General features: G+C 70.7%; 91 protein-coding genes and 1 other RNA gene (2 of these 92 cut by a window edge). 39 read left to right on the top strand and 53 right to left on the bottom strand.

Translation table 11 applies throughout. The annotated features are described in order from the left end of the window. The 4 genes from ACIBJB_RS02005 to ACIBJB_RS01990 all read right to left on the bottom strand — a co-directional run. Positions 1-335: the 5' portion of a DoxX family protein gene (locus tag ACIBJB_RS02005; protein WP_398925533.1), read on the bottom strand. The gene continues 115 nt to the left of window position 1, outside the view; 335 of the gene's 450 nt are visible here — the first part of the coding sequence; it begins with the start codon at positions 333-335; the stop codon falls past the left edge of the window. An 87-nt stretch (positions 336-422) separates the two neighbouring features. Further along, positions 423-2,345: an FAD/NAD(P)-binding protein gene (locus ACIBJB_RS02000; RefSeq protein WP_398925531.1), complete on the bottom strand. Its 1,923-nt coding sequence runs from the start codon at positions 2,343-2,345 to the stop codon at positions 423-425. Between the two features lie 226 nt (positions 2,346-2,571). Beyond that, on the bottom strand, positions 2,572-4,251 hold the full coding sequence (locus tag ACIBJB_RS01995; protein WP_398925529.1) for an alkaline phosphatase D family protein: 1,680 nt from the start codon (positions 4,249-4,251) through the stop codon (positions 2,572-2,574). Positions 4,252-4,322: 71 nt separating this feature from the next. Further along, the gene (locus tag ACIBJB_RS01990) at positions 4,323-4,967 is read right to left on the bottom strand and encodes an HNH endonuclease family protein (RefSeq protein ID WP_365643672.1); all 645 of its coding nucleotides are present in this window, start codon (positions 4,965-4,967) and stop codon (positions 4,323-4,325) included. 345 nt (positions 4,968-5,312) lie between these two features. Here ACIBJB_RS01990 and ACIBJB_RS01985 point away from each other — a divergent pair, with 345 nt between their 5' ends. Then, positions 5,313-5,894, top strand: coding sequence for a TMEM165/GDT1 family protein (locus ACIBJB_RS01985; RefSeq protein WP_398925527.1), 582 nt, complete (start codon positions 5,313-5,315; stop codon positions 5,892-5,894). Between the two features lie 189 nt (positions 5,895-6,083). Continuing rightward, entirely contained in the window at positions 6,084-6,752 is a 669-nt protein-coding gene (locus tag ACIBJB_RS01980; RefSeq protein WP_398925525.1) for an HAD-IA family hydrolase, read from the top strand. A gap of 50 nt (positions 6,753-6,802) precedes the next feature. Here the strand turns inward: ACIBJB_RS01980 and ACIBJB_RS01975 are convergent, their stop codons facing one another. Further along, positions 6,803-7,747 carry a peptidoglycan-binding domain-containing protein gene (locus tag ACIBJB_RS01975; RefSeq protein ID WP_398925523.1) on the bottom strand — a complete coding sequence of 315 codons (945 nt, stop codon included), beginning with the start codon at positions 7,745-7,747 and terminating at the stop codon, positions 6,803-6,805. 158 nt (positions 7,748-7,905) lie between these two features. Here ACIBJB_RS01975 and ACIBJB_RS01970 point away from each other — a divergent pair, with 158 nt between their 5' ends. The 4 genes from ACIBJB_RS01970 (at position 7,906) to ACIBJB_RS01955 (ending at position 11,920) form a co-directional block, all read left to right on the top strand. Beyond that, positions 7,906-9,951, top strand: coding sequence for an MDR family MFS transporter (locus ACIBJB_RS01970; RefSeq protein ID WP_398925521.1), 2,046 nt, complete (start codon positions 7,906-7,908; stop codon positions 9,949-9,951). A gap of 85 nt (positions 9,952-10,036) precedes the next feature. Continuing rightward, positions 10,037-10,732: a hypothetical protein gene (locus tag ACIBJB_RS01965; RefSeq protein ID WP_398925519.1), complete on the top strand. Its 696-nt coding sequence runs from the start codon at positions 10,037-10,039 to the stop codon at positions 10,730-10,732. A gap of 5 nt (positions 10,733-10,737) precedes the next feature. After that, positions 10,738-11,373, top strand: coding sequence for a hypothetical protein (locus ACIBJB_RS01960; protein WP_398925517.1), 636 nt, complete (start codon positions 10,738-10,740; stop codon positions 11,371-11,373). 154 nt (positions 11,374-11,527) lie between these two features. Next, the gene (locus tag ACIBJB_RS01955) at positions 11,528-11,920 is read left to right on the top strand and encodes a hypothetical protein (protein WP_020116060.1); all 393 of its coding nucleotides are present in this window, start codon (positions 11,528-11,530) and stop codon (positions 11,918-11,920) included. Positions 11,921-11,930: 10 nt separating this feature from the next. On the opposite strand, the gene ACIBJB_RS01950 is transcribed toward ACIBJB_RS01955, so the two are convergent. After that, complete coding sequence (locus ACIBJB_RS01950; protein ID WP_398925515.1) at positions 11,931-12,602, bottom strand: O-methyltransferase; 672 nt, start codon at positions 12,600-12,602, stop codon at positions 11,931-11,933. Between the two features lie 86 nt (positions 12,603-12,688). After that, positions 12,689-14,062: a glycine betaine/L-proline transporter ProP gene (gene proP, locus ACIBJB_RS01945; RefSeq protein WP_398925513.1), complete on the bottom strand. Its 1,374-nt coding sequence runs from the start codon at positions 14,060-14,062 to the stop codon at positions 12,689-12,691. 312 nt (positions 14,063-14,374) lie between these two features. On the opposite strand from proP, the gene ACIBJB_RS01940 reads away from it, so the two are divergent. Beyond that, entirely contained in the window at positions 14,375-16,423 is a 2,049-nt protein-coding gene (locus ACIBJB_RS01940) for a bifunctional glycosyltransferase 87/phosphatase PAP2 family protein (RefSeq protein ID WP_398925511.1), read from the top strand. Here ACIBJB_RS01940 and ACIBJB_RS01935 read toward each other — a convergent pair. Continuing rightward, the gene (locus ACIBJB_RS01935; RefSeq protein ID WP_398925509.1) at positions 16,410-17,648 is read right to left on the bottom strand and encodes a cytochrome P450; all 1,239 of its coding nucleotides are present in this window, start codon (positions 17,646-17,648) and stop codon (positions 16,410-16,412) included. The two genes, ACIBJB_RS01940 and ACIBJB_RS01935, sit on opposite strands and share 14 nt — an antisense overlap. A 253-nt stretch (positions 17,649-17,901) precedes the next feature. Here ACIBJB_RS01935 and ACIBJB_RS01930 point away from each other — a divergent pair, with 253 nt between their 5' ends. Further along, positions 17,902-19,071 (top strand): steroid 3-ketoacyl-CoA thiolase, encoded by a 1,170-nt coding sequence (locus ACIBJB_RS01930; RefSeq protein ID WP_398925507.1) that lies wholly within the window; start codon positions 17,902-17,904, stop codon positions 19,069-19,071. On the opposite strand, the gene ACIBJB_RS01925 is transcribed toward ACIBJB_RS01930, so the two are convergent. Together ACIBJB_RS01925 and ACIBJB_RS01920 are read right to left on the bottom strand one after the other, a co-directional pair. After that, positions 19,055-19,237: a DUF397 domain-containing protein gene (locus ACIBJB_RS01925; RefSeq protein ID WP_398925505.1), complete on the bottom strand. Its 183-nt coding sequence runs from the start codon at positions 19,235-19,237 to the stop codon at positions 19,055-19,057. The two genes, ACIBJB_RS01930 and ACIBJB_RS01925, sit on opposite strands and share 17 nt — an antisense overlap. Then, positions 19,218-20,045 (bottom strand): helix-turn-helix domain-containing protein, encoded by an 828-nt coding sequence (locus tag ACIBJB_RS01920; RefSeq protein WP_398925503.1) that lies wholly within the window; start codon positions 20,043-20,045, stop codon positions 19,218-19,220. The genes ACIBJB_RS01925 and ACIBJB_RS01920 overlap by 20 nt, the downstream gene beginning before the upstream one ends. Before the next feature lie 70 nt (positions 20,046-20,115). Between ACIBJB_RS01920 and ACIBJB_RS01915 the strand changes: the two genes are divergently transcribed. The 4 genes from ACIBJB_RS01915 (at position 20,116) to ACIBJB_RS01900 (ending at position 22,221) form a co-directional block, all read left to right on the top strand. Then, positions 20,116-20,529 (top strand): ATP-binding protein, encoded by a 414-nt coding sequence (locus ACIBJB_RS01915; protein WP_398925501.1) that lies wholly within the window; start codon positions 20,116-20,118, stop codon positions 20,527-20,529. Positions 20,530-20,543: 14 nt separating this feature from the next. Continuing rightward, positions 20,544-21,080, top strand: a complete 537-nt coding sequence (locus ACIBJB_RS01910; protein ID WP_398925499.1) for a DUF6461 domain-containing protein — start codon at positions 20,544-20,546, stop codon at positions 21,078-21,080. Between the two features lie 219 nt (positions 21,081-21,299). Next, the gene (locus tag ACIBJB_RS01905) at positions 21,300-21,755 is read left to right on the top strand and encodes a hypothetical protein (RefSeq protein WP_398925497.1); all 456 of its coding nucleotides are present in this window, start codon (positions 21,300-21,302) and stop codon (positions 21,753-21,755) included. Between the two features lies 1 nt (position 21,756). Beyond that, a complete protein-coding gene (locus ACIBJB_RS01900) occupies positions 21,757-22,221 on the top strand; it encodes a pyridoxamine 5'-phosphate oxidase family protein (RefSeq protein ID WP_398925495.1) in 465 nt (154 codons plus the stop codon). Positions 22,222-22,279: 58 nt separating this feature from the next. Here the strand turns inward: ACIBJB_RS01900 and ACIBJB_RS01895 are convergent, their stop codons facing one another. The 3 genes from ACIBJB_RS01895 to ACIBJB_RS01885 form a co-directional block, all read right to left on the bottom strand. Beyond that, positions 22,280-23,176, bottom strand: coding sequence for an RNA polymerase sigma-70 factor (locus ACIBJB_RS01895; protein ID WP_398925493.1), 897 nt, complete (start codon positions 23,174-23,176; stop codon positions 22,280-22,282). 78 nt (positions 23,177-23,254) lie between these two features. Further along, positions 23,255-24,484 carry an NAD(P)/FAD-dependent oxidoreductase gene (locus ACIBJB_RS01890; protein ID WP_398925491.1) on the bottom strand — a complete coding sequence of 410 codons (1,230 nt, stop codon included), beginning with the start codon at positions 24,482-24,484 and terminating at the stop codon, positions 23,255-23,257. A 412-nt stretch (positions 24,485-24,896) separates the two neighbouring features. Further along, positions 24,897-27,140: a helix-turn-helix domain-containing protein gene (locus tag ACIBJB_RS01885; RefSeq protein ID WP_398925489.1), complete on the bottom strand. Its 2,244-nt coding sequence runs from the start codon at positions 27,138-27,140 to the stop codon at positions 24,897-24,899. Positions 27,141-27,245: 105 nt separating this feature from the next. Between ACIBJB_RS01885 and ACIBJB_RS01880 the strand changes: the two genes are divergently transcribed. Then, positions 27,246-28,079 carry an alpha/beta fold hydrolase gene (locus tag ACIBJB_RS01880; protein ID WP_398925487.1) on the top strand — a complete coding sequence of 278 codons (834 nt, stop codon included), beginning with the start codon at positions 27,246-27,248 and terminating at the stop codon, positions 28,077-28,079. A gap of 19 nt (positions 28,080-28,098) precedes the next feature. On the opposite strand, the gene ACIBJB_RS01875 is transcribed toward ACIBJB_RS01880, so the two are convergent. Continuing rightward, the gene (locus tag ACIBJB_RS01875; RefSeq protein ID WP_398925485.1) at positions 28,099-28,797 is read right to left on the bottom strand and encodes a YoaK family protein; all 699 of its coding nucleotides are present in this window, start codon (positions 28,795-28,797) and stop codon (positions 28,099-28,101) included. Positions 28,798-28,900: 103 nt separating this feature from the next. Here ACIBJB_RS01875 and ACIBJB_RS01870 point away from each other — a divergent pair, with 103 nt between their 5' ends. Then, a complete protein-coding gene (locus tag ACIBJB_RS01870) occupies positions 28,901-30,130 on the top strand; it encodes an alpha/beta hydrolase (protein WP_398925483.1) in 1,230 nt (409 codons plus the stop codon). A 13-nt stretch (positions 30,131-30,143) separates the two neighbouring features. Here the strand turns inward: ACIBJB_RS01870 and ACIBJB_RS01865 are convergent, their stop codons facing one another. From ACIBJB_RS01865 to ACIBJB_RS01835, 7 genes are all read right to left on the bottom strand, one after another. After that, on the bottom strand, positions 30,144-30,563 hold the full coding sequence (locus tag ACIBJB_RS01865; RefSeq protein WP_266565396.1) for a transglycosylase SLT domain-containing protein: 420 nt from the start codon (positions 30,561-30,563) through the stop codon (positions 30,144-30,146). Positions 30,564-30,848: 285 nt separating this feature from the next. Beyond that, a complete protein-coding gene (locus ACIBJB_RS01860) occupies positions 30,849-31,658 on the bottom strand; it encodes an ECF transporter S component (RefSeq protein WP_398925480.1) in 810 nt (269 codons plus the stop codon). Beyond that, the gene (locus ACIBJB_RS01855) at positions 31,655-33,400 is read right to left on the bottom strand and encodes an ABC transporter ATP-binding protein (RefSeq protein ID WP_398925478.1); all 1,746 of its coding nucleotides are present in this window, start codon (positions 33,398-33,400) and stop codon (positions 31,655-31,657) included. The genes ACIBJB_RS01860 and ACIBJB_RS01855 overlap by 4 nt, the downstream gene beginning before the upstream one ends. Continuing rightward, positions 33,397-34,572 carry an energy-coupling factor transporter transmembrane component T gene (locus ACIBJB_RS01850; RefSeq protein ID WP_398925476.1) on the bottom strand — a complete coding sequence of 392 codons (1,176 nt, stop codon included), beginning with the start codon at positions 34,570-34,572 and terminating at the stop codon, positions 33,397-33,399. The genes ACIBJB_RS01855 and ACIBJB_RS01850 overlap by 4 nt, the downstream gene beginning before the upstream one ends. Further along, positions 34,565-35,194 carry an SCO2322 family protein gene (locus tag ACIBJB_RS01845; protein ID WP_398925474.1) on the bottom strand — a complete coding sequence of 210 codons (630 nt, stop codon included), beginning with the start codon at positions 35,192-35,194 and terminating at the stop codon, positions 34,565-34,567. The genes ACIBJB_RS01850 and ACIBJB_RS01845 overlap by 8 nt, the downstream gene beginning before the upstream one ends. After that, positions 35,191-36,369 (bottom strand): prenyltransferase/squalene oxidase repeat-containing protein, encoded by a 1,179-nt coding sequence (locus ACIBJB_RS01840; RefSeq protein ID WP_398925471.1) that lies wholly within the window; start codon positions 36,367-36,369, stop codon positions 35,191-35,193. The genes ACIBJB_RS01845 and ACIBJB_RS01840 overlap by 4 nt, the downstream gene beginning before the upstream one ends. A gap of 180 nt (positions 36,370-36,549) precedes the next feature. Then, positions 36,550-37,575 (bottom strand): MBL fold metallo-hydrolase, encoded by a 1,026-nt coding sequence (locus ACIBJB_RS01835; protein ID WP_398925468.1) that lies wholly within the window; start codon positions 37,573-37,575, stop codon positions 36,550-36,552. A 168-nt stretch (positions 37,576-37,743) separates the two neighbouring features. On the opposite strand from ACIBJB_RS01835, the gene ACIBJB_RS01830 reads away from it, so the two are divergent. From ACIBJB_RS01830 to ACIBJB_RS01820, 3 genes are all read left to right on the top strand, one after another. Next, positions 37,744-39,201 carry an aldehyde dehydrogenase gene (locus ACIBJB_RS01830; RefSeq protein WP_398925466.1) on the top strand — a complete coding sequence of 486 codons (1,458 nt, stop codon included), beginning with the start codon at positions 37,744-37,746 and terminating at the stop codon, positions 39,199-39,201. A gap of 6 nt (positions 39,202-39,207) precedes the next feature. Continuing rightward, positions 39,208-39,441: a ferredoxin gene (locus ACIBJB_RS01825; RefSeq protein ID WP_398925464.1), complete on the top strand. Its 234-nt coding sequence runs from the start codon at positions 39,208-39,210 to the stop codon at positions 39,439-39,441. A gap of 294 nt (positions 39,442-39,735) precedes the next feature. Then, complete coding sequence (locus ACIBJB_RS01820; protein WP_398925462.1) at positions 39,736-40,599, top strand: tetratricopeptide repeat protein; 864 nt, start codon at positions 39,736-39,738, stop codon at positions 40,597-40,599. A gap of 245 nt (positions 40,600-40,844) precedes the next feature. Here the strand turns inward: ACIBJB_RS01820 and ACIBJB_RS01815 are convergent, their stop codons facing one another. Next, positions 40,845-41,540 carry a TetR family transcriptional regulator gene (locus ACIBJB_RS01815; protein WP_398925460.1) on the bottom strand — a complete coding sequence of 232 codons (696 nt, stop codon included), beginning with the start codon at positions 41,538-41,540 and terminating at the stop codon, positions 40,845-40,847. 161 nt (positions 41,541-41,701) lie between these two features. Here ACIBJB_RS01815 and ACIBJB_RS01810 point away from each other — a divergent pair, with 161 nt between their 5' ends. Genes ACIBJB_RS01810 through ACIBJB_RS01800 form a run of 3 tightly spaced genes read left to right on the top strand, consistent with a single transcriptional unit; the run spans position 41,702 to position 44,891 of the window. Continuing rightward, positions 41,702-43,096: a glycosyltransferase family 4 protein gene (locus tag ACIBJB_RS01810; protein WP_398925458.1), complete on the top strand. Its 1,395-nt coding sequence runs from the start codon at positions 41,702-41,704 to the stop codon at positions 43,094-43,096. After that, positions 43,090-43,824, top strand: coding sequence for a methyltransferase domain-containing protein (locus tag ACIBJB_RS01805; protein ID WP_398925456.1), 735 nt, complete (start codon positions 43,090-43,092; stop codon positions 43,822-43,824). The genes ACIBJB_RS01810 and ACIBJB_RS01805 overlap by 7 nt, the downstream gene beginning before the upstream one ends. After that, positions 43,821-44,891 carry a prenyltransferase/squalene oxidase repeat-containing protein gene (locus tag ACIBJB_RS01800; RefSeq protein WP_398925454.1) on the top strand — a complete coding sequence of 357 codons (1,071 nt, stop codon included), beginning with the start codon at positions 43,821-43,823 and terminating at the stop codon, positions 44,889-44,891. Before ACIBJB_RS01805 ends, ACIBJB_RS01800 begins: the two co-directional genes overlap by 4 nt. 145 nt (positions 44,892-45,036) lie before the next feature. Here the strand turns inward: ACIBJB_RS01800 and ACIBJB_RS01795 are convergent, their stop codons facing one another. The 6 genes from ACIBJB_RS01795 to ACIBJB_RS01770 all read right to left on the bottom strand — a co-directional run bounded on the left by ACIBJB_RS01795 (position 45,037) and on the right by ACIBJB_RS01770 (position 51,300). Then, positions 45,037-45,330, bottom strand: a complete 294-nt coding sequence (locus tag ACIBJB_RS01795; RefSeq protein WP_398925452.1) for a hypothetical protein — start codon at positions 45,328-45,330, stop codon at positions 45,037-45,039. A gap of 52 nt (positions 45,331-45,382) precedes the next feature. Next, entirely contained in the window at positions 45,383-46,393 is a 1,011-nt protein-coding gene (locus tag ACIBJB_RS01790; RefSeq protein WP_398925450.1) for an LLM class F420-dependent oxidoreductase, read from the bottom strand. A gap of 117 nt (positions 46,394-46,510) precedes the next feature. Next, entirely contained in the window at positions 46,511-47,350 is an 840-nt protein-coding gene (locus ACIBJB_RS01785) for a hypothetical protein (protein WP_398925447.1), read from the bottom strand. A gap of 71 nt (positions 47,351-47,421) precedes the next feature. Further along, positions 47,422-48,339 (bottom strand): N-acetylmuramoyl-L-alanine amidase, encoded by a 918-nt coding sequence (locus tag ACIBJB_RS01780; protein ID WP_398925445.1) that lies wholly within the window; start codon positions 48,337-48,339, stop codon positions 47,422-47,424. Between the two features lie 22 nt (positions 48,340-48,361). Next, positions 48,362-49,015, bottom strand: coding sequence for a class I SAM-dependent methyltransferase (locus ACIBJB_RS01775; RefSeq protein ID WP_398925444.1), 654 nt, complete (start codon positions 49,013-49,015; stop codon positions 48,362-48,364). 551 nt (positions 49,016-49,566) lie between these two features. Further along, the gene (locus ACIBJB_RS01770) at positions 49,567-51,300 is read right to left on the bottom strand and encodes an MFS transporter (protein ID WP_398925442.1); all 1,734 of its coding nucleotides are present in this window, start codon (positions 51,298-51,300) and stop codon (positions 49,567-49,569) included. Positions 51,301-51,579: 279 nt separating this feature from the next. Here ACIBJB_RS01770 and ACIBJB_RS01765 point away from each other — a divergent pair, with 279 nt between their 5' ends. Together ACIBJB_RS01765 and ACIBJB_RS01760 are read left to right on the top strand one after the other, a co-directional pair. Continuing rightward, complete coding sequence (locus tag ACIBJB_RS01765; protein ID WP_398925440.1) at positions 51,580-52,119, top strand: SigE family RNA polymerase sigma factor; 540 nt, start codon at positions 51,580-51,582, stop codon at positions 52,117-52,119. Next, the gene (locus tag ACIBJB_RS01760) at positions 52,119-52,919 is read left to right on the top strand and encodes a hypothetical protein (RefSeq protein ID WP_398925438.1); all 801 of its coding nucleotides are present in this window, start codon (positions 52,119-52,121) and stop codon (positions 52,917-52,919) included. Before ACIBJB_RS01765 ends, ACIBJB_RS01760 begins: the two co-directional genes overlap by 1 nt. Before the next feature lie 13 nt (positions 52,920-52,932). On the opposite strand, the gene ACIBJB_RS01755 is transcribed toward ACIBJB_RS01760, so the two are convergent. Further along, the gene (locus ACIBJB_RS01755; RefSeq protein WP_398926803.1) at positions 52,933-53,565 is read right to left on the bottom strand and encodes a response regulator; all 633 of its coding nucleotides are present in this window, start codon (positions 53,563-53,565) and stop codon (positions 52,933-52,935) included. A gap of 130 nt (positions 53,566-53,695) precedes the next feature. Then, on the bottom strand, positions 53,696-55,063 hold the full coding sequence (locus ACIBJB_RS01750) for a sensor histidine kinase (protein ID WP_398925437.1): 1,368 nt from the start codon (positions 55,061-55,063) through the stop codon (positions 53,696-53,698). 284 nt (positions 55,064-55,347) lie between these two features. On the opposite strand from ACIBJB_RS01750, the gene ACIBJB_RS01745 reads away from it, so the two are divergent. The 3 genes from ACIBJB_RS01745 to ACIBJB_RS01735 are packed head-to-tail and all read left to right on the top strand — an operon-like array spanning position 55,348 to position 58,302. Then, positions 55,348-56,241: a MaoC/PaaZ C-terminal domain-containing protein gene (locus ACIBJB_RS01745; RefSeq protein WP_398925435.1), complete on the top strand. Its 894-nt coding sequence runs from the start codon at positions 55,348-55,350 to the stop codon at positions 56,239-56,241. 31 nt (positions 56,242-56,272) lie between these two features. Continuing rightward, a complete protein-coding gene (locus ACIBJB_RS01740; protein ID WP_398925433.1) occupies positions 56,273-57,349 on the top strand; it encodes a Zn-dependent alcohol dehydrogenase in 1,077 nt (358 codons plus the stop codon). 8 nt (positions 57,350-57,357) lie between these two features. After that, entirely contained in the window at positions 57,358-58,302 is a 945-nt protein-coding gene (locus ACIBJB_RS01735) for a 3-oxoacyl-ACP reductase (protein WP_398925431.1), read from the top strand. A gap of 73 nt (positions 58,303-58,375) precedes the next feature. Here ACIBJB_RS01735 and ACIBJB_RS01730 read toward each other — a convergent pair whose 3' ends face one another. Together ACIBJB_RS01730 and ACIBJB_RS01725 are read right to left on the bottom strand one after the other, a co-directional pair. Then, the gene (locus ACIBJB_RS01730) at positions 58,376-58,528 is read right to left on the bottom strand and encodes a hypothetical protein (protein WP_398925429.1); all 153 of its coding nucleotides are present in this window, start codon (positions 58,526-58,528) and stop codon (positions 58,376-58,378) included. A gap of 97 nt (positions 58,529-58,625) precedes the next feature. Beyond that, positions 58,626-59,981 (bottom strand): hypothetical protein, encoded by a 1,356-nt coding sequence (locus ACIBJB_RS01725; protein ID WP_398925427.1) that lies wholly within the window; start codon positions 59,979-59,981, stop codon positions 58,626-58,628. 187 nt (positions 59,982-60,168) lie between these two features. Between ACIBJB_RS01725 and ACIBJB_RS01720 the strand changes: the two genes are divergently transcribed. From ACIBJB_RS01720 to ACIBJB_RS01710, 3 genes are read left to right on the top strand one after another with little or no spacing between them, the layout of a single operon-like run. Next, the gene (locus ACIBJB_RS01720) at positions 60,169-61,008 is read left to right on the top strand and encodes a Nif3-like dinuclear metal center hexameric protein (protein WP_398925425.1); all 840 of its coding nucleotides are present in this window, start codon (positions 60,169-60,171) and stop codon (positions 61,006-61,008) included. Further along, positions 61,005-61,748 carry a zinc ribbon domain-containing protein gene (locus ACIBJB_RS01715; RefSeq protein WP_398926801.1) on the top strand — a complete coding sequence of 248 codons (744 nt, stop codon included), beginning with the start codon at positions 61,005-61,007 and terminating at the stop codon, positions 61,746-61,748. Before ACIBJB_RS01720 ends, ACIBJB_RS01715 begins: the two co-directional genes overlap by 4 nt. A gap of 12 nt (positions 61,749-61,760) precedes the next feature. After that, the gene (locus ACIBJB_RS01710) at positions 61,761-62,924 is read left to right on the top strand and encodes a bifunctional RNase H/acid phosphatase (protein WP_398925423.1); all 1,164 of its coding nucleotides are present in this window, start codon (positions 61,761-61,763) and stop codon (positions 62,922-62,924) included. Here the strand turns inward: ACIBJB_RS01710 and eda are convergent. Together eda and yaaA are read right to left on the bottom strand one after the other, a co-directional pair. After that, positions 62,907-63,554 carry a bifunctional 4-hydroxy-2-oxoglutarate aldolase/2-dehydro-3-deoxy-phosphogluconate aldolase gene (gene eda / locus ACIBJB_RS01705; protein ID WP_398925421.1) on the bottom strand — a complete coding sequence of 216 codons (648 nt, stop codon included), beginning with the start codon at positions 63,552-63,554 and terminating at the stop codon, positions 62,907-62,909. The genes ACIBJB_RS01710 and eda overlap by 18 nt on opposite strands. Positions 63,555-63,625: 71 nt before the next feature. Continuing rightward, positions 63,626-64,408 (bottom strand): peroxide stress protein YaaA, encoded by a 783-nt coding sequence (gene yaaA / locus ACIBJB_RS01700; protein WP_398925419.1) that lies wholly within the window; start codon positions 64,406-64,408, stop codon positions 63,626-63,628. A 197-nt stretch (positions 64,409-64,605) separates the two neighbouring features. Between yaaA and ACIBJB_RS01695 the strand changes: the two genes are divergently transcribed. From ACIBJB_RS01695 to rnpB, 4 genes are all read left to right on the top strand, one after another. After that, a complete protein-coding gene (locus ACIBJB_RS01695; RefSeq protein WP_398925417.1) occupies positions 64,606-65,184 on the top strand; it encodes a Uma2 family endonuclease in 579 nt (192 codons plus the stop codon). Between the two features lie 48 nt (positions 65,185-65,232). Continuing rightward, positions 65,233-66,060: an AraC family ligand binding domain-containing protein gene (locus ACIBJB_RS01690; RefSeq protein WP_398925415.1), complete on the top strand. Its 828-nt coding sequence runs from the start codon at positions 65,233-65,235 to the stop codon at positions 66,058-66,060. Positions 66,061-66,078: 18 nt separating this feature from the next. After that, a complete protein-coding gene (locus tag ACIBJB_RS01685; RefSeq protein ID WP_398925413.1) occupies positions 66,079-67,062 on the top strand; it encodes a DMT family transporter in 984 nt (327 codons plus the stop codon). An 18-nt stretch (positions 67,063-67,080) separates the two neighbouring features. Then, positions 67,081-67,482, top strand: an RNA gene (gene rnpB / locus ACIBJB_RS01680) — RNase P RNA component class A. A 53-nt stretch (positions 67,483-67,535) separates the two neighbouring features. Here the strand turns inward: rnpB and ACIBJB_RS01675 are convergent. The 8 genes from ACIBJB_RS01675 to ACIBJB_RS01640 all read right to left on the bottom strand — a co-directional run bounded on the left by ACIBJB_RS01675 (position 67,536) and on the right by ACIBJB_RS01640 (position 76,989). Then, positions 67,536-67,886: a DoxX family protein gene (locus tag ACIBJB_RS01675; RefSeq protein WP_398925411.1), complete on the bottom strand. Its 351-nt coding sequence runs from the start codon at positions 67,884-67,886 to the stop codon at positions 67,536-67,538. 773 nt (positions 67,887-68,659) lie between these two features. Continuing rightward, positions 68,660-69,127, bottom strand: coding sequence for a hypothetical protein (locus ACIBJB_RS01670; protein WP_398925409.1), 468 nt, complete (start codon positions 69,125-69,127; stop codon positions 68,660-68,662). A gap of 265 nt (positions 69,128-69,392) precedes the next feature. Beyond that, positions 69,393-71,570 carry a UvrD-helicase domain-containing protein gene (locus ACIBJB_RS01665; protein WP_398925407.1) on the bottom strand — a complete coding sequence of 726 codons (2,178 nt, stop codon included), beginning with the start codon at positions 71,568-71,570 and terminating at the stop codon, positions 69,393-69,395. Between the two features lie 39 nt (positions 71,571-71,609). Then, on the bottom strand, positions 71,610-72,119 hold the full coding sequence (locus tag ACIBJB_RS01660; protein ID WP_398925405.1) for a hypothetical protein: 510 nt from the start codon (positions 72,117-72,119) through the stop codon (positions 71,610-71,612). Positions 72,120-72,173: 54 nt separating this feature from the next. Beyond that, a complete protein-coding gene (locus tag ACIBJB_RS01655) occupies positions 72,174-72,569 on the bottom strand; it encodes a hypothetical protein (protein ID WP_398925403.1) in 396 nt (131 codons plus the stop codon). Positions 72,570-72,601: 32 nt separating this feature from the next. Beyond that, positions 72,602-72,913 carry a hypothetical protein gene (locus tag ACIBJB_RS01650; RefSeq protein WP_398925401.1) on the bottom strand — a complete coding sequence of 104 codons (312 nt, stop codon included), beginning with the start codon at positions 72,911-72,913 and terminating at the stop codon, positions 72,602-72,604. A gap of 82 nt (positions 72,914-72,995) precedes the next feature. Beyond that, positions 72,996-76,178: a DEAD/DEAH box helicase gene (locus ACIBJB_RS01645; protein WP_398925399.1), complete on the bottom strand. Its 3,183-nt coding sequence runs from the start codon at positions 76,176-76,178 to the stop codon at positions 72,996-72,998. Next, positions 76,171-76,989: a hypothetical protein gene (locus tag ACIBJB_RS01640; protein ID WP_398925397.1), complete on the bottom strand. Its 819-nt coding sequence runs from the start codon at positions 76,987-76,989 to the stop codon at positions 76,171-76,173. Before ACIBJB_RS01640 ends, ACIBJB_RS01645 begins: the two co-directional genes overlap by 8 nt. A gap of 387 nt (positions 76,990-77,376) precedes the next feature. Between ACIBJB_RS01640 and ACIBJB_RS01635 the strand changes: the two genes are divergently transcribed. Both ACIBJB_RS01635 and ACIBJB_RS01630 read left to right on the top strand, forming a co-directional pair. Further along, positions 77,377-78,177, top strand: a complete 801-nt coding sequence (locus ACIBJB_RS01635; protein WP_398926799.1) for a Scr1 family TA system antitoxin-like transcriptional regulator — start codon at positions 77,377-77,379, stop codon at positions 78,175-78,177. Next, complete coding sequence (locus ACIBJB_RS01630; RefSeq protein ID WP_398925395.1) at positions 78,174-78,368, top strand: DUF397 domain-containing protein; 195 nt, start codon at positions 78,174-78,176, stop codon at positions 78,366-78,368. The genes ACIBJB_RS01635 and ACIBJB_RS01630 overlap by 4 nt, the downstream gene beginning before the upstream one ends. 24 nt (positions 78,369-78,392) lie before the next feature. Here the strand turns inward: ACIBJB_RS01630 and ACIBJB_RS01625 are convergent, their stop codons facing one another. The 4 genes from ACIBJB_RS01625 to ACIBJB_RS01610 form a co-directional block, all read right to left on the bottom strand. Then, positions 78,393-80,042, bottom strand: coding sequence for a hypothetical protein (locus ACIBJB_RS01625; RefSeq protein WP_398925393.1), 1,650 nt, complete (start codon positions 80,040-80,042; stop codon positions 78,393-78,395). Positions 80,043-80,161: 119 nt separating this feature from the next. Next, on the bottom strand, positions 80,162-84,304 hold the full coding sequence (locus ACIBJB_RS01620; RefSeq protein ID WP_398925391.1) for an Eco57I restriction-modification methylase domain-containing protein: 4,143 nt from the start codon (positions 84,302-84,304) through the stop codon (positions 80,162-80,164). Beyond that, a complete protein-coding gene (locus ACIBJB_RS01615; protein ID WP_398925389.1) occupies positions 84,304-87,354 on the bottom strand; it encodes a helicase-related protein in 3,051 nt (1,016 codons plus the stop codon). The genes ACIBJB_RS01620 and ACIBJB_RS01615 overlap by 1 nt, the downstream gene beginning before the upstream one ends. A gap of 47 nt (positions 87,355-87,401) precedes the next feature. Then, the gene (locus ACIBJB_RS01610; RefSeq protein WP_398925387.1) at positions 87,402-92,624 is read right to left on the bottom strand and encodes a DEAD/DEAH box helicase; all 5,223 of its coding nucleotides are present in this window, start codon (positions 92,622-92,624) and stop codon (positions 87,402-87,404) included. A 202-nt stretch (positions 92,625-92,826) separates the two neighbouring features. Here ACIBJB_RS01610 and ACIBJB_RS01605 point away from each other — a divergent pair, with 202 nt between their 5' ends. Next, positions 92,827-93,792 (top strand): serine/threonine-protein kinase, encoded by a 966-nt coding sequence (locus ACIBJB_RS01605; RefSeq protein ID WP_398925385.1) that lies wholly within the window; start codon positions 92,827-92,829, stop codon positions 93,790-93,792. Between the two features lie 8 nt (positions 93,793-93,800). On the opposite strand, the gene ACIBJB_RS01600 is transcribed toward ACIBJB_RS01605, so the two are convergent. The 4 genes from ACIBJB_RS01600 to ACIBJB_RS01585 are packed head-to-tail and all read right to left on the bottom strand — an operon-like array spanning position 93,801 to position 103,173. After that, the gene (locus ACIBJB_RS01600; protein ID WP_398925383.1) at positions 93,801-96,755 is read right to left on the bottom strand and encodes a pPIWI_RE module domain-containing protein; all 2,955 of its coding nucleotides are present in this window, start codon (positions 96,753-96,755) and stop codon (positions 93,801-93,803) included. Positions 96,756-96,786: 31 nt separating this feature from the next. Continuing rightward, entirely contained in the window at positions 96,787-100,401 is a 3,615-nt protein-coding gene (locus ACIBJB_RS01595; RefSeq protein WP_398925381.1) for a hypothetical protein, read from the bottom strand. Then, positions 100,394-101,548, bottom strand: coding sequence for a hypothetical protein (locus ACIBJB_RS01590; RefSeq protein WP_398925378.1), 1,155 nt, complete (start codon positions 101,546-101,548; stop codon positions 100,394-100,396). Before ACIBJB_RS01590 ends, ACIBJB_RS01595 begins: the two co-directional genes overlap by 8 nt. Beyond that, positions 101,545-103,173: a PD-(D/E)XK nuclease family protein gene (locus ACIBJB_RS01585; protein ID WP_398925376.1), complete on the bottom strand. Its 1,629-nt coding sequence runs from the start codon at positions 103,171-103,173 to the stop codon at positions 101,545-101,547. Before ACIBJB_RS01585 ends, ACIBJB_RS01590 begins: the two co-directional genes overlap by 4 nt. Before the next feature lie 149 nt (positions 103,174-103,322). Here ACIBJB_RS01585 and ACIBJB_RS01580 point away from each other — a divergent pair, with 149 nt between their 5' ends. Beyond that, a complete protein-coding gene (locus tag ACIBJB_RS01580; RefSeq protein WP_398925374.1) occupies positions 103,323-104,807 on the top strand; it encodes a serine/threonine protein kinase in 1,485 nt (494 codons plus the stop codon). A 4-nt stretch (positions 104,808-104,811) separates the two neighbouring features. Here the strand turns inward: ACIBJB_RS01580 and ACIBJB_RS01575 are convergent, their stop codons facing one another. The 3 genes from ACIBJB_RS01575 to ACIBJB_RS01565 all read right to left on the bottom strand — a co-directional run bounded on the left by ACIBJB_RS01575 (position 104,812) and on the right by ACIBJB_RS01565 (position 111,225). Beyond that, positions 104,812-106,833, bottom strand: a complete 2,022-nt coding sequence (locus tag ACIBJB_RS01575; RefSeq protein ID WP_398925372.1) for an N-6 DNA methylase — start codon at positions 106,831-106,833, stop codon at positions 104,812-104,814. A 154-nt stretch (positions 106,834-106,987) separates the two neighbouring features. After that, on the bottom strand, positions 106,988-109,597 hold the full coding sequence (locus tag ACIBJB_RS01570) for a LamG-like jellyroll fold domain-containing protein (RefSeq protein WP_398925370.1): 2,610 nt from the start codon (positions 109,595-109,597) through the stop codon (positions 106,988-106,990). 134 nt (positions 109,598-109,731) lie between these two features. Next, positions 109,732-111,225: an arabinofuranosidase catalytic domain-containing protein gene (locus tag ACIBJB_RS01565; protein WP_398925368.1), complete on the bottom strand. Its 1,494-nt coding sequence runs from the start codon at positions 111,223-111,225 to the stop codon at positions 109,732-109,734. A 675-nt stretch (positions 111,226-111,900) separates the two neighbouring features. Here ACIBJB_RS01565 and ACIBJB_RS01560 point away from each other — a divergent pair. From ACIBJB_RS01560 to ACIBJB_RS01550, 3 genes are all read left to right on the top strand, one after another. After that, positions 111,901-112,950: a LacI family DNA-binding transcriptional regulator gene (locus tag ACIBJB_RS01560; protein WP_398925366.1), complete on the top strand. Its 1,050-nt coding sequence runs from the start codon at positions 111,901-111,903 to the stop codon at positions 112,948-112,950. Positions 112,951-113,372: 422 nt separating this feature from the next. Further along, positions 113,373-114,515, top strand: coding sequence for a substrate-binding domain-containing protein (locus tag ACIBJB_RS01555; protein WP_398925365.1), 1,143 nt, complete (start codon positions 113,373-113,375; stop codon positions 114,513-114,515). A gap of 2 nt (positions 114,516-114,517) precedes the next feature. Then, positions 114,518-115,343: the 5' portion of a sugar ABC transporter ATP-binding protein gene (locus tag ACIBJB_RS01550; RefSeq protein WP_398925363.1), read on the top strand. Its footprint extends 764 nt past the window's final position; only the first 826 of its 1,590 coding nucleotides appear in the window; it begins with the start codon at positions 114,518-114,520; the stop codon falls past the right edge of the window.

The following is a 115,343-nucleotide window of genomic DNA, read 5'->3' as shown; positions in this document are numbered from 1 at the left end:
CTGAACATCGCCGCGGCCTCGCCGCCGTTCTCCATGGGCCACAGGGCCGTGGGCTGGTGCACCTTGAAGTACGCGTACGCCATGGATCCCGCGGCGACGAACGCGGCGACGCGCGTGCCCAGGCCGAGCAGTACGAGGCCGCCGCCGACGAGCTGGATCACGGCCGCGTACCAGCCGGGCCAGGTGCCCGTTTCGAGGGTGCCGCCGTCGGTGCCCGGGACACCGCCGAGGACACCGAAGAGGGAAGCGGCGCCGTGACAGAGGAAGAGCAGGCCGACGACGATGCGGTAGAGGCCGAGGGCGTATGGCTGGGCGCTGTTCAGGCGTCCGGTCATTGTGGGGGACTCCTTCGGTCGGGTCGGTCCCACAGGGGGGTCGCCCCAGGGGGATGGAACCGAGTGAGCCATCCACGTTAGGTGCCCCTAATCAATGCTTTCAAGTTCAACATTTGGCCACTCGTTTGCCTCTGCGGCCCCTCCTGTTTCGCCCGCCGTCGCACGTAGAACGGCTCTCGCCACCGCATCGGCGTCCGAAAGCGTGACCGAATCCACCCCTGGCCGGGCGCCCGCCGCGGTCACCCAGTGCACCCCCTCCGTGGGCACGCCGAAAGCGAACCGCCTTGCGTGGGCCCGTCCTTGACGGTCGATCAGGTGATATGGCCGCCGGGTGACGTCCAGGCCGCCGGTCTCGTAACCGTCGACGGTGTGCGGCCGGCACTGGCCCGTCTTCAGCAGCCGGGCGAGCAGTTCGTCGGCGGTGCGCCGCAGATCCGGTTCCGGAAGGCGCGCCTCTATGAGGGTCGTCACGTGGACGGCGGACCCCGGCACCTCGGGCGAGCGGGCCACCCAGCTGCCGTCCGCCTCACGGACCTCCAGGCGAGGGCCCAGCACGTCCACGGTGCCCGCTTCGATCAGCGCGGTCAGTTCCTCGATGCGGCGGCGGGGCGGGCCGATGGAGAGGAAGGCGTTGAGAGGGGTGTACCAACGGTCCAGGTGGTCCCGGCGGGACGGGCCCGGGAGGCCGCCGTGGTCGACGATCTGCCGCAGTTCGTTGCGCAGGTCCCGCAGGACGTCGAGGGCCGCCTTCAGAGGACCGGCGACGTTACCGAGCGCGGCCTCGGCGGCGTCCTGGCGCAGATGGCCGAGGAGCCAGAGCCGCCAGCTGCCGGGATCCGTGAAGGTCTGTCCGGTGTACGGCCGTGAAATACGGTCCCAGGACCAGCGGTCGGCGTGCGGGACGCCGAACTCCTCCAGTACGGCGGCCTCTTCGGGTCTGCGGTGGTCCGTGGCGAGGAAGCGGTCCCTGAACTCCCCGTCCTCGACGAGGGCTTCGTAGTAGACCGTCTCCACCTCCTTCGCCACCAGCGGCCATATCTCCGTGAGGAAGTCGGGGGCCTCGCCGGAGTCGGCACGCTTGCGGAAGCGGGCGATCGTCTCGTCGGTGAGGACGAGGGGGAGATGGCGGCCGTAGGGGCCCTTGGCGTTGTCGCCGCGTGCCTGGTACGGGACGCCGCGGCGCGAACCGGCGTACAGGCGCGGCTCCTTGCCGGAGGGGAGATAGCGCAGGGCGCCGGTGTCCGAGCGGACGAAACGGCCACCGCGGCCGGTGGTCAGCAGGGCCATGTGGTCGAAGAAGTTCAGGCCCAGGCCGCGCAGCAGCACCGGCTCGTGCGGCCGTATGCGGGACAGGTCCACGTCGGCCGGGTTGGCGGGCGGGACGTGGTGCAGACCGTGGCGTTCGGCGTGGGCGGTGTGGCCGCGCTGCGGCGTGTCGGCGACGACCGGCAGATGCCCCTGGGCGAGGACCACGGCCGACAGCCCGTCCAGCACGGTCCCGTCGTCCAGCGTCACCGTCTGCCGCCCGTCGACGGCGTCATCGACCCTTACGGCCCGCGCCGCGTGCACCTCCACCCTCACAGCCCCGGGCGCCTGCCGCACGACCCTGGCGAACACCCACGCCAGATAACGCCCGTACTGAACACGGCTCGGATAGTCGTCGGGCCCGAGCGGGTCACCCGGGGCCGGTCTCCGGTGGGGGAGCCCACAGGCCCACTCGTGCAGGCTCGGTCCTCGGCGTATCGGACCCGCGCAGTCCACGCTCTCGTCGGTGAACAGGGTGACCTGGGAGGCCACCGTGTTCATCAGGAGGTCGGGGGACTGGGTGGGGCGCCATACGCGGCCGGGGCCCGGCGGGCACGGGTCGATGACGTGGACCGTCAAGTGGGCGCCGGGCGGGAGGAGTTCGGGGGCGGAGGCGCAGAGGCGTTCCAGCACGCTGGTGCCGCGGGGCCCCGCGCCGACCAGGGCGACGGAGACGGGGGGTTGGTCCGTGGTCGGTGCGGGCAAGAGCGGGACTCCCGGGCGTGTGGGGCGCGTGGCGGAGCCGTGGAGCTCCACCGGAAGCGGACGGTCCGCCTCATCATGCCGTCGGGAGTACGGGGTGCCGAGCCTGAAGGGCCGGGAGGGCCTGGACTGTGGGATGCATCACGAGCATCCCGTGCCACGGACACAACAAACGACCGCAAAGGCTGGAACGGGACGGAAGCGGCCGGAAGGAGCCGGAAGGAGCCGATTACCGGGCGAGCCGGGACGCCTCGCGCCCGCTCCCCCCGGTGAGTTCGGACTCCGAGACCGTCACCAGCCCCGTCCGGCCCTCGCCCGTCTCCCGCGCCTGGTCCAGCCGCAGCCGCGCCGAACGCCCGCTCAGCGTCAGCGTCATGAACTGGTTGCCGAACCACGGGCCGCCCGTGTGCCGCCAGGAGACCGGCGGTTGCTCACAGCCGCCGTGCCGGGCGAGCCACCGCCCGAGCGCCCGAGCGGTCGCACTCCAGCCGAAGCGGAAGCCGAACCGGATCCAGCGGGGCACGGAGTTGTGGACGGGGGAGCAGGTGAGCTGGAGGACGCGGGCCTCCGGTCCGCCGGAGTGCCACTTCGGCTCGGCCACGTACGCGTGGTGCACGTCCCCCGACAGCACCAGCACCGTCGCCGGCGCCTCGGGCCCCGAGCCCACCTCGGCGATCAGGTCCGCCAGCGCCGCGAAGGACGCCGGGAACGCTGCCCAGTGCTCCAGGTCCGCCTTCCGCCGCAGATCCTCCCCGAACCGGGCCCAGCGCGCCCCGCGGTCCCCCCGGCACAGCGCGGCGTCCCACGCCTCGGCATGGTGCACCAGATGCGGCAGCAGCCAGGGCAGCGAGGTGCCGATCAGGAGGTGGTCGTAGGAGGCGCGCTCCTCCAGCACCTGTCCGCGCAGCCACTCGGCCTCGCCGGGGTTCAGCATCGAGCGGTTCTCCTCGTCGAGGACGCGGGCCGCGCGGGAGTCCACCATGAGCAGGCGCACCCGGCCGAAGTCGCGCCGGTAACTCCAGCGCACGGAGGCCGCGTCGGCCTCGGCCCGGCAGGCGAAGGCGCGCAACTCGTCGGTGCCGTCCGGGGATCGGCGTACGGCGGCGTAGAGCGGGTCGGCGGCCAGCTCGGCCGGGGGGAGGTTGCCCAGGTGCTGGTAGACCCAGTACGACATCAGTCCGCTCAGCAGCCGCTCCCGCCACCACGAGACGGTGCGCATGTCCTCGACCCAGGAGGCGGAGGTGTTCCAGTCGTCGATGACGTCGTGGTCGTCGAAGATCATGCAGTTGGGCACCGTGGACAGCAGCCAGCGCACCTCGGGGTCGAGCCAGGACTCGTAGTAGAGGTGGGTGTACTCCTCGTAGTCCGCCACCTGGTTGCCCGGCGGGTCCCGCAGATCGCGGCGGGCGGCCAGCCAGCTCTGGGTGGCCCGGGAGGTCTCGTCGGCGTAGACCTGGTCGCCCAGCAGCAGGAGGACGTCCGGCCGTTCGCCCTCCGGCTCGGCGGCGATACGGGCCGCGAGGGTGTCCAGGGCGTCGGGGCCCACGGGGTCCTTCTCGCCCTTCGGGGGCGCGGCCCAGCGGCAGGAGCCGAACGCGACGCGGACGGTGTCCGTGTCGGCGGGCGTGTGGATGACGGACGGCGGAAACCCCGAGAAGGGGGCGTCGGGCAGAGGCCACACGCGCGTGCCGTCCAGGAACACCTCGTACGACCGCTCGGTGCCCGGAGCCAGGCCGTCGACCGGGACGAGGGCGTAGTAGTGGCCCGCGATCTGGAAGGTGGGGGCCGCACCGCCGGTGCCGTCCGAGCAGCGCACCTCGGCGGTGCACGGACGGCTCGTCTCGACCCACACGGTCGCGGACGAGCCGTCGACGTACCTGAGCAGTGGTCCCAGCCGCAGTTCGGCCACGTGATCCTCCTCCGTCGCCCCGTACGGTACGGAACGGCGGAGGTCCGCGGGGAGGTTCCGTTACGGAATCGTCAGCAGTTGGCGAGGTAGCTGGTGAGCGCGCTCTTCTCCGCCGAGTCGACGGAGAGGTCGTAGTAGTACTTCACCTGGACCCAGGCGCGGACGTAGGTGCAGCGGTACGAGGTGACCGACGGCATCCACTCGGCCGGGTCCTGGTCGCTCTTGGACTGGTTCACGTTGTCCGTGACGGCGATGAGCTGGGGGCGGGTGACGTCGTTGGCGAAGGACTGGCGCCGGGCGGTGGTCCAGGCGCTCGCGCCGGAGTCCCAGGCCTCGGCGAGCGGGACCAGGTGGTCGATGTCGAGGTCGGAGGCGGCGGTCCAGGTGGCGCCGTCGTACGGGGAGTACCAGCTGCCGCTGGTGGCGGTGCAGGCGGAGTTGGTGACGACGTTCGAGCCGTCCCGCTTGAGGATGTACTCACGGGTGTTGCAGGTGCCGCTGATGGTGATCCACGTCGGGAACAGGTCGCGGTCGTAGCCGGTGCGGTTCTCGGTGGCCACGGTGAGCGAGGCGAGGTAGGTGCGGGCGGTGGCCGCGCTGACCGGGGTGGGGAGGGCGGCGGAGGCGGTCGGGCCGTTGAGGACCGCGACGGAGGCTATGAGGGCGGTGAGCGCCCCGAGTATGCTGAGCCGTCGACGCGCGTAGAACTTCGACATGCGAACTCCCTTGGGGGACGGGGATGTTGGAGCGCGAGCGTGGGAATGCTCGCGGCTCCGCGTTGCGGGGAGGTGTGCGTTCGGTAAGAAGTTAGTGACGCGCACATGACACGACAAGGTTTACGGCGAAACGATCACGTACGATGGATGGCGTTGAAGGGGAGTAGCTCTTCGCCGGACCGTCGACATACTGCTCAGCTCGTCTGAGCCGGCGCCCGGAGGCAGGTCTTCAGGGATCGGCCAGCGAGACCTTCGGCCAGTAGTGCACTGACTGTGTGCTGCCGTGCCGAGGCGTCGTTTCGCAGGAACACTCTCGGTGGGGCGGCCCCGACCGATTGAGGACCCTTGATCAGCTTCACCGTGACGGCCGTCGTCTTCGGCGTCGTCTTCCTCGCCGAACTGCCGGACAAGACCGCCCTCGCCGGCCTCGTCCTCGGCACCCGTTACCGCGCCTCCTACGTCTTCGCGGGCGTCGCCGCCGCCTTCGCGCTGCATGTCGCGCTCGCCGTGGCGGCCGGCAGCGTGCTGACCCTGCTGCCGCAGCAGATCGTGCAGGCGGTCACCGGCGTGCTCTTCCTCGGCGGCGCGGCCGTGCTGCTGTTCAAGAAGGACGACGGCGACGAGGAGATCCGAAAGCCTCAGGACCAGTCCTTCTGGAAGGTCGCCGGGGCGGGGTTCATGCTCATCCTGGTCGCCGAGTTCGGGGATCTGACCCAGATCATGACGGCGAACCTCGCGGCCCGTTACGACGACCCGCTCTCCGTCGGCCTCGGCGCGGTGCTCGCGCTGTGGGCGGTGGCCGGCCTCGGCATCGTCGGCGGAAAGGCCCTGATGAAGCGCGTGCCGCTCAAGCTCATCACCAAGGTCGCGGCGCTGCTGATGCTGGCGCTCGGGCTGTGGAGCCTGTGGGAGGCCGTGGCCGGATGAGCTGAACGGTGGGTGAACTGTTCCGGGCGGTTTCCGGGGATGGTGGCGGGAACCGCCCCGATTTTGTACCGTGGAGAAACAAAGTGGCTCCCGCTCGTTTTCCCTGACCGGCGGGCGGGGCCACCTTGTCTTTCAGGGGGTGCGGGGGAGACCCCTCCGAAGCCCACGTCCCGCGTCTTGGAGCTGCCGATGACGGCCACCGCCGCCCCCACCGTGCTCACCGCCCGTGCCCTCCTGCTCGACATGGACGGCACCCTCGTCAACTCCGACGCCGTCGTGGAGCGCATCTGGCGCCGCTGGGCCGAACACCACGGGCTGGACGCCGACGAGGTCATGAAGGTCGTGCACGGCCGCCAGGGGCACGCGTCGATGGCGGTCCTGCTGCCCGAGCGGCCCATGGAGCAGAACCTCGCGGACAACGCCCGCATGCTCGCGGAGGAGACCGCCGACATGGACGGTGTCGTGGCGATACCGGGGGCGCCAGAGTTCCTGGCCTCCCTGCGGGACCTGCCCCACGCGCTGGTGACCTCGGCCGACGTCCCGCTGTCCACGGCTCGGATGGCGGCCGCGGGTCTCGCACTGCCCGACGTCCGGATCACCGCCGAGTCCGTGGGGGCGAGCAAGCCGGACCCCGAGGGCTTTCTGAAGGGAGCGGCAGAGCTGGGTGTCGCGCCCGCCGACTGCATCGTCTTCGAGGATTCCGGGGCGGGAATCGCCGCCGGCAAGGCGGCCGGGATGAGGGTCGTGGGAGTCGGCGCGCGAGCCGCGGTGCACGGGCCGGACGTGGTGGTGGCGGATCTGACGCAGGTGCGGATCGAGGCGGGCGAGGACGGCACGATTCGGCTCTCCGTCGGCTAGATCTCCGTTCCCTCTGTCGGGCCCCGCCGGACCCGCACCCGAAGAACGACCTACGGCTCTCTCGTCTCCGACTCCAGCCGCTCCCGGGTCGCCAGGTCGTACACCCCGTACTCCGCCACCTGAAGCCCCCGCTGCCACTGATACGCGGACACCGCGTCCTCGACCCCCTCGTTGTAGTGCCCGCTCGCCTTGCGCGCGTACAGCCCGACCTGGGTGAGCCGCAGCTCGAGCTCGACGACCTCAGGACCCTCGGACCCGCGCCGCAGCACCTGCGGAGCCGCCTCGCGTCCCGCGTCGGACCCGGCCGCCGAATCCGTCGCGGCGGAGGCCGTCGGGGTCGCCGAGGGCGCGGTGGACAACGACGGGCTGGGCGAGGCGCTGGACCTCGACGGGGACGGGGAGGCCGACGGGCTCGCGCTCGCCGTGGCGGACGGGGGCGCGGAGGACGGCCGTACGGACGACGCGGCGGTGGACGGGGACGCCGACGCCGCGGTCGTCGTCGCATCGGGGACCGCCGGCCGTACGTCCCCTCGTGCCGCCTCGTCCCGCACCGGCGACTCGTACGTGAACACCCCGCCGGCGAAGGCGGCCGCGGCGGCCACCGTCACGACCGCTCCGGCGGTGGCGAGGAGGACGGCACGGCGTCGGGTGCGGCGCGGCGGCCCGTCGGTGGTCCGGCCGGGTGCGGAAGCGTCGGCCTCCACCTCGAACAGGTTCAGGTCGGTGCGGCTCGGGGTGGCCGGCGGCGGTGCCGGCACGCGTAACGGCATCGTGGCGTCCGGCGCGGGCGCCTTCGGCACCGGTGCGGTCTCGTCGTCCAGCTCCACGTACGGCCGTATGCGCAGCGGATCGAAGTCCTCCGCCGCGGCCGCCTCCGCCGTACGCGTGTCCCGCAGTGCGTCCGACGCGCGCTGGGTGCACCCGCAGGACGGGGTGTTGTCGGCCCCTCTCGGTGCCCGGCACTCCGGGCACAGATGGCCGTTCGACTCCGCCATGTGTTCGTCCCTCCCCTCACAAACTCCAGCGATTATGCAGACCCCCTCCACACCCGGCTGTCGGAAGCCCCCGGAATACCGGCTTCCAACAGGACTCAACAGGCCATAACCGGTCACACCGATCACGATGGACGTAACGAGAGCCACAGGAGGTCTTCATGGCCGCGCACCCGCACGGTATGACGGGGAATGTGAGAGACGAGCAGGAACAACACGTCTCCGGCAACGTCCTCGTCTCGATCGGGGCCCTGCTGCTCGGCATGCTGCTCGCCGCGCTGGACCAGACGATCGTGTCCACCGCGCTGCCCACGATCGTCAGCGATCTCGGCGGTATGGAGCATCTGTCGTGGGTGGTGACCGCGTATCTGCTGGCGTCCACGGCCGCCACGCCGCTGTGGGGCAAGCTCGGGGACCAGTACGGGCGCAAGCGGCTGTTCCAGACCGCGATCGTGATCTTCCTGATCGGGTCCGCCCTGTGCGGCATGGCCCAGGACATGACCCAGCTGATCGCCTTCCGGGCCCTGCAGGGGCTGGGCGGCGGCGGGTTGATGGTGTTGTCCATGGCGATCGTCGGCGATCTCGTCCCGCCGCGTGAACGGGGGCGCTATCAGGGGCTGTTCGGGGCGGTGTTCGGGGCGACGAGTGTGCTCGGGCCGTTGCTGGGCGGGCTGTTCACCGAGCACCTGAGCTGGCGGTGGGTGTTCTACGTCAACCTTCCGGTGGGCGCGGTCGCGCTGGCCGTGATCGCCGTGGTGCTGCGGATTCCCCGTAAGTCGACGAAGCACGTCATCGACTACCTGGGGACCTTTCTCATCGCCTCCGTCGCCACCTGCCTGGTGCTGGTGGCCTCGCTGGGCGGGAACACCTGGGCGTGGGGCTCGCCCCAGATCGTCGGGCTCGCGGTGCTGGGCGTGCTGCTGGCGGTCGCGTTCGTGGGGGTCGAGCGGCGGGCCGCCGAGCCCGTGCTGCCGTTGAAACTGTTCCGGGTGCGGACCTTCACCCTGTCCGCCGTCATCAGCTTCATCGTCGGGTTCGCGATGTTCGGGGCCATGACCTATCTGCCCACCTTCCTCCAGGTGGTGCAGGGAGTCTCACCGACCATGTCCGGTGTGCACATGCTGCCCATGGTGTTCGGATTGCTGTTCTCCTCCACCGTTTCCGGGCAGATCGTCAGCCGTACCGGCCGCTGGAAGGTCTTCCCGGTGGCAGGGACCGCGGTCACCACGCTCGGGCTGCTGCTTCTGCACCGGCTCGACGAGAGCAGTTCCACCTGGGTGATGAGCGTCTACTTCTGCGTGTTCGGGCTGGGGCTCGGACTGGTCATGCAGGTGCTCGTGCTGATCGTGCAGAACGCCGTGTCGTACGAGGATCTCGGCGTCGCCACGTCCGGCGCGACCTTCTTCCGGTCCATCGGGGCGTCCTTCGGGGTCGCCATCTTCGGAACCGTCTTCGCGAACCGCCTCGGGGACAAGCTGGCCGAGGCCCTGCGGGGCGCCCAACTGCCGCCCGGAGTCTCGGTCTCGGGGCTCGAGGCCGATTCCCGGGGGCTCGCCGAGCTGCCGGGCTCGCTGCGGCCCGAGGCACTGCACGCGTACGCCTCCTCGATCACCGACGTCTTCCTCTACGCCGCGCCCGTCGCGTTTCTCGGGTTCGTACTCGCGTGGTTCCTCAAGGAGGACCGGCTGCGGGGGTCGGTCACCGCACCCGACGTCACCGAGACGCTGGCCAGCAATCCCGTGGAGCGGTCGTCGTACGACGAGGTGTGCCGGGCCCTGTCGGTGCTCGGGACCCGGGAGGGGCGGCGGGAGGTCTACCGGGACATCACCACGCGGGCCGGGTACGACCTGTTGCCCGCGGCGAGTTGGCTGGTGCTGCGGATGCGGAAGTACGGCTGGGTGGAGCCGGCGCTGCTCGCCGAGCGCACGTCCGTGCCGTTGGGCGCGATCATCGAGGGGGCACGGCAGGTGGAGGGGCGGGGGCTGGCGACGCGGCAGGGTCTTGATCTGCTGCTCACCGAGGCGGGCCAGGAGGTCGCCGCGCGGCTCGCGGCGGCTCGGGAGGCGTCGTTGGGGGAGTTGCTGGGGGACTGGTGGGGGCCCGATCGGCCCACTGATCTCGCCCAGCTGGTGAAGGATCTCAACGACGAGTTGTGCGGCTCCGACCGGGAACAGCCGCACGAGGGGCCCACGGCTCGCTTCTCATGAGGTGGCCGCCCAGGTCACGGCCCGACTACCGCCTGCACACATGCGGAGACGGTTTGAACAAACCGTTCAGGGCAACCCGGCAGACATGTCAACAGGCCTGATCATCGCTCTGATCGTGATCGTGGCGGCCGTCGTAGTCGTGGCGGCCGTCCTGACCCTGCGTGGCCGGGGCCCGCAGCACGGCCGGGGCCTGAAGCGACGCTTCGGGCCCGAGTACGACCGCGCCGTGGCCCGGCACGACGGGGACGAGAAGGCCGCCGAGCGCGAACTCGCCGAGCGCGTCGAGCGGCACGGATCCCTGCGCGAGCAGCCACTGGAACCGGCGGAGCGCCAGCGGTACGAGGACCGCTGGGCGGCCGCCCAGGAACGCTTCGTCGACTCTCCCCGGGAGGCCGTCGCCGAGGCGGACCGGCTGCTCGCCGACCTCGCCAAGGCCCGGGGCTTCCCGGACGGCGAGCAGTACGAGGAACAGTTCGACGCGCTGTCCGTGCACCACGCGCACCATGTGCACGGCTACCGGCGGGTGCACGCGGTGGCGGGTGCCCGCACCAACGCCCGGCAGGACGGCGACGGCCGGACGAACACCGAGGAGATGCGCGCCGCCATGGTGGAGGCGCGGGCCCTCTTCGAGGACCTCGTCGCCCCGCCGCGGAGCCGCGAGGAGTCCCGTACCTCCACCGACGAGTCCCACCTGCGCGCGGGCCGGCCTCGCGACGGTCGCAGTGACGGCCGGGCGCACCTGCCGTGGGCATTCAACCGGCGTCACGCGAAGGGGAGTTGAGCGACATGACGGATGCCGTGAGCGGGGCCGGCGAGGAACGGAAGGGCCGCACCGCAGGCGACCCCTCGGGCGCTCGCAGCCCCATAGTGGCTCCCACCGGGACCGAGGCCCCGACCGGGGCACCGGATGCCCGGGAGGAGCGCCGTGAGTCCGTACCGGGCGCGATGACGCCTCCTGGGCGGACTGGGCGGAGTGACGAGGGCGGCTTCGGCACCGACTCGGTTCCCGGCCGCGACAAGGCCTCCGGTCCCGTTCGTGAGACCGAGCGGGGGCGGGACGCCGGTTCCGACACCGTCGGCGGAGTCGGTACGGGCGTGGGCGGGTCCTCGAGGCCCGGGAGTCACGAGGCCCGGCTGCTGCCGCACGAGGAGTGCGACAAACTCAGCACGCGGCTCCAGCACGCCGTCGCCGGGTTCGTGGACGAGCCCCGGTCCGCCGTCGAGGAGGCCGACCACGTGCTGGAGGAGGCCGCCGCGCGCTTCACCGAGGCCGTGAAGCAGCGTCGGCGCACGCTGCGCAACTCCTGGCAGGCCGGCGACGGCGGCCGGGACGACAAGGCGGTCGGCACCGGCGACACCGAGCAACTCCGGCTGGCGCTGCGGGACTACCGCGAGCTGACGGAGCGGCTGCTGCACAGCTGACGCGTCGTCCATGCGTACGACCGGCCTGTCGCCCGGAGTCGGGCGGCAGGCCGGTCTTGGGTGCCTTGCACCGGACACGGCCGTGCCGGGCGATTTATCATGCGGCGGCGGTGGGCCAACGGGGCTGCCGCGCAAGGACCCAGGAGGAGCGCACGTGCTCGAACTCACCATGGCCGTCGTCACCGCGGCGGAGGAGGGTGCCACGGCCGGGATGCAGATGGCCGACGCGCCCAGTGACCCGGGCACCGTGCTGCGGGTGGGCCGGGACAAGTCCGTGTGCCGGCTCGCGACACCCGACGACTGGCTGTTCGTCTCCCGGGTGCATCTGGAGTTCCTGTGCGGGCCCGAGGGCGTCTGGCAGGTGACCTGGCTCCAGGGCTCGCAGCCCGATCCCTCGTCCGAGGTACAGCTGGTGGCCGGGGCCTATGCGCAGCCGCTGGTCTACGGCGGCTCGGTGACGCTGCCCCGGGGCGGCAACGGCGAGATCGTCATCCGTGACCGCACCGCCCCGCGCAGCGTCAACGTCGGCTTCTACCACGAGGTGTGAGCGTGCCGGGTCACGGCAGCACGCGGGCCAGCGCGAAGCCGTCGTAGCCCTTGCTGCCCACTGTCTGGATCGCCGTCGCGCTCAGCCTCGGGTGCCGTCCGATCAGTTCGAGCGCGGTGCGGGTGCCCTGGACGTCGGGAGCGGGGTTGCCCGGATCGGCCACCCGGCCGCCCCGTACGACGTTGTCCACCACGATCAGGCTGCCCGCGCTGGTGAGCTTGAGCGCCCACTCCACGTAATGCGGGTTGTTGGCCTTGTCGGCGTCGATGAAGACCAGGTCGAAGGGGGGCGGGTTCTCGTCGGCCAGCTGGGGCAGCGACTCCAGGGCGGGGCCGACCCGCACCTCGGCGATCTTGTCGAGGCCCGCGCGGGCGAGGTTGCGGTTCGCGACCTCGGCGTTGACCGGGCTGTACTCCAGTGAGACCAGACGGCCGTCGGCGGGCAGGGCGCGGGCCAGCCAGATCGTGCTGTAGCCGCCGAGCGTGCCGAGCTCCAGGATCGTACGGGCGCCCTGGATCTGGGCCAGGAGCTGCAGGAGCTTGCCCTGTGGTGCCGTCACGGCGATGGACGGCAGCCCGGCGGCCTCGCTGTCGCGCAGGGCCGCCCGGAGTACCTCGTCCTCCGGCGCCAGATGGGTGGTGAAGTAGTCGTCGACGTCGTCCCAGAGCTGCGACTCGCTCATGCACCTGTGCCTTTCATATGTCTAGTTAGAGCAGCTAACTAGTTGCGCTAACGAATATAGTCCGGCACCCCGTCTCTGTCAGCGGATTACCGCTGCGGCGGCGAGCCCGGCAGCGGCCGGCCCGCCGACTCCGTCATGAACCACACCGCCACACCGCCGATCACGGCCGCGCCCATCATGTAGTAGGCGGGCATCATCATGTTCCCGGTCGCGCCGATCAGGGCCGTCACCACCAGCGGGGTCGTGCCGCCGAAGAGGGACACCGAGACGTTGAAGCCGACCGACAGGGAGCCGTAGCGCACCCGGGTCGGGAAGAGGGCCGGGAGGGCCGAGGGCATCGCCGCCGTGAAGCAGACCAGGAGCAGGCCCAGCGCGCCCATGCCGAGCGCGATCGCGAACAGGCTGCCCTGGCGGATCAGCAGAAGGGCCGGTACCGAGAGCAGCAGGAAGCCCGCGCAGCCCGCGGCGATCACCGGGCGGCGGCCGACCCGGTCGCTCAGGGCGCCCGCGAAGGGCTGGACGACCATCATCAGCGCCATCACCGCGAGCACGACGAGCAGGCCGTGTGTCTCGTCGTACTTGAGCTCGCTGGTCAGATAGCTCGGCATGTACGACAGCAGCATGTAGTCGGTGACGTTGAAGACCAGGACCAGGCCCACGCAGAGCAGCAGCGCCCGCCACTGGCCGGTGATCATCTCGCGCAGCGGGATCTTCGGGCGGCTCGACTCGGCCTTCTCGGCCTCGGCCGCGAACGCCGGGGTCTCCTCCAGGCGCAGCCGCAGATAGAGGCCGATCACGCCCATCGGGCCCGCGATCAGGAACGGGATCCGCCAGCCCCAGGACACCAGGTCCTCGCTGGACAGCAGGGCCGTCAGCAGCGTGACCAGGCCCGCACCGGCGATGTAGCCGGCGAGCGTGCCGAACTCCAGCCAGCTGCCGAGGAAGCCGCGCTTCTTGTCGGGCGCGTACTCGGCGATGAAGGTGGACGCGCCCGCGTACTCGCCGCCGGTGGAGAAGCCCTGGACCAGACGGGCGGCCAGGAGCAGCAGCGGCGCGCCGACGCCGATCGTGGCGTACGACGGGATCAGGCCGATGGCGAAGGTGCCGGCCGCCATCATGATCATGGTCACGGCGAGGACCTTCTGGCGGCCCACACGGTCGCCCAGCGGGCCGAAGACCAGGCCGCCGAGCGGGCGGACCAGGAAGGCCGCGGCGAAGGCGCCGAACGTCGACAGGAGCTGGGCGGTCGGATTGCCGGACGGGAAGAAGACCTTGCCCAGGGTGACCGCGATGTAGCTGTAGACACCGAAGTCGAACCACTCCATGGCGTTGCCCAGCGCGGCGGCCTTGACGGCACGCTTCACGAGGGCCGGGTCGACGACGACGGCATCGGGAGTCTCGGGAGTCTCGGGGTCGCGAGGGGCGTGGACAGGATGGGTGAGGGCTGGGGCGCTCGGCAAAACTTCGCTCGCCTGCCTTTCGACGGGGACAAGGGCAAAAAGCGACCATAAGTGGACTTGCCGGGTTTACGTCATGCTCCGGCCCGGTCGCGGAGCGTGCATAAATGTGCTGTATGCAGGTACCTCGTGCCTGATCACGGTCGCGCCTTCCCGCAGTCCATGTGATCCATCTCGCGCCCTGGCTGAGCGACAGCACTCGCGGCGGACTATCGTCATTCGGACAAATGGAGGCGGACGTCAGGTGAAGCGGGGGTTGCCCGCGTCCTTCCTCTCGGACGCATGGCACGACCGGAATTGAGAGGCCGACGAGGCGTGGCGAATGCGGAGCACAGTGGGACTACGGAGGTCCAGACGCGGCTGCGCGCGGCCAGGCTGGCCCTGTGGCTGGTGGCCGCCGTCCTCGCCGTCAGACAGGTGGCCGTCGTCCTCAGTACCCCCAGAGGCGAGCGGCTGACGGACCTGGAGACCTGGGTCGGCCCGGACGGCGTCCTGCATGTGAAGGGTTCGCTGTACGACTCGACGCGGTTCACCGGTACCCCGTTCGGGGGACTCGTCCTGAAGCCGCTCACCCGTGCCGCCGAACAGGCTCTCGGCTGGGGCTGGACCTTCGGCACCCTGCTCCTGGTCGTCGCCCTCGGCCTCGTCGCCGCGCGCGCCCTCCCCCAGCCGGTCGACCGGCGCACCTCCCTGCTCGCCGCGCCGGTCGCGATCAGCCTTCTCATGCTGTCGCTGCCCGTGCGCAACACGCTCTACCTCGGGCAGACCAGCATCATGCCGGTCCTGCTGGTCCTGGTCGCCTGCTTCGTCGTCCGGGGTGAGCGGGTCAGCGGCCTGCTCATCGGTCTCGCCGCCGCCCTCCAGCCCGCCGTCCTGCTCTTCGCGCCCCTGCTCTGGTTCACCGGCCGCCGCCGGGGCGCCCTGACCACGGCCGCGACCTTCGCCGCCGGCACCGCGCTGGCCTGGGCCGCGCTGCCGCACGACTCGTACACCTACTGGGTGCACCACATCGCGGGCACCGGACTCGGCGGTCCCGCCGACGCCCTCTCCAACCAGTCCCTGCACGGCCTGCTGCTGCGTCTCGGGGTGGCCGGACCGCTGGAGATCTCCCTCTTCCTGGTCCTCGGGGCGGCCGTCGCCGCGCTGGGCGTGCGGCGGGCCGTGCGCTACACCCGCGACGGCCAGCTGCTGCTCGCCGTCGCGATCACCGGGTGCGCGGCGATCGCCGTCTCGCCGACCACCTGGCAGCACCAGCTGCTGTGGGTGCTGCTCGCGGTCGTCGGGCGGGTCGGCAAGCGCGCCTCCGACCGGTACGTGTGGCCCGTGGCCGTCGTCGTCGTGATGACCCTCCCGGCGTCGATGATGCTGCCGCACATCTCGGCGCTGTACACCCTGCGGGACAACGTGGTGCTGCTGGCCGCGCTCGCCGCCGCCACGGTGATTCCCTTCCTGTCGCGGACCTCGCCGTACTACCAGGTGCCGATCCCCACGGCGTACGCCGCACCGGTGCCCGCACGGCTGCGGCACGTGCCGCTGCTGCCGTTCCTGCGGCGGGTGCTGACCCGGCCGAACCTGCTGCTCGAACTGCTGCTGATTCGTGTCACCTACGCCGCCTACCAGCAGGTCAGACTCGCGGCCACCGGCGGAACCAACTCCGCGGGGCGGGCCACAGCCGAGAAGCACGGCCAACAGATCCTCGACATCGAGCGCTGGCTGCACATCGACATCGAGCACTGGGCCAACCACGCGGTCGTCAAGGTCGACTGGCTGCGGAACTTCTTCGACTTCTACTACGAGTCCTTCCACTTCGTGGTGCCGCTGAGCGTGCTGGCCGTTCTGTACTGGCGGCGGCCGGGGGACTACCGGTGGGCCCGGGCCTCGCTCGGGTTCGCGACCCTGCTGGCCCTCGTCGGGTTCTGGCTCTACCCGCTGGCACCGCCGCGGCTCATGCCGGCGCTGGGGGTCATCGACACCGTGCACGGCGTCCAGGACTTCTCCAAGCCGGACTACGGCACGCTCACCGCCCTGACCAACCAGTACGCGGCGATGCCCTCGCTGCACTTCGGCTGGTCGCTGTGGTGCGGGGTCGTCATCGCGATCATCGCGCCCCGGTGGTGGATGAAGGGGCTCGGGCTGCTGCACCCGCTGTTCACCGTCTCGGCGATCGTGGCCACCGGTAACCACTGGGTGCTGGACGCGGTCGGGGGTGCGGCTGTCGTCGCGGGCGGGTTCGGGTTGTCGTATGTGTTCCAGGGGCCGCGGGCCCGGGTGGTCGCGGTGGCGGCGCGGCGTGCGGAAGACCGGGCCGACGGCCTCGTGGAGCCGTCGGCCCGGGGTGCCGGGACAAGGGTCAACCCAGGCTGACCTGAAGCTCCTTGACTCCGTTGATCCACGCCGAGCGCAGACGGCGTGGGTCGCCGGCCGCGCGGAGGTTCGGCATGGCGTCGGCGATCGCGTTGAAGATCAGGTCGATCTCCAGGACCGCCAGGGACTTGCCGAGGCAGTAGTGCGGGCCTCCGCCGCCGAAGCCGAGGTGCGGGTTGGGGTCGCGGGTGATGTCGAAGACGTCCGGGTTCTCGAAGACCTCGGGGTCGTGGTTGGCGGCGGCGTAGAAGATGCCCACCCGGTCGCCCTTCTTGATCTGCTTGCCGCCCAGCTCCGTGTCCTGAGTGGCCGTGCGCTGGAAGGAGTTGACCGGTGTGGCCCAGCGGACGATCTCCTCCGCCGCCGTCGACGGGCGCTCGGCCTTGTAGAGCTCCCACTGGTCGGGGTGGGTGAGGAAGGCGTGCATGCCGTGGGTGATGGCGTTGCGGGTCGTCTCGTTGCCCGCGACCGCCAGCATCAGCACGAAGAAGCCGAACTCGTCGGAATTCAGGTTGCCTTCGTCCTCGGCGGCCACCAGCGTGGTGACGATGTCCTTGGCCGGGCAGTGCTTGCGGTCGGCCGCCATGTTCATCGCGTAGGCGATGACCTCCATGGCCGACTGCTGGCCGACCTCCTCGCTGATCGCGTACTCGGGATCGTCGTACGAGATCATCTTGTTGGACCAGTCGAAGATCTTCGCCCGGTCGTCCTGCGGGATGCCGATGAGCTCGGCGATGGCCTGGAGGGGCAGTTCGCAGGCGACCTGGGTGACGAAGTCGAAGGAGCCGCCGGGCTGGGCGCGCGCGGCCTCGACGATCGCGAGGGCGCGGTTGCGGAGGCGTTCCTCCAGGGCGCGGATGGCCCTCGGGGTGAAGACGCGCTGGACGATTCCGCGGACGCGGGTGTGCTCGGGCGGGTCCATGTTGAGCAGGATCAGCCGTTGCGCGTCGATGGCGTCGCGATCGATGCGTTCGTTGAAGCGGATGATCGCCGTGTTGAGGTACGACGAGAAGATCTCCGGGTGGGTGGAGACGTACTTGACGTCCGCGTGCCGGGTGACCGCCCAGTACCCCTCGTCCTGGAAGCCGGCGACGTTCCCCGGCTGGGGGATCCAGCGCACCGGTTCGGCCCGGCGCAGTTCGGCGAACTCCGGCAGCGGTACGCGACTTTGCAGCAGGTCGGGGTCGGTGAAGTCGAACCCGTCGGGAAGCGCTGGACACGACATCGGCAACTCACTCCAGCCGTTCGACAGCTTTCTGACGGCCCATCAGGAACAGAGCTGCCGTGAAGGTAATAACGGGTTCTACAAGTGGCAAGGGGCACGGAGCCCTCAATTGTGTGCACGACCCTTGCGGTGGTGGGCGGCTCGTCAGCAGACTGCAAAGCAGCGCGAAGTAGAACACGTACTAGTTCTGCGTGGTTCTGTGTGTGTTCTACGGAAGTCCCATGGATCCGTTCGGAGGAGAGGACCCGCACCCATGGCCGCCGAACCCGTGATCGTCGAAGCCGTCCGCACTCCCATCGGCAGGCGCGGCGGCGCGCTCGCCAATCTGCATCCTGCCTACCTGCTGGGCGAGACCTACCGTGAACTCCTCGGCCGCACCGCCATCCCCGCCGACGCGGTGGAACAGATCGTCGGCGGCACGGTCACCCACGCCGGCGAACAGTCCATGAACCCCGCGCGCACCGCCTGGCTGGCCGTCGGGCTGCCGTACGAGACGGCGGCGACGACGGTCGACTGCCAGTGCGGCTCGTCCCAGCAGGCCTCCCACATGGTCGCCAACATGGTCGCGGCCGGTGTCATCGACGTCGGCATCAGCTGCGGTGTCGAGGCGATGTCCCGGGTGCCGCTGGGGTCGGGGTCGAAGCACGGCCCCGGGAAGCCGTTCCCGGACGAGTGGAACGTCGACCTGCCGAACCAGTTCGAGGCGGCCGAACGCATCGCACGCCACCGTGGGTTGACCCGCGAGAACGTCGACTCACTCGGTCTGATCTCCCAGGAACGGGCGGCCGTCGCCTGGTCCGAGGAGCGCTTCAAGCGGGAGACGTTCGCGGTGCAGGTGCCGACGACCGAGGACGAACAGCGCGCCGGGCAGGGCATGTGGCGTCTGGTCGACCGCGACGAGGGGTTGCGCGACACGTCGATGGAGGCGCTGGCCAAGCTGAAGCCGGTCATGCCCACGGCCATCCACACGGCGGGCAACTCCTCCCAGATCAGCGACGGCGCCGCGGCGATCATGTGGGCGTCGAAGCGGATGGCGCGGGCGCTGAAGCTGAGGCCGCGGGCCCGGATCGTGGCCCAGGCGCTGGTGGGCGCCGACCCGCACTTCCACCTCGATGGTCCGATCGACGCGACCCGCGCGGTGCTCGGCAAGGCGGGCATGTCCCTGAAGGACATCGACCTCGTCGAGATCAACGAGGCCTTCGCGTCGGTCGTGCTCAGCTGGGCCCAGGTCTTCGACCAGGACCTGGAGAAGGTCAACGTCAACGGCGGCGCGATCGCCCTCGGGCACCCGGTGGGGGCGACGGGGGCGCGGCTCATCACCACGGCGCTTCACGAACTGGAGCGCGTGGACAAGGAGTTCGCGCTGATCACGATGTGTGCGGGTGGGGGCTTGGCCACCGGCACGATCATTCAGCGGTTGTAGACGTCCAGTTGACGAAGGTGGCGAAGGCGGCGGGGTCGAGGGTGAGGATCGGTCCCGCCGGGGTTTTGGAGTCGCGGACGGATACGGCCACGACTGTCTCGGCGATCTCTACGCACTCGCCGCCCTGGTCGCTGCTGTAGCTGGACTTACGCCAGTTGCTCTCCATAGCGGTCCTCCATCGCGCGCCGGATCAACTCCGCCGAGTCCCTGAGGGATAGAGCGGCGGCCCGGAGATGATCGTAACGGAGTGTGCAGTCCTTGAGGGTGTCCGGATTCGCGGTCGGATGTCCGCTGCCGTATCCCTCGGTGTAGACGATGGCCGGGTCGCTCGCGAAGCGGAAGAGGGTGAACGTGCCCGTAAGCCCCGCGTGGGCTCCTGTCGAGAACGGCAGCACCTGGATGTTGATCTGGGGGTCGTTCTCGAAGGACAACAGATGGGTCAGTTGGCCGCGCATCGTTTCCTTGTCGCCGATCTCCTGGTACAGCGCGGCCTCGCTGATGACCATCCAGAAGACCGGTGGCTCCTCCTTCTCGAAGATCCGCTGACGAGCCAGTCGTACGGCGGTGCGGTCGTCGAGGTCGTTCCGTCGAAGTGCGCTGAGGGTGGCGCGGGCGTAGGCGGGGGTCTGCAGCAGTCCGTGGATCATGGTGGCCTGGAAGGTACAGATCTCGGTCGCCCGTGCCTCCAACTCGGCAACCTGCTGAAACCACGAGGGAAGTTGGCTGCGCAGCACCAGATCCACCAGCCGGGTCAGCAAACCGTCCGACCCCAGCGCCGCGTCCGCCCGCTCGCTGAACTCCGGTGTCGGGACCTTCCTCGCCGTCTCGATCTGCCCGACCAGTGAGCCGGTGTAGCTGAGGATGTCACCGAGTTGGCGCTGGGTCAGGTGGGCCGCTTCTCGGAGTCGGCGCAGCTCGAAACCGTAGTAGTCGCCGGGCGAGGCGCCGGGGTCGAGGGAGTGAATGCCGGTCACGCGGGTCCCCTCTCGGGTAACTGGGTCCACGGCTCAACCAGTTGTGTCCGTTCGATAGCCCAGCGTAGTCATGCGAGGTCACGCTCGTCCCGTGAACCCCTACATTTCCCAGTGGCGCCTGTCGCTCACCGCGGGCGAACACTCCGCCCGCCATATCCGCCGGATCGTCCGCTCGCTGCTGGACGAATGGGGGCTGTCCCCGCTGAGCGACGCCGCCGAGCTCGGCGTGACGGAGCTGGTCGCCAATGTCGTACGCCATGTTCCGGACCGTCGGTGTGTGGTGCTGGTGCTGAGGCTGGAGACGGGTGTTCGGGTGGAGGTCGCGGACGGGGCGCCCGAACTCCCGTCGTCTCCCGCCGAGTTGGACGCGGAGGCCGAACACGGTCGTGGACTGGTGCTGCTGGACGCCGTCGTGGACAAGTGGGGCGTGGGGCCGAGATCGGGTGGCGGGAAGGTTGTCTGGTTCGAGTGCGCGCCCGGATGATGGCGACATGACAGGTGCTCGTACGACTCGGCGCCCGGCGTGAGTCCGTCCTCTTCCCGCTCACCCGAGTGCAGGCCCAGGAGATCGAGGTCCGCAACTCGGCGGACGAACCCTACGACCTGGACTTCCTGGAGGACCTGGACGTGGAGGCCGTGGAGGAGCGCGGATTCCTGCGGCGTGAGGCCGACGCCATTGTGCGGTCCGGGTCAATCGAGAGCTGGGCGTTCGCGATCCAGGCCTCCGTCTCGTACGTCTCCGCCCGGGACTACCTTCCCGTGCTCTCCCGGGGTACCCGGGTCATCGCCGTCAGCAGGGACATAAACGCCGTGCAACGCGTGGAGTACGCGGTCGACGGCAGCGTCCTGTCCTCCTTCGAGCCCGGCATGAACCCCGCCTACAACGACGGGGCCGATCCGTCGGCGCTCCCTTGGCCGTCGTCGGTCGCGGACTCACGGCAGGTGCTGGAGCACCTGGAAACCGAATTCGGCCTGTGGGTACCCAAGGCCTCCGAGAACCAGCGCCTGCCGGCAGCGGCTTTGTACACCCGGTGATGAGTTTGCGGCGCTGCCACTGATTCAGGCCCCGCCATACAGTCGCCGCAGGTCGACGAGGACCACTTCGCCGCGCTCGGACGCCGCTTGCAGGTCCGGGGTGAAGCCGACGCCGCTGTAGCAGGCTGGGCGGGTGTGGGTCGTGTCGATGCACTTCGGACCGATGAGTTTCTCGCTCCGCTGCCGTCACCAGAAGGACAAGGCGGAGGAGGTCGAGGCATGGACGGATCGGCACGGCAAGACGTCCTGGCGAGGTTGGATGTCCTGGTCGGCGAATGGGACGTGGAGGCCGAGTTTCCCGGGCAGGCGGTGGGGGCCGGGCGGAGTGTGTTCGAGTGGGCGTTGGACGGACAGTTCCTGGTGCAGCGGACCGAGGCGCCGGATCCCGCGCCGGGCAGCATGGCGATCGTGTCGGTCGAGCCGGAGACCGGGGCGTACACACAGCACTACTTCGACGCGCGGGGTGTCGTACGGCTGTACGCGATGACCTTCGACGGCGAGGTGTGGCAGCTGCTGCGTGAGGAGGAGGACTTCTCCCCGCTGTCCTTCCGGCAGCGCTTCACCGGGCGGCTGAGCGTGGACGGCGACAGCATCCACGGCGTCTGGGAGCGGTCGAAGGACGGGTCGGCCGAGTGGGAGACGGACTTCGGGCTGACGTACCGAAGGAGCCGCTGACATGAGGCCTACGGCGGAGAACGCACGCGGGATCCTCGACGCGAGCCGGTACCTGGTGCTGGCCACGGCGGACGCGGAGGGGCGGCCCTGGAGTACGCCTGTCTACTTCGCGCATGTGGGGTGCCGGGAGTTCTTCTGGGTGTCCTCGCCGGAGGCGGTTCACTCGCGGAACATCGCGGTGCGGTCGGAGGTGGGGATCGCGGTGTTCGACTCCTCGGTGGAGATCGGCACCGGGCAGGGTGTGTACATGCCCGCCGTCGCGGCCGAGCTCGTGGAGGGGGCGGCGGCAACGAGCGGGCTGGAGGTCTTCTCCCGGCGGTCGCTGGGGCACGGCGGGCGGGTCTGGACCCTCGACGACGTGCGGGGCGACTCCGGAATGCGTCTCTACCGGGCGGTGGCCGAGGCGCACTCGATGCTGGCGAAGGACGGTCGCCCGGATCACCGGGTGGCGGTGGATCCGGGCTGAGGGTGCAGGACGGGGCGGGTGATCCGCCACCCGGGCGGGTGTTTCGGAGCCGTTGGCGTCAGCGCAAGGTGAGCGGGGTCTCGGAGGTGACGCGAGCCAGCTTCTCGGGGTTGCGCACGAAGTAGAGGCCGGTGATGCGGGCGTCCTCGACACGGACGGCCAAGACACCGTCGAGCTCGCCGTCCAGGTGTACGGCGAGTGCGGGGCTGCCGTTGACCACGGTGGGCTCCCAGGTGATGGTGGCCTCGACCTTGGCGGAGCCGCCGATATAGAAGCGGACGATCTTCTCGGCGCCGAAGACGGGCCTGAGCGCGGCCTTCTTGACGCCGCCGCCGTCGCTGAGCAGAACGACATCGGGGGCGAGTACGTCGAGGAGGTCCTGCGGGTTCCCGGTCTCGATAGCGCGCTTGAAGGACTCCAGAGCCGCCCGGGTCTCACTCGGAGAGGCCGCCCGGCGGGGCCTGCGGGCGTCGACATGCCCACGGGCGCGGTGCGCGATCTGCCGTACGGCCGCCGGGGTCTTGCCGACGGCCTGGGCGATCTCGTCGTAGTCGACCTCGAAGACCTCGCGCAGCACGAACACCGCCCGCTCGGTCGGGGAAAGGCTCTCCAGGACGAGCATCATCGCCATCGACATGCTCTCCGCGAGTTCGATGTCCTCGGCAACGTCCGGCGTGGTGATCAGCGGCTCGGGCAGCCACTGGCCCACGTACGCCTCGCGACGGCGCTTCATGGTGCGCAGCCGGTTGAGCGCCTGCCGGGTCGTGATCCGCACCAGGTAGGCCCGCTGGTCCCTCACTTGCCCCAGGTCGACCTTGACCCAGCGCAGCCAGGTCTCCTGGAGGACGTCTTCGGCGTCGGCCGCCGATCCGAGCATCTCGTAGGCGACGGTGAACAGCAGGTTGCGGTGGGCGACGAACACGTCGGTCGCCAGGTCGGTGGCGTGGTCGGCCATCTCTCGGTCCCTCTCCCTCGGATGCCGGGTAAGGCTGCCCACCCTCGCGGTCAGGTGCGCACGGCGACATCGGTGTTCTCAGCCATAGGTGACTCCGCCGTTTTCCAGGGGCCGGGCCGTCTTCCCGACGGACAGATCCGGCGCGGCGGCCAGGCGGCGCTTGCGCTTGGGCAGGCCGAAGGTCGGGTGCGAGGTGCCCCACAGTGACATCCTGACGATGCCCGCCTTGATCCGCGCGGCCTTCCGGCCGCCCACGTACTTCGGCTTTGCCCGCCCTTCGGCATCGACCATCTGCAGGATCCCGTCCCGCCGCCCGAGGCTGATGTGGTTGCCGAGGTACTCCAGCTTGGTGTTCGGGACCTTGCCGCCTGTCAGGCGTCCCACGATCGCGTCCGTGGCCTGTCGGCCGGTGTAGCCGGCCGAGGCGCAGGACATCGGCAGCGGCCGGCCGTTGTCGCCGATGGCGTAGGCGCAGTCGCCGACCGCGTAGACGTTCGGGTGCGAGACCGACCGCATGGTGCGGTCGACGACGATCCGGCCGCTCTCGGTGACCTCCAGCCCGCCTGCGGCGGCGATGGGGCTGACCGTGAACCCGGCCGTCCACACGGTCGCGTCGGACGCCAGGGCGGTGCCGTCGGCGCACAGCACCCGCGTCGCCTGGACGGCTTCGACGCTGGTGTGCTCCAGGACGGTGATGCCCAGCCGGTCGCAGGCCTGGCGCAGGTGGCTGCGGGCTCCGGCGGAGAGCGGGGCGCCGAGCTCTCCGCGGGCGACCAGCGTCACCGACAGGCCGGGCCGGGATTCGGCGATCTCGGTGGCGGTCTCGATGCCGGTCAGCCCGTCGCCCACGACCAGCACACTCCCGCCTTCGTCCCGCCTGCCCAGGCTGTCCAGGCGCTCGCGCAGGCGCAGCGCGGAGGGCCGACGGGCGACGTCGAAGGCGTGCTCGGCCACGCCGGGGACGCCGTGGTCGGCGCCGTGGCTGCCGAGCGCGTAGAGAAGCGTGTCGTAGCCGAGCTCGCCGCCGCCGTCGGCGTCGGCCACGGCGACGACCTGGCGCTCGGGGTCGACGGCGGTGACACGGGCCAGGCGCAGCCGTACTCCCGTGCCGGCGAAGACGTCGGTGAGCTGTGGAGCCTCGATCTCCCGACCGGCCGCGAGCTGGTGCAGCCGCAGCCGCTGGACGAAGTCCGGCTCGGCGTTGACCACGGTGATCTCGGTGTCTGCCGGGGACAGCCGGCGGGCCAGGGTCCCGGCCACGTAGGACCCGGCATAGCCGGCACCGAGGACGACGATGCTGTGCTTCACGAGTTGCTCCTGTCGGCTCGCTTGCCCCCGTGAATGGGGTTCGGCCTCAAGACACCGCGCGACTGAGCGCTGTGACAGCCTGTGAGCCAGATCACTCCACAGGTGTGGGCTCGGCACCAAGTCCTCACTCACCTCCACACGCGCCGCGGCGGGTCCGGCGGGCGCCGGCCGAAGCTCACCGGGTACGAGGCCGTACTTGCCCAACGGCTCTACGACGAGCGGGAGGTGAGCCCTCCAGTGGCTGACGTCGCGTCGGCGGTGAAGTACGTGCTGCGCGAGCGTGCGGTGACGCTCGACACCGTCGGCCGGAAGAACTGGGGACTCGTTGTGATCGAACCGGCGGATCAACTGCCGGTGGCCGCTCGCCGGGGTGAGCAGAACCGCCGACGGTTCGGCGCGCGGGGTCACCGATTTACCCGAGGCGTTCGATCGCCCCCGCCGTTTCCGCCGCCGACGCCGTGTCGCCGACCGCCGTGAACAGTTCGTGTGCCCGGGTGAGGTGTTCGCGGGCCTCACGGAGTTCGCCGCAGTGGTGCAGGGCCGTGGCGAGGCCGGTGAGGGCCTGGGCCTGGAAGCGGTCGAGGTCGCCGCGGGCGAGGGGGGTGGTGACGGTGCGGTAGGCCGCCACCGCCTCCGGCCATCGTTCGAGGGCCAGCAGATCGTTCGCGATCTCGTGGCGGAGAAGGGTCTGGACGAACTCGGTCAGGCCGGGAACATCCCCGGCGGAGGTGTCGAGCAGGGCCCGGTGCAAGGCCAGCGCCTCCTCGGCACGGCCGGACTCGCGCAGTGCCTTGCCGAGGACCCGCTGGGAGACCGCCTTCCCTGCGGTGTCGCCGGCGGCCTCGAAGAGCCGGGTGGCCCTCGCGGCGGCCTCCGCGGCCTCCGCGGGCCGCTGCAGGCTCAGACAGGCCCCGGTGATGTAGGACCACGCCCAGGCCTGCTGGCCCTCGTCGCCGGTCTCGGTCGCCAACTCCAGGGCCCTGCGGGCGAGTTGTTCGGCGCGTTCGTACTGGTACGCGCCGACCCCGTGGGCCCAGGCGAGGCAGTTGAGCTGGTGGGCCTCGGCCGCCCGGTCCCCGACGGCGGCCGCGGACCGGGCGCCGTAGGAGAAGAGGGTTCGCCACTCGGGCCACTGGGTCCAGCGGTCGGAGAACCAGTACAGGGTGCGTGAGGTGTGGATCACCTCCGCGTGCCGGCCCGCCGCGGACATCAGGGGCAGGGAGCCCGCCCAGTTGGAGCGTTCGGAGGTCAGCCACTCCTCCGCCTCCGCCGCGGACCCGGGGGCAAAGGCGGCGATCGCCCCCGCCCACGGCTCCGGCGCGCCCGGCGCCTCGAACAGACGGCCCGCCGCCGACGCCGACCGCAACAACCAGTCCGCCATGCGTAGTTGGACCTCCCGGGCCACCGACTCGGTCTCCTCGCCGTCGAGTCGCTCGCGCGCGAAGAGCCGTACGAGATCATGGAGGGCGTACCGGCCGGGTGCGGTCTCCTCCAGCAGGCCCCGGTCGACCAGGAGGTCGAGAGAGTCCCCGGTGGTGAGCGGGTCCTCGCCGGTCAGGACGGCGGCGAGGTCGGGGCCGGTGTCATGGCCGGGGATGAGCGAGAGCCGGCGCAGCAGCAGCCGGTGCGGTTCGGTGAGTTGGCCGTAGGAGAGGGCGAGAGCGCCGCGTACGGCGAGGTCGCCCGCGACCAGTCCGCTCAACCGGCGTTCCTCGTCGGCCAGTTGGCTCGCCAGGCGGGCCGGGGTCCAGCTCGGGCGGCTGGAGAGGCGGTTGCCGACGATGCGCAGGGCCAGCGGGAGGTGTCCGCACAGCTCGGTCAGCCGGGTGATCGCCTCGGACTGTCCGTCGGTGCGCGGGGCGCCGAGGATCCGCTCCAGGAGGGTCGCCGACTCCCCGCCGCTGAGCCCGCCGAGCCTGATCCGCCGTACGCCTTCGAGACCGGCCAGCGGCCGTCTACTGGTGACCAGCACGAAACTGCCCTCGGCGTCCGGCAGCAGCGGCCTGGTCTGGGTCTCGTCGGCCGCGTCGTCGAGGACGACCAGCGCCCGCCGGGTCGCAAGCGTGGCCCGGTAGACGGCCTCCCGGGCCACCGGGTCGACCGGGATCCGGTCGGGCGGGTGGCCGAGCGCCACGAGCAGGAGGACCAGCGCCTCGGCGGCCGGCAGCGGGGAGTCGCTCATGCCGTGCAGCTGGACGCAGACGCCGCCGTCCGGGAAGGAGCGGGTCAGCCGTCGTACGGCTTCCGCGGCCAGGGTGGTCTTGCCCTGCCCGCCCGGCCCGAAGAGCACCGCGGCACGCGTGCGCGTGCCGGTGGCGAGGGCCTGCAGCTCCGCCAGCTCGTGTTCCCGTCCGGTGAAGTCCGGGATGGTGCGCAGGAGATACGGCGGGGTCGGCGGGCCCCCGCGTTCCCGGCCGGCGTCGGCGAGCCGCTGGAGCCGCTCGCGCTGCTCGGTGTCGAGCCCGAGGGCGGCGGCGAGCGCGTCGACCGTACGGCGCTGCGGTCCCCGGCTGCGGCCGCGCTCCAGGTCGCCGAGCGCCCGGACGCTGACCCCGGACGCCTCGGACAGGTCCTCCAGGGTCAGCCGGGCGGCCCGGCGCAGGGAGCGGAGTGTGCCGCCGAAGGGCGTCGCGGGGGAGGAAGCGTGACTGGTCATCATGACAATGAGAACAAGCGCTCCCTACTTCCGCCTGTGTTTCTGCCTGGCGCGAACCGGCCGTCCCTGGTGAGCTGGTAGCCCCGCTACGAGAGGACCACCGACATGCCGTACGTCGCCGTTGGCGAAGAGAACAGCGCGCCGATCGAGCTCTACTACGAGGACCACGGCACCGGACAGCCCGTCGTCCTGATCCACGGCTACCCGCTCGACGGCCACTCCTGGGAGAAGCAGGTCCCCGCGCTCCTGGAGGCCGGCCACCGGGTCATCACCTACGACCGGCGCGGCTTCGGCCGTTCCTCGCAGCCGACCACGGGCTACGACTACGACACCTTCGCCGCCGACCTCGACAAGGTGCTCACGACCCTGGACCTGACCGACGCGGTTCTCGTCGGCTTCTCGATGGGTACCGGCGAAGTGGGCCGCTACCTGGGCACGTACGGCTCGGGCCGGGTCGCGAAGGCGGCCTTCCTGGCCTCCCTGGAGCCCTTCCTGCTGAAGACCGACGACAACCCGACCGGTGTGGACCAGTCGGTCTTCGACGGCATCCTGGAGGCCGTGACCAAGGACCGGTACGCCTACTTCGACGCTTTCTACCAGGACTTCTACAACCTGGACGAGACGCTCGGCAGCCGGATCAGCGAGGCGGCCGTGCGGGGCAGCTGGAACGTGGCCGCGGGTGCCTCGGCGCACGCGTCGGTGGCGTGTGTGCCGACCTGGATCACCGACTTCCGGGCCGACGTGGCGAAGATCGACGTACCGTCGCTGATCGTGCACGGCACCGGTGACCGCATCCTGCCGATCGACTCGACCGGGCGGCCCTTCCACGCGCTGCTGCCCTCCGCCGAGTACGTCGAGATCGAGGGCGCGCCGCACGGCCTGCTGTGGACCCACGCGGAGGAGGTCACCTCGGCGCTGCTGTCCTTCCTGGCCAAGTAGCTCCTGGAGAAGAGGGGGCTCACTCTCGCCCCGAGGCGGCCACCGCCAGCACCGCCACCAGTCCCGCCGCGATCGCCAGCGGAATCCCGAGGCCGTGGTGGAGCACCAGCCACGCGCCCAGCGAGGCCCCGGCGACCATCGCGATCACGGACGCCGTACGGCGGGTCGAACGGATGCCGTGGCCACCGCCGGCCCGGGAGTCGGCGGCGAGGCCGGTCAGCGTCATGGTCAGCACGGTCGTCGTCAGGTCAGGGACGCCGAGCTTGCGGACCGTGGCGTTGCGCAGGCCCATGGCGAAGGCCGTGACGGCGATGAGGGTGTAGGCGGTGGCCGTGGCGCCGGGCGCGGCGAAGGCGACCACCGCCGAGATCCCCAGCAGCACCGCCTCGACGGCGAGCGTGAGCCGGGCCCAGGTGCGCCGGGAACCACCGCCGAGCCGTACGGCGACCCGGCCACCCGCCATCGCGCCGACCACGAACGACGCCAGCGAGGTCAGCGTGTGCGCCACCGAGAAGCCGGGCGCCCCGGCCGCGGCGAACCCGAGCACGACCACGTTGCCGGTCATGTTCGCGGTGAAGACGTGCTCCAGGCCCAGATAGCTGACCGCGTCGATCAGTCCGCTGACCACCGTCAGCCCCAACAGCACAACCACCAGGCGCAGTCCGCGCGCCTCGGGATCGCCGGCCGTCTTCGGGTCGGTGCTGCTCTGTGCGCTCATCGAGTCTCCGGGCGGCCGGACGGACAGGGTGGACTCAAGTCCACCACGGATGCGGGGGACTCTCGGATGTCGGCATGACCTGCGCGTCCCTAGCGTCGAGGACATGAGTGATGAGACGCGCACATCCCAAAGAACACGGGCGCTCGCCGGAGCGGCGGCCCTGCTGCTCGCCACGCTCACCGCGGCCCCGGTGGCGGCCGCCACCGGTGAGCAGGCGCACCGGACGGGGCGCGGAGAGCTGGTCTCCGTCACCCCGGTCGCCGACCGGGACGCGGGGGCCGTCCGGGCGTTCCTGGGCGGGCGGGACGTGGCCACCGACTCCGTGCGCTATGGCGTACGGGCATACCGGCTGACGTACCGGACCGTCGACCCGCAGGGTGCACCCACCACCGCGACCGGGCTGCTGACGCTCCCGAAGGGCGGCGGCCACCGCCTCGACCTGGTCTCCGACACCCACGGCACGATGGTCCACCGCGACTACGCGCCCTCGGCGAGCGAGGACTTCGGGCGGGTGCCGTCGTATCTGAACGCGGGCGCGGGCCGTGCCGTGGCCGCCGCCGACTACCTCGGCCTCGGCAGGGGACCGGGCCGGCATCCGTACATGGACACCGCCTCGTCGGTGACCGCGTCCCTCGACATGCTGCGCGCCGCCCGGACGGCCGCGGACCGGCTCGCGCGACCGCTCACCGGGGACGTCTACGTGACGGGCTTCTCACAGGGCGGCCAGGTCGCGATGGCGCTCGGCAAAGCGCTGGACGGGGGCGCCGACCGGCACCTCCGGCTGAAGGCGCTGGCGCCGGTCAGCGGCCCGTACGACGGCGAGGGCCAGGAGATGCCCGCACTGTTCGACGGCCGGGTCAACGACATCAGCGGGGTCCTCTACCTCTCCTACTGGCTGGTCGCGCAGAACCGTCTGCACCCCCTCTACAAGGACCCGTCCGAGGTCTTCCACGCGCCCTACGCGAGCCGGGTCGAGGGCCTCTTCGACGGACGCCACGAGGAGGAGGACGTCGTCGGGGGACTCGCGCCCTCGGTGAAGCAGTTGCTCACGCCCGCCTTCTACGAGCGTCTGCGGCATCCGTCCGGCGCCGTGCTGGACGCGATCCGCGCCGCCGACCACACCTGTGACTGGAAGCCGGAGGTGCCGGTGCGGCTGTACGCCGCTGCCGGCGACACCGACGTGCCCCTGGGCAACACCCGGACATGCGCCCGCACCCTCGCAGGTCAGGGAGCGAGGGTGCGGGTGGTCGAGCAGGGAGCCGTCGATCACTTCGGCTCCCTCGCCGTGTCGGCCCCGCAGGTGGTGCGGTTCTTCGACGGCGTCCGGGGGTGATGCGCGCGGCGGCTCAGTACCAGCCGTTGGCCTGCCAGAAGGACCAGGCGGCGGTCGGGCTGCCGTAGCGGGAGTTCATGTAGTCCAGGCCCCACTTGATCTGGGTCTTGGCGTTGGTCTTCCAGTCCGAGCCGGCGGCGGCCATCTTCGAGCCGGGCAGGGCCTGGACCAGGCCGTAGGCGCCGGAGGAGGAGTTCATGGCGTCGACGTCCCAGCCGCTCTCGTGCTCGACGATCTTGCTGAACGCGGCGTACTGCGCGGCGTTCGGGATCATCTTGTGCGCGATGGCCTTGGCCTGGGCGGGCGAGTTCGTGGTGGCCGCATGCGCCGGTGCCGCGGTCAGGACCAGGCCGGCGGTGGCGGCGGCCATCGCGACGGTGGTGATGGCCTTCTTGGGAGAAGAGATACGGCGGGCGATACGGGAGACGGACACGGAGAACCTTTTCTTCGGGGACGTGGGTGCCACTCGCAGACCCGGGGGACATGCGGCGGCGCCGAGGCCCGTGGGCTTGTCGGCGCCGTGCGACGTCGTCTACAGAAACAGGCTCGGAAGGCGTCCGCAATGACCCCTTTTACTAGTTGTGGTCGAATCGCCAGGAAAGGGCATCCGTGTGATCCGGCTCTCAAAGCCCAGGTCAGAGGGTGTGTCGGTTGTACGTTATGTCTGAATTGCTCCTACTGTTCCCGTTAGTAGGTGAGCTGGGTCATGTGGGGTGCTTCACCGCTCGGGCGCCTCGAATGTGACCTGGGCCTCGAAGGCGGCACGGCGGGTGGCCCGGCGGAGCGCCCTGAGGAGGGCAGGACCGAGGGTGAGCGTCAGGACGACGGTCACCAGGGCCCGGCCGAGGTCCCAGCCGAGCGATGTGGCCAGGCAGTAGGTGACGAAACGGGCCAGGTTGGCGGGGACGCCGGCGTGCGGGTCGAAGGCGATGTTCGAGGCGAGGGCGCCCATGAAGGGCCAGCCGGCCATGTTCATGGCGGTGCCGTAGGCGAAGGCGGCGAGGAAGCCGTACGCCGCGAGGAGACGGACCTCGGCGCGGCCTCTTGTGCGGTCGGCGCCGGGCAGCAGGCCCGCGCCCATCGTGAACCAGCCCATCGCCAGCATCTGGAACGGCATCCACGGGCCGACCCCGCCGGTGAGCAGGGCGGACGCGAACATCGTGACGTTGCCGAGCACGAAACCGAAGCCGGGGCCGAGAACCCGGCCGCTGAGCACCATCAGGAAGAACATCGGCTCGATGCCGGCGGTACCCGCGCCGATCGGTCGGAGCGCGGCGCCGGTCGCGGCGAGTACGCCGAGCATGGCCACGGCCTTGGGGCCGAGGCCCGACTCCGCGATGGCCGCCGCGACCACCGCGACGAGGAGGACGAGGAGTCCGGCGAAGAGCCAGGGGGCGTCCTGGGTGTGGGTGCCGACCCGGGAGGTGGGCGGGGCGAGGAAGGGCCAGCCGAAGGCGACGACACCCACGGCGCTGACCAGGGCGAGGGTGAGCAGGGAGCGGGGGCCGAGGCGCACGGCTCGGGTCATGGCAGGGCCTTCCTCACCTGGGTCACCGTGAGCCACTTCTGGGGAGCGAGGATCTTGCTGACCTGCGGGGCGAAGGAGGGGGAGGACGTGATGACGTCCGCCGCCGGGCCGTCGGCGATCATCTCGCCCTCGGCCAGCAGGATCACCCGGTGGGCGAGCTCGGCGGCGAGTTCCACGTCGTGGGTGGCCAGCACGATCGCGTGGCCGGTGGCGGCGAGTTCCCTCAGCAGGTGGACGAGGCGGGCCTTCGCGGCGTAGTCCAGGCCGCGGGTCGGTTCGTCGAGGAGCAGGAGCGGCGGGCGGGCGGCCAGGACCACGGCGAGGGCGAGGGCGAGCCGCTGTCCTTCGGAGAGATCGCGGGGGTGGGTGTCGTCGGTCACGCCGGGGAGGAGGTCGTCGACCAGTGCGCGGCAGGTGCCGGATGCCGCGCCGGCGTCCTGGTCGGCGGCTCGGCATTCTGCGGCGACCGTGTCGGCGTAGAGGAGGTCCCGGGGTTCCTGGGGGACGAGGCCCACGCGGCGTACGAGGTCCTGCGGGGCGGTGCTGTGGGGTTGGGCGCCGCCTACGTGGACGGTGCCGGTGGAGGGTCCGACGAGGCCTACCAGGGTGTTGAGGAGGGTGGACTTTCCGGCGCCGTTGCGGCCCATGAGGGCGATGGTCTCGCCGGGGCGGACGGTGAGGTCGATGTGGTTCAGGGCCTGGATGCGGGCGCGGCGCACGGAGAGGGCGTGGACCTCGGCGGTGAGGTGGGTCGTGCCGGGCATGGGGCGACTGCGGCGGGGACGCCAACGGCGGAATACCCGGCCTTCGGCCGGGATGCTGTTCCCATCCGCACCACCCGTACACCTTTCGTCGTCGGGTGCGGGTGGCCCCTGTGGGGCGATCTCGCCGTCGGCGGCCGCGGGTGCGTCGTCCACAGGCGTGCGCCCGGACAGCCGCTCCCGCAGTTCCCCCGCCCGCCGCCGCGCGTCCCGCACCGTCAGCGGCAGAGGAGCCCAGCCCGCCAGCCGGCCCAGGTCCACCACCGGTGGATACACCGGGGATACGGCCATCATCTCGGCCGGGGTGCCGAGGACCAGTTCCGCCCCCTGGGCGGGCAGGAGGGCGACCTGGTCGGCGTACTGGATGACGCGTTCCAGGCGGTGTTCGGCCATCAGGACCGTGGTGCCGAGATCGTGGACCAGCCGTTGGAGGACCGCGAGGACCTCCTCCGCCGCCGCGGGGTCCAGGGCCGACGTCGGTTCGTCCAGGACCAGGACCCGGGGATGCGGGGTGAGGACGGAGCCGATCGCCACGCGTTGCTGCTGACCCCCGGAGAGCGTGGCCAGGGGACGGTCGCGCAGGGGCGCCAGGCCCAGCAGGTCCAGGGTCTCCTCCACCCGGCGGCGCATCACCGTCGGCGGCAGGCCCAACGACTCCATGCCGTAGGCGAGTTCGTCCTCCACGGTGTCCGTCACGAAGTGGGACAGCGGATCCTGGCCCACCGTGCCGACCACGTCGGCCAGTTCGCGCGGCTTGTGGGTGCGGGTGTCGCGGCCGGCCACCGTGACCCGGCCGCGCAGGGTGCCGCCGGTGAAGTGCGGGACGAGCCCGCTGACCGCGCCGAGGATCGTGGACTTGCCGACCCCCGACGGGCCCACGAGCAGCACGAGTTCACCCTCCGGCACCTCGAAGTCGACGCCCTGGACGGTGGGTTCGGATGCCCCGTCGTACGTCACGGAGACATCCTCGAAGCGGATCACGACGACGGCTCCTTGGGCGTGGGGGCGAGGAAGGCCGGCAGCAGGCCGAGCAGGACGGCCGCGGCCGGCAGGAGCGGCAGAGTGGGGGCGACGAGCGGCACCACACCGGGGTGCAGGGCCGCCGGATCGGTGGCGCCCGCGAGGAACATCGCCGCCGCCACGGCCGCGCCGGAACCGGCGACCAGGAAGGACCGGACGTCCCAGCGGTCCGGGCGGTAGCGGGTGCGGGGTGTGCGGCGGCCGCCGAGACGCAGACCCGCGAGGGCGGCGGTGAGTCCGGCGAGCAGGACGGGGATGCCGTACGTGCCGCCCTCGGCGGTGAGCAGTCCGTACGTTCCCGCGCAGACGCCGAGCAGGCCGCCGAGGGTGAGCGCCGTGGTCGTACGGCGGACTCCGGGCGGGACCTCGGTCGTACGGCCGTAGCCGCGGGCGTCCATCGCCGCGGCGAGGGCGACCGAGCGCTCCAACGCGCCCTCCAATACCGGGAGTCCGACCTGGAGGAGACCGCGGATGCCGGTGTCCGGGCGGCCCCGGAGGCGGCGGGCGGAGCGCAGGCGCCGGCCGTCGGCGATGAGATGGGGAGCGAAGGTCAGGGCCACCACCACGGCGACGCCGAGTTCGTAGAGGGCGCCGGGGAGGGACTTGAGGAGGCGGTGCGGGTTGGCGAGGGCGTTCGCCGCGCCCACGCAGATGAGGAGGGTGGCCAGTTTCAGGCCGTCGTAGAGGGCGAAGACGAGGGACTCCGCGGTGACCCTGCCGCCCAGCCGGATGCCCTGCGCCCAGTCGGGGAGCGGGAGTTCGGGGAGGGTGACGAGCACGTGCGTGCCCGGAACGGGGGAGCCCAGGGTGATCGCGAAGAGGAGACGGACCAGGAGGACGGCGAGAGCGAGTTTGACGAAGGCGGCGTAGGAGCGCGACCAAGGCGTGGGACGGCGGCAGGTCGCCACGACGTACGCGGACGTGGTGATGAGGAGGGCGAGGAGGAGCGGGTTGGTGGTGCGGGTCGCCGCTATGCCGAGGGAGAGGGACCACAGCCACCAGGCGCCGGGGTGCAGGGGCGCGCGGCGGTGGACCTGGGCCGGGGTGGGCGCGCTCGTCGGTGCCTGCCGGGTGCCGCCCGTTTTCGGGGCGGCGGCACGACCACCCGCAGGCCGCGCGGGTGCGTCACGCATGCCGGCGGCGCCTCGCCTGCCATACCGCCGCCGCGCCCAACGCCACCACACCCGCCGCTCCCACCCACAGGCCCACCGACGGGCCGCCGTCCTGCTTTCTCCCGGCGGACCCCGGCTTCGTCGCCCCCGTCACCTGCTCCCCGCACCCCGTCTCCGGATACCCCGCGATCGCGCACAGCAGGGCGTTGGTGTTGTAGCGGAGCGGCTTGGCGGCCGTCGCCAGGGCCTCCGCCGTCGTCGCGTCGCGGGGTACCACCGCGCACTCGGTGCGCCGGGCCGGGGGCCTCTCGCCGGACGGGGCGTCCGAAGCCGTACCGAAGTCGAGGACCAACGCCACGCGCTTACGGCCGTCCCGCGCCGCCGTGTCCCCGCAGATCGCCGCGAACGACGCCGTCCCGCGGGGCGTGTCCGCGTCCGCCGAGTCCTCGCTCACCGCGAAGCGGAAGCCCTGGACGTCGCCGTCGGAGGGGACCGCCGTCGAGGGGCCCTCGGTGGCGTAGGTCCAGGTCGAGCCGGTGCGGTCCCAGAAGGACCAGTAGCGGTACCCGGCGGCGTGGGCCGGGCTCGCGGTGGCCAGGAGCAGGCCCGCCAGGAGGGAGAGGAGGAGTGCCCGCCGGGTCACGGCTGCTTCCTCTTGTTGCGGTTGCTGAGCAGGAAGCCGATGCCCGCGCCGGCGGCGAGACCCGCGCCGACCATCCACCACACGGAGGTGCCGGAGTCGTCCTGGGACGCGGTGACCGGCGCCGGTCCCGTCGCGGTCAGCTGCTTGACCAGGTCCGTGCCGCCGAAGTCGCCCGGGTCGGCGCCACCCGCCTCGGCGGCCAGGATCAACTGGGCGTATGCCGCCGGGCCGTTCTGCTCGGCCCACTTCGCGGAGTTGTGCTCCAGCCACGCCAGGGGCTCGCGCGCGGCCGCGGGACCGCCCTGGACGGCGAGTGCGACGACCGCGTCCGCCGTGTTGCCGTAGTCCGGCTGGTTCTCGGAACCGGGCAGCGCGGAGGTCAGGTGGCCGTCCTTCGCGACGGCCTTCGCCAGGTAGGCCGAGCCGTTGGCCGCCGCGTCCTCCGGGGTGGGGCGGGCCGCGTCGATGCAGGCGGCGTTCTTCTTGTCGCCGGCCTTCACCGAGACCATGCCCTGGCCCAGCGCACCGACGACGGCCGCCGCGGTCGCGTCCGCGTTGGCCGTGAGCTTGCCCTTCTTGTCCGGCTGGTAGGCGAACGCGCCTCCGTCGGCGCACGGCAGGGACAGCTTCAGCAGGGCGTCGAACGGCGACCTGCCGCCCTTGAGGGCCTTGGCGGGGTCGTCGCCGGAAGCCTTCAGCGCGCCGATCACCACGGACGTCGAGTTGGCGTCGCTGGCCCCGCCGGGGGTGTAGCCCCAGCCGCCGTCCTTGTTCTGGACGGACTTCAGCCAGGTCACCGCCTTCGTGACCGCGGTGCCGTGTCCGCCGACCGCGGACAGGGCCTGCGCGGCGGCGGCCGTGCTGTTGGTGTCGACCATCAGCTTGGCGTCGCAGGCCTTGGCCGGGTTCGCGCGGAACGCCGGGAACGCCCCGCTCTCGCACTGCTGTCCGGCCAGCCAGTCGACGGCCGCGCGGGCGGGCTCCGCGTGCACCCGGTACAGGGCGATGAGCGCGAGCGACTGCCGCCAGACGCCGTCGTACGTGGGGTCGCTGCTGCCGTACAGCCCCGAGGGCAGGGACGGCGAGGGAGACGGCGAGGCCGCCATGGCGGGTGCGGCCGTGCCGAAGGCGGCGACGGTAGCGGCCAGGACCGCGGCGCTGCGGCGGACGTTCATGATCGGCGGATGCCCTTCTCCCTGCGGGGAGCCGGGCAGCGCGGGAGGACCCCGGGCGGCTCGGCTCCGTATACGTCGACGGTGCCGCGCACCGGCCGGTCTCCCGTGATGACGACCTGACTACTCTACTCGCCCGTAGGGAGGCGGTTGAGAGCCGTCCCGGGGGAGCCTCGGTACCAGCTATACGGCCACGTACGTCACCGGATCGCTCCCCGTCACCGCCTCCGCCCGTCCCAGCTTCACCAGCCGCCGCAGATGCGCCTCGGCCTCCGAGACCGCGATGTTCCGTGATCCGTAGGGGATCTGGTCCCAGGGCCGGTTCCACTCCATGCGCTCGGCGAGCTGCCAGGGGGTGAGGGGCTCGGCGAGGAGGGAGCGCAGGTCGGTGAGGCGTTCCTCGTGGTGGGCGAGCAACTGCCCTACGCGGGCGCTCGCGTCGGTGAAGGCGTGCTGGTGGGCGGGGAGGACCTCGGCGGGGGCGAGCCGCCCGACGCGTTCCAGGGAGTCGAGGTAGTCGCCGAGCGGGTCGGTGACGGTGGCGTCGTCGGGATCCTCGTACAGGCCGATGTGCGGGGTGATCTCGGGAAGCAGGTGATCGCCGGAGAACAGCCGCCCGTGGCCGGGCAGTCGGGAGGGGTGCTCCTCCTCCAGGTGCAGGCAGACATGGCCGGGCGTGTGTCCCGGGGTCCAGATGGCGCGGAGCCTGCGGCCGGGGAGGTCGAGGAGTTCGCCGGGGACGATCTCGCGGTCGGGCAGGGCGGGTGAGAAGCCGGGCAGTTCGCGGCGGCGTGCGGTGCGCAGGGGGGCCACGTGGTCCTCGGGGGCGCCGGCGGCCTCCAGCTTGGCCGTCATGTAGGTGAACCAGCGCTCGGCACGGGTCTCCCGGGTGCGCCGCACGATCGCGGAGTCCGCGGCGTGCATCGCGATCCAGGCCCCGGACGCCTCCCGCACCTTGCCGGAGAGGCCGTGGTGGTCGGGGTGGTGGTGGGTGACGACCACGCCGTGGATTGCGCCCACGTCGGTCCCGCACGCGGTCAGCCCCTCGGTGAGGGTGTCCCAGGAGTCCGGGTCGTCCCAGCCGGTGTCGACCAGCACCGGCCCCCGGTCGGTCTCGACGACGTACACGAGGGTGTGGCCGAGCGGATTGTCGGGGATGGGCACCTGAACGGACCGGACGCCGCCACCATGGTCGTACACCTGCGCCATGAGCTCCCCAATCACCGGCTTCCGGCCACTATAACTAGAACGAGTTTCGACGGTAGCCCGAGGTCACCAACAGTCGCGGTGTGCGGCCCGTGGACTCCTCCCAGTAGAACTGGTATCAGTTCCGTATCTGATGGATCGTCAGTACGCCGCCCCGGGGAGGCAGTCGCCATGACCGAGCTCGTGGAACACGGACAGCTGTTCATCGGCGGGGAGTTGACCGACCCCCTGGGCAAGGACGTCATCGAGGTGATCTCCCCGCACACCGAGGAGGTCATCGGACGGGTGCCGCACGCCTCGCGCGCGGACGTGGACGCGGCCGTCGCCGCCGCCCGCACCGCCTTCGACGAGGGGCCCTGGCCGCGAATGTCGCTCGACGAGCGCATCGAGGTCGTCACCAGGATCAAGGACGCCATCGCGGTCCGGCACGAGGAGATCGCCCGCGTGATCTCCTCCGAGAACGGCTCCCCGTACTCCTGGAGCGTCCTCGCCCAGGCCCTCGGCGCGATGATGGTCTGGGACTCGGCGATCACGGTCGCACGCAACTTCACGTACGAGGAGACCCGCGACGGAGTCCTCGGCCGCATCCTCGTGCGCCGCGAGCCGGTCGGGGTCGTGGCGGCCGTAGTCCCTTGGAACGTCCCGCAGTTCGTCGCCGCCGCCAAGCTCGCGCCCGCGCTGCTCACCGGCTGCACGGTGGTGCTCAAGCCGTCGCCCGAGTCACCGCTGGACGCGTACATCCTGGCCGAGATCACCAAGGAGGCCGGGCTGCCGGAGGGCGTCCTGTCCATCCTCCCGGCCGACCGTGAGGTGAGCGAGTACCTGGTCGGGCATCCGGGGATCGACAAGGTCTCCTTCACCGGCTCGGTGGGCGCGGGCAAGCGCGTGATGGAGGTCGCCGCCCGCAATCTCACGCGCGTGACCCTGGAGCTGGGCGGCAAGTCGGCGGCCGTGGTCCTCCCGGACGCGGACGTCGAGGCGGCCGTCGCCGGGATCGTCCCGTCCGCCTGGATGAACAACGGACAGGCCTGCGTGGCCCAGACCCGCATCCTGCTGCCCCGCTCCCGCTACGACGAGTTCGCCGAGGCCCTTGCCGCGGCGGCGAGTGCACTGGTCGTCGGCGACCCGCTCGACCCCGCCACCCAGGTCGGCCCGCTGGTCGCCGAACGCCAGCAGCGCCGCAACCTCGACTACATCCGCATCGGCCAGGAGGAGGGCGCCAAGATCCTCACCGGCGGCGGGCGCCCGGCCGGCCTGGACCGCGGCTGGTACGTCGAGCCGACGCTCTTCGGGGACGTCGACAACTCGATGCGGATCGCGCGCGAGGAGATCTTCGGACCGGTGATCTGTCTCCTTCCCTACGGCGACGAGTCCGAGGCGGTGAATATCGCCAACGACTCCGACTACGGCCTGTCCGGCAGCGTGTGGACGGCCGACGTCGAGCGCGGCATCGAGGTCGCCCGGCAGGTCCGTACCGGCACCTACAACGTCAACACCTTCAGCCTCGACATGCTCGGCCCCTTCGGCGGCTACAAGAGCTCCGGCCTGGGAAGGGAGTTCGGCCCCGAGGGCTACGGCGAGTACCTGGAGCACAAGATGATCCATCTGCCGGCCGGCTGGGAGGGGTGACAGGCGATGGGGGACCGCTGGCACGTCGAGGTCGACCGCTCGCTCTGCATCGGCTCCGCGCAGTGCGTGCACACCGCCCCCGACGGCTTCCGCCTGGACACCGCCCGCCAGTCCCATCCCGCCGACCCGGAGACCGACGCCAACGAGAAGATCCTGGCGGCGGCGGAGAACTGCCCGGTGGAGGCCATCATGATCACTCTGCTGGGGAGCGGGGAGCCGGTGTTCCCACCGGACGAGTAGGGGCCGAGAAAATCATGGTTTGAGGGGTTTCATTCCCGGACGAGCGTTCTATTCTGGACATAGGCCTACGAGGCGAGTGAGGGAGTCCGACCGAAGTAGCCGACTCAGGCGAGAGGCGAAGGCTTCCGCCGGGGCCGACGTCGACGGTAGGGCTGAGAGGCCGAAGAGCAGCGGGAAGGCTCGACGGCGACCCCCAGAACCTGATCCGGACCATGCCGGCGAAGGGAACCCGTCTCGTAGGTCGTCTCGTGCGATGACGTACGCTCCTGCGGTCGTCGCGGGAGTGAGGTGGGCGTGCGGAAGTCCGAGGCCAAAGAGCTGATCAAGCAGGCGCGTGCCGCCTGGGGCGCCGAGGACTGGCTGCGCGCCGCCGAGCTGTACGAGCGGGTGCTCGCGCACTTCCCGGACCTGAAGGCAAGCGCCGTGTGGTGGTACGACGCCGCGCTCGCCCACAAGTTCCTGCGGAACTGGGCCAAGGCGTACGAGCTGGGCCGTGAGGCCGCGGCCCGCTCCCCGCGCGGCGAGGGCGACCCGGCGTACTGGAACCTCGGCATCGCGGCCACGATCCAGCGGGACTGGGCCACCGCGAGAGACGCCTGGGCCGGCTTCGGCATCGAACTCCCGGACGGCGAGGGGCAGATCGACGGCCGCTTCGGGCACGCCTGCGTGCGCCTCGACACCGGCGGCGAGCGCGAGGTCGTCTGGATCGAGCGGCTGTGCCCGACCCGCGGCCGGGTCGTCAACGTGCCCGTCACGGGCGGACGGCGCTACGGCGAGATCGTCGTCCACGACGGCGAACCGAAGGGCGAGCGGGTCGTCGAGGGTTCGACGTACCCCGTCTTCGACGAACTCCTGCTCTTCGAGGCGTCCGAACTGCCCACCCTGGAGGTCACGGTGGCCGCGGGCCAGGCGGCCGACCTGGAGGCACTCGTCGGGCTGTTCACCGACCACGGCTTCGGCGCCGAGCCGTCGAGCGGCGTCCGCATGCTGTGCGCCTGCTGCAGCGAGGGCACCCACGAACAGAAGCGCGGCGTCGACGCCGGCGCCCAGCAGGTCTCCCTCGCGGCCCCCGAGGAGGAGGCCCGGCGCCTGCTGGAACGGTGGGCGGGGGAGACGGCGATCGGGCGGAACTGGAGCGGGCTGGTGGCCGTCGGCTGAGCGCTCCGCTGGAAGTGCGGGGATGAGCCGTCGATCGTCTGCGGCGCCGTCGTGGCTTGTCGCGCCCACGCGGCGGTAGCCGCAAGCAGACACAGCCCCGCGCCCCTTTGTGGGGCTGCCGAACCGTAGCGAGCTTCGCCCGGTCTGCTCAGTGCCGGGGCAGGCGGCGTTTGCCCGGTCGCGACGCCCGGCACGCCCTTTTCGACGCGAGCAATGGCAGGACGCCGCTCGTCGACGGGCGGATGTCACGTCCCGGGGTGCTGGGACCGCGGTTCCGTCAGGTCGATCAGGCGGCACACCGTCTCGATGTCGATCTTCACCTGGGCGATGGAGGCCCGGCCCGAGAGCCAGGTGATCAGGGCCGAGTGCCAGGTGTGCTCGATGACGCGGACCGCGGAGAGCTGCTCGGGCGTCGGGTCCTCGAGTCCCATGGCGTCCAGGATGATCAGCGTGGTCTGGTGGGAGACCTGGTCGACCTCCGGGCTCACACTGCGGTCCGCGAAGGTCAGCGCGCGGACCATCGCGTCCGCCAGGTGCGGCTCGCGCTGGAGCGCCCGGAAGGCCCGCATCAGGGTCTCCGCGACCCGCTCGGCCGCCGTATCGCCCTGCGGCGGCTTCTTGCGGAGCGTGCCGTGCATGTGTTCCAGCTGGTCCTGCATGGTGGCGACCAGCAGATGGATCTTGGAGGGGAAGTACCGGTAGAGGGTGCCGAGCGCCACCTGTGAGGACTCCGCGACCTCCCGCATCTGCACCGCGTCGAACCCGCCGCGGCTCGCCAGCTGCGCGCTCGCGTGCAGGATGCGGCGGCGCCGCGCCTCCTGCCGCTCGGTCAGCGGCGGTGTGTCGGGTCGTACGGTGCTGGCTTCCACTCTGGCCGGCTTGGCCACCTTGTCCACCTTGGGTTCCGTGACAGTCCGTGAGGATGTGTGATCACTCAGCATGCCAGGGTGCCGGTCGTGGCGTGAATCACCTGATCCACCGCTCACAGGACCCCTACCTGCCGGTAGATTCAGAGCCTCCTGAACGATCAAGTCTGAAACTTGTTCTAGATTACCTTCTCGTCGTAATCTCGCGGGACGGTGCAGGCAGAAGGGGGCCGAGAGTGACCGCTGAGGCCAGTCAGGCAGGGGCCTTTGACGGCCCGGCCGCCGACGGCGAGCGACCGCTCCGTATCGCGCTCCTCACCTACAAAGGGAACCCGTTCTGCGGCGGCCAGGGTGTCTATGTACGGCACCTCTCGCGCGAACTGGCCCGCCTCGGCCACCGTGTCGAGGTCATCGGCTCCCAGCCGTACCCCGTACTCGATGCTGGCTACGACGGTCTGAGCCTGACCGAGCTGCCAAGCCTGGACCTCTACCGTTCCCCGGACCCCTTCCGCACCCCGAAACGCGACGAGTACCGCGACTGGATCGACGCCCTGGAAGTCGCCACGATGTGGACCGGCGGCTTCCCGGAGCCGCTCACCTTCTCCCTGCGGGCCCGACGTCATCTCCGGGCCCGCAGCGGTGAGTTCGACGTGGTTCACGACAACCAGACCCTCGGCTACGGCCTGTTGGGCGATGTCGGCGCTCCGCTGGTGACCACCATCCACCACCCCATCACCGTGGACCGGCAGTTGGAGCTGGACGCGGCCGACGGCCGGTGGCAGCGGCTGTCCAAGCGCCGCTGGTACGCCTTCACCCGTATGCAGAAGCGGGTGGCCCGCCGCCTGCCGTCCGTGCTCACCGTCTCCGGCACCTCCCGTCAGGAGATCGTCGACCACCTCGGCGTGCGCGACGACCGCGTCCATGTCGTCCACATCGGCGCCGACACGGACCAGTTCTCGCCGGATCCGTCGGTGCGCGTGGTGCCGGGCCGGATCGTCACGACCTCCAGCGCGGACGTCCCCCTCAAGGGCCTCGTCTTCCTCGTCGAGGCACTGGCGAAGGTCCGCACCGAACACCCCGGGGCGCACCTGGTCGTCGTGGGCAAACGGCCGGCCGAGGGCCCGGTCGCCCAGGCCGTGGAGCGCTACGGCCTCGAAGGCGCCGTCGACTTCGTCAAGGGCATCTCGGACGCCGAACTGGTCGACCTCGTCCGCTCGGCGGAGGTCGCCTGCGTGCCCTCGCTCTACGAGGGCTTCTCACTCCCGGCGGCGGAGGCGATGGCGACGGGCACCCCGCTGGTCGCCACGACGGGCGGCGCGATACCCGAGGTCGCGGGGCGCGACGGCGAGACCTGCCTGGCGGTACCGCCGGGGGACCCGGGCGCACTGGCGACCGCCCTGAGCCGTCTCCTGGGCGACCCGGACCTGAGGGCGCGACTCGGCCGGGCCGGACGGGAGCGGGTCCTGGCGAAGTTCACCTGGGCGAAGGCCGCGGAGGGCACGGTGTCCCGGTACCGCGAGGCGATCGCCGGCTCCGCCACCACGCTTCCCGGCCGCTCCGCGGCCTCCCGGGGTGTCGCACCCCCGACCACAGACACCGGTGTCTATCCCGAAAGCAGGGCCACGTGCTGACCGTCGACTTCTCCCGGTTCCCGCTCGCGCCGGGCGACCGCGTCCTGGACCTCGGCTGCGGGGCCGGCCGGCACGCGTTCGAGTGCTACCGGCGCGGCGCGCAGGTCGTGGCGCTCGACCAGAACGCCGAGGAGATCCGCGAGGTCGCGAAGTGGTTCACGGCGATGAAGGAGGCGGGCGAGGCGCCGGAAGGGGCCACCGCCACCGCGATGGAGGGCGACGCCCTGGCCCTCCCCTTCCCCGACGAGTCCTTCGACGTCGTGATCATCTCCGAGGTGATGGAACACATCCCGGACGACAAGGGCGTACTCGCCGAGATGGTCCGGGTCCTCAAGCCGGGCGGGCGGATCGCCGTCACCGTCCCGCGCTACGGCCCCGAGAAGGTCTGCTGGGCGCTGTCCGACGCCTACCACGAGGTCGAGGGCGGCCACATCCGCATCTACAGGGCGGACGAGCTGCTCGCGAAGATCCGCGAGGCCGGCCTCAAGCCGTACGGCACCCATCACGCGCACGCCCTGCACTCCCCGTACTGGTGGCTGAAGTGCGCGTTCGGCGTCGACAACGACAAGGCGCTGCCGGTGCAGGCGTACCACAAGCTGCTGGTCTGGGACATCATGAAGAAGCCGCTGGCCACCCGGGTCGCCGAGCAGGCACTGAACCCGCTGATCGGCAAGAGCTTCGTGGCGTACGCGACCAAGCCGCACCTTCCGCGGGTGGCCACCTCGTGACCACTCCCCGGACAGAACACCTCGTCCTGCCCGGGGTCCTCACCGCCGAGCAGGCCGCCGCGACCGTCGCCGGGATCCTGGCCGCGCAGCGCGAGGACGGGGCGATCCCGTGGTTCCGCGGGCACCACCTCGACCCGTGGGACCACACCGAGGCCGCGATGGCACTGGACGCGGCGGGCGAGCACGAGGCGGCCGAGCGGGCCTACGAGTGGCTCGCACGGCACCAGAACGAGGACGGTTCCTGGTACGCGGCGTACCAGGACGGCGACTTCGCGCAGGTCACCGACCGGGGGCGCGAGACGAACTTCGTCGCCTACATAGCCGTAGGAGTGTGGCACCACTATCTGTCCACCGGCGACGACATGTTCCTCGACCGGATGTGGCCGACGGTGTACACGGCGATGGAGTTCGTGCTGGAACTCCAGCAGCCGGGCGGGCAGATCGGGTGGAAGCGGGAGGACGACGGCAGCGCCCTCACCGACGGGCTGCTCACCGGATCCTCCTCGATCCACCACGCGCTGCGGTGTGCCCTCGCGATCGCCGAACAGCGCGAAGAGGCCCAGCCGGACTGGGAGTTGGCGGTCGGGGCGCTGCGGCACGCGATCCGCCGGCACCCCGAACGCTTCCTCGACAAGGACCGCTACTCGATGGACTGGTACTACCCGGTCCTGGGCGGGGCGTTGACCGGCGCGGAGGCCAAGTCCCGTATCGAGGAGGGCTGGGAGCGGTTCGTCGTACCCGCTCTCGGGGTGCGCTGTGTCGTCCCCAACCCGTGGGTGACGGGCGGGGAGTCGGCCGAACTCGCGCTGGCCCTGTGGGCGACGGGCGAGTCCGACCGGGCGCTGGAGATCCTCCAGTCGATCCAGCATCTGCGGGACCCGGAGAGCGGGCTGTACTGGACCGGGTACGTGTTCGAGGACGGGGCGGTGTGGCCGCGGGAGCTGACCACCTGGACGGCGGGCTCGCTGCTGCTGGCCGTCGCCGCGCTGGGTGGCCACGAGGCCACCTGCACGGTGTTCGGCGGGGAACGCCTGCCGCTGGGCCTCGACCCGGACTGCTGCGCCTGAGCGCCCGGTCGGGTCTCAGTGGTGGTGGGCGCGGTCGGGTCTCAGTGACGGTGGGCCCGGTCCGGTCTCAGTGGCGGTGGGCCCGGTCGGGTCTCAGTGGCGGTGGGCGCGGTCGGGTCTCAGTGGCGGTGGGCCCGGTCGGGTCTCAGTGGCGGTGGGCGCGGTTGGCGATGGCGTGGCCCACGAACAGGTAGACGACCGCTGCCAGGCCGTAGCCCGCGACCACCCGGGCCCAGGCCTCGTCGAAGGTGAAGAGGTCGTAGGACCAGCCGGCGAGCCAGCGGGCGGCGTCGTGGATGAACTGCACGAAGTCGTTCGCCCGGTTGGCGTCCAGCAGGTACATCAGGATCCACAGGCCCAGGATGAGGGCCATGATGTCGGCGACGACCGCTATGACCGTCCCGGCTGAGTTGGCACCACGGCGCGTTTGAGTGGACATGTTGTTCGAATGGCCCCGAATTCCTTGACGAAACCTGGCGTCATGGCTTGTTTCACGCGTTGAGCTCCGCCAGCGCCCGCAGCGACTCCCGGTCCGGGGCCAGGGCCAGCAGATCCGTCACCGGGCCCTTGCGCCACGACTCCAGCCGCTCGGCGATGCGTTCGCGCGGTCCGACCAGGGAGATCTCGTCGGCAAAGGCGTCCGGCACAGCGAGCACGGCCTCCTCGCGGCGGCCCTCCAGGAACAGCCGCTGGATCCTGCGGGCCTGCTCCTCGTACCCCATGCGGGCCATCAGATCGGCGTGGAAGTTGCGGGCCGCGTGGCCCATCCCGCCGATGTAGAAGCCCAGCATCGTCTTGACCGGCAGCAGCCCTTCGGTCACGTCGTCGCAGACCCGCACCTGGGCCATGGGGGCGACGAGGAAACCCTCCGGGGCTTCGGCGAGGGAGGCCTCGTAGACCTCGGGCCGGTTCGGCGACCAGTACAACGGCAGCCAGCCGTCCGCGATCCGGGTCGTCTGGGCGATGTTCTTCGGCCCCTCGGCGCCCAGCAGGATCGGCAGATCGGCGCGCAGGGGATGGGTGATCGGCTTGAGCGCCTTGCCGAGCCCGGTGCCGTCCGGGCCCCGGTAGGGGTGGGAGTGGAAGCGGCCGTCCAGCTCGACCGGCGCCTGCCTCCTGAGGACCTGCCGTACGACGTCGACGTACTCCCGGGTCGCGGTCAGCGGCGACTTGGGGAACGGACGGCCGTACCAGCCCTCGACGACCTGCGGCCCGGACAGCCCGAGGCCCAGCATGACCCGCCCACCGGAGAGATGGTCCAGGGTGAGGGCGTGCATGGCGGTCGTGGTGGGGGAGCGGGCCGCCATCTGGGCAACGGCCGTACCCAGCCTGATCGTCGACGTCCGCGCCGCGATCCAGGTGAGCGGTGTGAACACGTCCGACCCCCACGACTCGGCCGTCCACACCGAGTGATAGCCGAGCCGCTCGGCCTCCTGGGCCAGCGGCACGTGGTCGGGGGAGGGGCCGCGGCCCCAGTAGCCGAGCGCGAGACCGAGTCGCACGACGCCTCCTGACGGTACGTCAGATCTTCGGGAGCGCTCGCGAATGTACGGCAACGGCCCCCCGCCCGGAAGGGGCGAGGGGCCGTCCTTACGACCTCGAAGACCGCGAGGCTGGGCTCAGCCGCGCTGGATGCCGCTCGTGTCCTGCAGCACGCCACGACGGCCGTCCTGCGTCTGGGCGACCAGACCCGGACCGCGCTGCTCGACGGCCAGGTACCAGGTGCCCGGGGCGAGTTCGGCGATCGGCGTCGGCGAACCGTCCTCCGCGAACAGCGGGCGCGGCACCGGCACGGCGAACCAGAACGGCGAGAACTCCGCGGCCGGCGGCTGCGGGGCCTGCGCCTGCGGCTGAGGCTGCGCGCCGAACGGCTGCCCCGGCTGCGGCTGACCGCCGTAGGGCTGACCCTGCGGTCCGGCCTGCTGCCCCGGCTGCTGGGCACCCGGGTAGCCGTAACCACCGGGCGGCTGGGCGCCGTAGGGCTGCGGCTGGGGCGGCTTGGGGGCCGGGACGAGACCGGCCTGGAGGGCGGGGACGAGAGGGGTGGCGACGGCGGCCCCGGCCATGACCAGGGTGGCGACGAGAGCGAGGATCAGGCCGACACCGGCGCTGACCGTGCTCGAACTGGAGCCGTAGTCCGCCGCGCTCAGCGGGTCGAAGACGTTCCCGAGGGCGCTCCAGGCGGCGAACACCGTGAACGCGGTGCCGACTTGGCCGAGGTCGAGCCCCGCCACCTTGGGCAGCTGCGGCAGGCCGCGCGACACGACGACGAGGGCGGCGCCGATGATGCCCGCGAGAACAACCCCCATCACGACCGGGCCGCTCGCCCAGGCGGTGGGCAGGTCGGCGTCGTCGGGGGCTCCGTCGACCGAGTAGAGATCAAGGAACGACGCGATGAACAGCAACACCGCTGCACCGATCACCACGCCGTCGCCTCGAGTGAGGGAGCGGATATTCACTTCAAGTCCTTCGTAGGTCGTCTCGTCGTCGGTAGACCCTATCGTCCGCCCGGGCGGAGCGTATGTCGGGATCAGTGCGCAGATCGTTGCCCGTGCAGGAAACTCACGATTCCTTCAGAGATTCCCTGCGCGGCCTTCTGCCGCCAGGCCCCGTTCGTGAGCAGGGCCGCGTCCTTGCTGTCGCGCATGTTGGCGCATTCGATGAACACCTTGGGGACCGTTGAGAGGTTGAGGCCTCCCAGGTCGGTGCGGGTGTCCAGTCCGGTGCCGTCGCCGATGTAGTTGGAGGGGTTCGTGCCCGTCGCGCGTCCGAAGTCGTGCGCGATGCGCTCGCCGAGTTCGGCGGAGGGGGCGACGATCCGGCGGGTGTCGGCGATGCCCTTGTGGACGCGGCCAGGAAGGATCACGTGGTAGCCGCGCTGCCCGGCGCTCGCGCCGTCCGCGTGGATGGATACGACGGCGTCCGCGTGTGCCCTGTTGCCGATCCTGGCCCGCTCGTCCACACAGGGGCCGTAGGGCCGGTCGCCGTCCTGGGTCAGTTTCACCGTCGCGCCCTGCCTCTCCAGCAGCGTGCGCAGCCGGTGGGCGACGTCGAGGGTGAACTTCGCCTCCGTGTAACCGGAGTTGGTCGACGTCCCCGTCGTATCGCACTCCTTGCGGTTGGTACCGATGTCCACCTTGCGGTTGATCTCGGCCGTGTGCCGGAAGTTGGTGAGGTTGTGCCCCGGGTCGATGACGACGACCTTGCCCGCGAGCGAGCCGAGCGGCTTCTTGTCCTCGGCGGTGGTGGAGGAGACCGTCGGCGGAGCGCTCGCCCGGGGACTCGCCGCGGCCGTGGTCCCGCCGCCGTCGGCCGCCCCGCTCACCCCCGCGTACACCAGCCACCCGAGCAGCGAGCCCGGCACGAGCACGGCGAGAGCGAGGGCCAGCGGGCGGCGCCGGGGGCGGCGGGGCTGGGGGGAATCGAATTCAGGGCCTGCGTATGACACGTCTGCGACTCTAACCGCGCTCTCAGATCCCCGCCCGCACCCGCCGCAACACCCGCAGCGAGTCGGTCGCCGAGACCTCGGTGAAGGCGCCGGAGGCGAGCGCCCTTAGGTAGACCCGGTAGGGCGCCTGCCCGGTGAACTCGTCCTCCGGCTCGGGGAACACGTCGTGGATGACGAGCAGCCCGCCCTCGGCCACGTGGGGGGCCCAGCCCTCGTAGTCGGCGTTCGCGTGGTCGTCGGTGTGACCGCCGTCGATGAAGACCAGACCGAGCGGGGAGCCCCAGATCTTCGCGATCTGGGGAGAACGACCGACCAGGGCGACCACGTGCTCCTCCAGCCCGGCCCGGTGCAGGGTCCTGCGGAAGGTGGGCAGCGTGTCCATCAGCCCGAGCTCGGCGTCCACCGTCTCCGGATCGTGGTACTCCCACCCCGGCTGCTGCTCCTCGCTGCCGCGATGATGATCGACGGTCAGCGCGGTGACCCCGGCCTCCCGGGCCGCGTCGGCCAGCAGAATCGCGGACCGGCCGCAGTACGTACCGACCTCCAGCAGCGGCAGCCCGAGCCGCCCCGCGTCCAGGGCGGCTTCGTAGAGGGCCAGCCCCTCACCCAGGGGCATGAACCCCTTGGCGGCCTCGAAGGCGGCGAGGATCTCGGGCTTGGGTGCGGCCGCGGCCATGGGGTTCCTCTCGGTCGTCGGTCGTGCGTGCGGGCAGACGTCGTACGACCGCGATGCCGCCGTACGTCCCTCCGGACGCCCCATGCTGCCGCACCCTCGGGCGGACGGGGACAGGGGGTGGGGAACCTACTGCGGGGGCATGCTGCTGGTCGCCGCGGGGGGCGGGCCGGAGGGGCGTGCCGTGCGGGTTCCGGTCGGCCCGGCGCCAGGTTGGCAGACGGCTGACGCATACGCCGAAGCCGGGTTTTCACGGCCGTCGACAGGACGTGGTGCTGTGCGAGGGCCTGACGGCGTACGCCGGGCTGGTCCGGACCCGGCCGCTGTACGTCGTCGTCCTGGCACCGGACGCCGGGCGGGCGTCGTTCGGATGGGCGGCTGCCCTGGTCGGCCCGGCCGTCGTGCGGGCCGGGGGCCGAGGCCCGGCATCGCGGCCGTTCCGAGAAACGCCGGCGAGTGCGGCTGCGGGTTCGGTCCTACGGCCTTCCGGGCGCCCCCGACGCAACACATCCCCGCCCTGGGGTGGGCGGGGATGCGGTCCGGTGTCGTGTCGGTCAGGCCGTGACCGTCTCGCCCGGCAGGGCCAGGTCGAGGTCGATCGCTCGGTCGTCGCCCGCGTGGGTGGCCGAGGAGGCCAGGGGGCCGTGGCCGGTGGCGCGGGCGGCGAGGACGTAGGCGCCCTGGGCGGGGACGGTGAGGACGTACGTGCCGTCGTCACCGGAGAGCGTCGCGCCCGCCTGCCGACCCCGTCGGTCGATCAGCGTGACCTTGGCCCGGGGGACCGGCGTGCCCGCGGCGTCCAGGACGCGGCCACGGAAGCCGCGCAGCACCTCGTCGGCCCGCTCGATCCCCGCCTCCTCCTCGCTGCTCGCGCGCAGCTGCGGCGCCCGGTTCGGCTTCGGCAGGAACAGGGCCATCAGCAGCCCGACCGCCACCGCCCCGGTCGCGATCAGGAAGGACACCCGGAACCCGTGCATGGTCGGTACCGCGACGCCCCCGACGTTGTTCGCCGTGTTCGCCAGCACCATCCCGATCACGGCGCTCGACACGGACGTACCGATGGACCGCATCAGCGTGTTGAGCCCGTTCGCCGCACCCGTCTCCGAGGCCGGGACCGCGCCGACGATCAGGGCGGGAAGAGAGGAGTACGCGAGACCGATGCCCGCGCCCAGCACCACCGCGATGACCAGGCTCTGCCAGGCCGCGCTCATGAGGCCGAGGCCCGCGCCGTAGCCGATCGCGATGATCAGCATGCCGAGGATGAGGGTGAACTTGGGGCCGTACTTCGCCGACAGCCGGGCGTAGACGGGCGCCGTGAACATCATCGTCAGGCCCAGCGGAGCGACCAGCAGGCCCGCGACGACCATCGACTGACCGAGGCCGTAGCCGGTGGCCTTCGGGAGCTGGAGCAGCTGGGGAAGGACGAGTGAGACGACGTAGAACGAGACACCCACCATGATCGACGCCAGGTTGGTGAAGAGGACCGCCGGGCGGGCCGTGGTGCGCAGGTCGACCAGAGGGGCCTTCACCCGCAGCTCCATGACGCCCCACAGGAGGAGGACGACGGCAGACGCGGCGAACAGGCCGAGCGTGGTGCCCGAGGTCCAGCCCCAGTCGCTGCCCTTGGTGATCGGCAGGAGGAAGAGGACCAGGCCGATGGAGAGGCCGATCGCGCCCAGGACGTCGAAGGTGCCCTCGGCGCGCGCCGAGGACTCGGGGACGACGAGGAGGGTGAGGACGATGGCGAGCGCGCCGATGCCCGCGGCGCCGTAGAAGAGGGCGTGCCAGTCGGCGTGCTGGGCGATCAGTGCCGCGAGGGGCAGCGCGAGGCCGCCGCCGACGCCGATCGAGGAGCTCATCAGGGCCATGGCCGAGCCGAGCTTCTCGCGGGGCAGCATGTCGCGCATGAGGCCGATGCCGAGCGGGATCGCCCCCATCGCGAAGCCCTGGAGGGTGCGGCCGGCGATCATCGTGAGCAGGTCGCTGGTGAGGGCGCTGACCAGGGCGCCCACGACCATCACCGAGAGACTGAAGATCAGCATCCGGCGCTTGCCGTACAGGTCGCCGAGGCGGCCCATGATCGGGGTGGCGACGGCGCCCGAGAGCAGGGTGGATGTCAGGACCCAGGTGGCGTTGCTGGGTGCGGTGTCCAGCAGTTGCGGCAGGTCCTTGATGACCGGGACGAGCAGGGTCTGCATCACCGCGACCACGATGCCCGCGAAGGCGAGCACCGGGACGACAGCGCCGGACGCTCTCCGGGTGGGCTGGTCGGTCGGCGTGTGCGTCATGTGAGCGAGGCCTCCGGGCCTGGAAGATCGGGTTACGTGTGGCTTGAACTACGTATGCATGGGCAACTATTCCGATGCTTCGGCGTACTAACGATTTCTTTATGTTCTCTTGGGGAAGCGGAGCCGGGTCGAGAGCATGACGGCCCCTCCGTCAGCGCCTCCGGGGTGCTGCTCTGCGGGGTGGCGCTGATGCCGACGTGGCTGCCGAGAAAGATCTCCGCGAACTGAGGCAACGGTCCGGGCGGCTCATGGACTCCTTAAAACATCTAGGAGGTGCCCATGGGGGATCGGAAACAGGCTCGGGACGAGGAGTTCCAGAGCTTTGTCATCGGCCGCTGGCCGCGGCTGATGCGGACGGCATTTCTCCTCACGGGGGAGCAGCACGCCGCGGAGGACCTGGTCCAGTCGACGCTCGAACAGGCCTACGTGGCCTGGCGCAGGGTCGGCTCGGCGGACGATCCGGAGGCATACGTACGACGCGTGATGATCAACGCACACGCACGCAAGCACCGCAGGAAGCTCAGGGAGTTCCTGGCGCGGGGGGACGACTCGGGCCTGGTGCGCGAGATCGCCGACACCGGTGACCGCATCGCCCAGGCCGACGACCGCAGCGCCCTGCTGACGGCACTGGCCCAACTGCCGCCCCGACAGCGGGAGGCGGTGGTCCTGCGGTACTGGGAGGACCTGACCGAGACACAGACGGCCGAGGCGATGGGCTGTTCGGTCGGCTCGGTGAAGAGCAACGCGGCCAAGGGGATCGCGAAACTTCGCGCCATACCAGGACTGGCCGACATGGCGACGCAGGGAGGGCCGAAGTGATGAGCGCGGACCGGGAGACGAGCCACGACATGAGCGACAGCGACATCACCCTCCTGCTGGCCGACGCCGCCGACGAGGTGGAGATCGGCATAGCCCCCTACCAGGCGGTGCTCCGCGGTGGCCGCAGGCGCCGGGCCCGCCGCTGGGCGGTGGCCGCAGCCACGGCACTGGTGCTCGCGGGGTCCTCGGCGACCCTCGCGGTGGCGGGCCTGCCGGGTCGGGACGGGGGCCAGGTGGCGACCCAGCCGCCCGTCCCGGCCGACGCCGACCCGTCCAGGGTCCTGCAGACCACCCTGGCCACCGGTACCGACCAGGGCACCGGGTGGCGGGTCCTGATCGACGTGTGGTCGGCCCCGCGCGACGAGAAGCAGGCCGAGGCCCAGCGCGCCGCCATGGCCCTGCGCGGTGAGACCCCGCCGGACGCCCACAACGCCTCCGACCTCATCGGAAAGATCACGTACTTCGTGTACCGCGACTACGGCGACAGGACGACGAAGATCATGGAGAACACGGTCCCCACGTCGGACACCATGACCGGCACGGACCTCATCTCCGGCTCGCTCGCGCTCCAGCCCGACGCCAAGGCGGACGTCCGTCTCGTCATCGGTTACATCGCCAAAACCGCCCAGCGCGTCACCTGCACCTGGACGAACGACACGGCGACGGTGGTGGAGAAGGCCGGCTCCGCGACCGGCACCGACGTCCCGGCGATCCGGTCGGCGGCGGGCTCCCCCTACAACTGGTTCGTGTGCGTGGCGCCGAAGGGCACCGAGTACAAGACGGCGGAGGTGATCGAGTAGGGAACCGCCGGGCTCATAGCCACCCCTGCTGCCGCGCCGCCCGTACCGCCTCCATCCGGTTGCGGGTCCCCGTCTTGCCGATGGCGGAGGAGAGGTAGTTGCGGACGGTGGACTCGGAGAGGTGGAGCCGGCCGGCGATGTCGGCGACCGTCGCACCGTCGGTGGACGCCTTGAGGACATCGCACTCGCGGGCGGTGAGGGGGTTCGGGCCGGCGCTCAGGGCTGCCGCGGCAAGGGCGGGGTCGATCACGGTCTCGCCGGTCAGCACCCGGCGGATCGAGACCGCCAGCTCCTCCACGGGACCGTCCTTGACGAGGAAACCGGCGGCGCCCGCCTCCATGGCCCGGCGGAGGTAGCCGGGTCGTCCGAAGGTGGTCAGGATCAGCACCCGGCAGTCCGGCGCCTGATCGCGCAGTTCGGCGGCGGCGTCCAGACCGCTCATCCCCGGCAGCTCGATGTCGAGCAGCGCCACGTCGGGGCGGTGGACGAGCGCCGCGTCCACGATCGCGTCCCCGGTCGCGACCTGGGCCACGACCTCGATGTCCGCCTCCATCCCGAGCAGCAGCGCGAGCGCCCCACGCATCATGCCCTGGTCCTCGGCGAGCAGCACGCGGATGGACTTGGCGGCCCGGTGCTCCCGGGGCATCTCGTTCACGGCCCAAGGGTAGGACGCGCCGGCGGGAGCGGTGGGGGTACGACGTCGTTGCGCCGACGCGCCGGATTCTTGGAAGCAGCCAGATCCTTGAGAACAGAACAGTGGACCGACCCGTACGGCCTCACCCGGCCGCCTCGCCTATCCGGGCCCCGCGCACCGCCCCCGTCGGCTCCCCGGACAGCTCCGGCGCCACCGACTCGACCGGCAGCTCGGCCCGCACCACGAATCCGCCTCGTGGCCCCGGGCCCGCCTCCAACGACCCACCAGCCGCGGCCAGCCGCTCGGCGAGCCCCTTGAGACCGGTGCCGCCGACGACCGGGACGGACACCGTGCCGACGTTCTCAGGGGCGCACTCACCCCCGCACTCACCCACGGTCGGCGCCGTGGCCGCCGCCCTCCCCCGGCCGTCGTCCCACACCCGCAGCCGTACCCGTTCCGCCGAGCCCTGTACGGAGATCTCGCAGCGCTCCGCCCCGCTGTGCCGGACCGCGTTGGTGACCGCCTCGCGGACCACCCAGCCCAGCAGGACCTCGGTCTGGGCGGCGAGCGGCTGGCCGGAGCGGTGGACGACCGGCTCGATGCCCGCGGCGCGCAGGGCGGAGGCGGCCAGGTCGAGGTCCGTGCTGAGGCTCCCCTCGCGGTAGCCGGTCACCGCCTCGCGGACCTCGGTGAGTGCCTGGCGGCCGACCGACTCGATGTCGGAGACCTGGACGAGCGCCGCGTCCAGATCGCGGGGGGCGAGGCGCCGGGCCGCCTCCGACTTCACCACGATCACCGACAGCGTGTGCCCGAGCAGGTCGTGCAGATCGCGGGAGAACCGCAGCCGCTCCTCCTCGACCGCACGCCGGGCCAGTTCCTCGCGGGCCTCCCGCAACTGCCGTACCGCCTCGGAGAGGGACATGATCGCGGCCGTCACCATCGTGGAGATCCATGTGGCGTACGCGGTGTCGAGTCCGCCCCAGCCGTCGTGGAAGACGGAGGCGGCGCCGGCGACCACGGCCACCACCGCACCCACCCACCGCAGGTGCGGCAGCCGTACGACCGCGCCCGTCGCGAGCCCGAACAGGGGGAAGAACAGCAGCCAGTTGCCGCCGTACGTCATCGCCAGACCGCAGGTGACCAGTCCCATCAGCACCAGGGCCACCCGAGTGGAGACCGCCTCCCGGGTCTCCTTGTGGAAGGCGCGGAAGGCGACGTAGATGTAGAGCGAGTTGAACGTGAGCAGCCCCAGGCCGCCGATCCACGGGTTGGAGGCCTCGCCCTGGAAGAGGTTGGAGAAGGCGCCCATCCCCAACAGCAGCCACGGCAGCAGACCGAACCCGCTGCCCAGGCCCGCGTTCGCGGGGACCTCCCCCGCCTTTTGCGCGGCCTTGCACTCGGCGTTGAGGCGCTTCTTGTTCGCCTTGTAGTACCGCTGGTGCTTCCGCGCCTCGCGGACCTTCTCGCGGATCTCGTCCACGTGGCACGAGAGCTTGTCCCCTGTTGTCATACCGACGACGCTACGGATCGCGGAGTCCGAGCGGCAGATGTGCGTGTACGGACTTGGGCAGTACAAATGTCACGGTCCCGGAACCCGGGCGAGACCCACCCGACGACCCACCTGACACACCGTCAGGAGTCTTCACAACTGCGGTGGGCTCGGCTATACAGAGGGCGCCGGACTGGAACGCGTTCTAGATCGGCCCGCGACGACCTCGGTGCGGCCGACGGTGCGGACGGCCGTACCGAGGTCTTGACTCCGCCACGGTCGGATCCGCCACTGTCAGGAGCCGTATGCCCATCGACGCAGCCAAGGCCCTCGCCGCCGAACCCCGGACCGGCGAGATCTCCTGGAACACCAAGGACGTCCAGCTCTACCACCTCGGCATCGGGGCGGGCTCGCATCCTGACAAACCCAGCCCCGCCACCGATCCCGACGAACTGCGCTACACCCTCGAATCCCGGCTGCACGTCCTGCCGAGCTTCGCCACGGTGGCAGGTTCGGGATCGCCGGGGGTGATCAGCGGTCTGTCCATGCCCGGCATCGACGTCGATCTGGCCAAGGTCCTGCACGGCGGCCAGGCACTGACCATTCACCGTCCCCTCCCCGCCGAGGGCACCGCGACCGCCACGAACCGCATCGCCGCCGTGTACGACAAGGGCAAGGCGGCCGTCCTGGTCATGCGGACCGACGTCGCGGACGCCGAGGGCCCGTTGTGGACCAACGACGCCCAGATCTTCGTACGGGGGGAAGGCGGCTGGGGTGGCGACCGGGGCCCCTCCGCTCGCCTCGACCCTCCTACCGGCGAACCCGACCGGACCGTGGAGCGGCCCATCCGGGAGGACCAGGCCCTGCTCTACCGCCTCTCCGGCGACTGGAACCCACTGCACGCCGACCCGGAGTTCGCCAAGGTCGCCGGGTTCGAACGGCCCATCCTGCACGGGCTGTGCACCTACGGCATGACGCTGAAGGCGGTTGTCGACACGCTGCTCGGCGGGGACGTGACCCGGGTGCGGTCCTACGCCACCCGGTTCGCCGGGGTCGTGTACCCGGGGGAGACCCTGCGGATCCGTATGTGGCACATGCCTGAGTCCACCCGGGTCGCCGTCGGTGCCGTGGAGCGCGACGACGCGCCCGTCCTCGCCGACACCATCGTCGAACACTCCGAGCACTCCGAACACTTCTGAACCAGAACGCCGTACGAGGGGAGCCCGCACCATGCGCGCAGCCGTACTGCACGAGATCGGCCAGGAAAAGCTCGAGGTCCTCGATGACGTCGAGGCGGTGGGTTTTGGACCCGGCAGGGTACGGATCCGGGTCCGGGCCACCGGACTGTGCCACTCGGACCTGTCCGCCATGGCCGGGGTCCTCCCACAGCCGGCGCCCTTCGTCCCCGGACATGAAGGCGCGGGCGAGATCCTCGAAGTCGGGGAAGGCGTCAGCCACTTGAAGGCCGGCGACCGGGTCGTCGTCTGCTGGCTGCCCGCCTGCGGCGCCTGTCCCGCCTGCAAGCGCGGCCAGACCGAGCTGTGCCTGGCCGGGTTCATGAACGCGGGCACCCCCAACTTCCGGCGCCCCGGCGGCGACGTGTTCGGCTTCGCGGGCACCGGCACCTTCACCGAGGAAGTCGTCGTCGACGCGGGCTGCGCGGTGCCGATACCCGACGACGTGCCCTTCGACATCGCGGCGCTGATCGGCTGCGGGGTCACCACCGGACTCGGCGCCGCGCTCAACACCGCGGACGTGGAGGCCGGTTCGTCGGTCGCCGTCATCGGCTGCGGCGGCGTCGGCATCTCCGCCATCCAGGGGGCCCGTCTCAAGGGCGCCGCCGAGATCGTCGCCGTCGACCCGGTCGCCTCACGCCGCGAGGCCGCCCTTCAGTTCGGCGCCACCCGGGCCGTCTCCCCGGACGAACTGGCCGACGCCAAGCAGCAGGTGACCGCGGGCGAGGGCTTCGACTACGTCTTCGAGGTCGTCGGCAAGTCGGCGACCGCTAGGACGGCGTACGAGACGACCCGGCGCGGCGGCACCCTCGTCGTCGTCGGCGCGGGTGCCATGGACGACTTCCTCCAGCTCAACATGTTCGAGCTGTTCTTCGACGAGAAGCGCATCCTGCCGTCCATGTACGGCGGTGGGGACGTCCTGCGCTCCTACGAGCGGACCATCGCCCTGTGGCGGGCCGGCCGCGTCGACCTGGACCGTCTGATCACCCACCGGGTGCCGCTGAGCGAGATCAACGAGGCGCTCGACCAGATGCGCACGGGGGCCTCGCTCCGTACGTGCATCGAGATCTGAGGGCCGCGATGACCGAGCCACTGCCCCTCGAAGGGCTCGCGGCGATCGTCACCGGCGCCGGCCGGGGGCTGGGCCGGGCCGAGGCGCTGGAGCTGGCCCGGCTCGGCGCGGCCGTGGTCGTCAACGACTACGGACAGCCGGGCCGGGACGGTTCCGGCGAGGCATCCGCGGGCCCCGCTGAGCAGGTCGCCGACGAGATCCGGTCCGCGGGCGGACAGGCCGTCGCCCACACCGGGGACGTGGGCGACCACCAACAGGCCCGTCATCTGGTCGAGTTGGCCATCAGCGAGTTCGGCAAGCTCGACATCCTCGTCAACAACGCCGGAATCCTGCGCGACCGCATGGTCTTCTCCATGACCGAAGGTGAATGGGACGCGGTGATCCGGGTCCACCTCAAGGGCCACTTCAACACGACCCGGTTCGCGGCCGCCCACTGGCGGGAGCGGTCCAAGGCGGCGGGCGGGCCGGTGTACGGCCGTATCGTGAACACCTCCTCGGAGGCGTTCCTCGCCGGGTCCGCGGGACAGCCCAACTACGCGGCCGCAAAAGGCGGAATCGTCGGGCTCACCACCTCGACGGCCCTCGCGCTCGCCAAGTACGGCGTGACGGCCAACGCCATCTGTCCGCGCGCCCGCACCCGGATGACCGAAGACGTCTTCGCGGGCCTCGAGCAGCCCGAGTCGGGACTCGACCCCCTGGCCCCCGAGCATGTCGCCCCGCTCGTCGGCTACTTGGCCTCACCGGCGGCCGAGCGCGTCAACGGCCAGTTGCTGGTCGTCCACGGAGGGATGGTCGTGGTGGTCGAACGACCAAGGGTGCAGGCCAAGTTCGACAGCAAGCAGGACACCTTCACCTACGACGAACTGGACGCCCTGCTCACCCCGCACTACGCGCGGCGGCCGGCGGGGGAGACGTTCGCGGCGGCCGAAGTGCTGGGACTCAAGAGGGAGTAAAGGGAGTAGGGGGAGTGGACGCGCAACGGCCCGCTCCTCGGACAAGGAGCGGGCCGTGTGTCGTCGTCTGCCCTCAGGCCGCGGCCTCGGACTGCTCGACCGACTTGCGGTGACGGCCACGCGGGGCCGTCTCGCTGTCCTGGACCGAGACCGGACCCCGGTGCTTACCGTGGCCCGTGGACTCCTGGACGTCTGCAGTCGACTGGTTCGTGCTGGCGTCGCTCATGGAAGAAATTCACCCCGTCAACATGATCTTTCTTTACAGCGGGGCGAGTTTAACCGGCGCACACAGGGCCGAATCCAGGCGGCCGGGCCAACCGGCACTACTTCGTTACAAGATTGCCCAACGGGGCTTGCTGCAAGGGCACAGGACGTGCCACGACAGGCTCCGGAGGACCCGGTTCGGGCGACTGCGCGGCCGTTCCGCCGCCGCCCTCCGGACCCTCCGGGCCCGCGTCCCCCGTCCCCGTTCCCCCCGGGCCCTCCGCCTCCCCGGTGAGGGCCCCGCTCCTCGGTGCCGCCGCCCACCGCGCCACCCCGCACGGCGCGTCGGCCGTGGCGTACGGCAGGAGCAGTTCACCGGCCTCGGTCCACAGCCCGGAACCCGCCAACCACCCCTCGGGACCCGGGAGATGCTGGACCTGCCGTGCGGCGGGCCGCCACACCCCCACCCAGCCGCCCATCGGGCCGTCGATGCGCAGTGCCACCCCGCAGCTCTCCGGCGTCAACACCTGCCCGGGCTGGATCGCGAACGGCGTCACCGCGCAGTCCGGCACCCGCAGGCACTCCGGGAACCGCACCGGGAACGTGCTGCCCAGCACCCCCCAGCCCAGCCGTGCCCGCCCCGGAGAAGGCGCGTCCGAGGAGATCAGCAGCAGCCCGCTGTCCGGGTCGGCCAGCAGCAGCCGGTCATCGCTGCCGTCGGCGATCTGCAGCAGCGGCGACACCTCCCCACCGCGCCCCAGATCGACCACGACCGCCTTGGTCCGCCCGCCGGCCTCCCGGTCCAGGGCCAGCATCCGCCCGGTCCGGTCCAGCCACACCCCGCCCGAGCAGCGCCCCGGGATCTCCGCGAGGTGCTCAGGGCCGAAGGCACCGCCCGCCACCAGCCACACGGCACTGGAGCGCGGGCCCACGGCGAGGGCGTACGCCTTCTCACCGCCCGGCGCCGGCGGGAGCAGCCGTAGGAGCGCCCCCTCCTCCGGGCACTCGACCGCGCCCAGCGGCAGCTCTCCGGTGGTCGGGCCGGTCGGGTAGAGCAGCGAGAAGGTGTGCCGCCCGTCCGCGAACCGCCTGATCAGCACCCGTCCGTCACCCATCGGCTGCACCTCGGTGCCGGGCTCCTCGGGCTGGTTGCCCGGCAGCGGCACCGCGTAGGGCTCCGGGCCGTCGAGCGTCCAGCGCTCCGGGAACCACGAGCCGCCGTCCTGGGCGAGACGGGCCGCATAGGAGCCGTCGACGGTGATCACGCACTCCGGCCGCGGGGTCTCCCCGTTCCCGGTCCGCGGTGTCTGCCCGTTCTCGGCGATCGCGTACTCCGTCCGCGGGGTCTCCCCGTTCCCGGTCCGCGGTGTCTGCCCGTTCTCGGCGATCGCGTACTCCGTCCGCGGGGTCTCCCCGTCCGCGTTCTCGGCGTTCTCCTCGTTCGCCGCCGCGGGTTCGATGGCACAGGCCGTCATCGTCCGGTCACCTCCGGCCACGAAACTAGTTTTCGCACGCACAGGCGTGGGACGGGCGGGCTCCCCCTTCACACAAAGGGGTGGCCCAGGAACGATTCGCCTGAGGAAACCGGGGCGACTGTGCTGAGCGGGACAGCCGTGGGCAGCTCGGGTTCAGCAGGACAGACCAGGCAGGTAGCCTTTCCCCGTGCCCCGTCTGTCTGAAGTCATCGCCGCGCTGGAGAACCTGTGGCCCGCCGAGCGGGCCGAGTCCTGGGACGCGGTCGGAACCGTCGTGGGCGAACCCGACCAGGAGGTCACGCGGGTCCTCTTCGCCGTCGACCCGGTCCAGGAGATCGTCGACGAGGCGGTGAAGCTGGGCGCGGACCTGCTGGTCACCCACCACCCCCTCTATCTGCGCGGTACGACGACCGTGGCGGCCTCGCACTTCAAGGGCCGGGTCGTCCACACCCTCATCAAGAACGACATCGCGCTGCACGTCGCCCACACCAACGCGGACACCGCCGACCCGGGCGTCTCGGACGCGCTCGCGGGCGCGCTCGACCTCCGGGTCGTAGGGCCGCTGGTGCCGGACCCGACGGACACGTCGGGGTGCCGGGGGCTGGGGCGGGTGTGCGAGGTGGACCCCCCGATGACCGTCCGCGAGCTCGCCGCGCGGGCCGCCGAGCGGCTGCCCGCCACCGCGCAGGGCATCCGCGTGGCCGGCGACCCCGAGGCCACGGTCCGCACGATCGCCGTCAGCGGCGGCTCCGGCGACAGCCTCTTCGACCAGGTCCGCGCGGCCGGCGTCGACGCCTTCCTCACCGCGGACCTGCGCCACCACCCCGTATCCGAGGCCCGCGCCCACAGTCCTCTCGCGCTGCTCGACGCGGCGCACTGGGCCACCGAGTGGCCCTGGTGCGAACTGGCCGCCGCCCAGCTCGACGAGATCTCCGACCGCCACGGCTGGGACCTGCGCGTGCACGTCTCCAGGACGGTCACCGACCCCTGGACCAGCCACTCCCCTTCACCTGGAGCCCCCAACTGAACGCCGCGCCCGCCGACCAGATCCGACTTCTCGAGGTCCAGGACCTCGACGTCCGCCTCCAGCAGCTCGCCCACAAGCGCAGGTCGCTGCCCGAGCACGCCGAGATCGAGTCGCTCACCAAGGACGCCACCCAGCTGCGGGACCTCCTCGTGGCCGCCCAGACCGAGGAGAGCGACACCGCCCGCGAGCAGACCAAGGCCGAGCAGGACGTGGACCAGGTGCGCCAGCGCGCCGCCCGCGACCAGCAGCGCCTGGACTCCGGAGCCGTGACCTCGCCCAAGGACCTGGAGAACCTCCAGCGCGAGATCACCTCCCTCGCCAAGCGCCAGGGCGACCTCGAGGACATCGTCCTGGAGGTCATGGAGCGGCTGGAGTCCGCGCAGGAGCGGGTGGCCGAGCTGACCGAGCGGGTCGCCTCCGTCCAGTCGAAGATCGAGGACGCCACCGCCCGCCGGGACGCGGCCCTCGAGTCGCTGGACGGCGAGATCGCCTCGGTGACAAAGGAGCGCGAGGTCATCTCCGCCTCCGTCCCCGCCGACCTGCTCAAGCTCTACGACAAGCTCCGCGAGCAGCAGGGCGGCATCGGCGCGGCCAAGCTGTACCAGCGCACCTGCCAGGGCTGCCGCCAGGAGCTGGCCATCACCGACATCAACGAGATCCGGGCGGCCGCGCCCGACACCGTGGTCCGCTGCGAGAACTGCCGCCGGATCCTGGTGCGCACGTCCGAGTCCGGCCTGTAGGGAGCGGTGGGCGTGCGGGAGTTCATCGTCGAGGCCGACGGAGGCTCGCGGGGCAACCCGGGCCCCGCCGGCTACGGCTGCGTGGTGCTGGACGCGGCGACGGGGGAGACGCTGGTCGAGACGTACGAGTACCTCGGCGTCGTCACGAACAACGTCGCCGAGTACCGGGGTCTGCTGGCCGGACTGCGTGCCGCGCACGATCTGGACCCGTCGGCCTCCGTGCACGTCCGCATGGACTCCAAGCTCGTCGTCGAGCAGATGTCGGGGCGCTGGAAGATCAAGCATCCGGACATGAAGCCGCTCGCTCTGGAGGCGGGGCGGGTGTTTCCGCCGGGGCGGGTGACCTACGAGTGGATCCCTCGCGAGCAGAACAAGCGGGCGGATCGGCTGGCGAACGAGGCGATGGACTCGGGGTCGTCGGCGAGTTCGGTACGGAAGCTGTCTTCTGCTGCTGACGCCGAGGCTGTCGGTGCTGCCAAGGCCAAGGCCGAGGCCGATGTGCGCGCCGCCAAGGCCGTCGCGAGTCCCGGCTGGGCCCCGGCCGACATGGGGGCGCCGGCCATCTTCGTACTGCTGCGGCACGGTGAGACGCCCCTGACCCCCCAGAAGCGGTTCTCGGGAAGCGGCGGCACGGATCCCTCTCTCTCCGCGGTGGGCAGGGGACAGGCCGAGAGGGCCGCCGAAGCCCTGGCCGACCGGGGCACGATCCAGCACATCCTCGCCTCGCCGCTGACCCGTACCCGGCAGACCGCCGCCGCCGTGGCGGAACGTCTGGGCCTCGAGGTCACCGTCGAGGACGGCCTGATCGAGACCGACTTCGGCGCCTGGGAGGGCCTGACCTTCGGCGAGGTGCGCGAGCGCTACCCGGACGACCTGAACACCTGGCTGTCCGACCCGGAGGCCGAACCCACCGGCGGCGGCGAGAGTTTCGCGGCCACGGCGACCCGGATCGCGGCGACCAGGGACAAGCTCGTGGCGGCGTACGCGGGCCGCACGGTCCTGCTCGTCACCCACGTCACCCCGATCAAGACGTTCGTACGTCTCGCCCTCGGCGCCCCGCCCGAGTCCCTGTTCCGCATGGAACTCTCGGCGGCCTCCCTGTCGGCGGTCGCGTACTACGCCGACGGCAACGCGAGCGTCCGGCTCCTCAACGACACCTCACACCTGCGCCCGTAGCGTCTCCAGCCTCAGCTTCAGTTCGGCGGCCTCGCGGGCCAGCGCCTCCACCCGCCCCCAGTCCCGCGCTGCGATCGCATCCGCCGGAAGCATCCAAGTCCCGCCCACACAGCCGACGTTGGGCAGAGACAGGTACTGGGGAGCATTCTCGGGCCCGATCCCTCCCGTCGGACAGAACCGCGCCTGCGGCAACGGCCCGGCGAGCGACCTCAGATACGCCGTACCGCCGGCGGCCTCGGCCGGGAAGAACTTCATCTCCGTGACGCCCCGCTCCAGCAGCGCCACGACCTCCGACGTGGTCGACACCCCGGGCAGGAACGGCACCCCGGACGCCTGCATCGCCGCCAGGAGTACGTCCGTCCAGCCCGGGCTGACGAGGAAGCGCGCACCGGCGGCGACCGTCTCCGTCACCTGATCCGGCGTGATGACCGTCCCCGCGCCCACCACGGCCTCCGGCACCTCCCCGGCGATCGCCCGGATCGCGTCCAGCGCGACCGGCGTCCGCAAGGTCACCTCGATCGCGGGCAGCCCTCCGGCGACCAGGGCGCGCGCGAGCGGTACGGCGTCGGAGGCGTCCTGGAGGACGACGACGGGCACGACGGGGGCAAGGTCCAGGATCGAGGGGGCCATGGCGTCATCCTGCCCTCGGCGTGCAGCATGCGCAAAGGTCGTTGCGCATGCTGCAATACGCATCTGGGTGCTCAGTGAACCTCGTCCACCAGCACATCCAGCGACCAGGCCACCCCCGCCTTCGCGGGCGCCTCGGCCTCCACCTCGTACCCCAGCTCCCGCAGCGCCTCCACCAGCTCGGCGGGGTTCTTGGGCGCGATCCCCGCCGACAGCAGACTGCGCACCATCCGTCCCTTGGTCGCCTTGTTGAAGTGGCTGACGACCTTCCGCGTCGGCGCGTGCAACACCCGTACGGTCGCCGTCCGCCCCGCGACCTCACCCTTCGGCTTCCACGCGGCCGCGTACGCGGAGGACCGCAGATCGAGCACGAGCCCGTCCCCCGCGGCCTCGGTGAGCACGGAGGCCATCGGCGCACGCCAGTGCGCGCCCAGCGCTCCGAGGCCCGGCAGCTTCACCCCCATCGAGCAGCGGTACGACGGAATCCGGTCCGTCACCCGGACCGCTCCCCACAACCCCGAGAACACGAGCAGCGAACGCCCGGCACGCTTCTTCGCGGCCGCGTCCAGAGAAGCCAGGTCGAGGGCGTCGTAGAGCACGCCTGTGTAGATCTGCCCGGCCGGCCGGGCCCCCGCGGTCCTGAGCCCGGCGTTCTTCGCGATCTCGCCGCGCAGTCCCTCGCTCAGCCCGAGCACCTCGCGCGCCTTCTCCTCGTCCCCGGCGCACAGCTCGACGAGTTCCTCGAGGATCGCCGCACGGGCCTCGGTGAGTCCCGGCAGCGACAGCGTCTCCAGCTTCAGCGGGGCGCCACGACCGGAGGACGCCTTGCCTTCGGAGGGAGGCAGCAGGACAAGCACGGGATCGATCTCCTTCGGTTGAGCTCCGAGACAGGGTACGGCGTGCTTCCCGGTGGCCCCGGTCCTGCGGGTCAGTGAGCTCGTCGACTGACGTCGCTCATGATCGTGTGCCACGATCGAGGGAACGGTTCCCGATCTCTCGGACAGGTGATCTTCCGATGTCCCAGTCTGGCGAAGGACAGAAGGAGGGGGGTGACATGACTGCCGTGACGCATGAGCCGCTCACGCCGGCTGAGGGACTGCTGGAGATCTTCCAGGCCCTGGATACCCCGGAGGGTTTCCGGGCCGAACTGATCGAGGGGGAGATCGTTGTGACGCCGCCGCCGGACGGGGAGCACGAGAAGTACATCAGCCGAATCGTGCGGCAAGTGATCAAGCACGCGCGGATCGAGATGGACTTCTCCGGGAACAAGGGCCTGAAACTGAGAAGCGGTGAGGCCTGTCCGAAGAACCACGTGGTTCCGGACGTCACGCTCGCGCCTCTTGAGCTCGATCTTTTCGGGAGCGCCGACTCCTGGATGCCCTGCGACGGCGTCGCCATGGTCCTGGAGGTGACGTCCACCAAGCCCAAGGCGGACCGCGAGGCCAAACGGCGTTGCTACGCTCGCGGCGGCATCCCTCTCTACCTGCTCGTCGACCGGGAGACGTCGTCGGTCACCCTGTTCAGCGATCCGGAGAAGGACGACTACCGGGAACACTGCACCCGCCCCTTCGGGAAGCCGCTCGCCCTGCCCGACCCCTTCTCCTTCGATCTGGAGACCGCGGACTTTCTCTGACCGCTACGGCGTTGCACCCTCTGAGCAAGACGGACAGGGGGACCGACCGTGGCGGAGCAGGCACTGTGGACCAGGACGCGGCTGGGCCGTTGCGGCCCTGCGCTCGACCTCCTGACCGCTCGCTTCGACCGCCACGTCTACGCCTCGCACACGCACGAGCAGTTCAGCATCGGCATCTGCGTCGGCGGCTCCGAGGTCATCGACTACCGGGGCGACCACCTCCGCCCCGGCCCGGGCTCCATCGTCGTACTCGCCCCAGGCGAAATGCACACCGGCCGCCCCGCAGCGTCCGACGGCGGCTACGCCTACCGCGCCCTGTACCCCGACCCTGACCTCCTCACCGAAGGCACCCTCGGCGGCGGCCTCCCGTACTTCCGCGAACCCCTCCTCGACGACCCCGAACTCACCACTGCCCTCCGCCGCGCCCACGCCGAACTGAGCGCCTGCCCCGACCCGTTGGAGACCGAGTCCCGTCTCCCGTGGCTGCTGACGGCCCTCGCCCGCCGCCACTCCACGGCCCGCGCGACGAACGACACGGTGCCGGGCGCCGCCCACATCGCCCACGCGGTACGGGACCGCCTGGCCGACGACCTCCTGGAGCCCCCCTCCCTCGCCGAACTCGCCACCGCTCTGGGCCTGTCCCGCTACCAACTCCTCCGAGCCTTCCGTACGACGATGGGGATACCCCCGTACGCCTGGCTGGCGCAGCACCGGGTGCACCGGGCCCGCGGACTACTGGAATCCGGACTCAGGCCGGCCGAGGTCGCGGGTCTGGTGGGTTTCGCCGACCAGGCGCACCTGACCCGCTGGTTCCGGCGGGTCCTCGGGGTCACCCCGGCGGCGTACCGCAACAGCGTTCAAGACGGCCGCCGCTGACGTGGCGAACATGGCCGCATGACTGCACGCGGCTGGTTCCTGTTCTCCCTGATGGGAGTGGTCTGGGGCATCCCCTACCTGTTGATCAAGGTGGCGGTGGACGCCCCGCTGTCCCCGTCGATGGTGGTGTTCACGCGCTGCGCGCTGGGCGCGGCCCTGCTCCTGCCCTTCGCGATACGGCAGGGCGGCCTGCCCGCCACTGTTCGAACCCACTGGCGCCCGATGCTGGCCTTCGCGTGCATCGAGATCATCGGCCCCTGGTGGACCCTGACCGACGCGGAACGCCACCTGTCCAGCTCGACAGCGGGCCTGCTGATCGCGGGCGTCCCGATCGTAGGAGTGGCCCTGGCCCGCTTCTTCGGCGAGACGGAGAGGCTGGGAGTGCGGCGCGTCGTCGGGCTCGGCCTGGGCCTGGCCGGCGTAGGAGTCCTCACGGTCCCGCACCTGACGGGCGGCGACGCCCGCTCCCTGGCCGAGGTGCTGATCACGGTGATCGGCTACGCGACGGCCCCGTTGATCGCCGCGCGCTACCTCAAGGCTGTCCCGACCCTCCAGCTCATCGCCCCCTGCCTGGCCCTCGCGGCCCTGGTCTACGCCCCGGCGGCGGCGATGACCTGGCCGACGGCGATGCCCTCCCTCTCGGTCCTGACCGCGCTGGCCGTCCTGGGCGTGGTCTGCACCGCGGTCGCCTTCGTGGCCTTCCTGGAGCTGATCAAGGAGGCGGGCCCGACCAGGGCAACCGTCTTCACGTACGTCAATCCGGCGGTAGCGGTGGCAGCGGGCGCGATCTTCCTGTCCGAGCCCCTGACGGCGACCATCCTGGCGGCCTTCACCCTGATCCTGGCGGGCTCGGTACTGGCGACCGCCTCCGGTCAGCGGGCCGCCACCCGTCCGGTGCTGGGTCAACCCGAGGGCGAGGCCGTGCACGGCGACTCCGGGCTCCGCCGTGGGCCGGAACCCCGGCCCGACAGGCCGGACAGAGGCGAGGCGCGCGCCCGGTAACATGGTCGACACGGCAGACGAGCCGGGCGGACGGCCGCGTGAAGTCCCTCAGGGGGCTTCCCGAGGAACGTCCGGGCTCCACAGGGCAGGGTGATGGCTAACGGCCACCCGGGGTGACCCGCGGGAAAGTGCCACAGAAAACAAACCGCCCAGCGCTCCGGCGCTGGGTAAGGGTGAAACGGTGGTGTAAGAGACCACCAGTGCCCAGGGCGACCTGAGCAGCTAGGTAAACCCCACCCGGAGCAAGGTCAAAAGGAAACACCCTGGTGTTTCTGCGGGGACGTTCGAGGGCTGCCCGCCCGAGTCCCCGGGTAGACCGCACGAGGCCGGCGGCAACGCCGGTCCTAGATGGATGGCCGTCTCCCCGGCCGCCGCGAGGCGGCTGGGTGACAGAACCCGGCGTACAGCCCGACTCGTCTGCCGCTCTCGGGACTCTGATGGTGAGCTGGTCTGATCGCGATCGTGGAGCACCATCAGGCCGTCGCGAAACCCAGCACCAGCGGCGCAACGGCAACGAGCATGATGGTGGCCGGGATGCCGATTCCCTTCGTGTCGCCTCCACGGATGTGCGTGATCACGGCGCCCAGGAAGTACAGGACGACACCGATCGCCGCCGCGATGCCCAACGGTCGGTAGACGATGCCGGCGAGCAGTCCCAGAGCGCCTGCGATCTTGACCAGGCCAAGCGGCAAGAACCAGCTGTCGGGCACCCCGATCGCCTTAAGCCCGTCTGTGATCTTCGGGTCGCGGGTGAGGTCGGGAACGGCAGAGAGGACCAGCACCAGGGACAGCACGACAGCGATGACGACATAGGCGAGGTACACGGAGAACTCCGGAGGGGGATTGGGGGGACCGTCGATCGGTCAAGGAGTACAGGGCGGCAAGCGATGAGCCGCGGTCATGTGATTGCCTCGCGTCCGCGGCACTGTTGTGGGCGTCGCCGAGGTGATCCTGGTGAGCCGAGTGTGAGCGAACTTGCGTCGGCGGATGGTCAGGCCGGGCGCAGCGGAAGGGCGTTGAAGGTGTGGTCCGCCCAGATGCGGCGGGTGGTTTCGGCCGGGTAGGGCGTGACGCGGGGTTCGGTGTCGATGAGCTGGCCGTGTACTGCTCGGGTCGCTGCAGGTCACTGCGTTGGCAGCGCTTGAGCCGGCCTGGCTCCCCTGTGGGTGGGGGAGAGGAGCCCCGGCCGGTCACCGACTGCAGCGATCAGTCGTGCTGCTCGGCGTCTATCAGTGCGAGGGCGTTGCGGATGCCCTGTTCGAGGAGTTGGTCGGCGAGTTGCCGGTCGGTCAGGGCGCGGGAGAGTTGCAGGGTGCCGGCCATCATGCCGAGGAGGCTGAGTGCCGTCAGGCGTGCCGAGGGCGGTGGCGACGAGGTCGTCCTTGGAGGCGAAGTAGGCGTAGAAGGTGCCGTTCGTCAGCCCGGCGTCCTTCATGAGGGTCGCGACGCCGGAGCCGTCGATGCCGTTGTGCTTGAGCCGGCGGCCGACCGTCGCGATGATCCGCTGCCGTGTCTGCTGTTTGTGTTTTTTTGTGTACCGCACGGTGTGTTCCTCCGTCGCAGCCGGGGCGTGCGCCCCGGCTGCCGTCTGGTCGGGTCAGTGGCCGGCGCCTGCGAGGAGCGCGGGGAAGTTGATCCTGGCGGTCTGCAGTTTCGGGTCGTGGGGCTCGGGGACGCCGCCGTCGGTGATGTACAGGCGGTCGCCGCGGACCGCGGTGGCGGAGGGCGAGGCGAGGCCGTCCGCGCTGGTCAGGACGGGCTTGTAGGTGCCGTTGGGGTAGATCACCACGACCCTGTCCGGGCCGTTGTTCGAGGAGGAGCCGTTCTGCGCGGCGAACACCACATCGGAGAAGGGGGTCAGGAAGCCGAGGTCGTCGATGTTGGGCAGGCCGCCGGCGACCTGGCGGATGGGGCCGGGAGCGCCGGCGGGGGTGATCGGTACGCGCAGCAGGGTGCCCTTGTTGAAGTTGCTGATCCACAGGGCGCCGTTGTGGAAGCGGAGCCCGTTGGCGCCGATCGGCAGGGCCTCGGTGGGCACCGGGGCGAGGGCGGTGTCGGTCAGCAACGGGGTCGGCGTTCCGCCCGAGGCCGGGACGGACCAGATGGTGCCCTTGAGGCTGTCCGCGATGTAGAGGGTGCCCGTGCTTGAACCCCGGCGAGCCGATGCTGCCCAGCGGTCCGTGGGGGCTGTTGTACGAGGTCAACCAGCGTGATCCGTACAACCGGGAGGCCTACCACCGGGTGCTGGCTCTCATGCAGGAGCCGCGGGCGCGCTGCCCAAGGACATTGCAGGTGCCCAGGTCACCGCGACTCCACCCTGGGGGCGGCGGTCAGGGGACGTTCGACTTCCAGCTGTGAGGACCGACTTCCGGAAGGGAAGTGAGGAAGCGGCTCGCCCTGCCGCTGTACGACACGGCGAGCTCCTCCCGGGCACGAGTGCAGGCGACGAAAAGGAGGCAGCGCTCGGTCAGCATGTCCGCCTGATGCTGGAGCTGATCAACCTCCGGCGGCGTGATGGCCGGCGGGAAGGGGAAGGCGCCTGCCGTCACGCCGATCACCGCCACGCACCTGAACTCCAGGCCCTTCATGGCGTGAAGCGTGGCGAGTCGCACCCCGGGGTCCTGCTGTGTCGGTCCGTCCTTCACCAGGGCCGCGGGCAGCCCGGCCCGCTCCAGTCGCGCCCTGACCTTGTCCAGCGTCTGATGGAAGCGTGCGGCCACCGCGATGTCCGCCGGTGCTGCCCCGCCGGCCACCCAGCCGCGAATCCGCTCCACGACCGCGGCCAGTTCGGCCTCCTCGCTGTTGAAGCGATCGAGCGCCGGACGGCGGCCGTGGAGGAGGGAGCGGTAGCCGGCCAGCGAGTCCACTCCCTCGCCCGAGAGGGATTCCACCGGCTCGTCCTCCATCAGGCGTGCCGCCCAGCGCAGAATCTCCTCTGTGCTGCGGTAGTTGATGCGCAGTCGGCTCGATCGCCCCGCGACGGGGATGCCGAGCGAACCGAGGGAGACACGCGAGTCGTAGATGCGCTGATGAGGGTCGCCGGTGATGAACAGGTCGTCCGGCCCTGGCGCGACCGCCCCGCGCAGCACACGCCACTGGGCCGGGTGCAGATCCTGGGCCTCGTCGACCACGACATGTTCGTAGGGAGTTTCACCGGCCGTCGGTTCGCGCAACAGCCGTGCTGCTTCCGCGCACAACTGAAGGTAGGTGCACTTCCCGTCTTTGCGCAGTTCCTGCTCGAACCGCTTCATTGCGCGCCACACCTGGACGCGCTTGGCCGGCCCCAACGCCGTTCCCCTGCCTTGACGCACCGCCCTCAGGTACTCGTCCTCGGTGGACAGCGACTGGGCGAGGACGACATGCCGGTACTCCTGGGAGAGGAACTGCTCGCTCCAGTCGAGCTTGAGGCTCTCGCGGATCCTGCGCCAGCGGAAGCGCTCGTCGCTGTCGTCGCTGAGCTTCGGGACGGAGCCGTGCCGGCGCCGGACCACGTCCCGGGCGAGGGCGTCGACGGTGGTGACATCGACGCGGCGGATGAGCGCGTCATCCTCCAGTAGCAGTGCCAGGTTCTCTCGCAGGGACTTCGCGAGTGCCGTCGTGTAGGTCGTGAGCAGGATCCTGCTCTGCGGTGACCGCTGCAGCAGGTGTTTCGCCCGGTGCAGTGCCACAACTGTCTTGCCCGTCCCCGGGCCGCCGCTGACCTGGGCCGGGCCCCCGAACGACGCACGGTAGGCGACCCTGCGCTGAGCGGGGTGGAGGAAGATCCGCCAAGCCGCGAACGGCTTCGTGAGGATGTCCTCCAGCTCCTCCGCGCCGGTGACGACGGTGATTCGGCTGCGGGTGTTGGCGATGGCCGAGGACAGGTCGTCGGGATCATACGGCCCGGGGTCCGCGGGCCGGCGGAGCGCGACGACCTCTCTCCAGACGGTGTCCTCGTCGAATCCTTCGGCGAGGAACTGCAGGACCTCGAACTGGTCCTCGGGGAACAGCGAGGCGAACGCCTCCAGTTGGGGCTTGTCGATAATGGTCCGGGCTGCCTTCAGCGTGCCCTCGTCGATTCCGAGACGCGCGAGCGACCCGTCCGAGAAGCCGTCGAAGAGCCGGGTGCGCGCCTGCGCCGCCGTCTGCTCCAGCGCCGGTGTGAGCTGCTCGATGGCAACGACGTTGCGCACCTCAAGACCGCGCGTCGCGGTGTTGACCGTGTAGAGGCGCTTGGCCGCCCAGTCGTACGCTTTGTCGTGCTGGACGACGTTCACCAGCAGGAACGTGTCGCTTCCGTCATCGGGAGCGAGCACCACGCCCCGCCAGAAGTCGGTAATCCTGATCGTGCGCATCCGGTGGTCGGCGGCCTTCTCCACGGATTCGAGATGGAGCCCCTTGTCGGCCCGGAGTTCCGCGACGGTGAGTTGCTGGAACTTCTTCATTGCCTTCCGCACGCCCGCCCGGACCGGCTTCTCCAACTGCTCGAACCTGTCCCAGAACGTGTTGGCGAACGCCAGCTGCGGCAACGGACCGTCCCTCCCCTGTGCGGTGCGATGTGGCACAGCCTACGCACGAGTAAACGCGTAGTCGCCCATCACGGAGTCGTACGGTTTGAGCAGCGGCTGGAGCTCCCGCTTGAGCAGGGCCGCGTCGACGTCCGGCAGCCGCAGCGAGGCCCGGCGCAGGCGGACGCTCCAGGAGCCGGCATCCGGGAACACCTGGAGGTCCTTCACGAGGTCGCGCAGGACGACGCCCTCCCTGAAGGGCGCCAGGCCGTGGACGCGCAGCCGACAGCCTTCGGTGAAACGGCGTTCCTGGAAGACCACGGGCTCGTCAAGGGTGTGGACGTCGCTGGTGATCGTGGCCAGCCCCATCACGCGGCCGAGATCCCGGCCCGGGTTCCTGAAGCATCCGCGGGTGGTGTACAGCAGCAGTTCGTCACCCTTGCCGAGGGTGAGTGACTGCCGGGTGCGGCCGGCCGGGAACGCCATGCGTTGGTTCTCCAGGACCCAGGCGAGGGGCTCGTGGTCGCTGATGATCAGCAGATGGGTGGCGGCTTCGCGCGACGAGGTCACGGACGGATCTCCTTTCGACGGGGCGGGAGGAAACGGCGGTTGTGCGACGGTCGCTCATACCGTCCCGGCGGGCCGGCGCAGGGACTTGAGCTCCTCGCCGCTGCGGGTCACGCGCCAGAAGGACCAGCCGTTCGCGTGCGGGGACGTTCGGTCGGGATTGACGACCTGGATCACGGCCATGGCGGCGGCACTGGGCGAGGAGTAGACCTCCCCGGCCGCCGGGCCCTCCGTGACGGCGAGCGTGCGGGTCGCCGGGTCGAAGAGACCGGTGACCCGCGCCCCCCGGTACACGGCGTGGACGCGCACGTCCTGCGGCCCGTCACCGGATTCCTCCGGGGTGCTCAGCGACTCCACCAGCCGCCTGACCACCTCGGACGGGGTGCACCCCATGAGGCGGGCAGCGAAGATGACCTTGCCGTGTGTACGCTCATCAAGCTCAATAGCTGGCATGCGTACTAATAGTACTCAAGTTAGTCTGTGTGTCAACCCTTTCCCGGCGAGGGCGACCGGCGACTCCTGATCGAGATCGAGCGCGTGCTGGGCGAGGACGGCGCCGGACCGGTGCTCACGATGTCCCTCCCGACGGCCACGAAGTCCTCGAAGACCTTCGCGAGGTCGAGCAGGAGGCCGCTCACCGTGGTGTCTGTGCCGCGTTGCTCGACGGAGGCCTCGCGGAGGATCAGCTCGGCCAGTCGGAGGGTGGGCACGTAGCGGCTGTTGAGGCGGGACGGTGCCCACGGCGCCAGAGGCGCTCCTCGTCGTAGGCCGCCGACGCCGTCCAGGCGCAGCCGCACTGCGCATCTGGTCCGACTCCCTGGTCCGGCCACGGACGACGGGCAGCGCGTCCTCAAGCGTCCGGCTGCTCGGGTAGCGGCTTCACTGCACCCCGTCGAGGATCTGCCAGATCCTCCGGTAAGCCGGTCCTTTGGGACCCAGGGCCGACTGCCAGGCAGCGTCGGGGAGCCCGGCGAGACGGGTACGGACCTCCACAGGGGCCGTGGCACTCCCATCGCGGGCCGCCGAGGCCATGCGGGCCGCCGCCGACCTCGGGACACCGGCCAGCCGCATCGCGATCGCCTCCTCGGAGCGTACGCCGTAGAAGGCGTACGACGGAATATTGCGCAGCTCGCGCTGCGCTTCCGGCGGCAGGGCGGCGAACTCCTGCCCCAGAGTGAGGGATTGGAGGGCCGACAGGCCCCAGGACACTGTGGGTGCGATGTCGCCGAACAGACGCTGGCAGCATTTGGTGATCGCCTTGAGGCGGTCGGACTCCTCGGCCTTGCTGAAGTGGTCGGCGGCCAGCTGCGGCACTGACGCGCCGTTGACCCAGTCCTGCATGACACGGGCGACGAAGTCACCGGTGCGACCCTCGTGGTCCTCGGTCACCTTGGTCAACTGGGCGCGCAGCTCGGGCACTTCGAGCATGACGCCGACGAGCTGGGCGAGGGGCTGCCGGTCTCCCTGGAAGAGGGGCTGCTGCCAGACCTCGCGGTCGATCCGCGCGGCGTTCAGGCGGCCGAGGGTGGCCTCCACGCTGTCCCAGGAGAAGCCGGTGCTGTCGACCAGTGCCAGCGCCTTACCGGTCAGCCGTTCCGCGTACGCCCTTACGCTGCGGGTCAGTTCGGCCGCCCAGCCCCGGTCCCGGCGCCGCAGGTCCTGGAAGCCCAGGGTGCCGCGCAGGATCTGCTCGATCTCCTCCGCGAACTCCTCGTGATCGCCGATCTGCCGGTAGGTGTGGGCCAGGTACTGCACGAAGGCGGACCACTCCGGGGTGTGGGAGAGGAGCCGAAGGTCGAGGTGGCCGTGGAGGTGCATGGCCTTCTCCACCATGGCGACCAGGGTGGAGTTCAGGTCCGCCACCTGCCGGCCGACGAAGGCGCGCATCTCCCCGGCCCGGATCTCGTCCGGTGCGGCCAGCGCGATCAGGCCGACCTCGCCCTGCTCGACCCGGCCCGCCCGTCCGGCCAGGTTCCAGAAGTCCGCGGCGGGCATCTCGTTGCCGTAGGCGAACTGGTGGGAGGCCAGGACGACGTTCGCCACGGGGAAGTTGACGCCCGCGGCGACGGTCGTGGTGGCGACCAGATGGGCCAGGTCGCCGGCCTCCATCAGGTACTCCGTCAGCGTGCGGATCTCCTCCGGCAGGCCCCGGTGATGCACGCCGATCCCCTTGGCGAGGAGCCCCACCAGTGGGAAGTCCGTCCCGAACTCCTCCTCCACCACGTCCTGGACGGCTCTGAGGTCTTCGCCCACCTCTGTCAGTTCCTGACGGCCGCCCCCGATGGTCTTGGCGATCGACCAGGCGTAGTCGGGCCGCCCGGCGAGCGTGATGGTCTGGCCCCGGTCGGCCAGGACCGTGGCCGTGGCAGCGGCGAGCTTCGTCGGGCTTTTCGCCTGCGACCAGGTCAGCTTGAGGGGTCGGTACCCGTCCAGCGGCAGGATGCCGGGGACGCTGAGCGTCCGCCGGCTCGTGACCAGTGTCTCCAGGGCGACCCGGAACCCGCCGTTGCCCGGGGCGTGCTCGCGTCGGGCGAGGGCCAGGATGCGGTCGTTCGGGGACCAGTCCACGGACAGCCCGACCGACTGCCGGCTGCCGCTGTCCAGCCACTCGGCGATGAGGTCACCGTTGTCGATGAAGGGGGTCAGCAGCAGGAAGCCGGCGTCCACGGCCTCCCGGTTGACGTTCGCGAGCAGCAGCTCCAGTTTGATCCCGCGCTCGTCCACCCCGAGGTGATGGGCCTCGTCGGCCACCACCAGACACAGCGGACGCCCGATCTTCTCCTGCCAGCCCGACCGCAGCAGCAGGTCCAGTTTCTCGGGAGTGGACACCAGCACCCGGAACCGCCGCTCGCCGCGGTCGGTCAGCATGTCCTCTTCCAGGCCGTCGAACTCCAGCGCGGGACTGACCCGTTCCACCCCGATGCCGAGAGGGGCGAAGTCTCGGCGCAGCCGTCGCGTCACCTGGTTGACGAGCGCCCGGTTCGGGGCGATGTAGGCGACCCAGCCGTGCTGCCTGTCGTACGCGTTGAGTGCCTGGAGGATCCGGAACTCGGCGATCAGGGTCTTGCCCGCGCTGGTGGGGAGGCTGACCACGACACTCCGGTGCGCGGTCCGGATCAGTCCTTGCTCGGCGAGGGCCACGCGCTGCGGCGGCAGCACCTCGAAGATCGGGCGCGATCGGCCCCGGTCGACGAGGGAGGCCACGAAGGCGTTCACCTCGGGGCTGACCGCGCGGGCCACCGTCCACAGGCTGTTGTCGACGATCTGGTCGGCGGTGGCAGCCAACAGCCGTACGAGCACTTCCAGTTCAGGGTCACCGGCGGCCATGGCCGCGTCCAGCGCGCGGTCGCAGTGCGACTGGACGCGTTCACGCACGCCGTAGTGGCGGCTGGGGCGGCGCTCGCGCATGAGGGCGCCGGTTGCCAGGTACTCGGCGAGCAGTTCCGCCGTCTTGAGCAGGTGGTAGTGGGCGGCGAGCGACCATGCGGCGGGGCGGGCGTCGTCACCGACCCAGGTGAGGTACGCCGACTCCATCCCGTCCTGCTCCTCCCGCAGCTGTAGCAGCAGCCGATCCAGGGTGTCGAGGTCGTCCCACCCGCGCTTGCGCAGCAACAGCAGCCACGCGTCGGCGGTTCCGCGCCGCACCCGCGACTCCCAGTGGTCCACCAGGGCGGGTACGGAGGGCAGCTCGACGTCCGCGAGGAGTCGGGCGGCGAGCGGGGTCTCGTCGGCGATCCAGCCGAGGCAGGCGGTACGCAGCAGTTCGAGCCGTGCCTCGACCGAGTCCTCCTCGGGCAGCCGGGCCCGCGCCAGCGCGAACATCTGCCCGCACAGCCGCCGCGTGGACTCCGCCTTCGGATCCTCGGCGATCGCGTCCCATGCCAGCAGGTCCAGGGCGTCCACCGCGAAGTCGACCGCCTCGCGGCCCTCCGCGGGCCCCTCCGGGACCTCGCCCTCGACGGCCCGCAGCGCGTCACCGATGAGCACGCGCTGCGACCGCTCGCCCGCCTCCGCCACGAGGCCCGGGTCGAGGGCACCTTCGAGCCAGCCGAGATCAGCCAACGTCGAGCACCCCCACCTGCTGCGGCCAGGTCGCCATCGCAGCCGGGAGGTACCAGGCTGTGAGCAGCGCGTGCATCGGCTCGACGACCGTCTTGGCCAGTTCCGCCGCGCGGTTGCTCAGATCTTTCGGCTCCGGGGCGGTGTCGCGCACCAGGCAGCCGAAGAGCTGGATGTCCTTGCCCATCGACTTCGCCCAGCGGCCGGTTGCCGTATGGTAGGCCGCCTTGTGCTCGGGCGTCCGGCAGCGGAAGCGCAGCCACTTCATGAGGGTGACGTGGTCGTCCTTCGCGGACAGCCTCTTGAGCTGGTCGATCATGCCGTCCGAGCCCGTCATGACACCCGGCGGACTGGACTGCTCCGACGACGACTTGACCTCCCCGAACAGCAGCCGCGCCGAGCCGTCCGCCACGCACAGTCCGACCAGGTCGGCGCCGGGGAGGCTCGCCTTGCGCGTACGCCGGTCCCGGGCGCCGTCCCACACCCACAGCGCCCCGTGCCAGTGCTCCAGCAGCACCTCGGCGAGGGCCTCGCCGACCTGCCACGGCAGCGGTTCCGGCTCACTGGCCAGCAGAGCGCCGATGAACTCGGTCTCCATGTCGGTGGTGGCCAGCCCCCGCAGATGGGTCACGAAGTCGCGGGTGGCCTCCAGATCACCGACCCGTTCGGCCCACGGTCCCGCCCCTAACTCCCGCATCACGTCGGCCGTCAGCTCGACGCCGCTCCACGACACGGCCCCGTCTTTGCCGCCGTACACCTCGATGCCCCGCGAGATGCGCGGCACGGCGCCGCCCATGGCGTTGCCTTCCCCCACCCGCCCGTCCTTCCCCCACACGACACCCCCGGGGTGAGCGGTGATGCTCCCGACCACTCCTGCGACCGACGGTGTGATCAGGATTCTCTCCACCTCCCCGGGAGTTGTCCACGCCGTGTGCCCGCCTGTGGACGGACTGTCTCGTATTCCCTGTCAGGGGAGTGGGAGACATGCCCAGACGGTCTTCCCGGAGGGCGGTGATTTGTGACTTCATGTCACCGAGCGTGGTCGGGTAGCTCTACCCTGACCAGGGAGCCTTCGGTACGGAGGGTGCGTGTACCGGCACGCTCGGTGTTCCTTGCGGGGTGTCGGTCGTGACGTGGATGGGGGTACGGGGTGTCGGAGGCGCAGGAGCCGTACGACGAGGGTGAGCTGAGCAGCGACCTGATGCGGGCGGTCGGCAAGCAGGTCAGGGTGCTCCGGGAGCGGGGTGGGTTCACCCAGAAGGAGTTGGGGGACCGGCTCGGATACAGCGAGGATCTCATCTCCTCGGTGGAGCGGGGGAGGCGAACACCGCAACGGGAGTTGCTGGCGGCCGCGGATGAACTGCTGGACGCCGGTGGAGTGTTGAAGGCCGCGATCGAGGATGTCGAGGCCGCCAAGGCGAAGGCGAGGGTGCGGCATCCGGCGTGGTTCAGGGATTACGCGCGGTTGGAGCGGGAGGCGGTTGAGATCAACGATTACAACTGCCATGACATCCCGGGGCTGTTCCAGACCAAGCGGCGGATCCTGGCCCTGTACGAGATGCGTAAGCCGCTCTTGGACGAGGAGACCATCGAGCAGCGGGTGATCTCCCGACTGGCTCGGCAGGAGATCCTGATGAAGTGGCCTCCGCCGATGATCACTTCCGTCATCGAGGAATCGGTGCTGCGGCGTCCTCTCGGAGGGCGAGAGGTCCACAGGGAGCAGTTGGAGCAGTTGCTGCGGCTCGCAAGGATGCGCAACGTAGAACTGCAAGTGATGCCGAACGACCGCACAGAGCATGCCGGGATGGGCGGCTCCTTCATCCTGCTGACCCCCAAAGGGAAGCCTCAGCTGGGATACACCGAGGCCCAGAGCTCCAGCAGGTTGATCACGGCTCCGGAGGAAGTCCGTATCCTGGCCGCGCAGTACGGCAGCATCAGAGCGGACGCGCTTACGATGCGGGAGTCTCTCGCCTTGATCGAAAAGTTGGTGGCAGAACTATGAGCACCTCGGAATCCGTACATCTGGCTTGGTTCAAGAGCAGCTACAGCGGCAACGAGGGCGGCGCATGCCTTGAAGCTGCTCTGGCGCCCGGCACCATTCACATCCGCGACTCCAAAGCCCCCTCCCAGGCTCAACTCACCTTCCCCCACTCGGAGTGGGCCCCGTTCGTCCGGTACGCCGTCGAACGCTGACCCACTCCGCCAGGCGCCGCCCGCTCAGGACTTCGTGTTGGTCAGGTGTGGGCCGAGGTAACCGACGTAGACGAGACCGGTGTGCGGGCCGTCGTCGTAGAAGTAGAGGCGGGGGGAGACAGTGTTGCCGCCGCCGATGCGGAGGTGGGCCTCCATGAACAGCTTCTTGGCCGGGTCGACGGTCTCCGGTACCGGGAACGTGCGCTCGCGGCGCCAGTCGTCGCGGTTGCCGACGGTCTTGGACTCCTTCATCTTGACCTTGCCCGCAGGGAAGGGGCACGCGCAGTCCTCCGGCAGGTGCGCGCACCAGTAGCGGAAGTCGCCGCCCGCCGTGCCGGAGGCCGACGCGGCGGCGTAGTTGTCGAGAGCGTGCAGGGCGTCCCAGGCGACCTCGACCCAGTTGCCGATGGACTGGGCGTCCAGTTCCCGGGTCCTGCGCCTGTCACCGGTGAAGCGGAGACGGGTGAACTCTCCCATGCGGTCGAGGATTTCGGCGAAGGTGGCGGGCGCGTCGGTCGGAGCGTCGACGGAGGCGTGCGCGAGGTCGTACTGGCCGGCCCTTTCCAGCCGTATCTGAAGGGCTCGCATCTGGCGCTCGGCGTGCTTGAGCTTGGCGTACAGGTCCTGGTTCTCGGCCGCCTGGTCGAACTCCTGTTCCTCCGCGACCTGGAGCTGCTGGCGCAGGTCGCGGAGCACATCCGCGTTGGCGATCTCACGCTGCTCGGCTTCGTCGAGCATCTTCGTGAGGGTCTCGTTCTCGGCGCGGAGGTCGTCCAGACCGGAGCCGTGGGCCGCCGGGCGGGGGCGGGTGCGCTGGACGGGGAGGGAGTCCAGCGCTGCGGGAAGGGGGAGGCGCAGTGCCAGTCGTTGGGGGAGGACGGCGAGGAGGGCCGCCGCGCGCCTCGGGTTCGACTCGACGGTCGTGCGGGACATCACCAGGTGGCGCTGGGCGTCGGGCTGCCAGGCCGGGTCGACGCCGGGGAGATAGGTGCGGAGGCCGCCGCCGAAGACGGGGTGGTAGGTGAGGGCGGCGTTGAAGAGGGTCTGGGCGTCCGGTCTGAGGACATACATCACGGCGAGGCCGGTCAGATGCTTGTAGGCCGGTTCGACGACCTTCTCGGTCCAGGTCTCGGGATCCTGCCCGTGGGGGACGCTGGCGATCACGATCGGGAGTCGGCGGCTCTCGTCGCAGAGTTCCTCTATGACCTCCTCCACGTCCTCCGGCTCGATGAACTTCGGGACCGTGCCGACGTCGGCGAGACCGTCCTGCGTGGGGATGGCGTCGAGCAGGAGCCTTGCTATGCCAGGGGTGTTGGCCCTGATGGGGTGGAGGTCGGGGATCGCCGGGTGGTGCTCGATGTCCACCTGGAGCCAGGTGCGGCGGTCGTCGTCGCGGTTGCCGGAGCGGACCACGAGGGTGGACTGCCATGTGCCCTGGTTCTTCGGGCGGGTTTCGCGGAGGCGCCAGCGCGAGTACGAGCCGTGCCGGCCGGCAGCGGCATCGTGGTCGAGTGTGATGCCGTTCGCTAACTCGTTGCGGCCCTCGTCCAGTGCGGACGTGTCCAGTCGCTTGATCTCGCCAAGCCAGCGGTGCAGTTGGCGGTCGGCTTCGGCCGAGGCCGTCACGAAGTCCTGAGCGGTCGAGACCACCATGCGGTAGTTGCGGGGTTCCATGGGCGGCTGCCTGTGCGGTGAGGTGGGCGGGCGGTGTGCGCCGAGTCGACGCGCGGCCCGGGGTGGGCTGCGCGCCGGTGGGGGTGCTCAGGCGAGGAGTGGGGGTGGGGTGCGTGAGGTTATGCGGGGTGGCGGGGGCCGTGGCCGGGGGGTGGGTCGAGGAGAGTCTGGTAGGGGGTGCCGGTTGTGCGGGCCTCGGCCATGCGGTCGTAGATGTCGAGGATCAGGGTCTTGGTGCGGTAGGTGCCGTGGGTGGCCTCGTCCTCCCTCTTGACGATGGGGAACGTCTCCATGATGTGGTCAACCTCGTCGCGGTCCAGGTCGTAGAGGTGGAAGAAGGCGGCGTCCAGCTCGGCGCGGAGCAGTTCGCGGCGGGGTTCGTTCCAGCGGAACGGGGGGCCGTCGTCACCGAGGTCGGCAGCGAAGGAGGCCATGCTGGAGCTGGTGTACACGAGCTCCAGAGCGCGAGCCCCGAGCCAGTCGGCGACTCGGCCGTCCAGGTAGGGCTCCTCGGCTTCGTAGGCGCCTGGAGGGAGCACTGCGAGCTGCTCGAACTGGAAGAAGTTCAGGTTCGTGCCGGCCAGCTTCTGACGGAGCACGTAGTCGAGAGCGAAGGCCGTCGTGTTCGCGTACAGAGCGGCTCGGCTGCCATCTGCGGTGGGCAGCATGAGGTTGGCCGAGTCGCCGAGGCCGTGGGCGGGGAAGGCGAACGAGAGCACCGTGCGGCGGTCGGTCGATCGGCAGATTTTCCGGAAGCCGGTCAGCCACTCGCTGTCCCAACCCTGCTCCGCCAACCGCGAAGCCACCCCAGGCTCCGCGACCGGCTTGCCCTTCCTGTCCTTCTTCCCGGCGAACACGTCGAACTCCGGCACCCAGTACCGCGGCATCGGCACGAACCCCGGATCATCATGCTCCTCCGGCGTCAGCCGAGGCAGCGTCCCCATGTTGGCCTGTGCCTCGGTCTGCCCCTCGTACGTGCCGAGCCGGTGGTCGAAGTGGTGCAGCATCTTCGCCTCGTACAGCGGGAGGTACCGCTTGCCGTCCCGCTCGAAGACGTTGCCGTTGAGGGTCCAGTCCTCGGCCGCCAACTCGTCCTGTGTATGGAACAGGTGGGAGTCGTTGGACATGTGGAACATGGTCATGAACGACAGCCCCCACGGGTTGCCCTCCGGATCCCCCTCCCGGATGAGCACCGGCACCCGGCGATAGATCCCCAGCGTGATCTCCGCATCCCGCCGCGACCGGAACACCGGCAACGTACCCGTGTTCGGGTTGACCAGCAGAATCTCCTCCGGCGGCATCGCGAAGCGGCGGGTCGGCAGGTCCTCCATGTACCGCGTGCCGAAGGCGAACGACGCCTCTCGCACCCGCTCCTCGCGGCCCGCGACCGTCAGGAGGCAGAAGCGGACCGAGTGGTGCACGGCCCGGCTCAGAATGAACGCCTCGTTCTCGAAGTCCAAGAAGGACGCCAGCCGCGCACTGCGCACCAGGTCCGAGAAGAACGGCGCCGTCGTCGCGTCCGTCGCGATGCCCGTCGGCAGCACCAGGCCGAAGCGCCCGTGCGGGGCGATCCCGTGGGACGCCGTCTCGGCGAACACCGCGTACGTGTTCACGTCGCCCCGGCCCGCCAGCGGGAAGCGCCCGGAGTCGCGCAGCAGATGGCTCACGCCTTCCGCCACGCGCTTGGCCGCGACGAAGTCCTTGAGCAGGTCGCGCTCCGCGCGCTCCTCGCTCGTCGCCAACGCCCTGATCAGCCGCTCCCGGGCCGCCTTGTTCGCCGCCGTCGCGATCTTCTCGCTGCGCGTGGCGAAGAACTCCTGCTCCTGGAGCTTGACCCGCTCCCACGGCGGGTTCCCCAGCACACAGCTGAACCCCCCGCCCCACCCGGTCCGCTCATCCACCCCCACGGCCGACACATCCGAGTCCTCCGGCACCGAGAACACCTCGGGAAACTCCAGATGCCAGTGGAAGAACCGGTACGCGTCCCGCAGCCGGGCGACCTCCCCCCGCGTGCCCTCCGGCAGCTTGGCCCAGCCGCCCTCCCGCAGCGCCAGCAGCCCCTCCACCGTCAGCGCCGGCGGACGCGCCTCCTCGGTCTTCTCCCAGACGAACGCCGCGCACCACGCGTCGGCGAGATCCCGCTCCCGCACGTACTCCGAGTCGGGACCCTCTGTCAGCTCCACATACGCGTCCCGCTGCTTGTGGACGTAGTGCAACTTGTCGTTCCGCGCCGCCGTGATCCCCGCGGCCCGCTTCGCGAGCCTCCTGTTCGAGGCCGCCAACGCCGTCGTCGACCCGAACAGCTCGCCCTGGTGGACGCCAGCCAAGCGCGCCTTCCAGGCCTCCCGTTCGGCCTGATTGCGCTTCCTGAGCCCGGTGACCCACTTCTTCTCGTCGCCCTCGATGGGCTTGAAGGCGTCGTCCGGCAAGCCCTCCGCCAGCAGTTTCGGTGTCGCGCCGACCAGGCCGTTGCCGTACTTGATGTGCGAGTCGAGGAAGCTGAGCGGCTTGCCCGGCTCCAGGGACTCGATCCACAGCGACACCTTGGCCAGCTCCACGGCCATGGGGTTGAGGTCCACGCCGTAGACGCACCGGCTGATCACGTCCCGCAACGCCGTCCTCGTCGCCTCCGCGCTCGGCTCCGGCGAGTCCGTCCGAACTGCCGCCAGCCGCTTGGCGATACGGCGGGCCGCCGCCACCAGGAAGTGGCCCGAACCGCACGCCGGGTCGCAGACGGTCAGCCGCAGCAGCGCTGCCTCCTGCTCCTCCGGCGTCGCGCCCGACTTGACCGCGTCGTCTATGACCGGGTCGAGTGCCGAGTCGAGCAGGCAGTCGATCAGCGGGGTCGGGGTGTAGTAGGAGCCGGTTGTCTTGCGCTCGTTGCCCGCCAGCGTGCGCAACTCGAAGGTGTTCGCAGCGGGGTTGAAGCGCGGCACCAGCTCCAGCAACGACTCGTAGATCGAGCCCAGTTCCTCCGCGCCCAGGTGGCGGTAGTCGACCCGGCGCGGACGACCCAGCTTCGGGTCGATCACCACCGACAGTGCCTTCACCGCCGTGTACAGCGCCTCGTTCGGCAGCTCCAGGCCGTCCAGGACCGCGTCCGCCTCCGTACGCTCGAACAGGCCGCCCAGCCCCGGCAGACCCAGCTCGGGCCGGCCGCCCTCCCGGCCCAGCCCCTCCAGGACCAGGCGCAGCGCGTGCCACTGGTCGCCGTGCGGGCCGCCGGTGCGGCGCGTGGCCGTACGGCGCAGGCGGGCCGTCGAGAAGTACTTCTCGTAGCGCTCACGCACCTCGGCCGAGGCGTCCTCCGGGACCAGCAGGCCGCGGTCCTCCGCCACGAACAGGAACAGCAGCCGGTACACTAGGTGCAGCAGCGCCGGGTGCATGGCCCGGACCGTCACCTCGGACTCGTCCAGTTTCCGGCGGAACTCGGCGTTGTCCCGGTGCTGGATGAAGCCGCTGCCCAGGGTCACCAGGGCCTTCTCCACGCCCAGCCGGAGCTGCTCCATGGCGCGGGTGCCGCTGGCGATCGCCTCCGTGCGCCACTTCTCCAGCCAGCACGCGGCCGCTCCGCTCTCCCCTCGCGGTTCGAAGCGGGAGCGGTGGGTCAGGCGCCAGAGGAGGAGGAAGTCGGCGAAGCGGTCGCCCTCGAAGACGGCCTCGATGTCGAACTCGACATAGGCCGAGCCGACCATGGACGTCGAGTCGCGGAGCAGACGCAGCAGGCGGCCGTTGGACAGGAGTCCCCACAGGGTGGCCTGGCCGCTGCGGTTCAGGTACTCCTGGAGCAGCGACTGCGGGGCCGGGCCCGGCACCAACGCTGCCCTGCGGTCCAACTCGACGTTCCAGCCGGTCAGATGGACCGGCACCGCCTGCCAGACGTGGCTGACGGCGAACCGCTTCTCACCGTCAGCGGACATCAGGCCGCCCGTCGGGGCGTTCGCCAGGCGGCCGTAGCCCAGCTGCTCGAACAGCGGCAGCAGCCAGCGCTCAATCGTCACGCCCACCGCAGGGACGCCCGTGTTGTCGAGGGCGCCGTCCTTGTCGAGCGCGTCCTGGTAGGCCGTCCACACGCCCTTCAGATAGGCCCAGGACCGCTCGGCCGCGTCACGGACCGTGTCGTTGGCCGCGAACAGGCCGTAGTCCTTGGGCTGCGCGCCCGGCACGTCCTTGCCGTCGCGGACGCGGGTCAGCATGTCCGGCGGCAACAGGCCGCCGACGGTGAGAACGGAGTCGGTGACGACGGTCTTCGCGAGGCTCATCAGAGGGCTTCCCCGTTCATGGTCGCGGCGTCCGTGCCTTCGAGGACGGGGACCGGCAGGTAGTGGTACACGCCGAGCACGTCCGGGCGGCCCTGGACGTCCACGCGCAGGCCCCGGCGGAACGGGCCACTCACGCCGCGTACGTCGCGGAAGGCACCGCGCACCCGGCGGTGCGAGTCGAGGAGGCGGGCCGCGAGGTCCTCGCCGTGCTCCTCCAGGTTGGGCATCAGGGACTCCAGGGAGCCGAGGATGCCCTCGACGCGGTCCTGGGCGAAGGCGCGGTCGGTGTTCTGCGCCGCGCGTGCCTCCAGCAGCGCGATCGCCTCGTCCTCCGGCAGCCAGTCTGGGTTCGCCGCAGAGCCGCGGAACGCCAACAGGCGTGCGTCCTCGGCCAGTTGCGGCCGGACCACGCCGTCACGACCCGGCAGTGACAGCTGGAAGCGGTAGCGGACCAGAAGGAGCGTGGTGCGCTTGGTCACCGCCGTCGTACGGACCACTCCGCAGCGGCGGGCCGGACGCTGCCACGGGGGCATCAGGTCGTCCAACGCCGCGTCGAGCACGAAGCGGGCCACCGCCGCCACCACCGGGTCGGTGCGGGTCAGTGCCACCTCGCCGCGCGGGGCGGTCGGGGTGGCGTGGAAGGCCACCGGGCGGGGGTGACGCGGGCCGAGGAGGGTGGCGAAGGCGTCCCGCAACGCCGCGGGCAGCGCCTCGGAGTTGAGGGTGAAGCCCTCCGGTTCGTCGCGCACGGGACCGGCGATCCCGCGCAGGGCCGTCAGCGCGTGGCGGGCGAAGCGGCGTACCTCCTCGCCGGTGCCCAGTGAGGCGCGGACCTCGGCGACTTCCTGGGCCACCTCCTCCCGCTTCACCGCGTTCTGCGCGTACCGGGACTGCGAGGTCTTCTCCCGCTCGGCGGCGCTCTGCCAGGCCTGGTGCAGCTCGGCCGTCCGCCTGCCGACCTCCGACTCCACCGCGAACAGGGTCTCCTGCTCGTACTCCGGGCGCTCGCCCCGCAGGATCAGGCCCTCCAGGACCGCCTGCATCACGTTCTCGGAGGAGTCCGGCACCGGCACCGAGATACCGGTCGCCTTGCGGATGCGGGCGTGCTTGCGCAGCAGGACGTCCAGCACGATGCCGTCGATCGCGTTGTCGGCGCCGTACAGGGTGACCGCCTTGACGACGTCCCGGCGCTGGCCGAAGCGGTCGACGCGGCCCTCGCGTTGCTCGTGGCGGGTCGGGTTCCAGGCGAGGTCGTAGTGGATGACCGCGTCGAAGCTCTCCTGGAGGTTCACGCCCTCGGAAAGGCAGTCGGTGGCGACCAGCACCCGGCGCTCCGGGGGAGCCTCGCCGTTCTCGTCCTCCTCGGTCAGCTGGGCGATACGGGCGACACGCTGGTCGGGGGAGAGCTCGCCGGTGACCGCCTCGACTGCGTACGCCGTCCTCCCCGTACCCTTCTTGCCTTTGCCGCCCTTGTTGAGGGCCGCGTCGAGGTGCGTCCTGACGTACTCGGCGGTGGAGATGAAGCGGCAGAAGACGATCGGGTTGTAGCCCTCCGCCAGCAGTTCCCTCACCGTGTCGATGAGCTGCTTCAGCTTGCGGTCCTTGACGGGGCCCGCGAGTGCCTCGGCGGCCTTCGCCATGGCCAGCAGCCGGGCTCTGTCCTCCTCGTCCAGCGTCTCGGCGTCCGGGGCGGAGGCGCCCGGGGCGAGCAGAGTGCCGGGGACGGCGTCGGCGGAGTCCGCCGCCTCGTCGTCCGCCGGGTCCGTGACCGTACGGCTGCCGATCGCGTCGGCCTCGGTCACCGAGTCGGCGTCCTGCACGCCGGCCCGGGTGTGCAGGGTCTTGCGGACGGCCGCGGGGGAGGAGCCCAGGGCGCGCAGCAGAGCGAGCGCCGACCACCAGCGGATGCGCTGCTGGAGGGCGCCGTCCGCGCTGCGGACCGTCTCGCGTGCGTAGGCGATGACCTCGTTCAGGAGCTGCCGGTAGTCGGGGTGCAGGGTGTAGTCGACCTCGGCCGAGAGGCGGTCGCTCGGGAAGTTCGCGTCGTCGTGGAAGTCGTCCCGGATGTCGGCGCGGCGGCGCTGCACGAAGTGCTGGGCGAGCAGGTCGCGGCCCGCCTGCCGGTCGAGGCTGATCGACTCCAGCCGCTGGTCCAGCAGGCCGAGCAGATTGCGGAACGGCTCCTCCTTGCCGCTGTGCGGGGTCGCCGTGACCAGCACGAGATGGCGGTCCGGGTCGTTGGCGAGGGTGCGCAGGAGGGAGTACCGCTGCTGGCGCTGCTGCTTGGCGCCGCCCTGGCCGGTGTCGGCGACACAGGTGTGCGCCTCGTCGACGATCACCAGGTCGGGGCAGTTGTTGATGAACTCGTCCCGGTGGCGCGGGGACTTGATGAAGTCGGTGGAGACGACGTAGTTGCGGTCCGGGCGGAACACCGACTGCCCGTACAGGCGGCTGCGCTCCAAGCGGCCGATCGTCGAGGCCAGCACCAGCTCGGCGTCGATGCCGAACTTGCCGCGCAGCTCCGCCCGCCACTGCTCGGCCAGCGCCGGGCTGCACAGCACCACCAGGCCACGGGCATCGCCCTGGGCGAGCAACTCGGCCGCGATCAGGCCGGCTTCGACGGTCTTGCCGATACCGACGTCGTCGGCGATCAGCAGCCGTACGGTCTCCTGGCGCAGCGCCATGAGCAGCGGCACCAGTTGATAGGGGCGCGGCTCCACGGAGATCCCGGCGAGCGAGCGGAACGGACCGGCGCTGGAGCGGAATCCGATCCGCAGGGCGCTGCGCAGCAGGCCGGCCGCGCCCTGGTCGCCCAGATCCGACGGGCTCGGCGGGGCGAAGCGGGCGTGCTTGACCGTTTCCATGGCGGTGAGCACCCCGGCGATGTCGTCGTCCGTGCCGCCCAGCGGGCGCAGCACCAGCAGTTCGGGCGTCGACTTGGGCAGGACCACCCATTCACGGCCACGGGCACGCACCAGCAGGCCCACCGGGAAGTCCGGGTGGCCGTCCTGGGCGGCTGCGGCGGTGGTGGACTGGCTCGGCGACGGCATCGGCGGACCTTTCGGGAGGGACGTAAGAAGGAAGGGCGTGATCGCGGTCAGTCGTCGTTGCGGCCGAACACCGAACCGTACCTGCGGGTGATCTCGGACCAGTCATCGTCGTGGCGGAAGCGGACGACCTCCCACCCGTCGTCGTACAACCGCTCCTGGGCATCCTCGTCACGCTGCGCCTGCACGTCGGAATCGTGGTGCGGCCCGTCGATGAAGACTGCGACCGGGCCCACCTTCGTCTGGTACACGAAGTCCGGGCGGGAGAGCGCGCTGGAGACGAAGAACTGCTGCTTGTCGGGCAGCCGCAGGCCGTTGCTGACGAGAAACGCCACGAACTTCTGCTCCAGCGAGCTGTCGGCGCCGTCCAGGAGTGCCTGGGTGCGCTCGTCGCGGGAGACGCCGGGGACGGTGTCGGTCACCCGGGCTCCGGCGAAGCGGAGCAGGAGGTCCCGCACCAGCTTGCGGTCGATGACCTGGTGGTGGCGCTGGTTGCCGAAGGACAGCAGGCAGTCGTAGCAGCCCATCTCGCAGGCGGGCCCGCCCTCCCGGCCACCCTTGTCGGCGCCGTCCGTCCCGAAGTGGGCGATCTCCAGGGCACGGGCCGCCGCCCGGCGCAGGGCGTCCGGCTCGGCCTGCAGCCGGCGCAGGACGCCCGCTCCGCCCTCGGCGCTCTCGATGAACAGGATGCGGTCGCGCGGGCCGTCGTAGGGCGGCAGCTGCTCGGTGTCCAGCTCGCCGTCCTCCAGCTGGAACTCGGCCTCGATACCCCGCTCCAGCGCGTACTGCAGGGTCACCGCCACGTCCGGGGCGATCTTCTCCGCGAGCTGGAGCACGAGGATGTTGCGGGTGTCCTGGACGTAAGGGACCACCGGGACCTTGCGCTCCGCCTTCTCCGCTGCCTCCAGCCCGTCCTGCTCGTCCGAGGTCAGCGTGCCCGGCTTGTCCTTGTCCTTCTTGGCGTCCAGCCACTTGCCCTCGACCGGGTCCAGCCAGAAACCGGAGCGCTGCTTGCTGCGGCGGTAACCGAGGTTGGTGAGGCGGACCGTCGCGCTGTCGCCGTAGGTCAGCCCGGCGAGCGGGGCGCCGTCGGCGTCGCGGGCGGCGGCGTTGAGCGAACCGTCGCGCTCGCCGTGCTTGTTGAACTTGTACGACACCTCGACCACGTAGCCCGTGCGCTGCCGCTCCTCCTCGTCCGAGGAGATCCGGTCCCGGCGCTTGGTGAAGACCGTCCGCAGCTGGAGCAGGTTGTAGCGGGCGTCCGTCAGCTCGGTGTCACAGAAGTCGCACCTGTTCTCCAGCTGCTCGCCGATGTGCAGATAGCCGCAGTGCTCGCACACCTTGGCCTCTTCGGTCTGCAGATCCCCCGAGGCGCTGGTGGCCAGCTGGACGCGGTCCACCTGGTAGCGGCTGCCCTCGTGGTAGATGAAGGCACCCGGGCCGAACTCGCGGATCGCGATGAACCGGGAGCGCTGAAGGTAGTCGCCGTCCCGGCCGCGCGCGGCACGGCCCGTGCCGGGAACGAACGCGGCGAGCGGCAGCCGGGGGAAGGAGTACCCCGGCAGGAAGCCCTCGGAGGCCAGGTAGCGGTACGGCGTGAAGTCCGACAGCGGGCTGTTGCCCCCGGTGTCCTCGTTCTTCAGCAGCTTCAGCTGGGTTTCCGCCTGGTGCCGACGGCGCTCGGCCTGCGCCGAGGCGTCTTTGCCCAGGGTGTTGTCGAGGATCCGACGGTGCTGGATGTCCCTTTCCTTGAGAGCCTTGCGGAACAGCTCCTCCCAGCGGCCCAGCGCCTTCTTGAACCGCCCCGGGGCCCTGTCGACGGTGCGCTCGAGCCACTGGTCGTCCCACCAGGAGGTGTCGGAGAGACGGTCCATCGACTCCTTGAGCACCGCGATGGCCCGGCGCAGCGCACGCCGCTGGGCGGCGGGGTCCTGGATCTGCTCGACAACGTTCGGGAACAGGCGCAGCGACGGCGAGTCGCCCGCGGCGTCCAGGATGTGCGGGATGCGCTTGCCCAGCTCCAGCCCCGTCTCGGCGAGCCATATGGCGTTGATGTGCGAACGGACCAGGTCCTCGTTGGCGAGGTCCAGCCGGGGCGGGGCGACGGCACCCGCGACCATCAGGTTCGAGCGACGGAAGTAGTACTGGTCATGGCTGTTGCCGGTGGCGCAGTACGTGGTGACCAGAGCCGGCTGGCCCTGGCGTCCGGCCCGGCCGCTGCGCTGGGCATAGTTGGCGGGGGTCGGCGGGACGTTGCGCATCGCGACCGTGTTGAGGCTCGCGATGTCGACGCCCAACTCCATGGTGGGTGAGCAGTAGAGAAGTGGCAGCTTCTTGCCCTCGCGGAAGTCCGCCTCGCGCTCCTCGCGGATCTCCGTGGGCACCTGAGCGGTGTGCTCCCGGGCGACCAGACCGGCGAGGGTCGAGGCGACCTCCTTGTAGAGGTTCTTGAAGAACGGGTTCACCCGCGGGCCGCGGCCGTCGCCGTAGGTGCGGCGCAGCCGGTCGACGGCACCGAACTCGTCGTCGCGGGCGGTCCACACCACCGTGGTGTGGTTGATTCGGTAGCCCGGCTCCTCCCCGCGCCCGGTGGGCACCTCGGTGAGCAGGCCGGCCTCCGCCAGCACGTGCGCGAGGTCGACGATCACCTCCTGGGCCTCGCTCATGTCCAGCGGCCTGCTCACCCCCGGGAACTGGCCCGGCCTGCGCAGGAATCGGCCGAAGCCACCCCTGGCGGTGATGTTCAGCTCGCTGCGCGCCCGGTTCGGGCGGCCCGGCCGGACGTACGCCGTACCGGGTGGCGGCGGGGTGCGCTCGGTCTCGGCGAGTCCCCAGGCGTCGTTGAGCAGGTACGACAGTTTGCGCATCTCGTCGAAGTCGGCCTGCTCGAAGGCGGGGAAGTCCACGGCACGCACGCGGCGCAGCTCGTCGAAGAGGATGCCGGCGAGTGCCGCGCGCTTGGCCGGGTCGGCGGCGCGCAGCGGACGGCAGGCCCGCTCCCAGCGCTCCTCGTCCTCGGCGATCTCCCCCAGGTCCGCGTACTCCAGCCGCAGCAGGCCGGTCTGCTCCAGGTTGGGCATGGTGACCCGCCAGCCGCGCTCCAGGTCCAGATACAACCGGTACTCCACCACCCGGGTCAGGGCCCGCAGGGTGCGCTTCGCCTGCTGCGTCGCCTCCTTGGGGTTCTTGGAGTAGTCCTGCGGCACCAGGCCCAGCTTGGCGACCACGGCGGGCGCGACGTCCTCGTGCGGCAGCCCTTCCTCGCCGGCCTCGACCATCGCCCGGTAGAGGCCGCCCCGCAACTGGGTCACCAGAACGAAGTCGTTGAAGTGCCCGGCCTGCAGGCTGGCATCCTGGCGGTTGTCGACGAAGGTGAGCAACTTGCGTGCGTCCTCCTTGAGTTCGCTCTCCGGAAGCTCCTTGAGGTGCCGGACGACGCTGGAGCTGATGAGGGAGGTCGCCGTGGAGCGGCCCTCGCGTTCCATCGTCATCAGCTTGGCGAAGTCGTTGCCGCGCGGGGACTCGTAGCTGACCCCGCAGTTCAGGCAGAACATGAAGGGCATGGGGATGTAGGTCGCGTACAGGCCCTGCTCGCGGTCGACGACCGAGCCGTCGGGCTTCACCCACACCGGCTGCGGCACCCGCTTGCGGCGGCTGTCGGCCAGTACCTGGACGCCCTTCTTGTCGTCCGTCACGATCCAGCTGTCCGGGAAGCGCTGCTCGTCGATCGCCCTGCCGGTGTCGTCGGGCCACGGGTGCTCGGCGCTCACGTACAGGTAGCCGTTGTCCTCGTCCTCCTCGTTGCGCGGCCGGAAGGCGAGGGAGCCGTCCTTGCGCTCCTCGCGGGCCACCGTCAGGTACTCCTGGCCGCACTCGCGGCAGAAGGACAGCGGCAGCAGGATCTTGTCCTTGGCGCCGGGCACCCGCAACTGGTAGGTGCGGCTGATGTGCCGGGTCTCCTCGTCCTCCAGCGATACGTACACCGAGTCGCCCTTGGACATGAACTGGTGCAGCCGGAAGGCGAACAGCGGCCGCTTGTCCTCGTTCTTGGCCTGCGAACCGGCGTGCAGGGTGTCGCGGATCGCGGCCACGCAGCCCTCGTACGACTCGCCGGTGCGCTCGGCGAGCCTGCGGGCGGCCTTCTCCACCGTCGTCGGCTCGGCCCGCACCAGGGCGCCCTTGTCCGGGCCTTCGGTGAGCGTGCGCAGACCGAACTCGGTCTCGATCCAGCAGGCGAGCGGATCGTCCCTGAGGGCGTCGTAGTCCGTCGAGGGCGCGTTCGCCCTGATCCGCACGGCGAGTTCGGCGTCGGTCGGCTCCTGGTCACGGGTGGCCCGCACGAGGGTCTCGCCGACCACGCGGTCCGGGGTGACAGAGGCTGAGAAGAGGGTGGTCGCGACCTCGGCCACGGCCTGGCGCCGGTCCTCCAGCGTCCCTTCCGTGGACATGGTCGCCGACGTGCCGACGACCTGGAGTTCCGGTGCCGCGCAGGCGTCCCGGACGCGGCGGACGAGCAGGGCGACATCGGCGCCCTGGCGGCCGCGGTAGGTGTGCAGCTCGTCCAGCACCAGGAACTTCAGGCCCCGGGCATGGCGCTCCAGGACCTTGCGCTCGGTGGGCCGGGTGAGCATCAGCTCCAGCATCACGTAGTTGGTGAGCAGGACGTCCGGCATCCGCTGGAGGATCCGCTCGCGCTCGTCCTCCTTCTCCTGCCCGGTGTAGCGCTCGAAGGTGACCGGCTCACGGCCCTCGCCGTAACCGTGGCGCAGGAACTTCTCCAGTTCGAGCATCTGGCTGTTGGCCAGGGCGTTCATGGGATAGACGATGATCGCCTGGACGCCCGAGGCGGTGCCCTCCTGCTTGGCGCGCAGCACCTCGTTCACGATCGGGACGATGTAGCCGAGGCTCTTGCCGGAGCCCGTGCCCGTGGTCAGGACATAGCTGCCGCCGGCGCGGGCCGCCTCGATCGCGGCCCGCTGGTGCCGGTGGAAGGCGATGGGGCGCCCCTCCTGGAGGGAGCCGCCCTTCTTCTTGCCCACTCGGAAGATCCGCTCGCACTCGGGGTGCAGCAGCCCTTCCTCCACGAGTTGGGTCACCGTGCCGCCGGGGGCGAAGCTCGGGTTGAGGGACAGCCAGGGGTCGGGCCACTGGTCGCCCTGCACAAGCGCTTCGTGGACGGTGTCCTGGATCCGGTCGTTCTTCACGAGGACCGAACTGGTGGTGAAAGCCCGGTAGTCCGCGATCAGCTGCTCGTGCACCTTGAAGACGTCCACAAAACCCTCGCTCGTTGCCGCGCCTACCTGCGCCTTTCACCGTATCGGGTGAGATGGGGCCGGTGACACTCATTGTCTGAGTTCCTATCCGACCATAGGATTGTGAACTCAGTCAATGGATGCGGAGGATCATCTTTGTGAACTCGCATGGTTGAAGGGTGGGATGCCCCGGCGTACATGACAGTGGCACACTCGGTCACCTATGGACATCGGAACGCTCATCGCCAAGCGCTACCGCGTCAAGAGCGCCATCGGTCACGGCGGTATGGGACAGGTGTGGATGGCGGACGACGAACACCTGGGCCGGGGTGTCGCCGTCAAGACGATGACTCCGGCGAGCGGGCTGACACCGGCCCAGATCGCGCTGGACAGCGCGCGGTTCGAGCGGGAGGCCAAGGCCGTGGCCAGGCTCGACCACACGGGGCTCGCCGCCGTGTACGACCTGGGTGTCGAGACCGGCACGCACTATCTGGTCATGCAGTACGTCCAGGGGCTCGATCTCGGTGACTACATCGCGGAACGCGAGCAGCTCACCCTGGAGGAGGCCGCCGCTGTCGGCGTGCAGATCTGCTCGGTGCTGGCGGCCACCCACACGCGCAACATCGTCCACCGGGACCTGAAGCCCGGCAACGTACGCATCCGCACGGACGGCGTCGTCAAGGTGCTGGACTTCGGTGTCGCCGCCATTCTCGACGGCGACACCAAGAAGCTCACCACGACCGGTGAGCGGCTCGGCACCTTCCAGTACATGGCGCCCGAGCAGGTCATGGGTGAACCCGTCGATCCGCGAACCGACCTGTACGCCCTCGGCTGCCTGCTCCACGAAATGCTCACCGGCAAGCCGGTGTTCGAGCACGAGGCGCCGCTCATGGTGCCGAGCCTCCACACGGAGGCCGCCCCGGAACCGCTGCGGCTGCTGTGCCCCGACGTGCCGGAGGACGTCGAGACCCTCGTCCTGGAACTGCTGGCGAAGAAACCGGCCGACCGGCCCGTGCACGCGGGCGAGGTGTACCGGCGGCTGGCCGCGCATCTGCCTGCGCCGGGCACCCCGGAGGGGGCCCTGGTGCCATGGGCGGAGGCCGATCCGCGCCGGCCGTTCCGCCACCCGATGGCACCGGACGCGCGCCCCGTCCGGCAGTGGGCGAGGGAAGCGGGCGGGGCGCGGTAACCGGTACGTCAGCGCAGCTCGGCGGCGTCGGCCGGGGCCTGCTGCGCCGGGACGGCCGGGGTGGGGTCTCCCGGCTCGGGGGCCGTCTCCACCCCCGGCGCCGCCGACGTGTCCGGGTCGGCGTCGGCCGCCGCGTCGGTGATGACCTCGCTGTCGTCGCCGTCTTCGTCCCGCGTGGGCAGCACGTACTCCTGAGCGAGCCCCGCGAGGTGCAGGGGCAGTGGCAAACTCAGCGCGTCCGGCAGGTCGGGAGCCTGCCGGAGCTGATGGACGGCCAGCGCCAGCGCCTCCGGCGCATCCCCGTCGTCGGCGTGGCAGCCCAGGACGGCCAGCTCCACCAGCCCCGGATTCCAGGCGGGCTTGTCGGTGTCGATGGTCACCTTGCCCTTGGTGTTGACGCGCGGCGCCAGCTTGTCGGCGGCCACGGACAGCTTGAACGTGCGGGCCTTGGGCGTCGTGGACCAGAACACCCGGGCGGACTCCGGGTCGGCGGTCGGGTCCGTCCACAGGTGGGCGGCGAGACCGTTCGCGCCGTCCGGGTTCACAGCCCACCACTGAGCCGTCTCGCGGTTGCGCGCCGTACGCACCCGGACCAGGCGCAGGTCCGGGTCCAGCCGGCGCGCGGGCGCGTGCCCGTCCCGGAACTTGTCCCGCACCATGTTGCCGTCCTGCAGCCAGGTCCAGTGCGAGCGCATGTTCTGCCCGTGGGCCAGGAGCAGGGTCGGCGTGCCGCGCAGCGTGCGGCGCACCCGCTGGAGCCACTCCTCGGTGGCCTGGCGCTGCTCGGTCATGTCCGCCCACCAGGAGAGCCGGGCCACCGGTGCCTCTCCCTCGCGAGGGAGAGGCACCGTGCCGGTCGGCACCTCGGCCCGCCTGGTCAGCCGCAGCAGCATCACCGGGTACGGCACCCAGGTGCGCGCCTCGTCGTCCCAGCCCTCCACCCGGGCCAGTCCCTCGCCGGACGGATCCGGAGTGACCAGCACGGCGACGGGCACGTACCCCGCCCAACGGGTGCGGCTGCGCCCGTTCTTGCGGACCATCCACACCGCCGCGTACCGCAGACCCTCGGGCAGCCGCTCCCCGAGACTGTGCTGCGGGTGGACGCGCACACCCAGTTGCCGCAACCCGTCGTCCCAGGCCTTGGTGGCGCGGAACTCCTTGTTCTTCTCGCTGTTGTAGCCCTTCGCCTTCTTCGGCACGGCCATGAACTGCGTCAGCACCCCGGCGTCCGCACAGCCGAGCCGCAGCGCGAACTTGGCGTCGTGGTCGGCGGAGGTGAAGTCCTTGGCCCGGTCGATCTCCACCAGGGCGAGCGTGGGGGCGGGCGAGAGGGAAGGGGTCTCGTCCTCGGTGAGGAAGGCCCGCATCTCCCGGCGGCGGTCCCGGATGGCGGTCGTGACAGCCTCCCGCGAGTGCCGGGTGCCCTCGGGCAGGGCCAGGTCGTGGCCGAGAGACCGGACGAGCCGACGGCAGTGGAGACGGACGGTGAGTTCGGGTGACTGCCATTCCAGGGTCACCACGTCGTCGTACGCCTTCTCGGTGGCGGCCGGGGCACCGCCGTCGCCCTTGAGGTCCAGGTGCGTGACGAGCGCGGCGATCGCGGTGTCCCGCATCTCCTGCGTCTGCCAGAGCAACCGCGCCTCCAGGGTGGGCAGTTCGTCCGGAGCGGGAGCCGCGGGCAGCTGACGCAGCGCGAACGCCGCCCCGGTACGACGGGCCTCCGCCCGCTTGCTCTCCTCCTCGGTCTTGGCCGGCTCCTTGGAGGACTCCCGGCGGGGATTGCCCGGCGTGCTGCTCGACAGGCGCGTGCGTACCAGGGCGGGCACCGGGATCAGCTCCTCGGGCAGCGCCCGCAGCGCCCACTCCACGATCTTCGAGCGCTGGTCCGTCATCAGGCCTGCTCCCACCTCGTGGGACCCCATGGCGGTGCTGTACAGGACGGCCGCCCGCATGTCCGAAGTGAGCCATCCCGCCGGGTCGGTGAGGACGGACTGCGCGTCCGGGAACGACTCGGTGAGGGACATGCTCCTCAGCATCCCGGCGGGACCCCCGCCGACCCAGTCGTACCCGCCCGGGCTCCAGGCGAGCCGCGCCACCGCGAACCGGTCGCTCGCCGGCGCGCCGGGCAGCCACGGCACCCGAGGCCGCAGCAGGACCGTGGTCCGGCGGCCGAACGGCAGATACAGGCGGCCCGTCCTGGCACTCACCCGGGTCGCGTACCGCCGGATGTGGCTGTGCACGTGCAGGCGGGGGAGCGGATCGAAGGGCACCGTCTGGAGCGTGATGTTGAGGACGACGGAGTACCACTCGGAACCCCGGTCCCCCTGGAACTCCAGCGCCTGCGAGACCAGTTCGGCACCCTTGTCCTTCGGGCCGCGGGGCATGGCCCGGAACCGGAGCCGCCCCGCCCCGTAGTCGTACGGCTCCAGGTCGAGGATCCGCCGGGCCATCCAGTCGGTGGTCAGCTGGAACTGCCGGGCATCCGGAGCGGCCGTGCCGCCCTCGGTGGGCCGCTCGTAGCGCAACAGTTCCACCGGGACGCCCTCCTGCCAGCGGGGAGGGTGCTCGAGGAGCGCCGACCGGGTCTCGGAGAGCAGCGAACGGTACTCCGGCTCCGGACGCAGGTCCTTCAGCCAGACCCCGAGGAGCCCCTTCAACGCGGCGTCGGGCAGCGGATCGGGAATGTCCTCCGGGGCGTACAGCCAGAAGTCGGGGCCTTCTCCGCGGTGGCGGTTCGGCCGGGGGCGCACCAGCACGTCGGGCGCAAGCGCCTGCACGACCTGGTCCATACGGAACGTGGGCACCGTCTCCAGGGGCTTGTCCCGGCCCGCGTTGCACAAGGTGAGCAACGCGGGTGTCCACTGCTCGGGAAAGGGCAGCGCGCGGTACCGCCCGACGACGGAGGACTCGGAGGAGACGGGGCGGGCGGCGGCGGTGCGGATGGAGTCGTAGGGGCGAGCCATGGCCAAGTCCTTTCGGCGGGACGGGTACTGGTCAGGAGGCGTGGTGCGTGATCTCGCGCAACGCCTTGTACAGCGGCGCGTAGAGGAGGCGGGCGACCACCGGGTCGGCCGGGTCGGGGCACTCGGGCGGCGGGGCGCTCTCGGTGAAGTACGGGGCGAGGACGTCCCGCAGACCGGTCAGCAGGCCGTCCTCCGGCGGGAGCGGCGCCGCTGCGGCGCCCGGCGAGAGCAGCCTGGCGGTGCGCGGCGCGAACCGGGCGTCCACGAACACCACCCGGGCGGGTACGCCACCACGGACCAGGCGGCCGATGACCTGCCAGATCGTGACCAGCTGGTCCCAGGTGAAGGACTGCTTCTCGTGGTCGGACAGGCGGGAGTAGATGTAGCGGCGGGAGAGCAGCCGGCGCCATTCGGCTCGCGCCACATGCCGGAAGGCGAGGCCCGCCTCGTCCAGTCCCGCCGCCTTCATCGCCAGTTTGCCGAACGTGCCCTGCGGCAGGCCGGGTTCGTCCCGGGCGAACCGGGTCGCCCAGTCGTTGATGGCGAACACCGCGAGGGCGAGGTCGTCCGGGCGCGGGTGCGGACGGGCCAGGAACAGGGCCGTGCCGAAGGCCGCGTTGCGCTGGGTGTTGAGGATGTTGTGTCCGCGTTCCACGGCCATCAGCGGTGCCACGAGGATCTCGGCCGTGGGGTCCTGAGCGAATGTGGCGAGGTCGCCCCGGCGCAGGGCCGTGGCCCGGTCAGGTCCCGACGGAGCGGGGCTCGAGCCGCGGACCGCCTGCTCCAGGTCGGTGTCGTCGGCGGCCAGGACCCGGACCCGGCCGTGCCAGCGCTCCATCTCGTGCAGAGCGTCCGCCGCGGTGTTCGCCTCCTTGTAGCTGCCGACCAGAAGGATCGCCCGCCGTCGGCGGCTGTCGGCGACCTTGGCCAGCTCCTGCTCCAGCGGGCTCGGGGCCCCGCCCCGGCCGGGCGAACCGAGTCGGCGGACCATCGACTGGCACGCGGCGGGCCTGGCCTTCGGCTCCGTGCCCGACAGACTCAGGGGGCGGCCCTCGTCGTCGTACAGGAAATGCGTGGTGAACACCGACTCGCTCACGGCGTCCAGCGACCGGGGCGAAGGCGTCAACACCGCGCCGACCGGGGCCACGACGTGCGCGCGCGTCGAGGTGCCGGCCCAGCTGGTTCCTGACATCAGTACGACGTGCGGTCCCCGGCGGCCGCGGCCCGGGTCGGCGCCCACCTCGGGGAGTGTGAGAAGGAGTTCGCGGCCGACGCCCGCACAGCGGAAGAAGCGCAAGGTACCGCTGTGCTGTCCGTCGACGTTGCGCTCCCGCTCGTCGGGCAGGTACTGGAAGCCGAGGACGTTGCCCATCGGGGCCTCCGGGACCAGCGGGGCGTAGTCGAGCGGCGGGCGACGGGAGAGCTCGTTGCCGGTCGAGTCGAGGTGCAGGGCCGCCTCGACCTGGGGCCACAGGAAGACCAGCCGGTCCAGGCGCTGGTTCAGGGCGCTCAGCAGCAGCATGAACTCCAGGCGCCGGGCCGTCAGATCCAGCCATGCCTCGTCCTGAGCCCGGTCGGCCGCCGGGGTGTTCTCCAGCAGCGGCCGAAGCACCGTGATCACGCGCGCCCGCGTGTCGGAGGCGGACAGCGTGGTGAGCAGGTCCTGGGCCAGTCGCACCAGACTGTCGGTGGTGTTGTCGTACGGGCCCAGGCCGCCGAGCGGATCGTCGCGGAAGTCGTCGAACCGGTCCGTGAGTTCGGCGCGGTGGGCGTCCGTCTCGGGCCCCGCCGAATCCGGCTCGGGCGCGTCGTCCTCGTAGGCCTCGTACAGCTCCGACTCGTCGGACACTCCGTCCGGCGCTCCGGGAACGGAGTCCTGGGCGAACCAGGAGCCCAGCAGCTTCTCCTGCAGTGTCCAGGGGCTGAAGTACTCGATGTCGGCCCACTCGCGCAGGTCCTCGTCGGAGATCAGCAGTTTGTAAAGGCGGTCCGTCGCGGCGTGGACTACGGTCAGCGAGGCGGACCAGCGCTCGATCTCCTGGTCGGTGAGCGGCAGTCGGCCCTGCCGGGAGAGCTCCTCGATGCGGTGCGTCTGCACCTGGTCCAGCCATGACTCGGGGCCCGGTGAGACGAGCGTCGCCGAGGGCGCGAAGATCTCGTCCAACTTCATCTGCACTGAGTCGGCCTCGTCCACGACGATGATGTCGCTGCGCAGACAGGCCAGTTCGAGGTGGCGCAGCCGCTCGTCCCCCAGATGGCGCGGTACGGCGGTCTGCACGAGGCTCGCCGGATTGGCCACCCAGATCAGCGAGTCGACGAGTTCCCGGGCCGCAGTGTGACGCGGGCACGTGTACCAGAGCGGGCAACCGCGCGGAGTGCCCTTGGTCTCCGGCGTGATCTCCGGAGGCTGGTTGTCGCCGGAAGCGGACTGCCGCTGCCCGGGCTGGTATGGGCTGGGCAGCGCCTCGGTGGTGGGCTTCTCCTCCGCCCGCCTTTTCTCCGGGTGGAGCGAGGCGCACGGAGCGTCGGCGAACCGCAGCGGCTGGGCGGCTTCGGTGCCGCGCAGGGCGTCCACCACGCACACGGTGCTCAGCTGGTCGAAGCCTGGGTCGTCGTGGTCCAGAAGGTTGGTCAGCCCGCGCGAGCCGAGTCGGCGGTGCAGCCGCTGCACATGGGTCTCGCGGGTGGTCAGACCGAGTACGGGTGTGGCGGTCAGGCCGAGGTCGCGGAACAGGGCGGTCAGACGCAGCTGTTCGGCCACATCGCCCACGACCAACGTGGTGCGCAGCTGCGGGTCCCGACGGGCACCCCACACGGCGAGCAGCGTCATCAGGGTCGACTTTCCCGCGCCCACCATGCCCGCGAGATGGAGCAGGCCGTCGAGGCGTAGGGCGCCGTCCTCGGAGAAACCGAGCCCGTCCGCGTCTCGCGGCCTGATATGCAGCTCGGTGAGGCGCTCCTCCCAGTGGCCGGGACTCTCGACCTCGTTCGCCCGCTCCGTCGCGTCCATCCACCGTGCGGTCGCGAGGAGTTCGGCGCGGTCGATCGTGAGGGGAGCACCGTCCCCGGGGCGTCCCGCCTCCGGCCGGTGCCCGGGAACCGGCTCCGCGGCCGCCCACTCCGGCAGCGTCACGGACGTGGGCCTGCGCCGGTCGACGAAGGTGGCACGGCCCTCCGTGGCGAGGGGCAGGGGCTTGCGGGCGAGCGGGGGAAGCGCGGCGAGCGCTGCGTCGTAGACGGCGAACCGGTCGGAGGCGACGGCCGGTTCTCGTCGGCGGGCGGGCAAGTCCGGTGTGGGGAGGCCGTAGGCGCGCATCCGGTCCGGCAGCACCAGGTACGTCTCGAGGGTCTGCTGCCAGGTACGGCGGCGGCGCAGATGCCACAGCAGGTGGCGGCCCGCGGTGAGCATGACCTCGTGCTCGGGGGTGAGCACGTGACCGCGGGCACGGGCGAAGCCATAGCCGCCGAAGAGGGTGTACGCCCCCCGCGCGGGCTCGTCCGGTGCAATGTGCTCGATGAGCCGCAGGGCCAGTTCGACCTGGCACAGCAGACTCGGTTTCACGGTGCCCAGGTCGTCGGGCACCTCGCTCCACAGCCGGGAGAGTTCCTGGCTGACCGGCTTGTGCCAGCTCTCGCGGTCACGCATCGTCGTTCTCCTGTCGCTTGGCGCGCCCCACTCGGGAGAGCCGGTCCTCGGCTCGGGCGACGAGTTGGGTGTCGGTGAGCAGCGGCACATGGCGTGCGGAGGCGGGGCGATTGCGCTCATACGCGGTGACATAGCCCGGCCGTTCGTCGACGCGGTCCTGCGGCACCACCCAGAACGCCTCGTCGTACGGCGGCGTCTGCGGCACGGGACGGGCGGCCCGCCCCAGGAACGCGGGATGCGCCCAGTCCTTCACGTCCACCGCCCACACCCAGCCGTCGGGAAAGGTGACATGGACGTCGTACGCGTCGTACGCGGGCCACATCCGCACTCTCAGCCCGAGCGAGGTGAGCCGCTCCTCCAACGCCACCTCGGCGCGGCCGGGGCCGGTGACGAACTGGCGCAACGGACGGGCCAGGTGGAGCAGTTGACCCGCCTCCTCCCTCGGGATGCGGCGGCCCACCGGCGGCCGTCCCCGCCGGCGGCAGCGGTCCCGCTCGCACCACCAGCCGCCCCCGTGCAGTGGGGTGAGCAGGGTGAGGCAGCGGGCGCACGTCGCGTATCCGCCGCCGCGCAGATAGCTGTCCGGGACGGGCAGGTAGATCCGGCTGAGGAGCTCCTTCACCGGATCGAGCACGTGGTCCATGGAGACGGTGAAGTCCTCCGCGGAGGTGAGGACGGGCCGCGTGACGAGGAGCCGCCGGAACTCCGTGTACGCGTCCTCCTCGCCGAACTCCCGGCACAGCCGCAACGCGGCGCGGATGATCTCGCGGTCGTACAGGACGAGTGCGCTGTCCGAGAACTGCTCCGCCCACTCGTAGCACAGTTCCGTGGGGCGGGAGGAGTCCGGGTCGAGCAGCAGATCGTCCGGGCCCGCCGCCTCCGGGGGCAGATCGACCGGCCAGTCCGCCACGGGGCGCTCACGGCACCACGACACCAGGTCGGGCAGGCTGACGGGAGGTGTGGCGCCCCGCTCCAAGCACGCCAGAACGGTCCGGTCCAGGGCACGTTGGACCTCGGGCGGGTAGGGGAGGGCGAAGGCGCCGGGACCGTCGGCGGCGTCCAGCACGGTGAGAGCGGTGGCCAGCGTGCGCATCAGGGGGATGCCACGGTGGGCGGACCAGTCGGCGGCGTGCGGAGTCGCGGTCACCGGGCCTCCAGATGCGCACGGCCTGCCGCGCAGTGCGTGAGCACGTCACACCCCGAGCAGTGGTTGTCCGGGCGCGGGGCATACGTCTCGTCGATGGCCCAGGGCCCGGCGAGCCCGGCGATGATCCGGCGGGCGTCCGCCTGGGTGTCCGGATCGCCGGGGTCGATCTCCTCGCACCGCGAGCCGTCCTCGTACAGTACTTCGAGCTCGATGAGTGCCCGGCGAGGATCCCCGCCGGGCACGCCCGCGGCCATGAGGAGGACCGCGAGAGCGAGCTGCGGATACGTCTCCAACAGCTCCTGTTTCTCCCAGGGGCGCTTCGCGGCGGTCTTCGTCTCGTGCCAGATCCAGCCGCCGGACCGGGTGTAGAGCAGGTCGGGATCGGCGATCAGGACGACGTCCAGCTCAGGGTCATAGGCAGTGAGGCGGTGCTGAACACGGACGACCTCCTCGGTCGGGAGCCCATCGAGCGGACAGGCCCGCTGGTGTTCAGCGAGCATGGCGAGCGCGGTCGGCAACTCGGTGGCGGACAGACCAGGAAGGGCATCGGGCAGTGGAGCTGCACGGCAACAACCCTTCTCATGACGGAGGTTGAGCCACTCGTCCACGGCGCGACCCCTGCGGATCGGCTCGTTCTCCGGCTCACCGGACTTCAGGTGCAGGACCCGGGTCAGATGGAACTGCGCCGCGCAGCGGCCGTGCACACGCAGATCGGTCGCTGAGACGGAACGGCGCCCTCGCGTGCGGCGGGGGCCTGGCACACCGAGGATGCCGGGGGCCCGGTGGGGTAGTTCGCATCCCGCGAGCCCCTCGCAGCGTACGCAGCTGGATCCGGGGTTGAGCCGATCGTCCTCGACCACGCGGCCCAACACCGGTTTTGCGTGGACGGTGAACTGCTGCTCGACCTCGTCGGTGTTCCAGTCGGCCAGCACTTCGTGCTCCCCCGTGCCGCAGCCCACCCCGATGACACGGACGTGCCGAGGTGGCACGTCGTCGCCCGTGAAAGGACGGTGGATACCCCCGAAGGCCGGCCGGGAGGGGACACCCGTCGCCGCCACGGCGGCCGCCTCCGCGACCTCGGCGAGAGGCCGGTCCTCCTTGACGGAGTTGACGGACAGCAGCCACAACTCACGTTCGGACCCGTCGGACGACGCGTAGCGCCGTCCCCATGCGGTGCGCTCATAGCGGGTGGCTCCGCGTGTGTCCGGAATCTCGCTCTGGGTGAGGGCGACCCACTGGGCACGTACGGGCAGGGTCGCCGGACGCCCGAGCGCGCGCCGCTGAGCTTCCCGGGCCGCACGTGCCGCAAGATAGGCGCGAACTGAGGATTCGGCCCAACTTGCGTGCCCAGCATGGTACTTGTGATTGGTTCGCAGCCGCACCAGCGCACGCTCCATGTCCACCCCGTCGTGCTCGACCGCGTCCAAAACGCTCATGACCGGTCCGAGCGCGAAGTCCTCCAAGGGCTTGTCGCGTTGACGCTTCGGCACCTGGCGGACGAACGGCCTGGCGCGCAGGGCGTTGCCGCGCGGGCAGTCCTGCGGATCCTCGCGGAGGAGAGGCAGCGACGTGCGGATCAGCCGGATGTCGCCGTCCGTTCCGGGCGGAGGAAGGTGAAGCGGCACGATGCACCCCTAACAGGCATGCGGGACGGGGACGCCAACAGAGTTACAGAGAAGCCCATGTTTGTGAACTGAGTCAAGCGATTACCTGGATGTGGCCTGTGAACCGCTACAGTGTGGCTGACACCCTGTCATCGAGAGGTGGGTGAGGCGTGGAAGCGGGGGAAGTCCTCGAGGGTCGCTACCGGGTCGAGGAGGCGCTCGACCAAGGCGGCATGGGGATCATCTGGACGGCGACCGACCTGGAGACCGGGGAGCGGGTCGCGGTCAAGGTGCTGCGACTCGACGCCTATACGCAGGGCCGGTTCAGCCCGGCCGAGCGTGCGCGGCGACGGGCCGAGCTGCTGAAGCGGTTCGAACGCGAGGGTGCGATCCTGGAGGAGCTGGACCACCCCGGAATTCCACGCCTGCTCCACCGCGGCTACCTGAGCGAGGAGCCGTACCTCGTCATGGAGTACGTCGACGGGGTCAGCCTGCGCGAATTCCTGGACCTGCGCCGCCCGTTCCCCTTCGACGCCGCGGTCTCCATCGCCGTACAGGTCGCGGAGGCACTGGGGCACGCGCACGCCTGCGGCGTTGTGCACCGGGACCTGAAGCCGGACAACGTGGTCGTCGCCTTCGACGGCGGCATGGTGAAGCTGCTCGACTTCGGCATCGCCCACCTCACCGACCCCGACGCGACCCGCTACACCTCGCTCGGTGACACGCCCGGCACGGTCGGGTACATGGCGCCCGAGCAGCGCCGTGGTCAGCAGGACATCTCTGCTTCCGCGGACCTCTACACGTTCGGATGCGTCCTGTTCGAACTCCTCACGGGGGAGAGGCCGTTCGAAGACAAGCCGGACCGGAACAAGGACATTCAGCACCTCGAGGACCTGCCGCCGCGACTTCGGTCCATCAACATAGGCATCTCCGAGGAACTCGACGAGCTGGTCTGGGATCTGCTGGCCAAGGCGCCGTCCGACAGGCCAGGCTCGATGGAGGAGGTGCTGGAAGTCCTGCGGGGTTACCTGCCCAAGCCCGGCGACCCTGCCCCTGACCCCCAGCTGGATCCGGACCCGACGACCCCCTACCGGACGCCGGAGAAGACTGCGGCCGGTAGCGGAGGCACACCATCCGGGCGGCGTGCCGTGTCACGCCGCCCGGCCCGTCGCCCGGGTGGCTGGATGGGGCGGAACCAGTTCGCCGGAGGCATCGCCTTCGCCCGGGCGGAGCTGCTCGCGGATGGTCCCGGCGCTCGTTGCGCCGAACTCGTCGACCTGCTGTCGCGTGCGGATTCGGACTGGGGTGACCGGGACTCGATGGTCCTGGAAGGCCGACTCGTGTGTGCTGACGCTGCCCGGCTGGACGGGCGCACGGCCGACGCGAAGAGCCTGTACGAGGCAGTGGCCGACGGCGGGGACCCGTCGGACCCCCTGATTCTCGAGGCCGAGCTCGGTATCGCCGAATGCCGGATGCCCGAAGGGGATTTCGTCGGGGCGTTCCATAGCTGGCGCGCGACGGTGGGGCGTATCGTCGCCTTCGCAGCGACCAACGACAGGCTGATGGACCGCAGTCGCGAGATCGCCCTCGAACTCGCGGAATCAGGCTATCGAGCAGAGGTGGCCGATCTCCTCTCCGGGCTGCCCACATCGTAGGCGGTCATGTGCGGGGCAGCTGCCCCGCGGCCAGCAGGTCTCCGAGCGATCGGCTCAACTCGGCGCCCACTGCCTTCATCTCCCGCAGATCGCGCTCGAAGACCGAGATCCGCCGGTAGATCTCCCCGTACCGCCGCTGCTCGTCCAGGGAGAGTCTCGGTACCTGCAGACGCCGTACGTCGATGCGGGATGTCGTCGACGCGTGGGTGCCCGCGCGCTGCACATTGGCGGGGGCACGCAGACAGCCCACCAGGAACCAGGCGTCGAGGACCGCGGGATTCACCCTGAGCGCCGAGAGCTGAGGACCGAGGACCGACGGAACGTCGGTGTCCACCTGTACGTCGAAGGCTCGGGCCAGCGCCGAGACGATGACGTCCTGAGACGCGGTCACGGTGAGGGAGCCGTCCTGCTCACCCTGGACGGCGATCGGGGCGGGGAGCCACAGCTGCGTCTGCCCGGAAAATGGTGCGCCGGTGAGCACACGGGCTTCCCCCTTCCGGCGCTCTCCGCGCCGCACCAGGTCATCCGGCAGTCCCTGACCGGCCCGGATCTCCAGTGCCCCGGCCCGTTCCAGCTCTCCGACGCTGATAAGCGCCACAGGCTCGTCGTGCTCTGTGGGAGCGAGTTCCGACAAGGTGTCGGCGACAGCCCGCAGTTCACTGAGATGGGCGTCGAACCGGGCCCAGAACTGTCGTAGATCGACCATGGTCGCGGTACGTGTCCGGGGAATGTGGCGCGCCGGTGTGAGGTCCACCTGCTCGTCCAGCAGATCGACAACGGGAAGGGAAACACCGCCCTGCGTCCCCTTGCCCCCGAGGACATCCGTGACCTGTGTGGTAACCGCGGGCCAGTCGACGCCTCCCCTTTCGGCCGCGACCGAAGACCCGTCCTGTGCTGTGTCGACCAGGGTGAGTTCGGCTGGGACTTGGCTTCCGGACTCGGTGCCACTTTTCGCGCGCAGAATCCACAGATGCATGCCCACGCCGTAAGGCGGGGCAGCCCCTGGGGGCAGGGCGACAACGGCCCGAAGCAGACCGGCTCGTAGGAGGCCGGCCCTGATCCTTCGGCCGGCGCGACGTGCGGCGACAGCCGGCGGCAGCACCAGCACGGCCACTCCTCCAGGAGCAAGCGCGGCCACGGCGTGCTGAACCCAGGCGAGTTCCGGCTCGGTGCGGGGCGGCTGTCCGTATACCCATCGGGGGTCTGTCGCGAGTTCGGCGTGGCCCCAGTCGCGTTCGTTCGACGGCGGATTACAGAGGACCACGTCCACCTGTTGTCGGGAGTGGGCATCAGCGCGCAGAGTGTCGCCCGCTGCCAGCGAGACGTTCGAAAGGTCGTCTGCGGCGAGGCCGTCCACGGCGAGTCGGGCCTGCGTCACTTGCACGAGCACCGGGTCGCTGTCCTGGCCCAGGAGACGGACCTCCGCCTCGCTTCCGTTGCCCCACTGCCGCCCGGCGGCAGCGAGCAGCGTTCCCGTGCCGCAGGCAGGGTCGAGGACCGTGCGTACCGGCTCCGGGTGGAACAGGTCCGCGATCTTGAGCATGAGTTCGGCGAGTCGTGGCGGGGTCGTGGTGATCTGCCGTACGTGAGTGCGGAGCCAGCGTTCCAGAAGAAAATGGAAGGTCGCAGATGAACCCTCCCTCGCTGCGAGTTCCAGCGTGCGTTCCAGGAGATCGGCGTTGCGCCGGTCCATGACGGCTTCGTCGGAGGAGCCGACCGGTGCGGCGCCGCTCGATCGAAGTCCCACCTGGGCCACCAGTCGGCCTGAGGTGTCCCGCTCTCCCAAGGATTCGTACTCAGGCCAGAGACGATCAAGAGGGTTCGCGACGGTCTTGAGCTTGTTCTCCTGCCTGAGCCATGCCTCGACATCGGCGAGTGAGAACTGGGGGCTCGTATCGGTGCCGCCGACAGGGACCGGAAAACTCTCGTATCGACGCCGCCAGTTGCTCACAGCGGCCCGCCCGACTCCGGCGATGCGGGCGATCTCCGCAAGGGTGACGACAACCGGGGACGACCCTGTGCTCATGGACATGACCTTCTCCCGGAACGCGCCGCGCCTTTCGTTAGCCTGGCCCCCAAGAATTGCACTTGAGGGCACTAGAAGGCGTTGATTGACTAAGTTTACACACGAGTAGGATCGTTGCCCACAGGTATCCGATCGGCGAGCAGGAGGGCCGGTATCAGGTCAAGGTCAGTTCCAGCACCGTCACCGACAGCGGTGGCAGCGTGCTCGTGAACGTCGCTGCCGCGCCGGTCACCGTGCGGGACGTGGGCACGAGGGTGTCGGGCGCGGTCAGGGTGTTCGTCGCCGTCGGGGACGGGCCCGTCAGGACCGTGGCCGTGGCGGTCTTCCTGACCCCCTTCGCCAAGCCCCGCAGTTCCACCGGCACATCCACCTTCTCCGTTCCGTAGTTGACCACCGCGAGGTAGAGACGGCTCCCCGAGCGCGTGGCCACCGTCGCCAGACCCGGCAGCGCGCGGGCCGTGGCCGGGAGGACCGTGTCGCCCAGGTTGCTCGTCAGGATCTGTTGGGCCCAGTAGCTGGGGGAGACGTAGCTCGTGAGGTTGTCGTAGGCGATCAGGTTGGTGGCCCAGACGTTGTTCTTCACGTGGGAGAACAACGGGGCGTAGCACTCCATCAACACCTGGTCGGAGTTGCGGATCAGGCCCGCCAGCCAGGACGCGTCGCCCAGGGCCGCGTTGAGGTCGGGGGTCGGGCGGCCCTCCTGTGCTGCCCATTCGCCTACGAAGACCTTTGTCGAGGCGCGGTCCCTGTTGTCGTACTTGTGGGTGGATGCCTGGGCTGCGGACGGGGCCAGGTAGTAGTGCTCGTCTATCAGGTCCGGGGTGCGGCTCGTCACCGTTGTCGTCGCGATCAGCTTGAGGTGCGGGTACTTCGCCTTGATCGCGTCGTAGAACGCCGTGAAGCGGGAGTCGTAGGAGCCCGACGAGTCGAACCAGTCCTCGTTGCCTATCTCCACGTACTCCAGTGGGAACGGCTTCGGGTGGCCGTCGGCCGCACGCCGGGCGCCCCAGGTGGTGGTGACCGGGCCCGTCACGTACTCGATCTCGTCCAAGGCGTCCTGGATGTACGGCTTGAGCGCGTCGCCCGTGACGTGTTCGCCCCTCAGGGTGTAGCCGGCGAAGACCGCCAGGACCGGCTGGGCCTTCATGTCCTCTACCCAGTGCAGGTATTCCATGAGGCCCAGTCCGTCCGTGGACCAGTAACCCCACGCGTCGTCCATGTGGCCCGGACGTTCCCAGACCGGGCCGATCGTGTTCTTCCAGTTGAAGCGGGTTGCGATCGTGTTGCCCTCCAGGAAGTTGCCTCCGGGGAAGCGCAGGAACTTCGGCTTCAGGGCTACCAACTTCTCCATCAGGTCGATGCGCAGGCCGTTGGGGCGGTTGTTGTAGGTGGGCGGGAAGAGGGAGACGTGCTGGAGCCACAGCGTCTCGCCCGCGGCGGTCGGGTCGGTCGTGGTGACGGTCAGCCTTGCGTCGCCCGTCACGGGGGCGCCCGAACCCGTACTCAGGGTCAGTTCGAAGGGGCGGTCGGGGAAGGCCGTACCGATGTGCGGGATTCGCGCCGAGGCGTAGACCGTTCCTCCGTCGGCCGACTCGATGGACACCGTGAGGGGACCGATCCCGCGCGATGCCTTCGCGAACAGGCGGGCCGTGTACGTGGTTCGGGGACGGACCGGGATGCCCCAGAAGCCGTCGTTCGCAACACCGGCTCGGTTGCCAGCCCCTGTGCCGCTCGGGAGTTCCACCTTTAGGGAGCGGTTCAGCGCCTCGTTCAACGGCGTCGCCGTGTCCAGCGTCAGCGTTGTGCCGCCCACCGCCGACCAGTGGACCGGTGACGTGTCGCTGGCCATCATCGAGCGGTTCTGCACCAACTCGGCGTAGATACCGCCCTCGCCGGAGTGGTTGATGTCCTCGAACATCAGGCCGGGGAGGATGGGGGAGACCGCATGAGCGGGATGCGCCACGTCCACGCTGAGCAGTGGGGTCGTGGTCTCCACCGGGACGCCGGCCAGCGTCGCCACCTGGTCTGAGGTGAGGGCGGTCGGGAACAGTTGTACGTCGTCTATCAGGCCGTGCCACTGGTCTACCTGTCCGCCGCCGTACAGCGCGCGGCCGATCGCCGTCGCCCCCGTGCCGGCCCAGCCCGCCGTGTAGGCCGTCTCCCCTTCCAGTACGCCGTTGACGTAGAGGCGGGTGACACCGGCCGCGGCGTCGCTGACGCCGACCAGGTGGGTCCAGGTGCCGGCGGTCGGGGCGGAGGCGGCGGCCGCGACGGCGGCTCCCTGGGTGGCGTCGGACGCGAGGCGGGCGAAGGCGAAGGTGCCGGTGTCGTCTCGTAGGCCGAGGTAGAAGGCGCTGACCACCTTGCCGTCGATGCTGACTGCGGTCTGATAGCCGCCCAGTTGGGCGAGGTTGACCCAGGCGGCCACCGAGAAGGCCTTCGAGGTGTCTACGACCGGTGCGGACGCGGTGGCGTTACCGCCCGCCGTGAGGCTCAGGCTGTGGGCGCCTACCTTGCCGGTGTCCCAGCCGGCCGCGCCCTGCAGGGTGGCGGTGTGGGCGTTGCCGGACGCGTCGGCGGCGGTGGTGCCGGAGCCCTCGTTGAAGCTCCAGTGCGCGGCCGCGGCGGGGAGGGCGACGGGAGCGGCCACGGCTGCGGGAGCGGCTGCAGCGGGAACGGAACCGGCGAAGGTCCCGGCCAGGGACGTGACACCGAGGGCGGTCAGGAGGGTCCTGCGGGACGGTCCGGCGGCTTCTGAGGGCATGCGCAGTTCCTTCGCGTCAGATGTAACCAAGTGAACTCAGGTGAACTCAGGTGAATCGATGAAGCGCGGGCCCGTCGGGGCGGAGGGAGGGGGAGGGGGCAGCCGACGGGCCCGCGATGGCCCCGACCGTCAGGTCACGGCGCGATGTTCCACTGCTGGCACGCGTTGTCGAGCTGCTGCCACTGGCGGACCGCCGTGCCGTTGGCCGTTCCGCAGTTCGCCACGTCCAACGTCATGCCGGTGTTGACGTTGGTGATCGTGTAGTGGCTGCCGACCTTGGTGACGTCCCACTGCTGGCAGGTGTTGCCGAGTGAGGCCCACAGCTGGACGGCCGTGCCGTTGCTCTGCCCGCAGTTCTTGTCGTCCAGGACCGTGCCGCTGTTGACGTTGGTGATCGTGTAGTGGCCGTTGCCCGCACTGGCGAACTTCCACTGCTGGCAGGTGTTGCCGAGTGAGGCCCAGATGTCGATCGACGTGCCGTTGGCGGTACCGCAGTTGACCGCGTCCAGGACCTTGCCGGAGTTGGCGTTGGTCAGGCGGTAGGCGGTGCCGGTGACCGGGAAGTTCGCGGCGGGGGTGGTGTAGCCGACGGAGGTGATGTTGGCCTGTACGGCGTTGTCGGCGGCGTCGGTCGGGTAGCCGGAGGTCATGACGCCCTCGAAGAAGGAGCCGTCGGACCCGTTGCTGTTGTCACCGCCGGTACCGAGGACGATGGCGCCCTCCATGTGCATCGGGGTGTATCCCCCGAGGTTGGGTAGCGCGCCGTTGTACCAGGTGGTCAGTGAGCCCGATTGTGCGTTGCCGCCCTTGATCGCATAGGTGCTGGTGCCGTTGTTCTTCTCCAACGCGGTGACGTACTCACTGGAGTTGCCCTTGTTGTTGGTGTTCGAGCCGTTGCCGCCGGCGAACAGACCGTTCTCCAGGTCGGCCTGGACCCAGGGTCCCGAGCCGGAGCAGGGGGAGAACCAGCACTCCGTACCGAAGTTGATCGCGTCCATGTGGCCGTTGCCGGTGTCGTTGCCGGAGGTCTCGGCGTTGCCGTAGTCGAAGCAGCAGCGGTTGTTCACGTGGTGGCCGCTGGTCACCATGTACGCGCCCTCGGCGGCGCTGCCGGTGGCGATGCCCGTGGTGCTGTTGTCGCGGTAGCCGACGCCGGCCGACACGAAGACGCCGTACGCCGCGTGGCCGCCGACCGTGACCGGAAGGGCGTCGGCGATCGCGCCCACATCCTGGCCGCCGTTCCCTCCGGGCCCCTCGATGGTCAGGTCGTTGTGATTCGCGCTCTGGTCGTAGATCTTGGTGATGGTGCAGGTCGTCCCGGAGCAGAAGGAGTCCTGGGCCGCCGCGTTGGCGTAGCCGCCCGTGCTGAGGACGCCGATGTTGGTGGTCGCGCCGTCCGAAGCGCGCTTGACCTGGTAGAGGGAGCCGCTGTAGGAGGCGTAGAGCGCCCGCGTGGTGCTGTGTGCCGCGGCGCACGGTGTCCCCGCGGAGGCGTAGATGTCGCAGGGCAGGGAGGTGGCGGCCGCTGCTGTGCCCGCGGTGCCGACGACCCCGGCCAGGATGCCCCCGACGAGCGTGAGGATCGCGCCCAGTGTCAGCAGGAGCCCTCTCAGACGCGGGCCTCGCACTCGACTTCGCACTCGACCGCTCACTCGGCCTGTCACTCGACTCACTCGACTCACTCGACCTGTCACGGTGAACCTCTTCCGTCGTGGGTTCTTCTCTCGTCCGGCGCCGTGTGCTCCGGGAGACGGGAGACAGAAATGTTGGCGCTAACAATTCGGGCCCTCTGAGATCGGCGCACATGCGAGCCGTACGGGAGGGCGAGGGGAGTGGAGGGAGGGGGGAGGGGGAGGGTCGGACTGGGTGATCCGCGGATCGAGCAGCGTCGTGGGGAGTGTCACTGCTGGTCAGGGGGGCGGATCGGTCCGGAGTGGGGGGTTGGGGGCGGGTGCCGTTCTCGCGCGGTCGGCGAGCTGGTCGACCGCTCTTGTGGCACCGTCTTTTTACGGCCGGATGAATACCGGGTCAACATGGTCGAACAGTCAAGAGTGCGGAAACAAAAGCTGTGCCGTCTGTTTACCTGGGTGCTCGGCGATGCCGGAAGGGACGTTCGGGTGGACGGTACTGCCAGGTCACACGGCTCTTTGCCTGCGCGTCGAAGTCCGGGAAACGCGCAACAGAGGGGCCCGAGCTGCCTTGCCGCCGAGGAATGTGTGCGCTAACAATTCGTCACGGCCTGCCGGTCCCACCGGAGTAGTGGCTGGTCGACAACGACACGACGGTGTGTGAGGAGGCGGGACATGGACGGCGATCGCGCACCGGTGATGGCGGACGTGGCCCGGATCGCGGGAGTCTCGCACCAGACCGTCTCCCGGGTCCTCAACGACCACCCGAACGTCCGCCCCCGCACCCGGGAACGCGTGCTCGCCGCCGTCCGCGAACTCGGTTACCGGCCCAACGCCGCCGCCCGCACCCTGGCCTCCCGCCGCACCCGCACCCTGGGTGTGATCAGCTTCAACACCACGCTGTACGGCCCCGCTTGCATGCTCTACGGCATCGAGCAGGCGGCCAGGGAGCACGAGTACTCCGTCACCGTGGCGGCGGTCGGCACACTCGACCGGCACTCGGTGCTGGACGCCGTGGACCGGCTGCGCGACCAGAACGTGGCGGGGATCGTCGTCATCGCGCCGCAGACCGCCGCGGTGGGCGCACTCGCCAACGTGCCGGCGGACGTGCCCCTGGTCGCGGTCGGCTGCGGCACCCACACCGCACTGGTCTCGGTCGCCGTGGACAACGAGGCGGGTGCCGAACTGGCCACCTCCTACCTGCTCGACCTCGGCCATCGCACGGTGCACCACCTGGTCGGGCCGCGTTCCTGGCTCGACGCGCAGGAACGCGAGGCCGGCTGGCGTGCCGCTCTGGAGAAGCGGGGGGCTCCCGTGCCCGAACCGTCGGCCGGCGCCGACTGGACGGCTCGTACCGGATACGAGCACGGCCGTCGGATCGCCGCCGATCCCGAGGTCACCGCGGTGTTCTGCGCCAACGACCACCTGGCCCTCGGCCTGCTGCGGGCCCTGCAGCAGGCAGGGCGCCGGGTGCCGGAGGACATCAGCGTCGTGGGTTTCGACGACATGCCGGAGGCCGAGTACTTCGGCCCGTCGCTGACCACCGTCCGCCAGGACTTCGACGAACTCGGCCGCCGTGCCCTGCGGGCGCTGATCGAGCTCGTCGGCGATCCGGATGCCGGGATCCCGGCATCCGGCGAGAGACCCCACATCGTCATACCGCCCAGCCTTGTCGTGCGGACCTCGGCGACCCGCCCGCGACCCCGAACGGAAAGTCCGACATGATCCGTCCCTGCTAGCGCTTCGGTGCCAACTCCGTTACCAGCACGTACTGTTGTGAGCAGTGTGCCGTTCGGGCAGCCACCGCGCCGACCATGAGCGAACGGCTGTGACGTCCCCGACGTGGGACGGCTCCCACTCCAGCCCGTACCGCCCCGAGCGGTCGGCTCCTCCCCGCCCTGAGACCCCGTCAGGCATCCCGCGCCTTGCCGCGCTCACCCCGATGAGCCCCCCGCCCGGCGACTACGGCGCCCTCCGCCACGTACCGCTTCCGAGTGCCCCCACACCTGCCCCGCCTCCCCGGCAGTCGGCCACGGCATGCCCGTGAACAGGTGTGCGTGCCCAGCGTTCCCACCCCTCCCGAGACACCAACCAGACACGCCAACCAGACACGCCAACCAGACACGCCAAGAAGGGCGCTGATTCCCATGCTCCGCACCAGAAGGTCCCGCACCCTGGCCACCGCCACCGCCGTGCTCCTCTCGCTCGCCGCCGCGGGCTGCTCCAAGAGCGCGGGCGGCTCCGACGCGTCCAGCTCGGCCGGTACCAAGGCCGCCGCCCCGGTCGCGCTGGCCGGCTCGGTCACCTTCAACCAGACGAACCTCGCCAAGCTCGACGCGGCGCTGAAGTCCGCGCTGGCCGGCAAGGACCTGTCCAAGGTCGACATCGCGATGGTCGTGAACGTGGCCGCCGACTACTGGAAGGCCGGTCAGGTCGGCTTCCTCAAGGGCTGCTCCGACCTCGGCATCGCGAAGGGCAAGTGCACCTACTTCGCCCCGCCCGGCGGCAAGCTGACCGAACAGAACTCCGAGCTGGAGACGCTGCGTTCGCAGGGCGTCACCGGCTACTCGATCTCGGCGATCGACCCGACCTCGGCCGCCGGGACCATCCACACCGACGTCCAGAAGGGCATCGGCGTCCTGGCGATCGACTCACCGCTGCCGGGCACCGACGCCGCCTCGCTCTACCTGGGCACCCCGAACTACACCGCCGGCTTCCAGGCGGGCACCGCGATGAAGCAGGTGCTCGGCGGCAAGGGCAAGGTGGCGATCCTGGTCGGCTCCCTCACCGCCTCCAACGCCACCCAGCGCATCGCCGGCTTCGAGGCGGCTCTCAAGGGCACCAAGATCACGGTCGCGCAGAAGGTCAACGACAACCTCCAAGCCAGTACGGCGACTTCGGACGCGGAGACCATCCTCGCGAACAACCCGGACGTGAACGGCCTGTACGGCGTCTACTCCTACGACGGTCCCGCGCTGGCGCAGGCGGTCACCTCGGCCGGAAAGACCTCGTCCGTGCACATCGTCTCCGACGACTCCGACGCCCAGACGCTGAAGTTCATCAAGTCCGGCGTGATCTCCGGGACCGTCGTGCAGATGCCGTACCAGCAGGGCTACACCGGGGCGTACATCCTGGCCGCGGAGAAGGTGCTGGGCAAGGACAAGACGATGGCGCTCGTCAAGCCGTATCTGGAGAAGGACGGTTCGACCCTGAGCTCCGGCGTGGGCCTGGTCACCAAGTCCGACCTGGGCGCGTACCAGTCCCTCGAGTCGCAGCTCGGGATCGGCTGAGCATGACGGCCACGAAGAACGTCCCGGACAACACACCGGACAACGCCCCGGACCGCGCGGTCACCGCGCGGCTGCGGGGGGTGCACAAGTCCTACGGCCCGGTGCGCGTCCTCGACCTGCCCGAACTCGACCTCTACGCCGGCCAGGTGATCGGCGTGGTCGGCGAGAACGGGGCCGGGAAGTCCACGCTGATGGGCACGCTGGCCGGATCGGTGCACCGGGACGGCGGCGAGATCCTGATCGGCGGGGAGCCCCTCGCCGCCGGGTCCACCGAGGCCGCGGGGCAGCTCGGCATCGCCATGGTCTCCCAGGAGTTCCCGCTGGTCGGACAGCTCTCGGTGGCCGAGAACCTGCTCCTCGGCCGCCGCCCCCGCCAGTCGAGGCGACGGCTGCTGGTGGACCGTACGGCACAGCGGGCCGAGGCGAAGGCGATGCTCGCGGAGATCGGCCTGTCCGCCGAGACGATCGAGGTGAACCGGGAGGTCCGCACCCTTCCGGTGCCGACCCGCCAGATGATCGAGATCGCCAAGGCCTGGGGCCGCGAACCCAAGCTGTTGATCCTGGACGAGCCGACCTCCTCCCTGGGGCCGGTCGAGGCCGGCATGGTGCTCGGCCTGGCCCGCCAACTCGCCGACCGCGGCGGCACCGTGCTGTTCATCGGACACCGCCTCGACGAGGTGCGGGAGATCAGCGACCGGGTCCTGGTGCTGCGCAACGGCAGGCTGGTCGCCGACCTCGAACCGGCGGAGGCCGGCGAGGAACGGCTGATCCGGGAGATGGTCGGCGGCGAGGTCGCGCAGGGCGAACCGAAGGCACCACCCGCGACCA

Origin of the sequence: Streptomyces sp. NPDC050759 (genome assembly GCF_044456945.1) — a bacterium.
GTDB lineage: Bacteria > Actinomycetota > Actinomycetes > Streptomycetales > Streptomycetaceae > Streptomyces.
This window is presented reverse-complemented; position numbering and strand designations above follow the sequence as displayed.

Bases quoted from the DNA above. Each gene is read 5' to 3' on its own strand.
- ACIBJB_RS01965 (WP_398925519.1), top strand. From the start codon at position 10,037: ATGTCAACAGGCCTGATCATCGCTCTGATCGTGATCGTGGCGGCCGTC.
- ACIBJB_RS01875 (WP_398925485.1), bottom strand. From the start codon at position 28,797: ATGAGCGCACAGAGCAGCACCGACCCGAAGACGGCCGGCGATCCCGAG.
- ACIBJB_RS01880 (WP_398925487.1), top strand. From the start codon at position 27,246: ATGCCGTACGTCGCCGTTGGCGAAGAGAACAGCGCGCCGATCGAGCTC.
- ACIBJB_RS01960 (WP_398925517.1), top strand. From the start codon at position 10,738: ATGACGGATGCCGTGAGCGGGGCCGGCGAGGAACGGAAGGGCCGCACC.
- ACIBJB_RS01575 (WP_398925372.1), bottom strand. From the start codon at position 106,833: ATGAGCACAGGGTCGTCCCCGGTTGTCGTCACCCTTGCGGAGATCGCC.
- ACIBJB_RS01560 (WP_398925366.1), top strand. From the start codon at position 111,901: ATGGACGGCGATCGCGCACCGGTGATGGCGGACGTGGCCCGGATCGCG.
- ACIBJB_RS01935 (WP_398925509.1), bottom strand. From the start codon at position 17,648: ATGTCGTGTCCAGCGCTTCCCGACGGGTTCGACTTCACCGACCCCGAC.
- ACIBJB_RS01795 (WP_398925452.1), bottom strand. From the start codon at position 45,330: ATGTCCACTCAAACGCGCCGTGGTGCCAACTCAGCCGGGACGGTCATA.
- ACIBJB_RS01975 (WP_398925523.1), bottom strand. From the start codon at position 7,747: ATGGCGGAGTCGAACGGCCATCTGTGCCCGGAGTGCCGGGCACCGAGA.
- ACIBJB_RS01695 (WP_398925417.1), top strand. From the start codon at position 64,606: ATGACTGCCGTGACGCATGAGCCGCTCACGCCGGCTGAGGGACTGCTG.
- eda (WP_398925421.1), bottom strand. From the start codon at position 63,554: ATGGCCCCCTCGATCCTGGACCTTGCCCCCGTCGTGCCCGTCGTCGTC.
- ACIBJB_RS01915 (WP_398925501.1), top strand. From the start codon at position 20,116: ATGCGAGGTCACGCTCGTCCCGTGAACCCCTACATTTCCCAGTGGCGC.
- ACIBJB_RS01745 (WP_398925435.1), top strand. From the start codon at position 55,348: ATGCCCATCGACGCAGCCAAGGCCCTCGCCGCCGAACCCCGGACCGGC.
- ACIBJB_RS01850 (WP_398925476.1), bottom strand. From the start codon at position 34,572: ATGCGTGACGCACCCGCGCGGCCTGCGGGTGGTCGTGCCGCCGCCCCG.
- ACIBJB_RS01750 (WP_398925437.1), bottom strand. From the start codon at position 55,063: ATGACAACAGGGGACAAGCTCTCGTGCCACGTGGACGAGATCCGCGAG.
- ACIBJB_RS01760 (WP_398925438.1), top strand. From the start codon at position 52,119: ATGAGCGCGGACCGGGAGACGAGCCACGACATGAGCGACAGCGACATC.
- ACIBJB_RS01925 (WP_398925505.1), bottom strand. From the start codon at position 19,237: ATGGAGAGCAACTGGCGTAAGTCCAGCTACAGCAGCGACCAGGGCGGC.
- ACIBJB_RS01815 (WP_398925460.1), bottom strand. From the start codon at position 41,540: ATGCTGAGTGATCACACATCCTCACGGACTGTCACGGAACCCAAGGTG.
- ACIBJB_RS01970 (WP_398925521.1), top strand. From the start codon at position 7,906: ATGGCCGCGCACCCGCACGGTATGACGGGGAATGTGAGAGACGAGCAG.
- ACIBJB_RS01830 (WP_398925466.1), top strand. From the start codon at position 37,744: ATGACCGAGCTCGTGGAACACGGACAGCTGTTCATCGGCGGGGAGTTG.
- ACIBJB_RS01825 (WP_398925464.1), top strand. From the start codon at position 39,208: ATGGGGGACCGCTGGCACGTCGAGGTCGACCGCTCGCTCTGCATCGGC.
- ACIBJB_RS01895 (WP_398925493.1), bottom strand. From the start codon at position 23,176: ATGGCCGACCACGCCACCGACCTGGCGACCGACGTGTTCGTCGCCCAC.
- ACIBJB_RS01775 (WP_398925444.1), bottom strand. From the start codon at position 49,015: ATGGCCGCGGCCGCACCCAAGCCCGAGATCCTCGCCGCCTTCGAGGCC.
- ACIBJB_RS01685 (WP_398925413.1), top strand. From the start codon at position 66,079: ATGACTGCACGCGGCTGGTTCCTGTTCTCCCTGATGGGAGTGGTCTGG.
- ACIBJB_RS01635 (WP_398926799.1), top strand. From the start codon at position 77,377: ATGCGGGCGGTCGGCAAGCAGGTCAGGGTGCTCCGGGAGCGGGGTGGG.
- ACIBJB_RS01770 (WP_398925442.1), bottom strand. From the start codon at position 51,300: ATGACGCACACGCCGACCGACCAGCCCACCCGGAGAGCGTCCGGCGCT.
- ACIBJB_RS01905 (WP_398925497.1), top strand. From the start codon at position 21,300: ATGGACGGATCGGCACGGCAAGACGTCCTGGCGAGGTTGGATGTCCTG.
- ACIBJB_RS01630 (WP_398925395.1), top strand. From the start codon at position 78,174: ATGAGCACCTCGGAATCCGTACATCTGGCTTGGTTCAAGAGCAGCTAC.
- ACIBJB_RS01620 (WP_398925391.1), bottom strand. From the start codon at position 84,304: ATGAGCCTCGCGAAGACCGTCGTCACCGACTCCGTTCTCACCGTCGGC.
- ACIBJB_RS01840 (WP_398925471.1), bottom strand. From the start codon at position 36,369: ATGAACGTCCGCCGCAGCGCCGCGGTCCTGGCCGCTACCGTCGCCGCC.
- ACIBJB_RS01595 (WP_398925381.1), bottom strand. From the start codon at position 100,401: ATGCGTGACCGCGAGAGCTGGCACAAGCCGGTCAGCCAGGAACTCTCC.
- ACIBJB_RS01860 (WP_398925480.1), bottom strand. From the start codon at position 31,658: ATGACCCGAGCCGTGCGCCTCGGCCCCCGCTCCCTGCTCACCCTCGCC.
- ACIBJB_RS01990 (WP_365643672.1), bottom strand. From the start codon at position 4,967: ATGTCGAAGTTCTACGCGCGTCGACGGCTCAGCATACTCGGGGCGCTC.
- ACIBJB_RS01605 (WP_398925385.1), top strand. From the start codon at position 92,827: ATGGACATCGGAACGCTCATCGCCAAGCGCTACCGCGTCAAGAGCGCC.
- ACIBJB_RS01570 (WP_398925370.1), bottom strand. From the start codon at position 109,597: ATGCCCTCAGAAGCCGCCGGACCGTCCCGCAGGACCCTCCTGACCGCC.
- ACIBJB_RS01755 (WP_398926803.1), bottom strand. From the start codon at position 53,565: ATGCCCCGGGAGCACCGGGCCGCCAAGTCCATCCGCGTGCTGCTCGCC.
- ACIBJB_RS01870 (WP_398925483.1), top strand. From the start codon at position 28,901: ATGAGTGATGAGACGCGCACATCCCAAAGAACACGGGCGCTCGCCGGA.
- ACIBJB_RS01885 (WP_398925489.1), bottom strand. From the start codon at position 27,140: ATGACCAGTCACGCTTCCTCCCCCGCGACGCCCTTCGGCGGCACACTC.
- ACIBJB_RS01725 (WP_398925427.1), bottom strand. From the start codon at position 59,981: ATGACGGCCTGTGCCATCGAACCCGCGGCGGCGAACGAGGAGAACGCC.
- ACIBJB_RS01655 (WP_398925403.1), bottom strand. From the start codon at position 72,569: ATGCCAGCTATTGAGCTTGATGAGCGTACACACGGCAAGGTCATCTTC.
- ACIBJB_RS01555 (WP_398925365.1), top strand. From the start codon at position 113,373: ATGCTCCGCACCAGAAGGTCCCGCACCCTGGCCACCGCCACCGCCGTG.
- ACIBJB_RS01730 (WP_398925429.1), bottom strand. From the start codon at position 58,528: ATGAGCGACGCCAGCACGAACCAGTCGACTGCAGACGTCCAGGAGTCC.
- ACIBJB_RS01900 (WP_398925495.1), top strand. From the start codon at position 21,757: ATGAGGCCTACGGCGGAGAACGCACGCGGGATCCTCGACGCGAGCCGG.
- ACIBJB_RS01615 (WP_398925389.1), bottom strand. From the start codon at position 87,354: ATGCCGTCGCCGAGCCAGTCCACCACCGCCGCAGCCGCCCAGGACGGC.
- ACIBJB_RS01835 (WP_398925468.1), bottom strand. From the start codon at position 37,575: ATGGCGCAGGTGTACGACCATGGTGGCGGCGTCCGGTCCGTTCAGGTG.
- ACIBJB_RS01930 (WP_398925507.1), top strand. From the start codon at position 17,902: ATGGCCGCCGAACCCGTGATCGTCGAAGCCGTCCGCACTCCCATCGGC.
- ACIBJB_RS01600 (WP_398925383.1), bottom strand. From the start codon at position 96,755: ATGGCTCGCCCCTACGACTCCATCCGCACCGCCGCCGCCCGCCCCGTC.
- ACIBJB_RS01950 (WP_398925515.1), bottom strand. From the start codon at position 12,602: ATGAGCGAGTCGCAGCTCTGGGACGACGTCGACGACTACTTCACCACC.
- ACIBJB_RS01765 (WP_398925440.1), top strand. From the start codon at position 51,580: ATGGGGGATCGGAAACAGGCTCGGGACGAGGAGTTCCAGAGCTTTGTC.
- ACIBJB_RS01625 (WP_398925393.1), bottom strand. From the start codon at position 80,042: ATGGAACCCCGCAACTACCGCATGGTGGTCTCGACCGCTCAGGACTTC.
- ACIBJB_RS01740 (WP_398925433.1), top strand. From the start codon at position 56,273: ATGCGCGCAGCCGTACTGCACGAGATCGGCCAGGAAAAGCTCGAGGTC.
- ACIBJB_RS01735 (WP_398925431.1), top strand. From the start codon at position 57,358: ATGACCGAGCCACTGCCCCTCGAAGGGCTCGCGGCGATCGTCACCGGC.
- ACIBJB_RS01980 (WP_398925525.1), top strand. From the start codon at position 6,084: ATGACGGCCACCGCCGCCCCCACCGTGCTCACCGCCCGTGCCCTCCTG.